Origin of the sequence: Streptomyces sp. LHD-70 (assembly GCF_031157275.1) — a bacterium.
In the GTDB taxonomy this organism is placed as follows: Bacteria; Actinomycetota; Actinomycetes; order Streptomycetales; family Streptomycetaceae; genus Streptomyces.
The window spans coordinates 167139-276018 of sequence record NZ_JAVIFW010000009.1 but is presented as its reverse complement, the minus strand read 5'-3'; the positions used below and the strand labels follow the sequence as shown (position 1 = coordinate 276018).

115 protein-coding genes, 1 tRNA gene, 1 pseudogene and 1 riboswitch (2 of these 118 only partly in view) are annotated in these 108880 nt (G+C 71.3%); of the genes and pseudogenes, 46 read left to right on the top strand and 71 right to left on the bottom strand.

The window, feature by feature from the left end; genetic code table 11:
* A protein-coding gene (locus RCO28_RS20080) for a sn-glycerol-3-phosphate ABC transporter ATP-binding protein UgpC (RefSeq protein ID WP_308942532.1) crosses the window boundary here: on the bottom strand, nt 1-339 show its 5' portion. Its footprint begins 798 nt before the window's first position; 339 of the gene's 1137 nt are visible here — the first part of the coding sequence; it begins with the start codon at nt 337-339; its stop codon lies off the left edge, out of view.
* A gap of 345 nt (nt 340-684) precedes the next feature.
* Here RCO28_RS20080 and RCO28_RS20075 point away from each other — a divergent pair.
* Nucleotides 685-758 (top strand) — tRNA-Thr (locus RCO28_RS20075).
* A 212-nt stretch (nt 759-970) separates the two neighbouring features.
* Here RCO28_RS20075 and RCO28_RS20070 read toward each other — a convergent pair.
* Nucleotides 971-1522, bottom strand: a complete 552-nt coding sequence (locus tag RCO28_RS20070; protein WP_308942531.1) for a hypothetical protein — start codon at nt 1520-1522, stop codon at nt 971-973.
* Nucleotides 1523-1720: 198 nt separating this feature from the next.
* Entirely contained in the window at nt 1721-2011 is a 291-nt protein-coding gene (locus RCO28_RS20065) for a hypothetical protein (protein ID WP_308942530.1), read from the bottom strand.
* A gap of 596 nt (nt 2012-2607) precedes the next feature.
* On the opposite strand from RCO28_RS20065, the gene RCO28_RS20060 reads away from it, so the two are divergent.
* Nucleotides 2608-2883 carry a hypothetical protein gene (locus RCO28_RS20060; RefSeq protein WP_308942529.1) on the top strand — a complete coding sequence of 92 codons (276 nt, stop codon included), beginning with the start codon at nt 2608-2610 and terminating at the stop codon, nt 2881-2883.
* A gap of 26 nt (nt 2884-2909) precedes the next feature.
* Here the strand turns inward: RCO28_RS20060 and RCO28_RS20055 are convergent, their stop codons facing one another.
* The 9 genes and pseudogenes from RCO28_RS20055 to RCO28_RS20015 form a co-directional block, all read right to left on the bottom strand.
* Nucleotides 2910-3590 carry a DUF899 family protein gene (locus tag RCO28_RS20055; protein ID WP_308942528.1) on the bottom strand — a complete coding sequence of 227 codons (681 nt, stop codon included), beginning with the start codon at nt 3588-3590 and terminating at the stop codon, nt 2910-2912.
* 132 nt (nt 3591-3722) lie between these two features.
* Entirely contained in the window at nt 3723-4214 is a 492-nt protein-coding gene (locus RCO28_RS20050) for a phospholipase A2 (protein WP_308942527.1), read from the bottom strand.
* A 170-nt stretch (nt 4215-4384) separates the two neighbouring features.
* Nucleotides 4385-4600, bottom strand: a pseudogene (locus RCO28_RS20045) (DUF6332 family protein); the annotation flags it as partial.
* A 182-nt stretch (nt 4601-4782) separates the two neighbouring features.
* Nucleotides 4783-5235, bottom strand: a complete 453-nt coding sequence (locus tag RCO28_RS20040) for a hemerythrin domain-containing protein (RefSeq protein WP_308942526.1) — start codon at nt 5233-5235, stop codon at nt 4783-4785.
* Between the two features lie 81 nt (nt 5236-5316).
* Entirely contained in the window at nt 5317-7890 is a 2574-nt protein-coding gene (locus RCO28_RS20035; RefSeq protein WP_308942525.1) for an FtsX-like permease family protein, read from the bottom strand.
* 80 nt (nt 7891-7970) lie between these two features.
* The gene (locus RCO28_RS20030; RefSeq protein WP_308942524.1) at nt 7971-8756 is read right to left on the bottom strand and encodes an ABC transporter ATP-binding protein; all 786 of its coding nucleotides are present in this window, start codon (nt 8754-8756) and stop codon (nt 7971-7973) included.
* Between the two features lie 216 nt (nt 8757-8972).
* On the bottom strand, nt 8973-9668 hold the full coding sequence (locus RCO28_RS20025; protein WP_308942523.1) for a response regulator transcription factor: 696 nt from the start codon (nt 9666-9668) through the stop codon (nt 8973-8975).
* On the bottom strand, nt 9665-11353 hold the full coding sequence (locus RCO28_RS20020; protein WP_308942522.1) for a histidine kinase: 1689 nt from the start codon (nt 11351-11353) through the stop codon (nt 9665-9667). Before RCO28_RS20020 ends, RCO28_RS20025 begins: the two co-directional genes overlap by 4 nt.
* Before the next feature lie 316 nt (nt 11354-11669).
* Nucleotides 11670-13091, bottom strand: a complete 1422-nt coding sequence (locus tag RCO28_RS20015; RefSeq protein ID WP_308942521.1) for an FAD-dependent oxidoreductase — start codon at nt 13089-13091, stop codon at nt 11670-11672.
* 105 nt (nt 13092-13196) lie between these two features.
* Here RCO28_RS20015 and RCO28_RS20010 point away from each other — a divergent pair, with 105 nt between their 5' ends.
* Both RCO28_RS20010 and RCO28_RS20005 read left to right on the top strand, forming a co-directional pair.
* A complete protein-coding gene (locus RCO28_RS20010; RefSeq protein ID WP_308942636.1) occupies nt 13197-14123 on the top strand; it encodes an aminoglycoside phosphotransferase family protein in 927 nt (308 codons plus the stop codon).
* A gap of 35 nt (nt 14124-14158) precedes the next feature.
* Nucleotides 14159-14632, top strand: a complete 474-nt coding sequence (locus RCO28_RS20005; protein ID WP_308942520.1) for a GNAT family N-acetyltransferase — start codon at nt 14159-14161, stop codon at nt 14630-14632.
* A 25-nt stretch (nt 14633-14657) separates the two neighbouring features.
* On the opposite strand, the gene RCO28_RS20000 is transcribed toward RCO28_RS20005, so the two are convergent.
* Genes RCO28_RS20000 through RCO28_RS19990 form a run of 3 tightly spaced genes read right to left on the bottom strand, consistent with a single transcriptional unit; the run spans nt 14658 to nt 15396 of the window.
* A complete protein-coding gene (locus RCO28_RS20000; RefSeq protein ID WP_308942519.1) occupies nt 14658-14975 on the bottom strand; it encodes a hypothetical protein in 318 nt (105 codons plus the stop codon).
* Nucleotides 14960-15181, bottom strand: a complete 222-nt coding sequence (locus RCO28_RS19995) for a hypothetical protein (protein ID WP_308942518.1) — start codon at nt 15179-15181, stop codon at nt 14960-14962. The genes RCO28_RS20000 and RCO28_RS19995 overlap by 16 nt, the downstream gene beginning before the upstream one ends.
* Nucleotides 15178-15396, bottom strand: a complete 219-nt coding sequence (locus tag RCO28_RS19990) for a hypothetical protein (protein ID WP_308942517.1) — start codon at nt 15394-15396, stop codon at nt 15178-15180. The genes RCO28_RS19995 and RCO28_RS19990 overlap by 4 nt, the downstream gene beginning before the upstream one ends.
* A 117-nt stretch (nt 15397-15513) precedes the next feature.
* Between RCO28_RS19990 and RCO28_RS19985 the strand changes: the two genes are divergently transcribed.
* From RCO28_RS19985 to RCO28_RS19975, 3 genes are read left to right on the top strand one after another with little or no spacing between them, the layout of a single operon-like run.
* The gene (locus RCO28_RS19985) at nt 15514-16344 is read left to right on the top strand and encodes a helix-turn-helix transcriptional regulator (RefSeq protein ID WP_308942516.1); all 831 of its coding nucleotides are present in this window, start codon (nt 15514-15516) and stop codon (nt 16342-16344) included.
* Nucleotides 16341-16550 (top strand): DUF397 domain-containing protein, encoded by a 210-nt coding sequence (locus tag RCO28_RS19980; RefSeq protein WP_308942515.1) that lies wholly within the window; start codon nt 16341-16343, stop codon nt 16548-16550. The genes RCO28_RS19985 and RCO28_RS19980 overlap by 4 nt, the downstream gene beginning before the upstream one ends.
* Nucleotides 16551-16757: a DUF397 domain-containing protein gene (locus RCO28_RS19975; RefSeq protein WP_308942514.1), complete on the top strand. Its 207-nt coding sequence runs from the start codon at nt 16551-16553 to the stop codon at nt 16755-16757. It abuts the gene before it with no gap.
* A 3-nt stretch (nt 16758-16760) separates the two neighbouring features.
* Here the strand turns inward: RCO28_RS19975 and RCO28_RS19970 are convergent, their stop codons facing one another.
* The 4 genes from RCO28_RS19970 to RCO28_RS19955 all read right to left on the bottom strand — a co-directional run bounded on the left by RCO28_RS19970 (nt 16761) and on the right by RCO28_RS19955 (nt 21926).
* The gene (locus RCO28_RS19970) at nt 16761-18002 is read right to left on the bottom strand and encodes a GNAT family N-acetyltransferase (RefSeq protein ID WP_308942513.1); all 1242 of its coding nucleotides are present in this window, start codon (nt 18000-18002) and stop codon (nt 16761-16763) included.
* A gap of 10 nt (nt 18003-18012) precedes the next feature.
* The gene (locus RCO28_RS19965; protein ID WP_308942512.1) at nt 18013-19521 is read right to left on the bottom strand and encodes an MFS transporter; all 1509 of its coding nucleotides are present in this window, start codon (nt 19519-19521) and stop codon (nt 18013-18015) included.
* A 149-nt stretch (nt 19522-19670) separates the two neighbouring features.
* Entirely contained in the window at nt 19671-20675 is a 1005-nt protein-coding gene (locus tag RCO28_RS19960; protein ID WP_308942511.1) for a zinc-binding dehydrogenase, read from the bottom strand.
* A gap of 84 nt (nt 20676-20759) precedes the next feature.
* A complete protein-coding gene (locus RCO28_RS19955) occupies nt 20760-21926 on the bottom strand; it encodes an FAD-dependent oxidoreductase (RefSeq protein ID WP_308942510.1) in 1167 nt (388 codons plus the stop codon).
* A gap of 107 nt (nt 21927-22033) precedes the next feature.
* Here RCO28_RS19955 and RCO28_RS19950 point away from each other — a divergent pair, with 107 nt between their 5' ends.
* The gene (locus tag RCO28_RS19950; RefSeq protein WP_308942509.1) at nt 22034-22717 is read left to right on the top strand and encodes a pentapeptide repeat-containing protein; all 684 of its coding nucleotides are present in this window, start codon (nt 22034-22036) and stop codon (nt 22715-22717) included.
* Between the two features lie 128 nt (nt 22718-22845).
* Here RCO28_RS19950 and RCO28_RS19945 read toward each other — a convergent pair whose 3' ends face one another.
* The 3 genes from RCO28_RS19945 to RCO28_RS19935 all read right to left on the bottom strand — a co-directional run bounded on the left by RCO28_RS19945 (nt 22846) and on the right by RCO28_RS19935 (nt 25236).
* Nucleotides 22846-23343: a hypothetical protein gene (locus RCO28_RS19945; protein ID WP_308942508.1), complete on the bottom strand. Its 498-nt coding sequence runs from the start codon at nt 23341-23343 to the stop codon at nt 22846-22848.
* Nucleotides 23344-23437: 94 nt separating this feature from the next.
* Nucleotides 23438-24067, bottom strand: a complete 630-nt coding sequence (locus RCO28_RS19940) for a response regulator transcription factor (RefSeq protein ID WP_308942507.1) — start codon at nt 24065-24067, stop codon at nt 23438-23440.
* Nucleotides 24064-25236, bottom strand: coding sequence for a sensor histidine kinase (locus RCO28_RS19935; protein ID WP_308942635.1), 1173 nt, complete (start codon nt 25234-25236; stop codon nt 24064-24066). Before RCO28_RS19935 ends, RCO28_RS19940 begins: the two co-directional genes overlap by 4 nt.
* A 372-nt stretch (nt 25237-25608) precedes the next feature.
* On the opposite strand from RCO28_RS19935, the gene RCO28_RS19930 reads away from it, so the two are divergent.
* A complete protein-coding gene (locus RCO28_RS19930) occupies nt 25609-26187 on the top strand; it encodes a heme-binding protein (protein WP_308942506.1) in 579 nt (192 codons plus the stop codon).
* A 331-nt stretch (nt 26188-26518) separates the two neighbouring features.
* Nucleotides 26519-27913 (top strand): M1 family metallopeptidase, encoded by a 1395-nt coding sequence (locus RCO28_RS19925; protein WP_308942634.1) that lies wholly within the window; start codon nt 26519-26521, stop codon nt 27911-27913.
* 77 nt (nt 27914-27990) lie between these two features.
* On the opposite strand, the gene RCO28_RS19920 is transcribed toward RCO28_RS19925, so the two are convergent.
* Nucleotides 27991-28518: a GNAT family N-acetyltransferase gene (locus RCO28_RS19920; RefSeq protein ID WP_308942505.1), complete on the bottom strand. Its 528-nt coding sequence runs from the start codon at nt 28516-28518 to the stop codon at nt 27991-27993.
* 110 nt (nt 28519-28628) lie between these two features.
* Entirely contained in the window at nt 28629-29204 is a 576-nt protein-coding gene (locus tag RCO28_RS19915) for a TerD family protein (protein ID WP_308942504.1), read from the bottom strand.
* A gap of 300 nt (nt 29205-29504) precedes the next feature.
* Here RCO28_RS19915 and RCO28_RS19910 point away from each other — a divergent pair, with 300 nt between their 5' ends.
* From RCO28_RS19910 to RCO28_RS19895, 4 genes are all read left to right on the top strand, one after another.
* The gene (locus tag RCO28_RS19910; RefSeq protein WP_374991203.1) at nt 29505-30431 is read left to right on the top strand and encodes an ROK family protein; all 927 of its coding nucleotides are present in this window, start codon (nt 29505-29507) and stop codon (nt 30429-30431) included.
* Nucleotides 30431-31615 carry an N-acetylglucosamine-6-phosphate deacetylase gene (nagA, locus tag RCO28_RS19905; protein WP_308942503.1) on the top strand — a complete coding sequence of 395 codons (1185 nt, stop codon included), beginning with the start codon at nt 30431-30433 and terminating at the stop codon, nt 31613-31615. Before RCO28_RS19910 ends, nagA begins: the two co-directional genes overlap by 1 nt.
* Before the next feature lie 110 nt (nt 31616-31725).
* Nucleotides 31726-32709 carry a 1-phosphofructokinase family hexose kinase gene (locus tag RCO28_RS19900; protein ID WP_308942502.1) on the top strand — a complete coding sequence of 328 codons (984 nt, stop codon included), beginning with the start codon at nt 31726-31728 and terminating at the stop codon, nt 32707-32709.
* 67 nt (nt 32710-32776) lie between these two features.
* Nucleotides 32777-33655, top strand: a complete 879-nt coding sequence (locus RCO28_RS19895) for a class II fructose-bisphosphate aldolase (RefSeq protein WP_308942501.1) — start codon at nt 32777-32779, stop codon at nt 33653-33655.
* A gap of 1 nt (nt 33656) precedes the next feature.
* Here the strand turns inward: RCO28_RS19895 and RCO28_RS19890 are convergent, their stop codons facing one another.
* Nucleotides 33657-34598: a carbohydrate-binding protein gene (locus RCO28_RS19890; RefSeq protein ID WP_308942500.1), complete on the bottom strand. Its 942-nt coding sequence runs from the start codon at nt 34596-34598 to the stop codon at nt 33657-33659.
* 123 nt (nt 34599-34721) lie between these two features.
* Entirely contained in the window at nt 34722-36461 is a 1740-nt protein-coding gene (gene cdgB, locus RCO28_RS19885) for a diguanylate cyclase CdgB (RefSeq protein WP_308942499.1), read from the bottom strand.
* A 368-nt stretch (nt 36462-36829) separates the two neighbouring features.
* Between cdgB and RCO28_RS19880 the strand changes: the two genes are divergently transcribed.
* A complete protein-coding gene (locus RCO28_RS19880) occupies nt 36830-37378 on the top strand; it encodes a flavin reductase family protein (protein ID WP_374991200.1) in 549 nt (182 codons plus the stop codon).
* Between the two features lie 414 nt (nt 37379-37792).
* On the opposite strand, the gene arfB is transcribed toward RCO28_RS19880, so the two are convergent.
* Together arfB and RCO28_RS19870 are read right to left on the bottom strand one after the other, a co-directional pair.
* Entirely contained in the window at nt 37793-38221 is a 429-nt protein-coding gene (gene arfB, locus RCO28_RS19875; RefSeq protein WP_308942498.1) for an alternative ribosome rescue aminoacyl-tRNA hydrolase ArfB, read from the bottom strand.
* Nucleotides 38222-38263: 42 nt separating this feature from the next.
* Nucleotides 38264-39172 (bottom strand): sugar isomerase, encoded by a 909-nt coding sequence (locus tag RCO28_RS19870; protein WP_308942497.1) that lies wholly within the window; start codon nt 39170-39172, stop codon nt 38264-38266.
* 260 nt (nt 39173-39432) lie between these two features.
* Here RCO28_RS19870 and RCO28_RS19865 point away from each other — a divergent pair, with 260 nt between their 5' ends.
* From RCO28_RS19865 to otsB, 3 genes are all read left to right on the top strand, one after another.
* Complete coding sequence (locus RCO28_RS19865) at nt 39433-40689, top strand: extracellular solute-binding protein (protein ID WP_308942496.1); 1257 nt, start codon at nt 39433-39435, stop codon at nt 40687-40689.
* A 69-nt stretch (nt 40690-40758) separates the two neighbouring features.
* A complete protein-coding gene (locus RCO28_RS19860; RefSeq protein ID WP_308942495.1) occupies nt 40759-41016 on the top strand; it encodes a DUF3263 domain-containing protein in 258 nt (85 codons plus the stop codon).
* Nucleotides 41017-41111: 95 nt separating this feature from the next.
* Entirely contained in the window at nt 41112-41984 is an 873-nt protein-coding gene (gene otsB, locus RCO28_RS19855) for a trehalose-phosphatase (protein WP_308942494.1), read from the top strand.
* A 29-nt stretch (nt 41985-42013) separates the two neighbouring features.
* Here otsB and RCO28_RS19850 read toward each other — a convergent pair whose 3' ends face one another.
* A complete protein-coding gene (locus tag RCO28_RS19850; protein ID WP_308942493.1) occupies nt 42014-43408 on the bottom strand; it encodes a trehalose-6-phosphate synthase in 1395 nt (464 codons plus the stop codon).
* Nucleotides 43409-43458: 50 nt separating this feature from the next.
* Complete coding sequence (locus tag RCO28_RS19845; protein WP_308942631.1) at nt 43459-44433, bottom strand: glucosyl-3-phosphoglycerate synthase; 975 nt, start codon at nt 44431-44433, stop codon at nt 43459-43461.
* 132 nt (nt 44434-44565) lie between these two features.
* Nucleotides 44566-44714, top strand: a riboswitch (SAM riboswitch).
* Nucleotides 44715-44732: 18 nt separating this feature from the next.
* Here RCO28_RS19845 and thrC point away from each other — a divergent pair.
* The 4 genes from thrC (at nt 44733) to groL (ending at nt 49065) form a co-directional block, all read left to right on the top strand.
* Nucleotides 44733-46019: a threonine synthase gene (thrC, locus tag RCO28_RS19840; protein ID WP_308942492.1), complete on the top strand. Its 1287-nt coding sequence runs from the start codon at nt 44733-44735 to the stop codon at nt 46017-46019.
* 139 nt (nt 46020-46158) lie between these two features.
* The gene (locus RCO28_RS19835; RefSeq protein ID WP_308942491.1) at nt 46159-46437 is read left to right on the top strand and encodes a MoaD/ThiS family protein; all 279 of its coding nucleotides are present in this window, start codon (nt 46159-46161) and stop codon (nt 46435-46437) included.
* Nucleotides 46438-46870: 433 nt separating this feature from the next.
* Entirely contained in the window at nt 46871-47074 is a 204-nt protein-coding gene (locus RCO28_RS19830; protein ID WP_005315736.1) for a cold-shock protein, read from the top strand.
* 365 nt (nt 47075-47439) lie between these two features.
* On the top strand, nt 47440-49065 hold the full coding sequence (groL, locus tag RCO28_RS19825; protein ID WP_308942490.1) for a chaperonin GroEL: 1626 nt from the start codon (nt 47440-47442) through the stop codon (nt 49063-49065).
* Between the two features lie 103 nt (nt 49066-49168).
* Here groL and RCO28_RS19820 read toward each other — a convergent pair whose 3' ends face one another.
* The 3 genes from RCO28_RS19820 to RCO28_RS19810 all read right to left on the bottom strand — a co-directional run bounded on the left by RCO28_RS19820 (nt 49169) and on the right by RCO28_RS19810 (nt 50402).
* Nucleotides 49169-49429, bottom strand: a complete 261-nt coding sequence (locus RCO28_RS19820; RefSeq protein ID WP_308942489.1) for a Txe/YoeB family addiction module toxin — start codon at nt 49427-49429, stop codon at nt 49169-49171.
* Nucleotides 49426-49677 (bottom strand): type II toxin-antitoxin system prevent-host-death family antitoxin, encoded by a 252-nt coding sequence (locus RCO28_RS19815; protein WP_308942488.1) that lies wholly within the window; start codon nt 49675-49677, stop codon nt 49426-49428. Before RCO28_RS19815 ends, RCO28_RS19820 begins: the two co-directional genes overlap by 4 nt.
* A 185-nt stretch (nt 49678-49862) precedes the next feature.
* A complete protein-coding gene (locus tag RCO28_RS19810) occupies nt 49863-50402 on the bottom strand; it encodes a hypothetical protein (RefSeq protein ID WP_308942487.1) in 540 nt (179 codons plus the stop codon).
* 86 nt (nt 50403-50488) lie between these two features.
* Here RCO28_RS19810 and RCO28_RS19805 point away from each other — a divergent pair, with 86 nt between their 5' ends.
* Nucleotides 50489-50974: a hypothetical protein gene (locus tag RCO28_RS19805; RefSeq protein WP_308942486.1), complete on the top strand. Its 486-nt coding sequence runs from the start codon at nt 50489-50491 to the stop codon at nt 50972-50974.
* Nucleotides 50975-51042: 68 nt separating this feature from the next.
* Here the strand turns inward: RCO28_RS19805 and RCO28_RS19800 are convergent, their stop codons facing one another.
* Nucleotides 51043-51627, bottom strand: coding sequence for a DUF4328 domain-containing protein (locus tag RCO28_RS19800; RefSeq protein ID WP_308942485.1), 585 nt, complete (start codon nt 51625-51627; stop codon nt 51043-51045).
* A gap of 108 nt (nt 51628-51735) precedes the next feature.
* Complete coding sequence (locus RCO28_RS19795) at nt 51736-53250, bottom strand: transferase (protein ID WP_308942484.1); 1515 nt, start codon at nt 53248-53250, stop codon at nt 51736-51738.
* Between the two features lie 301 nt (nt 53251-53551).
* Here RCO28_RS19795 and RCO28_RS19790 point away from each other — a divergent pair, with 301 nt between their 5' ends.
* Nucleotides 53552-54112, top strand: a complete 561-nt coding sequence (locus tag RCO28_RS19790) for a hypothetical protein (protein WP_308942483.1) — start codon at nt 53552-53554, stop codon at nt 54110-54112.
* Nucleotides 54113-54153: 41 nt separating this feature from the next.
* Here the strand turns inward: RCO28_RS19790 and RCO28_RS19785 are convergent, their stop codons facing one another.
* The 6 genes from RCO28_RS19785 to RCO28_RS19760 all read right to left on the bottom strand — a co-directional run bounded on the left by RCO28_RS19785 (nt 54154) and on the right by RCO28_RS19760 (nt 59968).
* Nucleotides 54154-54786 (bottom strand): hypothetical protein, encoded by a 633-nt coding sequence (locus tag RCO28_RS19785; RefSeq protein ID WP_308942482.1) that lies wholly within the window; start codon nt 54784-54786, stop codon nt 54154-54156.
* Between the two features lie 228 nt (nt 54787-55014).
* Nucleotides 55015-56559, bottom strand: coding sequence for a PTS transporter subunit EIIC (locus RCO28_RS19780; protein ID WP_308942481.1), 1545 nt, complete (start codon nt 56557-56559; stop codon nt 55015-55017).
* 44 nt (nt 56560-56603) lie between these two features.
* Nucleotides 56604-57569, bottom strand: coding sequence for an N-acetylmuramic acid 6-phosphate etherase (gene murQ / locus RCO28_RS19775; protein ID WP_308942480.1), 966 nt, complete (start codon nt 57567-57569; stop codon nt 56604-56606).
* 97 nt (nt 57570-57666) lie between these two features.
* Nucleotides 57667-58593, bottom strand: coding sequence for a MurR/RpiR family transcriptional regulator (locus tag RCO28_RS19770; protein ID WP_308942479.1), 927 nt, complete (start codon nt 58591-58593; stop codon nt 57667-57669).
* 134 nt (nt 58594-58727) lie between these two features.
* Nucleotides 58728-59099 carry a hypothetical protein gene (locus RCO28_RS19765; protein ID WP_308942478.1) on the bottom strand — a complete coding sequence of 124 codons (372 nt, stop codon included), beginning with the start codon at nt 59097-59099 and terminating at the stop codon, nt 58728-58730.
* Entirely contained in the window at nt 59096-59968 is an 873-nt protein-coding gene (locus RCO28_RS19760; RefSeq protein ID WP_308942477.1) for a hypothetical protein, read from the bottom strand. Before RCO28_RS19760 ends, RCO28_RS19765 begins: the two co-directional genes overlap by 4 nt.
* Before the next feature lie 271 nt (nt 59969-60239).
* Between RCO28_RS19760 and RCO28_RS19755 the strand changes: the two genes are divergently transcribed.
* The 3 genes from RCO28_RS19755 (at nt 60240) to RCO28_RS19745 (ending at nt 61347) form a co-directional block, all read left to right on the top strand.
* Nucleotides 60240-60512: a DUF1905 domain-containing protein gene (locus RCO28_RS19755; RefSeq protein ID WP_308942476.1), complete on the top strand. Its 273-nt coding sequence runs from the start codon at nt 60240-60242 to the stop codon at nt 60510-60512.
* A gap of 4 nt (nt 60513-60516) precedes the next feature.
* Entirely contained in the window at nt 60517-60891 is a 375-nt protein-coding gene (locus tag RCO28_RS19750) for a VOC family protein (protein WP_308942475.1), read from the top strand.
* Between the two features lie 72 nt (nt 60892-60963).
* Nucleotides 60964-61347, top strand: a complete 384-nt coding sequence (locus RCO28_RS19745) for a hypothetical protein (RefSeq protein ID WP_308942474.1) — start codon at nt 60964-60966, stop codon at nt 61345-61347.
* Between the two features lie 146 nt (nt 61348-61493).
* Here the strand turns inward: RCO28_RS19745 and RCO28_RS19740 are convergent, their stop codons facing one another.
* From RCO28_RS19740 to RCO28_RS19725, 4 genes are all read right to left on the bottom strand, one after another.
* Entirely contained in the window at nt 61494-63602 is a 2109-nt protein-coding gene (locus RCO28_RS19740) for a hypothetical protein (protein WP_308942473.1), read from the bottom strand.
* 131 nt (nt 63603-63733) lie between these two features.
* The gene (locus RCO28_RS19735; protein ID WP_308942472.1) at nt 63734-64483 is read right to left on the bottom strand and encodes an ABC transporter ATP-binding protein; all 750 of its coding nucleotides are present in this window, start codon (nt 64481-64483) and stop codon (nt 63734-63736) included.
* 99 nt (nt 64484-64582) lie between these two features.
* Nucleotides 64583-64903: a hypothetical protein gene (locus tag RCO28_RS19730; RefSeq protein WP_308942471.1), complete on the bottom strand. Its 321-nt coding sequence runs from the start codon at nt 64901-64903 to the stop codon at nt 64583-64585.
* Nucleotides 64904-65020: 117 nt separating this feature from the next.
* Nucleotides 65021-65293, bottom strand: coding sequence for a helix-turn-helix transcriptional regulator (locus RCO28_RS19725; RefSeq protein ID WP_308942630.1), 273 nt, complete (start codon nt 65291-65293; stop codon nt 65021-65023).
* Between the two features lie 308 nt (nt 65294-65601).
* On the opposite strand from RCO28_RS19725, the gene RCO28_RS19720 reads away from it, so the two are divergent.
* Entirely contained in the window at nt 65602-65763 is a 162-nt protein-coding gene (locus tag RCO28_RS19720) for a hypothetical protein (protein WP_308942470.1), read from the top strand.
* Nucleotides 65764-65791: 28 nt separating this feature from the next.
* A complete protein-coding gene (locus RCO28_RS19715; protein ID WP_308942469.1) occupies nt 65792-66058 on the top strand; it encodes a DUF4031 domain-containing protein in 267 nt (88 codons plus the stop codon).
* On the opposite strand, the gene RCO28_RS19710 is transcribed toward RCO28_RS19715, so the two are convergent.
* The 3 genes from RCO28_RS19710 to RCO28_RS19700 form a co-directional block, all read right to left on the bottom strand.
* A complete protein-coding gene (locus tag RCO28_RS19710; RefSeq protein WP_308942629.1) occupies nt 66015-67286 on the bottom strand; it encodes a Cmx/CmrA family chloramphenicol efflux MFS transporter in 1272 nt (423 codons plus the stop codon). The two genes, RCO28_RS19715 and RCO28_RS19710, sit on opposite strands and share 44 nt — an antisense overlap.
* Nucleotides 67287-67517: 231 nt before the next feature.
* The gene (locus RCO28_RS19705) at nt 67518-68006 is read right to left on the bottom strand and encodes a GNAT family protein (protein WP_308942468.1); all 489 of its coding nucleotides are present in this window, start codon (nt 68004-68006) and stop codon (nt 67518-67520) included.
* A 7-nt stretch (nt 68007-68013) separates the two neighbouring features.
* Entirely contained in the window at nt 68014-68658 is a 645-nt protein-coding gene (locus tag RCO28_RS19700) for a hypothetical protein (protein ID WP_308942467.1), read from the bottom strand.
* Between the two features lie 111 nt (nt 68659-68769).
* On the opposite strand from RCO28_RS19700, the gene RCO28_RS19695 reads away from it, so the two are divergent.
* On the top strand, nt 68770-69294 hold the full coding sequence (locus RCO28_RS19695) for an SMI1/KNR4 family protein (RefSeq protein WP_308942466.1): 525 nt from the start codon (nt 68770-68772) through the stop codon (nt 69292-69294).
* Nucleotides 69295-69501: 207 nt separating this feature from the next.
* Nucleotides 69502-69855 carry a VOC family protein gene (locus RCO28_RS19690; RefSeq protein WP_308942465.1) on the top strand — a complete coding sequence of 118 codons (354 nt, stop codon included), beginning with the start codon at nt 69502-69504 and terminating at the stop codon, nt 69853-69855.
* 196 nt (nt 69856-70051) lie between these two features.
* Here the strand turns inward: RCO28_RS19690 and RCO28_RS19685 are convergent, their stop codons facing one another.
* The 6 genes from RCO28_RS19685 to RCO28_RS19660 form a co-directional block, all read right to left on the bottom strand.
* Nucleotides 70052-70306 (bottom strand): hypothetical protein, encoded by a 255-nt coding sequence (locus RCO28_RS19685; protein ID WP_308942464.1) that lies wholly within the window; start codon nt 70304-70306, stop codon nt 70052-70054.
* Entirely contained in the window at nt 70303-70551 is a 249-nt protein-coding gene (locus RCO28_RS19680) for a DUF397 domain-containing protein (RefSeq protein ID WP_308942463.1), read from the bottom strand. Before RCO28_RS19680 ends, RCO28_RS19685 begins: the two co-directional genes overlap by 4 nt.
* Nucleotides 70548-71372 (bottom strand): helix-turn-helix transcriptional regulator, encoded by an 825-nt coding sequence (locus RCO28_RS19675; protein ID WP_308942462.1) that lies wholly within the window; start codon nt 71370-71372, stop codon nt 70548-70550. The genes RCO28_RS19680 and RCO28_RS19675 overlap by 4 nt, the downstream gene beginning before the upstream one ends.
* Before the next feature lie 72 nt (nt 71373-71444).
* Nucleotides 71445-71996: a PIN domain-containing protein gene (locus RCO28_RS19670; RefSeq protein ID WP_308942461.1), complete on the bottom strand. Its 552-nt coding sequence runs from the start codon at nt 71994-71996 to the stop codon at nt 71445-71447.
* 3 nt (nt 71997-71999) lie between these two features.
* On the bottom strand, nt 72000-72461 hold the full coding sequence (locus tag RCO28_RS19665; RefSeq protein WP_308942460.1) for a helix-turn-helix domain-containing protein: 462 nt from the start codon (nt 72459-72461) through the stop codon (nt 72000-72002).
* A gap of 169 nt (nt 72462-72630) precedes the next feature.
* Nucleotides 72631-74871 (bottom strand): heavy metal translocating P-type ATPase, encoded by a 2241-nt coding sequence (locus tag RCO28_RS19660; protein ID WP_308942459.1) that lies wholly within the window; start codon nt 74869-74871, stop codon nt 72631-72633.
* Between the two features lie 192 nt (nt 74872-75063).
* On the opposite strand from RCO28_RS19660, the gene RCO28_RS19655 reads away from it, so the two are divergent.
* From RCO28_RS19655 to RCO28_RS19645, 3 genes are all read left to right on the top strand, one after another.
* Nucleotides 75064-76068 carry a hypothetical protein gene (locus RCO28_RS19655; protein WP_308942458.1) on the top strand — a complete coding sequence of 335 codons (1005 nt, stop codon included), beginning with the start codon at nt 75064-75066 and terminating at the stop codon, nt 76066-76068.
* Between the two features lie 68 nt (nt 76069-76136).
* On the top strand, nt 76137-76835 hold the full coding sequence (locus RCO28_RS19650) for a copper homeostasis protein CutC (protein WP_308942457.1): 699 nt from the start codon (nt 76137-76139) through the stop codon (nt 76833-76835).
* Between the two features lie 96 nt (nt 76836-76931).
* Nucleotides 76932-77576 (top strand): dihydrofolate reductase family protein, encoded by a 645-nt coding sequence (locus RCO28_RS19645; protein WP_308942456.1) that lies wholly within the window; start codon nt 76932-76934, stop codon nt 77574-77576.
* 27 nt (nt 77577-77603) lie between these two features.
* Here RCO28_RS19645 and RCO28_RS19640 read toward each other — a convergent pair whose 3' ends face one another.
* Complete coding sequence (locus RCO28_RS19640) at nt 77604-79718, bottom strand: UvrD-helicase domain-containing protein (protein ID WP_308942455.1); 2115 nt, start codon at nt 79716-79718, stop codon at nt 77604-77606.
* Nucleotides 79719-79915: 197 nt separating this feature from the next.
* On the opposite strand from RCO28_RS19640, the gene RCO28_RS19635 reads away from it, so the two are divergent.
* A complete protein-coding gene (locus RCO28_RS19635) occupies nt 79916-80104 on the top strand; it encodes a hypothetical protein (RefSeq protein ID WP_308942454.1) in 189 nt (62 codons plus the stop codon).
* A gap of 111 nt (nt 80105-80215) precedes the next feature.
* Nucleotides 80216-81481: a glycosyltransferase 87 family protein gene (locus RCO28_RS19630; RefSeq protein WP_374991199.1), complete on the top strand. Its 1266-nt coding sequence runs from the start codon at nt 80216-80218 to the stop codon at nt 81479-81481.
* 57 nt (nt 81482-81538) lie between these two features.
* On the opposite strand, the gene RCO28_RS19625 is transcribed toward RCO28_RS19630, so the two are convergent.
* Both RCO28_RS19625 and RCO28_RS19620 read right to left on the bottom strand, forming a co-directional pair.
* Nucleotides 81539-83182, bottom strand: coding sequence for a DNA repair helicase XPB (locus tag RCO28_RS19625; protein WP_308942453.1), 1644 nt, complete (start codon nt 83180-83182; stop codon nt 81539-81541).
* A 132-nt stretch (nt 83183-83314) separates the two neighbouring features.
* On the bottom strand, nt 83315-85876 hold the full coding sequence (locus RCO28_RS19620) for a helicase C-terminal domain-containing protein (RefSeq protein WP_308942452.1): 2562 nt from the start codon (nt 85874-85876) through the stop codon (nt 83315-83317).
* Nucleotides 85877-86009: 133 nt separating this feature from the next.
* Between RCO28_RS19620 and RCO28_RS19615 the strand changes: the two genes are divergently transcribed.
* On the top strand, nt 86010-87197 hold the full coding sequence (locus RCO28_RS19615) for a hypothetical protein (RefSeq protein WP_308942451.1): 1188 nt from the start codon (nt 86010-86012) through the stop codon (nt 87195-87197).
* A gap of 9 nt (nt 87198-87206) precedes the next feature.
* On the opposite strand, the gene RCO28_RS19610 is transcribed toward RCO28_RS19615, so the two are convergent.
* From RCO28_RS19610 to RCO28_RS19595, 4 genes are all read right to left on the bottom strand, one after another.
* Nucleotides 87207-88160 (bottom strand): iron-siderophore ABC transporter substrate-binding protein, encoded by a 954-nt coding sequence (locus RCO28_RS19610; RefSeq protein ID WP_308942450.1) that lies wholly within the window; start codon nt 88158-88160, stop codon nt 87207-87209.
* A 255-nt stretch (nt 88161-88415) separates the two neighbouring features.
* On the bottom strand, nt 88416-89237 hold the full coding sequence (locus RCO28_RS19605; protein ID WP_308942449.1) for an ABC transporter ATP-binding protein: 822 nt from the start codon (nt 89235-89237) through the stop codon (nt 88416-88418).
* 2 nt (nt 89238-89239) lie between these two features.
* Nucleotides 89240-90295 (bottom strand): iron chelate uptake ABC transporter family permease subunit, encoded by a 1056-nt coding sequence (locus tag RCO28_RS19600; RefSeq protein WP_308942627.1) that lies wholly within the window; start codon nt 90293-90295, stop codon nt 89240-89242.
* Nucleotides 90296-90357: 62 nt separating this feature from the next.
* Nucleotides 90358-91386, bottom strand: coding sequence for an iron ABC transporter permease (locus RCO28_RS19595; protein ID WP_308942448.1), 1029 nt, complete (start codon nt 91384-91386; stop codon nt 90358-90360).
* A gap of 92 nt (nt 91387-91478) precedes the next feature.
* On the opposite strand from RCO28_RS19595, the gene RCO28_RS19590 reads away from it, so the two are divergent.
* Nucleotides 91479-92168, top strand: a complete 690-nt coding sequence (locus tag RCO28_RS19590) for an HAD family hydrolase (RefSeq protein ID WP_308942447.1) — start codon at nt 91479-91481, stop codon at nt 92166-92168.
* Here RCO28_RS19590 and RCO28_RS19585 read toward each other — a convergent pair.
* Nucleotides 92144-92419 carry a hypothetical protein gene (locus RCO28_RS19585; protein WP_308942446.1) on the bottom strand — a complete coding sequence of 92 codons (276 nt, stop codon included), beginning with the start codon at nt 92417-92419 and terminating at the stop codon, nt 92144-92146. The two genes, RCO28_RS19590 and RCO28_RS19585, sit on opposite strands and share 25 nt — an antisense overlap.
* A gap of 170 nt (nt 92420-92589) precedes the next feature.
* Here RCO28_RS19585 and RCO28_RS19580 point away from each other — a divergent pair, with 170 nt between their 5' ends.
* On the top strand, nt 92590-92973 hold the full coding sequence (locus RCO28_RS19580) for a cold-shock protein (RefSeq protein ID WP_282539955.1): 384 nt from the start codon (nt 92590-92592) through the stop codon (nt 92971-92973).
* Nucleotides 92974-92993: 20 nt separating this feature from the next.
* On the opposite strand, the gene RCO28_RS19575 is transcribed toward RCO28_RS19580, so the two are convergent.
* The 4 genes from RCO28_RS19575 to RCO28_RS19560 all read right to left on the bottom strand — a co-directional run bounded on the left by RCO28_RS19575 (nt 92994) and on the right by RCO28_RS19560 (nt 96493).
* Nucleotides 92994-93833: a 1,4-dihydroxy-6-naphthoate synthase gene (locus RCO28_RS19575; RefSeq protein WP_308942445.1), complete on the bottom strand. Its 840-nt coding sequence runs from the start codon at nt 93831-93833 to the stop codon at nt 92994-92996.
* Nucleotides 93830-94495, bottom strand: a complete 666-nt coding sequence (locus tag RCO28_RS19570; RefSeq protein WP_308942626.1) for a futalosine hydrolase — start codon at nt 94493-94495, stop codon at nt 93830-93832. The genes RCO28_RS19575 and RCO28_RS19570 overlap by 4 nt, the downstream gene beginning before the upstream one ends.
* A gap of 23 nt (nt 94496-94518) precedes the next feature.
* Nucleotides 94519-95001 (bottom strand): DUF2771 domain-containing protein, encoded by a 483-nt coding sequence (locus RCO28_RS19565; protein ID WP_308942444.1) that lies wholly within the window; start codon nt 94999-95001, stop codon nt 94519-94521.
* Between the two features lie 160 nt (nt 95002-95161).
* Entirely contained in the window at nt 95162-96493 is a 1332-nt protein-coding gene (locus RCO28_RS19560) for an MFS transporter (protein WP_308942625.1), read from the bottom strand.
* A gap of 416 nt (nt 96494-96909) precedes the next feature.
* Here RCO28_RS19560 and RCO28_RS19555 point away from each other — a divergent pair, with 416 nt between their 5' ends.
* The 3 genes from RCO28_RS19555 (at nt 96910) to RCO28_RS19545 (ending at nt 99934) form a co-directional block, all read left to right on the top strand.
* A complete protein-coding gene (locus RCO28_RS19555; protein WP_308942443.1) occupies nt 96910-97836 on the top strand; it encodes a DUF3027 domain-containing protein in 927 nt (308 codons plus the stop codon).
* Nucleotides 97837-98300: 464 nt separating this feature from the next.
* The gene (gene tnpA, locus RCO28_RS19550) at nt 98301-98729 is read left to right on the top strand and encodes an IS200/IS605 family transposase (RefSeq protein WP_374991202.1); all 429 of its coding nucleotides are present in this window, start codon (nt 98301-98303) and stop codon (nt 98727-98729) included.
* On the top strand, nt 98726-99934 hold the full coding sequence (locus tag RCO28_RS19545; RefSeq protein ID WP_308942442.1) for a transposase: 1209 nt from the start codon (nt 98726-98728) through the stop codon (nt 99932-99934). Before tnpA ends, RCO28_RS19545 begins: the two co-directional genes overlap by 4 nt.
* A gap of 25 nt (nt 99935-99959) precedes the next feature.
* On the opposite strand, the gene RCO28_RS19540 is transcribed toward RCO28_RS19545, so the two are convergent.
* From RCO28_RS19540 to RCO28_RS19530, 3 genes are read right to left on the bottom strand one after another with little or no spacing between them, the layout of a single operon-like run.
* Nucleotides 99960-100295, bottom strand: a complete 336-nt coding sequence (locus RCO28_RS19540) for a hypothetical protein (protein ID WP_308942441.1) — start codon at nt 100293-100295, stop codon at nt 99960-99962.
* On the bottom strand, nt 100292-100519 hold the full coding sequence (locus RCO28_RS19535; protein ID WP_308942440.1) for a hypothetical protein: 228 nt from the start codon (nt 100517-100519) through the stop codon (nt 100292-100294). The genes RCO28_RS19540 and RCO28_RS19535 overlap by 4 nt, the downstream gene beginning before the upstream one ends.
* The gene (locus tag RCO28_RS19530) at nt 100516-100725 is read right to left on the bottom strand and encodes a hypothetical protein (protein ID WP_308942439.1); all 210 of its coding nucleotides are present in this window, start codon (nt 100723-100725) and stop codon (nt 100516-100518) included. Before RCO28_RS19530 ends, RCO28_RS19535 begins: the two co-directional genes overlap by 4 nt.
* 119 nt (nt 100726-100844) lie before the next feature.
* On the opposite strand from RCO28_RS19530, the gene RCO28_RS19525 reads away from it, so the two are divergent.
* From RCO28_RS19525 to RCO28_RS19515, 3 genes are all read left to right on the top strand, one after another.
* Complete coding sequence (locus RCO28_RS19525; RefSeq protein WP_308942438.1) at nt 100845-101639, top strand: helix-turn-helix transcriptional regulator; 795 nt, start codon at nt 100845-100847, stop codon at nt 101637-101639.
* On the top strand, nt 101632-101838 hold the full coding sequence (locus RCO28_RS19520; protein ID WP_308942437.1) for a DUF397 domain-containing protein: 207 nt from the start codon (nt 101632-101634) through the stop codon (nt 101836-101838). Before RCO28_RS19525 ends, RCO28_RS19520 begins: the two co-directional genes overlap by 8 nt.
* Nucleotides 101839-102071: 233 nt before the next feature.
* Nucleotides 102072-105188: a sacsin N-terminal ATP-binding-like domain-containing protein gene (locus tag RCO28_RS19515; RefSeq protein ID WP_308942436.1), complete on the top strand. Its 3117-nt coding sequence runs from the start codon at nt 102072-102074 to the stop codon at nt 105186-105188.
* Between the two features lie 97 nt (nt 105189-105285).
* Here the strand turns inward: RCO28_RS19515 and RCO28_RS19510 are convergent, their stop codons facing one another.
* Together RCO28_RS19510 and RCO28_RS19505 are read right to left on the bottom strand one after the other, a co-directional pair.
* A complete protein-coding gene (locus RCO28_RS19510; protein ID WP_308942435.1) occupies nt 105286-107736 on the bottom strand; it encodes an HAD-IC family P-type ATPase in 2451 nt (816 codons plus the stop codon).
* 175 nt (nt 107737-107911) lie between these two features.
* Nucleotides 107912-108217 (bottom strand): DUF2530 domain-containing protein, encoded by a 306-nt coding sequence (locus RCO28_RS19505; protein WP_308942434.1) that lies wholly within the window; start codon nt 108215-108217, stop codon nt 107912-107914.
* Between the two features lie 228 nt (nt 108218-108445).
* Here RCO28_RS19505 and RCO28_RS19500 point away from each other — a divergent pair, with 228 nt between their 5' ends.
* Nucleotides 108446-108880, top strand: partial view of an NCS2 family permease gene (locus tag RCO28_RS19500; RefSeq protein ID WP_308942433.1) — the 5' end (the start) only. Its footprint extends 1011 nt past the window's final position; the window shows 435 of its 1446 coding nt (coding positions 1-435); its start codon is at nt 108446-108448; its stop codon lies beyond the right edge, outside the window.

The window sequence follows — 108880 nt, the reverse complement described above, 5'->3', positions numbered from 1 at the left end:
CCGGATCTCCGCCTTCGGGACGCCCGCGATCTTGAGCGCGAAGCCCATGTTGTCGGCGACGCTCATGTGCGGGTAGAGCGCGTAGTTCTGGAACACCATGGCGATGTCCCGGTCCTTCGGCGGCAGGTGCGTGACGTCGCGGTCGCCGATGCGGATCGCACCGCCGTTGACGTCCTCAAGACCCGCGAGCATGCGCAGGGAGGTCGACTTTCCGCAGCCGGAGGGACCGACGAGGACGAGGAACTCGCCGTCCTCGATCTCGATCTCCAGTCCGTCCACCGCGGGCTTGTCGGAGCCCGGGTAGATGCGGGTCGCCTTGTCGAACGTGACAGAAGCCATGGCTGTGAAGCCCCCTTCACCGGCAGGAACGTGCCGGACGATCCGAGTAAAGGAAGTGGCTGCGCCGCATCGTTGCGGTGCAGTGGTGTAGACCGGCCGCGCCGGACTGGCAGCGACAGTACCCGCCGCATTCGCCGGTGTCAGCAGTCGTACGGGAACTCGCGCAGCTCGCACGCCTTGCTACGGACGGTCGGCGGGCACCGGGAGGCCGCGGGCCACGGACAAGGGGGCCCCGGGGGTGAGGGCCCCGGGGCCGAGGGTCCGGGCCGCCTTGTCCGTGGCCCGCGAGGACGCCCCCTGTGTAAAGTGTGGAAACCGCCGCGCCGCCTGCCCGACCGCGGCTGCGCCTCCTTAGCTCAGATGGCCAGAGCAACGCACTTGTAATGCGTAGGTCGTCGGTTCGAATCCGACAGGGGGCTCTGGTGGGCCCCAGGTCGAAACAGCTTCTGACCTGGGGTTTCTTCTTGCCGTGACGTCCCGGGGCCCTCCATGGATGCTCATGGAGGGGCCTTCGTGAGGGCATGTTTGGCCGACGTTTGGCCGCGATCGCAGTGATCAGGCTCGCTTCCACGTCCTGAGCTTGTGTTTCTTCCAGCGGACTGATGGGATGTCAGACCGCTGGGGCTCCCGTTCAGTCTGCGAGGAGCTTCCCGGCCGTGGCCGGGTCCATCAGGTTCGACCACGCCTGTTCGGCGGGGAGCAGGTCCCGGTCGGGGAGGCGTGATTCGGGGAACCAGCCCTCGCGCTCGCAGCCGGGGACGATGCGGACGAGGTCACCGGGGACGGAGCCGGTGATCCGTACCGCGACGTACGCCTCGTGTCCCTCCTGTGCGCGGATCTGGACGCCCAGGGTGAAGGTGTCGTACGCGACCGTGTGCTCTGCGCCGTCGATGAGTGAGGCGCGGGTGAGCCCGGGGATGACGCTCTCCAGTCGACGGACGAACCGGGCGCCTTCCTCCAGCCGGTAGCGCAAGTGGTCGTCCCGGTCCGGCAGCAGGTTGCCGACGTACGTCTGGGTGGTCAGCGGGCGAGAGTGCTGCGCGTTGTAGGCACTCCGGGACGCCTTCGCGTCAGCGGCCAGGGCCGCGTAGAAATCGTCGGCCGACCCGTCTTCGCGCGTACCCGCCGCAACCAGCCATGGGCAGGGCTCGGATCTCCAGACCGCGCCCCGCCATCGCTGCACCTTGACCTTGAACAGAACCTGGTCGTCGACGGCACGGATCCGCTCGTGCGGCCTCCCCGCATCGTCCGAACTGCTCCTGTGCCTTGTTCAGTACGGGATGGTCGATCTCATCGAGCGGTGCCGTGACGGGCGGCACTGGTAAGCGCAGATCCTCGCTCAGGCAACGCAGCGTGGGACGAGTACGGTCCACGGAGCCTGCTACCTCTCCTCGTCGATGCCGCCGAGCCGGTCGATGTCTTCGGCGGAGATCCCTGTCAGCAGCGCGACGCGCGCCTTCGTGGTGCCGTCCAGGACTCGCATCGAATCGGCCATACCCTGCCGGATCTCCTCGCGCCGGTGCTCCACGTACATGCGCACCGCGTCCGCTACCAGTTCCTTCTTCGTCACCCCCAGGAAGTGCGCTCCCTGAGTGATCAACTGGTCCGTGTCGAGATCCACCTTCAATGGGGCCGAAGTCCGAGTCTTCGCACCCGCAGGCTGCGCTGTCATGCCTGAACCACCTCCGGTATCTCAGGGTACTCCGATACCTCATGCTGTGGGGAAGCTCTTTGCCTGTAGCGGCCGCACGCCCTGCCCGCACCCACTGCTGCCGAGCCCTGGCGGGGTGCAGGGAAGGGATGTGTGCCTGAACGGCACTGCGTAGGCCCGGAGTTCGCCGCCGACCGCGTCACCTGCGACACCGGGAAGCGGCTCCCTTTCGCGGGCGCGACAGCCCTCGCGCAGACGGAAATGTTCGGCCCGCGTTCGGCCGGAGGCCCTTCGTTTGGCCGTTGTTGGGCCGGACTGCCCGAGAGGGATCTTCACGGTGCGGGACGCGGAGGGACGGGAAGGGACTGGATAACACCAGGTCAGGTGTGCTGAACCGACGCCAAGGCTGGAAAGTCGCAGGTAGAGCCTTGATCGAGGATCTTGTCGCTTGATCGCTTGTAATGCGTAGGTCGTCGGTTCGAATCCGACAGGGGGCTCCTGGGTAAGGCCAGGTCACTCCACTGTGACCTGGCCTTTTTGCGTGCGTGTGTGATTCTTGAAGGTGAAGCCCCCCGTGCACGGGCGAGGGCGGACGGCGCACCAGGGAGAGGTGTGTGATGACGCGGAACCACCACTTCCACCTCGACTTCGCGGGCCATTCGGTGACCGTGAACGTCCACAACAGTCACCGCGTGATCGCCGAGTTGCTGGTGGACGGCAAGGTGACAGATCACCAGCAGTCACGCGGGCACCGGCCCCTGCTGCTCTCCGGCGAGCTGGCCGACGAGCCTTCGCGGCCTGTCGGGGTGCGGGTCCTGCCGGGGCCGGGGGTGCCGCGCTGTACGGCGGTGATCGACGGGACCGAGGAGCTGATGTCTCCGCGGGCCTTCTGACGTACCGGGAGAGTGGGGAGGCGCCCCTAGTAGTTCAGCGCGGCGTTCCAGTCGCCGCGCCCGCCGCGGGTGAGGTCGAGTACGTGCCAGACGGGGCTGAGCAGGTCGATGCCGCGCTCGTCGATGGTGTCGGAGAGGCGGGGGTGCGCCGAGTAGAAGTGGCGTACCGCGCCGTCGGCGTCGCGGGTGAACACCGAGACCGTGGAGTCCTGTTCGCCGTCGGCGTCCTCGCTGCCCAGGTCGTACTTGAAGGTGCCGGTCCCCGCGCTGAGCAGACGGAGGTTCGTCCACCGGCGGGTGCGGGCGTGTGCGCGGAGTGCGGGCAGTGCGGCCGCGGCGACGACGGCGAAGTCGACGTTCTGCGCGAGGTGGTGGGCCACTCCGTTGAAGCCGTCGCACCACATCGTGCACATCGGGCACGGCTCGGTCTGCTTCTTGCCGTACATCAGGTGGTAGACGACGAGGTCGCGGCCGGGCCGTGTGAACAGGTCGCTCAGGCGTACGGTCCGGGCGGGGGCGTCGCCGGCCTCCAGGTCGGCCGGGCCCTCCTCGAACGCGTAGTCCTCGACGACCGGGCCGGGCGGCAGCCGTCTGCGCAGGTCGGCGACGCGTTCGCGGTGCCGCATCAGCTCGATCTCGGCCTGCCGCAGCTCCTCGCGGGCGTTCACGTAGTCGGCCGACTCCGCGGTGAGATGGGTTGGACGCATCGCTGCTCCCGGTGTGCGTGGCCCCTGGGCGGCATCTGCCCTGCCTCACCACCGTAAGCCGCGGGACGGGGAGCGGCAGGGGTATCTCTCCGATCGTTGCGGGGCCGTCCCGCGGCTTGCGCCAGTGCGGGGCTACGCGTAGAAGGACCGGTCGCCGCCGATCCGGACCGCGTCGTAGAACGTGTGGGCCGCGCCGTAGCAGGCGGTGTGGCGGATCGGGCCGGGGCGTTCCTGGTCGCAGGTGCGCTGCATCTCCTCCAGGAAGCGCAGGTCGATGGTCGCCTTGCGGGCGGGTGTCGGGTCGAGCGCGAGGGTGCCGGCCCGCGAGCCGTAGTTGCGGTAGCCGAAGTCGTGGAGGGTGCAGGCGGGGGTGAAGAGCTTCATGTACGGGGCCATGCCGCCCGGTACCGAGCAGCCGTCCGTAGTCCAGTTGAACGGGGGCGTCCGTTCCACCGTCATGAAGCGCTCGACGGGCAGGGCCATGATCCGGTCGGCCGCCTGGACGAGTTGGGGGTTGGGGGCGGGAACGGGGGCGGTGGTGGCGGTGGCTGCGGTGGCGGTCGGGGCGAGGGTGAGCAGGGCAGTGGTGAGGGCTGCGGCTGCTGCTCGGGCGAGGGTGCGCATGGGCGGCTCCTGGGTGTGTTTTTCCAGGTCAACCGCCTCTGCGCGGAGAAGGTCACCGGCGTCACCGCCCAGTTCGGCCATTGCGGTGCCCTGCGTAGCCTCATAGCCCTGGGGTGCCCTGGGGTGACCCGTGGTGTCCGTCCACGCGGACAGCAGTGGCCCCCCGGGGCCTACCTCCCCAGCCCCCGCCCCCGGTCGAACCTCCGCAGTACGCGGACCACCCGCCACACGCCCGCGAGGGCGCCCGCGATCGCGCCGGTCCTCGCGTCGGACAGGGCCGCCGTCGCCGCGAACACCAGGACGGCGAGGACGGCGCCCGTGACGAGGGCGAAGGCGATCTCGACCGTCATCGTGTCCTTCTCCCAGCGGGATTCCCGGCCCTTGTCCCCGCGACCCTCCCCGCCCCCGTCCCCGTCCCCACGACTGTCCCCGCCCCTGTCCCCGTCCCCACGACCGCCCGTGCCCGTGCCCGTGCCCGTGCCCGCGCTCAAGTCCTTGTCCATGGAGGGAGCGTGACAGGGCGGGGGCCGCAGCGGGAGGCCCGCGGGCGCTCACGTCACCTGGGCCCTCACGTCGGGTGGGCCTCGCGCCAGGCCGCCATCGAGATGTTCCACTCGTCGCCGTCGAGCGCGGTGAGGGAGGCCGGGAAGAGGCCGTCCTCCTCCTTCGCGATGTGGTGGTGCAGCTCGTCCACGGCCTCGACGAGGGTGCGGACGTCGGCGGGATCGGTCAGGTCGAGTACGGGCAGCAGGGCGGCGAGTTCGCGGTGCTCCCGCTCCAGGGCCTCGATGTAGTCCGCGTACTCCGGATCCGTACGCATCACCCGGAACAGGCCGTTCTCCTCGCCCCGCCAGTGTGCGCCCAGCTCGCGGGCCATGAAGTCGACGAGATCGGCGGCGTGGGCGGTGTCGCCGCGCTCCAGGGCGCGGAGCGCGTCGCCGGCCGCGTCCGTCACCCTCTCGTGTTCGGCGATGAACTCCTTGATCAGGGGGATCTCGCGGCAGCCGCAGTAATGACACATCCCGACGTTCTAGACAGTCCGTCGGGTACGGGCCCGGCGCCACGCCGGAAAGGCGGTGAGCGCCGGGCAACCCCCCATCCCTCACTGCGCGTTGATCGCCCCCAGCATGTTCAGGCGAGCCGCCCTGCGGGCCGGCCAGATCGCCGCCAGTACGCCGATCACGAGGGCCAGGGCCAGGAACAGGGACAGGCGGTCCCACGGCAGGGTCGTCGTGTAGTCGGGCAGGCCCGCGGCGGTGAGGCTGCCGCCCGCCCAGGCGAGGAAGACGCCCGTGCCGATGCCGAGGAGCGCGCCGAAGACGGAGATCACCACCGATTCGAGGCGGACCATCTGCCGGACGCCCTTGCGGTCGAGGCCGATCGCGCGGAGCATGCCGATCTCGCGGGTGCGCTCGAAGACCGACATGGCCAGGGTGTTGATCACGCCGAGGACCGCGATGACGACGGCCATGCCGAGCAGCCCGTACATCATGTTGAGCATCACGTCGATCGCGCCGGACTCCTCCTTCGTGAGCTGTTCCTGGCTCTGCACCTTCAGCAGCGGGCTGTTGCCGAGGGCCTCGCGGAGGTCGCGGTCGAGGCCGGTGGCCTTGCCCGGTTCGGCCTTGACGAGGACGGAGTCGTACGTGCCGCCCATCGCGTACGGGAGTACGTCCCGGATACTCGCGACGGCGCTGTCCACGACCTGGTTCTCCTGGTAGACGCCGACCACCCTGAGCTGCTTGTGCTCGGCCTTCTCCGAGCCGTCCGGGGTGAACTCGCCGTCCATGCGGTCCCCGACGCCGAGGCCGGTGCGCTTCGCGAGGGTCGTGGAGATCGCGACCTTGCCGGGGCCCAGCTCGTCCGCCGAGCCGGAGGCGAACTGCAAGGACGCGACCTTGCCGAGCTGCTTCGGGTCGACGCCGGAGACCATCGCGTACTCCCCGTCCAGCGTGACCCCGGCCGAGGCGACGGGGGTGGCCGCGGCGACGCCCGGGACGTCGGCGACCTTCTCGCCGAGCTTCGGATCCAGGCCCAGATACGCGGAGTTGGAGAGGGAGTAGTCGGCGGTCAGGCCCTGGACGGCCGCCTGCTTCACGGCCCGGTCGACCGAGTGGCCGGCGACCGTCAGGCCGGTGATCAGGGTCAGGCCGATCATCAGGGCCGAGGCGGTCGCGGCGGTACGGCGCGGGTTGCGCAGCGCGTTCTCCTTGGCGAGCTTGCCGCTCACGCCGAACACCCGCGTCGTGACCCGGCCCGCGAGCGACACCAGCGGCCGCGAGAGCAGCGGGGCGAGCACGATCATGCCGGTCAGGGTGAGGAACGAGCCGAGCATGGCGATCATCAGGTTCGTCTCGTCGCCATCGTCGAGCGTCGACACGTACAGCATCACCAGGACGCCCGCGCCGGTGAGCAGTCCGCCGAGGATGTTGCGTACGACCATGCCGCGTAGGGGAGTTGCCGCGTCCACCGTGGAGAGCGCCTCGACCGGGGCGATCTTCGCGGCCTTGCGGGACGGCAGCCAGGCGGCGAGGACCGTGACGAGGACGCCCACGATCAGGGACCACAGCAGTGCGCCCGCACCGACGACCAGCGGCCCTTCGGGCAGGCCCGCGCCGCCCGCGTTCAGGAGCGGGCGCAGGCCCGCGGCGATGCCGAGGCCGAGGGCGAACCCGGCGGCGGACGCGCCGAGTCCGAGCAGCCCCGCCTCGATCAGGACGGAGCGGACGACCTGCCGGCGCGAGGCGCCCACGGCGCGCATCAGGGCGATCTCGCGGCTGCGCTGGGCGATCAGCATCGTGAACGTGTTGGCGATGATGAACACGCCCACGAACAGGGCGATCCCGGCGAACACCAGGAGCATCTTGGTCATCGCCTCGGTGGACTGCTCCGACTGCTCGGACTGGAGCGCGGCCAGCTCGGCCCCGCTGGTCGCGCTCGCGCCTTCCTCCGGCAGCAGGGTGCTGATCTTCGCGGTCAGGGCGGCCTGGTCGGTGCCGGGCTCGGCCGTCACGGAGAAGTCGTCGAAGTGGCCCGGGGTCAGGAACAGGCCCTGCGCGGTGCGGGTGTCGAACACGGTGAGGGTGCCGCCCGCGGTGACGCGCGGATCGTCGGTACGGACGGTGCCGACCAGCTTCTTGGTGAAGGCGGGCCCGGTCGTGGCGAACCGTACGGTGTCACCGATCCGGTATCCGGCCTTCTCGGCGGTCTTCGCGTCGAGCGCCAACTCGCCCTTGCCGGAGGGCGCGCGGCCGCTCACGAGCGGCAGCCGCGGGTCCTTGCCGTCCGGTCCCGGTACGTAGTTGGCGGCGAGGTTCTGCCAGGAGTTGTCGGCGTTGACGGGCGTGCCGTCCTTCCCGGCGAGGGTGGCGCTGCCGCCCACCCCGGCCCGTACGGAGGCCACGCCGGGCAGCTCGCGGACGCGGTCGGCGAGCTTGCCGTCGAGGCGGGTGGTGCGGTGCTCGTCGTACGGGCCGTCGCCGGGCAGGTACTCGGCCGCCACGGAGACGTCGACGTCCTTCAGGTTCTTGGTGGAGGCGGCGCGGAGCGCGGTGGTGACGGTGTCGCCGAAGACGAGCGTGCCGGAGACGAAGGCGACGCCGAGCATCACCGCGAGCGCGGTCATGACCAGCCGGGCTTTGTGCGCGAGGACGTTGCGCAGGGCTGTTCGCAGCATGGAGGCGGTCCAGGGGTTCGAAGGCGTACGGGTTTCGAAGGCGTACGGGTGACGGGGCGCGGGCTCAGCTCGTCCGGCCCTCAGCTCGTCCGGCCCTTGGCGTCGAAGAGCCGCATGCGGTCCAGGACGCTCTGCGCGGTCGGGGTGAGCAGCTCGTCGGTGAGGCGGCCGTCGGCGAGGAAGACGACACGGTCGGCGTGCGCGGCGGCCACCGGGTCGTGCGTGACCATCACGACGGTCTGGCCCAACTCCCGTACGGATTCCCGCAGGAAGCCCAGGATCTCGGCGCCCGAGCGGGAGTCGAGGTTGCCGGTCGGCTCGTCCGCGAACACGATCTCCGGCCGGGACGCGAGCGCGCGGGCCACGGCGACGCGCTGCTGCTGACCGCCGGAGAGCTGCGCGGGCCGGTGGTTCAGGCGGCCCGAGAGCCCCACGGTCCGTACGACGCCGTCGACCCACTCGTGGTCCGGGCGGCGGCCCGCGATGGCCATGGGCAGCGTGATGTTCTCGTACGCGGTGAGCGTGGGCAGCAGGTTGAACGCCTGGAAGACGAAGCCCACCTTGTCGCGGCGGAGCCGGGTGAGCCTGCGGTCGTCGAGCCCGGACAGCTCGGTGTCGCCGATCAGCGCGGAGCCTGCGGAGAACGAGTCCAGGCCCGCCATGCAGTGCATCAGCGTCGACTTGCCGGAGCCCGACGGCCCCATGATCGCGGTGAACCGGCCGCGCCCGAACTCCACGGACACCTGGTCGAGGGCGACCACACGGGTCTCGCCCGTGCCGTACACCTTGCTCAGGCCGGTGGCGCGGGCGGCGGCGTTGGTGGCCGGGGAGTGGATCGGGGCGGGCGCGGCGGCGGCCTGGGACATGGCGCTCTCCTGGGAACGTGGGGCGTTATCGGGTTTCGCTCCATGCTCGGCGCGCGCCGCGGCCGTTCCGTAGGTCTCAGGGCGTGAATACGGGCCCTGCCGGAAGTCGGGCGGAAGGAGGAGGGGTAGTCCTCGGGACGGACTCGGGGTCTTACTTGTGGCAGAGGCCGGAACTTGGGTGAACCCCAAGTGGGCTTTTTGGTGGGGGAGTTGGCGTCAGTCGACGAGGCCCGCCCGGTGGGCCAGGACCGCTGCCTGCACGCGGCTCCCGCAGCCCGTCTTCTCCAGGATCGACCCCACGTGGGTCTTCACCGTGCCCACCCCGATGCCGAGCAGCCGGCCGATCTCCAGGTTGGCGAGGCCGCGTCCGAGCATCACGAGGACCTCGCGCTCGCGGTCGGTGAGGTTTTTCAGGCGTCCGCCCTGGTCGTCGGTTCCGGGCCGGGTGCCGCCCTGCAGCATCCGGCGGATGACGGTGCCGGTGACGCCGGGCGAGAGGACCGCGTCACCGGCCGCCGCCGCGCGGACCGCGTTGATGAGCTCCTGCGGGCCCACGTCCTTGAGCAGGAAGCCGGTGGCGCCGGCGTGCAGGGCGCGCGTCACGTTGTCCTCGTCGCCGAACGTGGTGAGCATGACGACGCGCGGCGCCGGGTCCAGGGCGAGCAGCGGCTCGATCGCCGCGAGCCCGTCCCTCACCGGCATACGGACGTCCACCAGGGCGACGTCCGGCCGGAGTTCGGCCGCGAGCCGCACGGCCTCGTCGCCGTTCGCCGCCTCCCCGACGACGTCGATGCCGTCCGCGTGCCGCAGGATCAGGCGTACGCCGTGCCGGATCATCTCCTCGTCGTCGGCGAGGAGCAGGCGGACGGTGTTCACGGGGCCGGGGGCGGGGCCGGGGGCGGTGTCGGTCATGGCTGCTGCTCCTGGAGGTCGGTGGGCGCGGTGGGCGCGGTGGGCGCGGTGGGCGACGGAGTGTCCGTCGGCTCGGTGACCAGCGGCACCGTGAACCGGTCGATGGCCGTGAGCGTGTCGTCGGTGAAGCAGTAGCGGACGAGCTCCATCTCGCCCTCCTCGCGGTGCTTCGGATCGTTGCCCGTGAACGGATACATGCAGCTGGTCGCCGACTTCGGCCGGGGCGGTTCGCGTCCGAAGGCCGCCGCGCGGGCCTCGTCGCCCTCGCCGTACAGGGCGTTTTGCACCTCGGCGCGGCTCATGCCGAGACGGGGCTCCTGTGGGGGCTCGTAGTTCTGGCCGGGCCTGGCCTGGTCGACGAGGACCATCCCGAACAGCATCATCACGCCGACGCCCGCGAGGCCGAGCAGCCCGGTCGCCGCGTCCGCGAGCCGCCGCTGCATCCCGGACAGGCTGCGCCCGGACGCCGCTTCGGGCACGTGGGCGGCCGTGGGCTCCGCCGGTGTGCCCGTCTCCGGGACCGTCTCCGGCTCGGCGGGCAGGTCCGCCGCCACCTCGAAGCCGCCGGCCGGGGTCGGGCCCGCCGCAAGGGTGCCGCCGAGCAGCGCGACCCGCTCCCGCAGGCCGGTCAGCCCGCGCCCGGTGCCGACCGGCGCGGCCGGGGGTGCGGCGCCGGTGGGCGGTACGCCGTTGCGCACCGTGATCCGCACCCGCTGCTCGTCGTGCGTGACCGTCACGTCGACGCGGGCCCCGGCGGCGTACCGGTGCACGTTGGTCAGCGACTCGCGCACCACGCGGTGCACGGCGCGGCGCACCCGGGCCTCGCGGCGGTCGAGGTCGGGTCCCGACCAGTTCAGGTCGACGAGGACGCCGCCGCCGCGCGACTCCTCGACCAGGGCCTCGATGTCGGCGCGGGTGCCGGTGGCGTCGGTGAGCGCTTCGGTGCCGGTGTCGCGCCCCAACGGGCCGAGCACGCCGAGGACTTCGCGCAGCTCCCGCATCGCGTCCCGCGTGGCGCCGCGCACCAGGGCGGCCTCGCTCTGCAGGTCGGGCGCCTGCTTCTGCAGTGCCAGCTCCAGGCCGCCCGCGTGCAGCGAGATGAGGCTGAGCCGGTGGCCGACGAGGTCGTGCATCTCGGCGGCGATCCGGGAGCGTTCGTGGATCCGGGACGCGCTGTCGGCCTGCCGCTCGGCCTCCTCGGCGGCGGCGGTCCGCTCCCGCAGCGCGAGCAGCAGCCGGTCCTGCTGGCCCGCGGCGGCGCCCACGAGCCCGGGTACGAGCACGGTCGTCGCGGCGAGGACCGCGCCGAGCGCGACGCCGAAGATGTGCGGGCCGACGTCGGTGTACGGGGCGGTGAGCCCGCAGCTGACGATCGGGAGGACCGTGCCTCCGAGCAGCAGCACGGTGCGGCGCCGGGCCACCGTCAGCTGCCGGGTCGCGGTGTACGCGGCGATGCCGGTGAGCAGCCCGACGGCGGGCAGCACCCCCATGAGCGCGGCGAGCCCGAGTCCGCTCGTCAGCGGGTATCGGCGTCGCACGACGAGCAGGGTGAGGGCGCAGAGGACGAGCAGGATGAGGAGGTTGGGGTCGAGGGCGTCGCCGAGGCCGTTCGCGACTGAGAAGGTGCCCAGGACCAGGAGTCCGCCGCAGGTGCCTTCCAGGCCGGCTCGCCAGAGGTTGCGCATCGTTCCAGTATCGGCGGCGGGGAGGGGGCCGCCGTGCCCCTTCAGGGGGAGGGGGGCTCTGTCGTTCGGCAGAGGTTCTTCTCCCCGCCCCGCCCCGCCCCTTCCCGAAAGTCCTGGCGGACGGCTCCGGGGGCTGCGCCCCCAGGCCCCCGCTCCTCTGACGGGGCCGTCATTCGGCTTGCGCGCCGTCGTGGCTGGTCGCGCAGTTCCCCGCGCCCCTTAAGAACCAGCCCCTCCGGCGATTGAGGAGCGGGGGTCCGGGGGCGGAGCCCCCGAAGCGCCGCAGGCTTTCGGGAAGGGGCGGGTAGGGGAAAAGTCAGCCGCGGCCCGAGACCCGGTCCGCCCAGCCCGCCAGCCGGTCCGTCGCGGCGGACGTGGTCGGGAGGGACGCCTCCCGCCGGTCCGCCGTGCGATACGCCGCGTACAGGGACTGCACCCCCAGCCACCGCAATGGCTCCGGCTCCCACTTGCGGACCTTGTGGTTCACCCAGGGAAGCTCCGTGAGCTCGGTAGAAGCGCCCTGGCCGGAGTCCTGGCGGACCAGGTCGCGCAGCGTGCGCGCCGCGAGGTTGGCCGTGGCGACGCCCGAGCCGACATAGCCGCCCGCCCAGCCGAGGCCCGTGGAGCGGTCCAGGGTGACCGTGGCGCACCAGTCGCGGGGCACGCCGAGGACGCCCGACCAGGCGTGGTCGATCCGGGTGCGGGCCAACGCCGGGAAGAAGCGGACCAGGAGCGACCGCAGCGCGTCCACCGTCGCGGGCTGCGTACGGCCGTCGTTGTCGGTGCGGGAGCCGTACCGGTACGGCACGCCGCGGCCGCCGAGCGCGATCCGGTCATCGGCGGTGCGCTGCGCGTACATGTAGGCGTGCGCCATGTCGCCGAGGGTCTCGCGGCCCTCCCAGCCGATGGTCTTCCACAGTTCGGCGGGGATCGGCTCGGTCACGACCATCGAGGAGTTCATCGGCAGCCACTCGCGCCGCAGCCCCTTGAGCGCGGCCGTGAAACCCTCCGTGCAGCGCAGCACGTAGGGGGCGCGGACCGTGCCGTACGGCGTGACCGCGTGCTTGGGCTTGATCTCGGTGACGGGCGTCGACTCGTGGATCGTGACGCCGAGCGCCTCGACGGCCGCCGCGAGCCCGGTGACCAGCTTCGCCGGGTGCAGCCGCGCCCCGTGCGGGGTCCAGGTGGAGCCGACGGCACCGGAGACCCGGATCCGCTCGGCGGTCTCGCGGGCGCCGAGCAGCAGCCGCTCCCGGTCGCCGTACGCCACCTCGTCCTCGTGGAAGGCACGGAGACGGGTCAACTGGGCCGGTGTGTAAGCGACTTCGAGAACCCCGCCCCGGTGGACGTCCGCCTCGATGGACTCCTCCTCGGCCACCCGGACGACCTCGGCGACCGTGTCGTTCATGGCCGTCTGGAGCCGGGCGGCGGCGTCCTTGCCGTGCAGCTTGGCGTACCGGTCGCGGCCCGCGATGCCGTTGTAGAGCCAGCCGCCGTTGCGCCCGGAGGCGCCGTAGCCGCAGAACTTCTGCTCCAGGACGGTGATCCGCAGGAAGGGCACGGCCTTCTTCAGGTAGTACGCGGTCCACAGGCCGGTGTAGCCGCCGCCCACGACGCAGACGTCGGCGGTGGCGTCCCCGGTGAGCGGCTCACGGGCCGCGGGCAGGCCGTGGTCGTGGAACCAGTGGGATATGTGACCGTTGAGGGTGTGGCCGTCGAGGGCGCGGGGCGCGTTCATGGCCGGGAACGTACCGGACGCGTCAAGGGGCGGCAGCCGGACCGGCAGGGCGAAAAGGGAATGAAGGGAACGATCCGCATCCCTAGGATCGGCACGGTGACCGACATGGCGGACATCCGGATCCCGGCCGAACTCACCCGCACCCAGCTCAAGTACAACGGCGAGGCGGGCCGCGCCTTCATCGAGGCGCTGCCGCGGCGCGCCGCCGACCTCCTGGACCGCTGGCAGCTGCGCGTCACGGGCCCGTCGATGTACGGGATGGCCTCCCTCGTCCTGCCGGTGCAGCGCGCCGACGGCAGCCGCGCGGCCCTCAAGCTGCAACTCCTCGACGAGGAGAGCGAGGGCGAGCCGGTCGGCCTCAGAGCGTGGGACGGCGCGGGTGTCGTGCACCTCCTCGACCACGACCCGGCCACCGGCACGCTGCTCCTCGAACGCCTCGACGAACAGCGGCACTTGTCCACCCTGGTCCAGCGGGGCGACGCCCGCGAGGCCACCCGCATCCTCGCCGGACTGCTCGCCCGCCTCACCGCCGTCGAGGCCCCGCCCGGCCTGCGCCGCCTCGGGGACATCGCGCGGGACATGCTGGACGACGTCCCCGACGCGGTGGGCTCCGCGCTGGTCGACGCCCCGGCCCGCCAGACGCTCCTGGCCTGCGCGTCCGCCGTACGGGACGTGGTGGGCGAGCCCGGCGACCGGCTCCTCCACTGGGACCTGCACTTCGACAACGTCCTGGCCGCCGACCGCGAACCCTGGCTCGCCATCGACCCCAAGCCGCTCGCCGGGGACCCGGGCTTCGACCTGATGCCGGCCCTGTTCAACGAGCTCGCCGACAGCGCGGACAGCTTCGACGCGGCGGAAGTCCTGTACCGCTTCGACCTGTTGACGGAGACCCTGTCCCTGGACCGCTCCCGAGCGGCGTCCTGGACCCTGGGCCGCGCCCTGCAGAACCTGCTGTGGAACGTGGAGGACGACGACCCGCTGGACGCGGACCAGCTCGCGATCGCGGAGCTGCTGCGGGAGGAATACCTCTGACGCCCACGGGTCGGGGCCCCGGTTAACCTGCGCGCATGATCCGCACAGCGACCCCCGAAGACGTCCCCGCGATCCTCGCGATGATCCGTGAACTCGCCGAGTACGAGAAGGCCCTGCACGAGGTCCGCGCCACCGAATCCCAACTCCACACGGCCCTCTTCGGCGACCACCCGGCGGCGTACGCGCACATCGCGGAGGACGAGTCCGGCGAGGCCGTGGGCTTCACGCTGTGGTTCCTCACGTTCTCGACATGGCGCGGCGTGCACGGGATTTACATGGAAGACCTCTACGTACGCCCCGAGGCCCGCGGCGGCGGCCACGGCAAGGCGCTGATGGCGGAACTGGCCCGCATCTGCACGTCCCGCGGCTACCAGCGCCTGGAGTGGGCGGTCCTGGACTGGAACGAGCCGAGCATCGCCTTCTACGAGTCGCTCGGCGCGCGCCCGCAGTCGGAGTGGTCGGTGTACCGGCTTACGGACGAGGCGCTGGGGCGGTTGGGGGCGTCGTAGCCCACCCCCTCCCCGGGCAGCGGGGTCAGGCCGCGGCGCGTACGGGGGTGACGAGGCTGGCGAGCGGTTCGGCGGGGTGGTCGTAGTCCACGCCCAGCTCGGCGAAGGCGGCGGCCCACACGCGTTCGCGCTGCGGCGCGGGCAGGGAGAGGGTCCACTCGTCCCGGAAGATCGCCCGTACGTCCTCCGCCGAGGGCGAGGTCCAGGGGCGGGACCAGGGGGATACGGGTTCGGGTTCGGGTAGGGCGGCACGCTGTGCGGCGAGGTGTCTCGCGCTGTGACGGCCGGGCCGCCGCCGGAGGGCTGCCGCCCAGGAGCGGGCCCGGGCTAAGAGTCGGCGCATGGGTCGCTCCCCGCACGCAGGGCGGCGGCGAGTGCCCTGGCCGTGGTGATGTTGCAGCGCCCCAACTCGACCAAGGCGAACGGTCGTTGATCGGTGTGCGCGATCAGGTCGACGTCGAGGGACGGCAGGACGATGCCGACTGCGGTGAGGGCCGCGTCCAGTTCTGCGCGGGCCTCCTCCGCCTCCTTGAGTGCTTCGGTGGTCACAGCAACTCCCCTCGGGATCGGGCGTTCGCCCGCGCGGTCGCGGTACGTAGGCGTTGTTCGGGGGTGGCGGCCCGGGTGTTCTCGGGAGCGACCTCCCACTCCCTCCCGCCGAGCGCGGGCCGCAGGAACCAGTGCGCTCCCAACTCGCCTCGGAATTCGCCGAGTTGATCGCGGACGAGGTCCAGGAGGAGGGTTCCGATGGCGGGAGTGGGCATGTGGGCTGGGCACACAATTGCTCCTCTCTGTAGTCATTCGACTACCAGAGGCTTCAGCGTGGCCTAGGGTCGGATTGTCTTCAACCTGCAGTTTCTGCACAGGGAGTTGGGCTCGCGATGGTGAACCGCAAGGAGCTGGACCCGGAGGAATCCCCGAAGGCGAGGTTCGGTCAGCGTCTTCGCACGTTGAGGGAGGAGCGGGGCTGGACGCAGGACGACTTATCGGAGCGCATGGGGTACTCCGCGACGCATATTTCGGCCATTGAAACTGGTCGACGGTCTCCAACTACGCGTTTTTCGCACAGTGCTGACAGGGCGTTGGGGACCGGTGATCAGCTTGAACGGCAGGGGCGGGCCGTGCGCAGCTCCGCGCTGCTGGAGGGGTTCCCGGAGTTCGTCAAACATGAGTCGCAGGCCGTCGAGATCCGCCTGTTCGAGCTGGGGATCATTCCTGGCCTGCTCCAGACCTTGGAGTATGCGGCCGCGATCGCACACGGCGCTGTACGGCGGGGAGCGATCACGGAGCAGCAAGCGGAGGAACGGCTCTCGCTCCTTGAGCGGCGTCAGGCATCAATAGACCGGACCCCGGCTCCGTTGGTGCACGCGGTTCTGGATGAGAGCTGTGTCCGGAGGCCGGTCGGTGGCTCCAAGGTGATGGCTGCGCAACTGGATCGCCTGTGTGAGTTCGCCGCACTGCCGAACACTGTCTTCCAGGTGGCTCCATTCGCTCTCGGCGAGCGTCGGTCCTTCGACCTGCCCGTAACGCTGGTAGCGCTGCCTGACCGGTCTCACATCTCGTACGCAGAGTCTGCGCAGCAGGGGCGTCTGGAGCGCGATATACGGTTCGTTCAGCCCCTGTTGACGGCCTACCATCAGCTGCAGGCCGAAGCCCTGTCCCAAGCGGAATCTGCGGCCATGGTCCAACAGTTTCGAAAGGACACCCCGTGACGACCGAATCCCCGCGTTGGTTCAAGTCCTCGTACAGCAGCAACGGCGGCCAGTGCGTCGAGGTCGCCACCAACCTCATCCCCTCGCACGGCCTCGTCCCCGTACGCGACTCCAAGAACCCCACCGGCCCCGCCCTGACCGTCCACGCCGACGCGTTCGCCACCTTTGTCGCGGGCGTCAAGCATGGGCAGTTGGGCGGGATCTGAATGGCGACCGAAGCCCCGCGCTGGGCAAAGTCCTCGTACAGCAGCAACGGCGGCGACTGCGTCGAGGTAGCCACCAACCTCGCCGCCACTCACCACACCGTCCCCGTGCGCGACTCCAAGAACCCCACCGGCCCCGCCCTGACCGTCCGCGTCGACGCGTTCTCGTGCTTCCTCGCGGGCGTAAAGGGCGGGCTGGGTGGGGTCTGAGCGCTAGAACCCGTCCACCGTGTGCGGTGCCCGGTCCGTGCGCAGGGCCGCAGTCAAACGTGCCGCCGCCCCCGGCGCATGCTCCGTCGCCAGGCCCGCCTGGACCAGGGACGTCGGGGTCGTACCGCCGAGGTAGCACGCCGCCAGGTCGCGGACCGCGAGGGACAGGTCCGCCGGGTCGTGCGTCGGCTCGTACGTCACGCCGCCCTCGGAGGAACAACTCAGGCGGTGCGGGCCCGAGTTGGCGGGCAGGTGGGCGTCGTGGACGTCCAGGACGACATCGACCGGGGCCGCGTACGACCTGCGGAGCAGCGCCGTGCGGACGTCGAGGAGGCGGAGCCACAGGGCCGGGAACTCGGCGGTGACGCGGACCTGGTCGCGGTCGGCGGCGAAGAGGAGCAGCGGGTCGTCGACGGGGCGGCCCCACGCGCGGACCTTGGCCGTGAGGTCGATGGAGGACAGGTACTGCCAGAGTGTGGCGGCGGCGGCCGGGGACTCCGCCTCCAGGTCGTCGACGCGGACCAGGCCGGGGGCGTCGTGGTCCCGCTTCGTGCGGTAGACCGCGTACCCGGCGAGCGGTTCGCCGAGCGCGACGACCCGCGGCGGTGAGAACGACTCGTCCTCCTCGTCCTTCTCCACCAGCCACTCCTCGGCCCACCACGCGCGCGTGCGGGCGATCCGGCCGGGGCGGTCGGCGCGGGCGCGGTCGTAGAAGTCGGCGAGCGCGGCGGGGGCGTCGGCCGGGGCGAGCAGGCGCAGCGGGCGGTCGTCGGGGGCGATGCGCAGGGCGAGCGGGCGGGTCGAGTCGATCTCCAGGGTGAGGCCGCGGGTGCCCTCGCCGAAGCCGAACCGGCCGTAGATCACGGCCTCCGACGCCCAGAGCGCGGCGATCGGCCAGTCCTGGGCGGCGCAGCGCGCGAACAGCTCGGCGAGCAGCCCGGACAGGGCGCCGCGCCTGCGGTGGGTGGGCGCCACACACGCGAACGTCACGCCGGGGCAGGGGAGTTCACCGCCCGGCACGGACAGCGTGAAGGGCAGCGCGGAGACCATGCCGACGAGCTCGTCACCGTCGTACGCGCCGACGCGGGTGCAGCCGCGCAGCAGCTCCTTGTGGTGGGCGCGCAGCTCGGCCTCGGGCTTCTCGTGGAACGCGAGATAGGCCAGGTCCAGGGCGCGGTCGAGCTCGCTCTCCGGAAGTTCCTGGAACTTCAGGGCGGGGGTGCAGGGGGTGGGACGGCTAACCATATTCCGGACACTAGTTCCCGTAGGCCGTACGAGCATCGGCATTTTCGGCCGCCGCTTCCCCGGCGGGCGGTACGAGATGGCGGGGCGCCCGCGACGTCACCATCAGGCCCGCCACGAGCCCGCCGAGCACCATGATCCCGACGGCCCACCAGATGGCCACGGTGTAGCCGTGCACCACACCCTCGGCGGTGATCCGGGCGCGCTCGGCCGGATCGCGCAGGTGGGCCGTGACGTACGCGGTGGTGGAGGTGGTGGCGAGGGTGTTGAGGAGTGCCGTGCCGATGGAGCCGCCCACCTGCTGCGAGGTGTTGACGGTCGCCGAGGTCACCCCCGCGTCCCGCGGCGCGACGCCCGCGGTGGCCGTGGCGAACACCGGCATGAACGTCAGGCCCATGCCGAGCCCGGCGAGCAGCATGCCGGGCAGGACGTGGGTGAGGTACGCGCCCTCGACGGTCAGGCCGGTCAGCAGCACCAGGCCGAGTGCGGCGAGCAGCATGCCGGGGACGATCAGGAGGCGCGGCGGCACGTGGTGCAGGAGGCGGGCGGAGATCTGCGTGGAGCCGGTGATGATCGCGGCCGTCATCGGCAGGAACGCCAGGCCCGTCTTGACCGGCGAGTACTCCAGGACGAGCTGCATGTAGTACGTCAGGAACAGGAACACGCCGAACATCCCGATGGTCGCGAACGCCATGGTCAGGAAACAGCCGGCGCGGTCGCGGTCCTTGACGACGTGCGGCGGCAGCAGCGGGCTCGGCGCCCGGGTCTGCCACCACACGAACCCGGCGAGCAGCACGACCGCCCCGGCGAACAGGCCGAGCACCATGGGGTCGGTCCAGCCCCGCGGCTGCGCCTCGCTGAACCCGTACACGAGCGCGACGAGCCCGCCGCAGCCGAGCAGCACACCCGGTACGTCGAGCCGGGCGCCGGTGTCGCCCGGCCGGTGGTCGTGCAGGACGGCGGCGGCGCCGAGCAGGGCGACGAGGGCGATGGGGACGTTGACGTACAGGCACCAGCGCCAGTCCAGGTACTCGGTGAGCAGGCCGCCCGCGAGCAGCCCGATCGCGGAGCCGCCGCCGGCCATCGCGCCGTAGATCCCGAAGGCCTTGCCGCGCTCCTTCGGGTCGGCGAACGTCGTGGTCAGCAGGGACAGCGCGGACGGGGCGAGGACGGCGGCGAAGACACCCTGGAGGGCGCGGGCCCCGAACAGCATGCCGGGCCCGCCCGCGGCGCCGCCGAGCGCGGAGGCCCCGGCGAAGCCGACCAGGCCGATGATGAACGTCCGCTTCCGCCCGACGAGGTCGGCGATCCGCCCGCCGAGCAGCAGCAGGCCGCCGAACGCCAGGGTGTACGCGGTGATCACCCACTGCCGGTTGCCGTCGGACATGCCGAGGTCGCGCTGGGCGGACGGCAGGGCGATGTTCACGATGGTCGCGTCGAGGACCACCATCAGCTGGGCGAGCGCGATGACGACGAGGGCCCACCAGCGGCGGGGGTCGGGGTCGTCTCCGGGGGAGCTCATAGATTCCAGGACAGCACGGTGGGGGTGGGTCGCGCCTGTTTTGTCCCCTACCCGCCCTTTCCCTAAAGCCTGCGGCGCTTCGGGGCTCCGCCCCGGACCCCGCTCCTCAAACGCCGGAGGGGCTCAGATTGAGCCCCGAACCGGCAAATCTACGGCTCCAGGACCACCTTCCCGACCGTCCCCCGCCCCTCCAGTGCAAGGTGGGCCGCAACCGCCTCCGCCAACGGAAACCGCTGCACGCGCGGCCGCAACCGCCCCGCCGCCGCCTCCGTGAGGGAGCGGAGTTCGAGGGTGCGGATCGGCCGTTCCCCGCCCGCCCGCTCCAGCATCGGCAGGCCGAGCGCCTCGACCGAGGTGATGCCCCGCTCGGCGAGCTCCGCCGCGTCGAGCCGGTGTTCGTCGGCCTCCGCCAGGCCCTGCGACGACCAGCCGAACACGACGTGCGTACCGCCCCGCCCGAGCAGCTCGACCGCCGCGCGCCCGGCCGCCCCGCCGACCCCGTCGAAGACGACGGTGGCCGCGCGCCCGCCGAGGTGCGCGCGGACCTTGTCGGGCCAGTCCGGCTGCCGGTAGTCGACGGCGAGGTCGGCGCCGTCCGCCTCGACCAGGGCGACCTTCCGCGGCCCGCCCGCGAGGCCGACGACGGTGGCCCCGGCGTTCTTCGCGTACTGCACGAGCAGCGTGCCGATCCCGCCCGCGGCGGCCGGGACGAGCACCACGGACTCGGGGCCGACCTCCGCGAACTGCAGGATCCCCATGGCCGTACGCCCCGTGCCGATCATGGCGACGGCGGCCGCTTCGTCGAGCCCGGCGGGGATCTCGTGCGGCCGGTCCGCGTCGACGACGGCCAGCTCGGCGTACCCTCCGGGCGCGAACCCCAGGTGCGTGACGGCCCGCTTGCCGAGCCAGGCCGGGTCGGTGCCGGGCCCGACCGCGTCGACGACGCCCGCGACCTCCCGCCCCGGAATCGTCGGCAGCTCCGGCAGCGCGGGCACCGGCCCCCGGATCCCGGAGCGGATCGCGGTGTCGAGCAGATGCACCCCGGCCGCGCGGACGGCGATCCGCAGCTGCCCGGGGCCCGGCTCGGGGTCCGGCACCTCGTCGAGTACGAGCTGCTCGGCCGGACCGAAGGCGTGGAGACGGATGGCGCGCACGGTGAACTCCTCGGTGGATACGGGGCGTTGCGGACCGCTCAAGCGTGCGACCTCAAGCAGACTTGAGGTCAAGCAGAGTTGAGGTCAAGCAGACTTGAGGTCAAGGGGCCGGGCCGCCCGCACCGCCAGCGTCGCCGCCTCCAGGGCACTCGTGAACGACACCTCCGACAGCACGCCCGGGGCCGCCACCTGGTCGCCGGCCAGGAACACCGCGTCGCCGCGGCGGACCGCGGGGCGGTCGCGCCAGGTCGTGCCGGGGTGGTCGACGGCGCCCGTGCGGCCCGCCGCGAGGGCCTCGCGGCGCCAGGTCGTACGGTCGCGCCAGCCCGGCGCGCCCAGGTCGAGGAGCCGCTCGGCCCGTGCGACGCCCGCCGCCCTGGACTCCTCGGGCGGCACCGGGAACTGGCCCTGGAACAGCGACTCCCCGGCGGGCGCGAGGCCCTGGTCCTGGGCGGTGAACCGCTCGATCCAGCCGGGCGCGTCCAGGTCGGACACGATGAAGGCGTCCCCGCGCCGGCTCCGTACGGCCAGGTCGAGCAGCGCCGTACGACCGCTCGGCCAGCGCAGCGAGTCGTCGCCGAGCAGTCGCCGCGCCGCGTCCAGGGAGGTCGCGACGATCACCGGGCCGTCCTCGGGCAGCGCGTCGAGCCGCGCGGCGGTCTCCACGCGGACGCCGAGGTTCCAGGCGTGCGCGGCCATCCGCTCGATGACGGAGCTCCAGCCGCCGCGCGGGTAGTGCGCCTCGGGCGGCAGCTTCGTGGCGCGGCGCAGGCGCTCCTGTACGAAGGCCGCGGAGAGCGAGCCCGGGTCGTGGTGGAAGACGGCCACGGCGATGTAGTGCGCCGCCGCCCGGGCCCCCTCCTCGCCCACCCGCTCGGCGGCCCAGCCGAAGAAGTCCCGGTCCACGGGCGCGTGCCGGTGCCCGCGGCCGAGCAGCCGCACCAGACCGAGCGGGGGCGTACGGCGCAGCGCACCGCGGTGGTGCAGGCGCAGCCGGGCGCCCTCCAGGGGCGGGATCGGGGCGAGTGGGCCGATCAGGTCGCGCTGCCGCAGCCAGGTCCAGTGCGGGCCGCCGTTGTAGAGGGCGTGCGGCCCCTCGTTCGTACGGTAGGGGCCGGTCTCGGTCGTACGGGCGCGGCCCCCGAGGGTGTGGTGGGCCTCGTGCAGGGTGACCTCGGCGCCGGCCTCGGCAGCGGCGATCGCCGCGGTGAGGCCGGCGAATCCGCCGCCGATGACGGTGATGCGGTGCATGTCTGCGTCTCCTCGCTGCTCGGCTTGTCGCCCGTACGACGGGTCGAGGGCGCCGGATGTGACATGCGCGGCGGGGGATTGTCAGTGCCGTCGCGCAGGATGGGCGCATGGCACCCGCAGCACGCGAACGACCCACCCCGCCGGTGAAGCCCGCCCGCCGCCCCGACCTGCACCTGCCCCCGCTCCGGCCGTACGGAGAACGGCAGTTGACCCCGGACGGGGACTACGACGGCCTGCTGTTCGACGGCACGGACCTCTCGTACGGAGAAGGGGCCGGGGCCCGGTTCCTGGACTGCTCCCTGGAGGGCTGCGCGCTCGACGAGACGGTGCTGCGGAACGCGCGCTTCATCGACGCCCGCCTGTCCGGGGTGCACGGCGTGGGGACGGACCTCTCGGGCGCCGCCCTGCGGGACGTGGAGGTGGTCGACGCCCGCCTGGGCGGGGTGCAGCTGCACGGCGCGGTTCTGGAGCGGGTCGTGATCAGCGGCGGCAAGATCGACTATCTGAACCTGCGCCGGGCGAAGTTGCGGGACGTGGTGTTCGAGGGGGTTGTGCTGGCTGAGCCGGATTTCGGTGGGGCGAGCCTGGAGCGGGTGTCGTTCGAGGGGTGCACGTTGCGGGGGGTGGATTTCACGGGGGTGCGGATGAAGGACGTGGACCTGCGGTCGGCGGCTCAGGTGGACATCGCGCGCGGTGTCGACCGCCTTGAGGGCGCGGTGATCAGCTCCGCCCAACTCATCGATCTGGCACCGGTGTTGGCGGCGGCGCTGGGCGTGCGCGTGGAGGACTGAATTATCCCCTACCCGCCCCTTCCCGAAAGTCCTGCCGGACGGGCCTCCTCAAACGCCGGAGGGGCTGAAAAATCAGCCCCTCCGGCGATTGAGGAGCGGGGGTCGGGAAGGGGCGGGGAGGGGAGAAATCAGACGCGCGGGAAACGGCCCTGCAAGTCCCAGATCACCGGGTTCTCCGCCAGCTCATCGTGCATGTCGGTGAGATCCGCGATCAGGTCGTGCAAGAAGTCCCGCCCCTCCCGCCGCAACTCGGCGTGCGAAAAGCTCAACGGCGCCTCGCCCCCCGGCAGCCACTCGCCCTCCACGTCCACCCACCCGAAGCGCCGCTCGAAGAGCATCCGGTCGCTGGACTCGGTGAAGTCCAGCTCAGCGTACTGCGGCCGGGAGGCGCGGGACCCCAGCGGGTCCCGGTCCAGCCGCTCGACGATGTCGCACAGCGCCCACGCGAAGTCGAGCACCGGCACCCATCCCCAGGCCGTGGACAGCTCGCGGTCGGCCTTCGTGTCGGCGAGGTACACGTCCCCGCAGAACAGGTCGTGCCGCAGCGCCCGCACGTCCGCCCGCCGGTAGTCGGTCTGGGGCGGGTCGGGGAAGCGGTTGGAGAGGGCGTAGCCGATGTCGAGCACGAGGTCGATGGTGTCATGCGTTCACCTGCCGCCCGCCCCAGGACCACTCACGGGCAGCAGCCGCGGACCGCTCACGGCAGCAGCCGCGGACCCCTCACGGCAGCAGCCGCCGCTCCTTCGCCACCGCCACCGCCCCCGCCCGCGTGTCCACGCCCAACTTGTCGTAGATACGGCCGAGATGGGTCTTCACGGTGGCCTCGCTGATGAACAGGGCCTTCGCGATGTCGCGGTTGCCGAGGCCGTGGGCGAGCTGGCCCAGGATGTCGAGTTCGCGGTCCGTGAGCGTCGGCTGCGGGCTGCGCATCCGGGCCATGACGCGGCTCGCGACCGGCGGGGACAGCGTCGTACGGCCCTCGGCCGCCGCGTGGATCGCCGCGAAGAGCTCCTCCGGCCGCTCGGCCTTGAGCAGATAGCCGGTCGCGCCCGCCTCGATGGCCCGGGTGATGTCCGCGTCGGTGTCGTACGTGGTGAGCACCAGGACGCGTACGCCCGTCGGCGCGATCCGGCGGGTGGCCTCGACGCCGTCCATGCCCGCGCCCAGCTGGAGGTCCATGAGCACGACGTCCGGGCTCAGCTTCGCGGCGAGCGCGACCGCCTCCTCGCCGGTGCCGGCCTCCCCGGCCACCTCGATGTCCGGCGCGCTGCCGAGCAGGGCGAGCAGTCCGGCCCGTACGACGGCGTGGTCGTCGCAGAGCAGGACCCGTACGGGGGAGGGAGCGGTCATCGGGGGGACTCCAGGGGGATCGCGGCGGACAGGACCGTGCCGTCGCCCGGGGCGGACTCGATGGTGAGGGTGCCGCCGAGCTGGGCGACGCGCGCGCGGATCGCGGGCAGCCCGTGGCCGCGCACCCCGGAGGACGCCCCGCCGGCCAGCGGGTCGAAGCCGCGGCCGTCGTCGGCGACGTCGAGGACGACCTGGTCGTCGAAGTACACGAGGGTGAGGACGGCGGTGCGGGCGGCGGCGTGCTCGGTGACGTTGGCGAGGGCGCCCTGGGCGATGCGCAGGAGCGCCGACTGCACCCGGTCCGGCAGCGGCGCCGGGCCGCCCTCGATCCGGCAGCGGACGTCGAGCCCGGCCCGTGACTCCCGTTCGGCCAGCGCGTACAGGGCCTGTTCGAGGCCGATGCCGCCCGCCAGGTCGGCGGGGGCCAGGTCGTGCACGAAGCGGCGGGCCTCGGCGAGGTTGCGTTCGGCGAAGGACTCGGCGGTGCGGACGTGCGCGTGGGCCGTGGCCGGGTCGGTGTCCCAGACCCGGTCGGCGGCCTGGAGCAGCATCTGCTGGCTGGACAGGCCCTGGGCGAGGGTGTCGTGGATCTCCATGGAGAGCCGCTGCCGCTCGGCGAGCGTGCCCTCGCGGCGCTCGGTGGCGGCGAGTTCGCGGCGGGTGCGGACCAGGTCGGCGATGACGGACTGGAGCCGGGCGGCCTGCCGCTGCGAGTGGACGAACATCGCGGTCGCGACGGCGGCCACGGCGGGCGGCGCGAACAGCAGGTTCGGGTCGAACCCGGCCTGCACCCGCAACTTCAGCTGCGCCGCGACCACGAACACGGTGATCAGCGCGACGAGGAAGATCGCGGCGCCGGTCCGCAGCGTGCGCAGGCCGGTGTAGAAGAGTGGCACCGCGCACCAGCCGAAGCTCGGCGCGAGGATCACGAGCGTCACCCAGATCCCCATGACGGCGGCGAGCCACAGCTTGTGGGAGGTGGTGGCGCCGCTGGGGGCGCGCGGGCCCGCGGAGATCGTGGAGACGGGCCCGAGCACAGGACCGAGGACGTACAGCGTGGCGAGGGCGCCCGCGAAGGTGATGACCCAGGGCGTGGCCGGGTCGTCGGGGTGGCGCAGCAGGAAGCGGGTGAGGGAGGCGCCGAGGAGCACGAAGAACGTCACGTGCATGACGACCGCCAGCCGCCGGTTGTCCCGCGCGGCCGCCCCGTGCACCAGGGTCTGCTGGTCCTCCCCGCGCACCTGGGGCCGCTGGTCCTCCCCGCGCACCTGGGGCCGCTGATCGTCCACGGGCCCATCGTCACCTACGAAGGACCCCCTCGCATCAACCGATCGGTCGACCCCCTTGTCGACCGTCCCGCGCGCAGGTCACAGCCGGTACGTCGACGGGGAGGGGCCGCCCGCGACCCCACGATGGATGCAGAGCGGCCAACGCTCGAAGACACCGCGGGAACCGATCGGACATCACCTCCCGCCCCTCCACGTGCAGGCCCCCGCACACGACGTGCAGCCCGGGCCGCCGCCAGAGAACGAGGAATCTCCATGAAGAAGCTCTCCCTGCGTACCCGTGTCGTCACCGGTGCCGTCGCCGTCGCCGCCCTCGGCGCGGGCACCTTCGGTGCCGTCTCCGCGACCGCCGCCCCGGCCGAGTCCGTCGCCGCAGCCCCGGCCGCCGCGACCTCTGCGAACTCCGCGAAGAACACCGCGGAGAAGAACACCACGGAGTCGACGCACCTGACCATCGACGCCGCGACCAAGGCCGCGCAGGCCGCGCTCGACGCCGCGGAGAAGGAGAACCAGCGGGTCACCGTCGCGGTGGTCGACCGCAACGGCAACACCATCGTCACCCTGCGCGGCGACGGTGCGGGCCCGCAGTCGTACGAGTCCGCCGAGAAGAAGGCGTACACCGCCGTGGCCTGGAACGCCCCGACCTCCGAGCTGGCCAAGCGCCTGGAGCAGGCCCCGAACCTGAAGGACATCCCCGGCACCCTGTTCCTCGGCGGTGGTGCCCCGGTGACCGCGGAGAACGCCCCGATCGCGGGCATCGGTGTCGCGGGCGCCCCGAGCGGCGACCTGGACGAGAAGTTCGCGCAGGCGGGCGCCGCCGCCCTGAGCCGCTGACCCACACCCCGGGCCGCTGACCCACCCCTCCGGGCCGCTGACCCGCACCCCCGGGTCGCTGACCCACAACCCCGGGTCGCTGACCCACAACCCCGGTTAGCTGACCCACCCCCCCGAGCCGCGGCCGGGCACCACCTCTGCACGCCCCCTCGGTGCCCGGCCGCTCCTCCCTCTCGCAGCAATTGGGCATATCCGCTCAAAAGGACGAGTCTCGCGTACCGCCCATAAGATCGCCCATGTGATCCGCCGACCTCGGTCCGACCCCCGCACCCCGCCCCGGACAGGACGTTTCCGTACGGTCCGCCGCACCGTCCCCCTGGTGCTCGCCGGGATGCTCGCCCTGTCGGTGTGCAGCGGGGCCGGGGTGCAGGGCACGCCGGGCAGCGAGGGTCTGCGGGACCCGTACTTCCCCGATCTCGGCAACGGCGGGTACGACGTCACGCACTACGCCCTCGACCTGGACTACGACCCGGACTCCGGGCGGCTGGGCGGCGCGGCGGTGATCACGGCACGCGCCACCCAGGACCTCAGCGCCTTCAACCTCGACCTGCGCGGCCTCGACGTCGCCTCGGTCACCGTCGACGACCACGACGCGCGCTTCAACCGGCAGCGCAGCGAGCTGACCGTGCGGCCGCGGGACGAGCTACGGAACGGGAAGACGTTCCGTACGACCGTCCGCTACTCGGGCAAGCCGAGAACCATCACCGACGCGGACGGCGCCGAGGAGGGCTGGCTGCCCACCCGCGCGGGCGCCGTTGGACTCGGCCAGCCGACCGGCTCGATGGCCTGGTTCCCCGGCAACCACCACCCCTCCGACAAGGCCGCGTACGACATCGAGATCACCGTCCCGAAGGGCCTGCGGGCCTACTCCAACGGGGAGTTGACGCACACGCGGACCCGCGGCGACGCCACGGCCTTCCGCTGGCACAGCGGTGAGCCCATGGCGAGCTATCTGGCGACGGTGGCGATCGGCCCGTACAAGACCGGGACGTCCGTGGTGAAGGGCGCGAGCCGCAAGGGCGGCCTTCCGGTGCGTACGGCCGTGGTGCCCGGCCAGGCCGCGAAGAGCGCCGACACGCTCGCGCGCATCCCGGACGTCGTGAGGTGGGCGGAGAAGCGCTTCGGCCCGTACCCCTTCTCCTCGGTCGGCGCGATCGTCGAGGAGCCGGGCGCCGCCGGGTACGCCCTGGAGACCCAGACCAGGCCCGTGTTCCCCGGCGCCCCCGGCACGATGCTCCTCGTGCACGAGCTGGCCCACCAGTGGTTCGGCAACTCCGTGTCGCCGAAGACCTGGCAGGACATGTGGCTCAACGAGGGCTTCGCCACGTACGCGGAGTGGCTGTACAGCGAGGACCACGGCGGCCGGAGCGCGCAGCAGACCTTCGATCAGGTCTACGCGGGCAAGGGCTCCTACGTGGAGAACGCCATCGGCGGCCCGGCCGAGGCCGCGGCGATCTGGGCCTACCCGCCCGCGAAGCCGACCGGCGCCGACACGATCTCGGCCACCCCCGTCTACTACCGGGGCGCGCTGGTCGTCCACAAGATCCGGCAGGCCCTCGGCGATGCCCGCTTCTTCGCCCTCGTGCGGGGCTGGACCCAGGACCACCGCCACGGCAACGCCGACACCGAGGAGTTCACGGCGTACGTGGAGAAGGAGTCCGGCAAGGATCTCGACGCGATCTGGGACGTCTGGCTGTACGGCGAGGGCAAGCCGTCGAAGCCCTGAACCTGTCGGGACCCCCCTGAACCTGCCAGGAACCCCCTGAACCTGCCATGAACTCCCCGAACCTGTCGGGAACTCCCTTACGCGGAAGGCGCGTTGAGCTCCTTGCGCATCAGCACGCACGGCCGCTGCCGCTCCAGGTCCTCCGCGTACCCGATGAGCTCATAGCCGAGGTTGGTCCAGAACCAGCCCGCCTGGTCGTTGTTCTCCAGGATCGCCAGGCGTACGGCCTCGCGGCCCGCGGTGCGGAAGCGGTCCTCGACCAGCCGTGCCAACTCCCGCCCGACCCCGCCGCGGTGCAGCTTGGCGTCCACCAGGAGCAGCCCGATCCACGGGTCCGGGTCCTCCGGGTTCGGATGCTGCCCGAGCGTGATCGCCAGTCCGACGAGCCGCCCCTCGGAACGGGCGAGCAGCACCTCGGCCGTGGGCCGCGCCAGCTCTTCCGCGAGGGCCGCGGCGACCTGCTCCTCGGCGATGTGCTCCGGGTCCGGGAAGTCCCCGCTGAACGCGAAGAACTCCCGGTTGGAGGCATACAGTTCGGTGACTTCGGTGAGGACCGTGCCGGGCAGCGCGCCGTCGTCCAGGACCGGGATCTGTTCGAGGATCATGCGGGCAGGCTAACGGGCGGCGGCTCGCGGACCGTCGCCGCGCTTCGCGTACGGGAGGAGCCCCGGACCGTACCCGGCCCGGGGCCCCTTCATCCAGCTGTGCGGATGCGTCAGAGGTTGACGCCGAAGTCCTGCGCGATACCCGCGAGGCCCGAGGCATAGCCCTGGCCGACCGCGCGGAACTTCCACTCCGCGCCGTTGCGGTACAGCTCGCCGAAGACCATCGCGGTCTCGGTGGCGGCGTCCTCGGAGAGGTCGTACCGCGCGATCTCGGTGCCGCCGTCCTGGTTGACGATGCGGATGTAGGCGTTCCGCACCTGGCCGAAGTTCTGCGAGCGGGACTCCGCGTCGTAGATCGAGACCGGGAAGACGATCTTGTCGATCTCGGCCGCCAGGCCCGCCAGGTTGACGTTGATCGCCTCGTCGTCGCCCGCGCCCTCGCCGGAGCGGTTGTCGCCGGTGTGGACGATGCTCTGGTCCGGCGACTGCTTGTTGTTGAAGAAGACGAAGTGGCCGTCCGTGAAGACCTTGCCGTCGGCCTTGACCGCGATCGCGGAGGCGTCCAGGTCGAAGTCGGTGCCGGTGGTGGTGCGGACGTCCCAGCCGAGGCCCACCGTGACGGCGGTCAGGCCCGGTGCCTCCTTGGTGAGCGAGACGTTGCCGCCCTTGGACAGGCTTACAGCCATGGAAGATCCCCTCTGATTACTGCGGTGCTACGGGCTACGTACCTTCAGACGAAGCTACCGTCACACGCTCTAACGCCGCCGGGGCACCCTGAGGTTCCAGGTCTCTTTTCTTTCTTTGCCGTCTTCGCCGCTGACGCCCTTCGCTTTCTTCGCTTTCTTCGGCTTCTTCGGCACCGAAGTGGACTAGACCTTTCGCTGGGTGCGGGCCAGACTGTCAGCGTGACTGCATTGACCCGGGCGACAACCCCCGGACCCCCGGCCGGAAGGCACGTCATCGCCCTGGACGTGGGCGGCACCGGAATGAAGGCCGCCCTGATCGGCGGGGACGGCACCTCCCTGCACGAGGCCCGCCGCGCCACCGAACGCGACCGCGGACACGAGGCCGTCGTCGAGTCGATCCTCGACTTCGCCGCCGAGCTGCGCGTGTACGGGGAGGAACGCTTCGGCGAGCCCGCCGCCGCGGCCGGGGTCGCCGTGCCCGGCATCGTCGACGCGGAGCGCGGCATCGCCGTGTACGCCGCCAACCTCGGCTGGCGCGACCTGCCGCTGCGCGATCTGCTCACCGAGCGCATCGGCGTCCCCGTCGCCCTCGGCCACGACGTCCGCACCGGCGGCCTCGCCGAGGGCCGGGTCGGGGCCGGGCAGGGCGCCGACCGGTTCCTGTTCCTGCCGCTCGGCACCGGGATCGCCGGGGCCATCGGCATCGACGGCCGGATCGAGCCCGGCGCGCACGGGTACGCGGGCGAGATCGGGCACATCGTGGTCCGCCCCGGCGGCCCGCTCTGCGGCTGCGGCCAGCGCGGCTGCCTGGAGCGGCTCGCCTCCGCCGGCGCCGTGAGCCGCGCCTGGGCCGAGGCGAGCGGCGACCCGGACGCGGACGCCGCGGACTGCGCCAAGGCCGTCGAGTCGGGGGACGAGAAGGCCCTCGCCGTCTGGCAGGACGCGATCGACGCCCTCGCCGACGGCCTCGTCACCGCGATCACCCTGCTCGACCCGCGCACGCTCATCATCGGTGGCGGACTCGCCGAAGCGGGGGAAACCTTGTTCACACCGCTGCGGGCGGCCGTCGAGCAGCGCGTCACGTTCCAGAAGCTGCCCGCCGTCGTCCCCGCCGCGCTCGGGGACACCGCGGGCTGCCTGGGCGCGGGCCTGCTCGCCTGGGATCTCCTCGCCACCCGCGCCGAACCGTCCGCCGCATCCCCCACGTCCTCGGAGGTAACCACCTGATGGCCGCACGCAAGGTACTCACCGGCGCCCGGGTGGTGCTGCCCACCGGAACCGTCGCCGACGGCCGGGTCATCGTCGACGAGCACGGCCGGATCGCCGGGCACACGCAGGAGAACGACGCCACGGTCGACCTGACCGGCCACTGGGTCGTGCCCGGCTTCGTGGACATGCACAACCACGGCGGCGGCGGCGCCTCCTTCACCTCCGGCACCGAGGAGGAGGTGCTCAGGGGCGTCCGCACGCACCGCGAGCACGGCACCACCACCCTCGTCGCCTCCACCGTCACCGGCGAGCTCGACTTCCTCGCGCAGCGCGCCGGATTCCTCTCCGAGCTCGCCGAGCAGGGCGAGATCGCGGGCATCCACTTCGAGGGCCCGTTCATCTCCCCGTGCCGCAAGGGCGCCCACAGCGAGGTGCTGCTCCGCGACCCCGACCCGGCCGACGTGCAGAAGCTCGTCGACGCCGCGCGCGGCCAGGCCCGCATGCTCACCCTCGCCCCCGAACTTCCCGGCGGCATCGACTCCGTACGCCTCCTCGCGGACCACGGTGTGCTCGCCGCCGTGGGGCACACGGACGGTACGTACGAGCAGACCGCCGAGGCCATCGACGCGGGCGCGACCGTCGCCACGCACCTCTACAACGCGATGCCGGGGCTCGGCCACCGGGCGCCGGGGCCGATCGCCGCGCTCCTGGAGGACGAGCGGGTCACCGTCGAGCTGATCGACGACGGCACGCATCTGCATCCGGCCGCCTTCCAACTGGCCTTCCACCACGCGGGCGCCGACCGGGTCGCGCTGATCACGGACGCGATGGACGCGGCCGGGTTCGGCGACGGGCGGTACATGCTCGGGCCGTTGGAGGTCGAGGTGAAGGACAACGTGGCGCGCCTCTTCAGCGAGTCGGGGATCGGCTCCATCGCGGGCTCCACGCTCACCCTGGACCGCGCGTTCAAGCGCGCCGCGACGATCGACGGACTCCCCGTCGAGGACGTCGTCCGCGCCATCTCCGCCAACCCGGCCAAGCTGCTCGGCGTGTACGACCGCGTCGGCTCCCTCGAACCCGGCAAGGACGCCGACCTGGTGGTCCTCGACGAGCACTTCGACCTGGCGGGCGTGATGAGGAAGGGCGAGTGGGTGGTGGCACCCGGGGCGCCCGGAGCATCCCGAGCGTCACGACCGGTCTGATTCGCCCGGATGCCGAAGAGCGGGCGACAGGCCCTAGGCCAACCGCCCTCTCTTTGGCATGATCAGGCCCCGGCACACGCACGTACGTACGACTTCCGGGGGAGGCAGCCGTGATCCTCACGGTCACGCTCAACACCGCCCTGGACATCACCTACCGCGTCCCGCGCCTCACCCCGCACGCCTCGCACCGCGTCACCGAGGTCACCGAACGCCCCGGCGGCAAGGGCCTGAACGTCGCCCGCGTGCTCGCCGCGCTCGGCCGCCCCGTCACGGTCACCGGCTTCACGGGCGGCCCGACCGGAGCTGCCCTGCGCGCCCAACTGGCCGAGGACACCGGCGTACGGGACGCGCTCCTGGACGTGGCGGACCGCACCCGCCGCACCGTCGCCGTCGTCGACGAACGCACCGGCGACACCACCCAGCTGAACGAGCCGGGACCGCTGATCAGCCCCGCCGAGTGGGCCCGATTCCTCACCTCCTACGAGGAGTTGCTGACCTCGGCCGACGCGATCGCCCTCTGCGGAAGCCTGCCGCCCGGCGTTCCCGTCGGCGCGTACGCCCAGCTGATCCGGGCCGCCCGCGCCGCGCGGGTCCCCGTACTCCTGGACACCAGCGGCGAGCCGCTGCGCCGGGGCATCGCCGCCCGCCCTGACGTGGTCAAGCCCAACGCCGACGAGCTGGCCGAACTCACCGGCTCCCACGAGCCGTTGCGCGCCACCCGGGACGCGCGCCGCCGCGGCGCCCACGCCGTCGTCGCCTCGCTCGGCGCGGACGGGCTGCTCGCGGCCACCCCGGACGGCGCCTGGCAGGCCGCCCCGCCCGCGGCGGTACGCGGGAACCCCACGGGGGCGGGGGATTCGGCGGTGGCGGCCCTGGTCGCAGGCCTGGCCGAGGCCTCCCCCTGGCCCCGCCGCCTGACCCAGGCAGTGGCCCTCTCGGCGGCGACCGTACTGGCGCCGGTGGCGGGGGAGTTCGACGCTGTGGCGTACGAGGAGTTCCTGGGGCGGGTCGCGGTCACGGAACGGGCCGAGGCCCGTCCGGCAGGCCACGCGGCGCCAGCCGCATATCGGACACAGTCGGGAAGGGGCGGGTAGGGGAAAGAACCGGCCCACGGCCCGCACCCGACAGCGCACCGCAACCACTAGGCACACCCAGGGACCCATGCCACTAGTGAGTACGGCCGAACTCGTCACCGAGGCACAAGCAGCGCGCAGCGCCGTCGCCGCCTTCAACGTCATCACCCTCGAACACGCGGAAGCCATCGCCGCAGGCGCCGAACGAGCCGCCCGCCCCGCCATCCTCCAACTCTCCCAGAACGCCGTGAAGTTCCACGGCGGCCACCTCGCCCCGATCGCGGCCGCCGCCACCGCCGTGGCCCGCGCCTCCACCGCCCGCCTCGCCCTGCACCTGGACCACGTCACCGAGGTGGACCTGCTGCGCGCCGCCCACCCGGAGGGCATCAGCTCGGTGATGTTCGACGCGTCGAAGCTGTCGTACGCGGAGAACGTCAAGGCCACGGCGGACGCGGTGCGTTGGGGGCACGAGCGGGGCATCTGGATCGAGGCCGAACTTGGCAAGGTCGGCGGCAAGGAGGGCGAGCCCCCGCTGGACGCGCACGCCCCGGGCGTACGGACGGACCCGCGCGAGGCAGCCGCGTACGTCGCCGCCACCGGTGTGGAAGCCCTGGCCGTCGCCGTGGGCTCCTCGCACGCGATGACCGAGCGCACGGCCGCCCTGGACCACGCGTTGATCACGGAGCTGCGGGACGCCGTGCCCGTACCGCTGGTGCTGCACGGCTCAAGTGGCGTACCGGACACGGAGATCCGTCAGGCCGTCGCCGCGGGCATGGTCAAGATCAATGTGGGGACGGCGCTCAACACGGCGTTCACCGGCGCCGCCCGCGCCTTCCTGGAGGCCCACCCCTCGACGGTCGACCCCCGGAAATACCTCGCCCCCGCTCGCGAGGCGATGACGGGGACGGTGGCGCACTTCCTGGGACTGCTGCCCCCGCTGGAGCCGGGAGCTCTTTACACCCCTTGAGCTACTTCCAGCCCTTGCTGAGCGACACCTGGTCGAGGTTGGCCTCGCACTTGTCGCCCGTCTCGCAGGAGATCTTGATCGTGTTGGTGCCCTTGGTGAGGAGGATGTTGGCCCAGGTGTTGGTCCAGCCCTTCTCCCAGTCGCCTTCCTCCGCCTCGGCGAAGTTGCCCATGTTCAGCTTGCGGTCCTGCTGCTTGCCGTTGATGGTCAGGGTCGTCGACTGGTCCTTGCCCGGCACGCCGTACTGCACGTGGAGCGTGTACTTGCCGTTCTTCGGAATGCCGTGGAAGGTCCAAGTCGCCGAGGCGCCCGGGGTGTTGAACCCCTGGACGTAGGTGCCGGACCTGGCGCCCTGGACGTCGGAGGCCGTGGACGTGCCGCCCGCCAGGGTCAGCGCCTTCGCGTCCTCCTTCGGCAGCTCCACCTTCTCCTCGTCCTTCGCCGGCTCGTCCTTCGGCTGCTCGCCCTGGCCGCCGTCGGCGCCGGCGGAGCTGCCCGAGCCCGCCTGGTTCGAGCCGGAGCCCGGGTCCTCGTCGCTGTTGCTGAGCATGGCCGCGCCGATGCCGACGACGACCGCGGCGACCACCGCGATCGCGCCGATCAGCAGGCCCTTGGTGTTGGGCCCGCGCCCGCCCCGGTCGTCGCCGGGCAGTGGCTGCCTGCGCGTGGACTGGCCGCCGGGCAGGGTCTCGGGTGCGGCGTAGTGCGCGTTCTGCTGCGGCACCTGCTGGCCCGCGCCCGCGCTGGCTCCCGCTCCGCCCGCGCCCTGCTGCCCGTACTGCCGCTCGCCGACGGCACGGACCTGCTGGTACGAGGAGCTGCGGCCGGAGTAGCCGTAACCGCCGCCGGGCGGGGTGGCGCCGGCCGCCTGTCCGTCGGCGTACAGATAGCCGAACGGGTCGTCGTCCTCGGGCGTGCTCGCGCCGTTGTTGCCGGCCGTCATCCCTCGGTCACTCCTCATGCAGATCGAGTACGGGTGGCGCCACAGGTGTGCAATTGGGGGAGCCTACACGTGTGGACCGCCCCCGCACTGCGACGCATTTCTCCCCACCGCGCTGACCTGCGGCTATCCCGCCCGCCTGTGCTGTTTGGCACGAGAACGTTTCTCGATGTACATCCGCTGGTCGGCCGACTGCAGTACTTCCTCCGCCGACATCCCGCAGTGCGCCCAGCCGATTCCGAAGCTCGCGCCGACCCGCACCGCGCGTCCGTCGACCCGGATCGGCGGGATGATCGCGTTCCGCAGCCGTACGGCGAGGTCCGCGGCGTCCGCCCGGCCGAGTCCGTCGGCGAGGACCACGAACTCGTCGCCGCCGAGCCGGGCCACCGTGTCCCCGTCCCGCACGCCGCTGGTCAGCCTGCGCGCGACCTCGATGAGGACGGCGTCGCCGGTGTGGTGCCCGAAGCGGTCGTTGATCGACTTGAAGCCGTCGAGGTCGCAGAAGAGGACGGCGAGCCCCTTCGTCCCGTCGTCGGTGTCGCCCTCGGGCGCGACGGTGTGCACATGGTGGTCGAGGGCCTCCAGGCCGTGCGGCATGCTCGCGCCCGGGTAGGAGGAGGCGTGACCGTTGCTGTCGTACGCGTCGTGTGTGCCGTACCCGTCGTGTGTGCCGTACCCGTCGTGCGTGGTGTACCCGTCGTCGTATCCCTCGGGGGTCTCGAACGCGGGCAGGGAGCCGTAGACCGCGTCCAGGGCGTGGGCGCTCTCCTGCGGGTCCGGCGGGCGCCGGCAGAGGCGGGCGCTCAACCGGGCCCGCAGTTCGGCGGAGTTGGGCAGTCCGGTGAGCGAGTCGTGCGAGGCGCGGTGGGCGAGCTGGAGCTCGCGGCGCTTGCGCTCCTCGATGTCCTCGACGTGGGTGAGCAGGAACCGCGGCCCGTCGGCGGCGTCCGCGACGACGGAGTTGCGCAGCGAGACCCAGAGATACGTTCCGTCACGGCGCCCGAGCCGCAGTTCGGCCCGCCCGCCCTCGGCGGAGGTACGCAGGAGCGTGCCGATGTCCTCCGGGTGCACGAGGTCGGAGAAGGAGTACCGCCGCATCGCCGCGGCGGGCCGCCCGAGCAGCCGGCACAGCGCGTCGTTGGTCCGCAGGATCCGGCCGTGGTGATCGCCGCCCATCTCGGCGATGGCCATGCCGCTCGGCGCGTACTCGAAGGCCTGCCGGAACGACTCTTCACTGGCCCGCAGCGCCTGCTGCTCACGCTCCAGGCGGACCAGGGCGCGCTGCATGTTTGCTCGCAGTCGGGCGTTACTGATTGCAATGGCGGCCTGCGAGGCGTACATCTGCAGCGCCTCGCGCCCCCACGCGCCGGGATGGCGTCCGTTGCGCGGCCGGTCCACGGAGATGACGCCGAGCAGCTCTCCGCCGGTGGCTCCGCTCGTGTGCATCGGGGCGTAGAGGCGGTCCAGGGGGTGCCACTCGTCCTCGAAGCGCGGCTCGGGGCCGTCGGTGTGCCACTGCGGGACGTCGTCCTCGAGGAGCGTCCAGCCCTCGCTGTGCGGGATGAAGCGGAGCGCGTCCCAGGCCTGGCCCATCGCGAGCCGCCGCTCCCAGGACTCCCGGGAGCCGACCCGGCCGGTGATCAGGGCCTCGGCGGCGGCACTGCCCGCGAAGGCGGCGACGACGAGGTCTCCGTCGGGGCGTACGAGGTTGACGCACGCGAGCTCGTACCCGAGTCCTTGCACCACGCCGTCGGCGACGGTCTGCAGGGTGTCGGCGAGGCTGCGCGCCGTGTTCAGCTCCGCGACCACCTGGTGCAGCTGCCGCAGGGTCGCAAGACGGACGTAAGGCTCCGACTCGGTCTCCATGCTCGCTCTCCCCGAGACCTCGACAGCAACTCCTGGATTCGTGGTGCCCTTAGTGTCTGATTGCCTCCGATTGCCTCCGCCACTGAATCACAGCGAGCTGCTCACTCGGTACACAGGGTCAACAAAATATGGAGCCTGTGACTCAAGTCACAAGCGACGTGAACGAGTGGGAGGCACGGGGTGGATCTCCGCGTACGTTTCCTGAACGCAAAGCTGTTGGGTGGGGCATCTTTCCAGCCGCGTACTCGCGGGTAGTCGGCGGGGGTGCCGGAGGTGCCGGGGGCGCTGGGACGGGAGGCTGGGACGGGAGACCTAGGCGGTCTCGGTCCGGGGCCCGATGCCGGGGCGGGCCGGCCGGGGCTAGCGTCTTGGTCGTGTCCACCGTGCTGAAGTCTCATCCTGTTGAGGTGAGCAACGAAGAGTTCCGTGCCGCCATGTCCCGGCTCGCCGCAGGTGTCGTCCTCGTCACCGCGCGGGAGGACGAGCTCGGCGAGGGCGGCCCCGCGGCGGAGGACGTCGGCATGACGGCCACGGCGTTCATGTCGGTGTCCCTCGACCCGCCGCTGGTCCTGGTCAGCCTGCGGGAGGGCTCCCGTATGGACGATCTCCTTGCGGAGCAGCCGCGTTGGGGCGTCTCGGTCCTCGCCGACAGCCAGCGCCAGATCGCGGGCCGCTTCTCGATGAAGGGCCGCATCAGCGACCGCCTCCTCTTCGCGGACCTCCCGTACGTACGGGGTACGGAGTCCGGCGCTCCGTTGATCGGCGGCGCGCTCGCGACGCTGGAGTGCGAGACGGAACAACGCGTCGAGGCGGGCGACCACACCCTGGTCGTGGGCCGAGTCCTGACGGCCTCCTTCCCGACGGCGGACGGGGACCCGCTGCTGTACTTCAAGGGGCGGTACCGGCACTTGGGCTAGCCGCACGCACAGGCGGTACGTCACGCCGCCCCTGTCGACCGCCGGGCCCAGGGCAACCCCCGCCCCACAGGCCGACCTCCATCGGCCCGCCGCCCGCCCCAGCCCCTCTCCGCCCACCCGCCCCCGCCTTGCCTGGGGTTCAGGCCTCCGCATCGCACCGCGTGCCAACGCCCCCCGAAACGCCGCCGGTTGACCAGCCGACCCAGGGCTGCGCGTACCCCGTCCCGCAAGCCGACCGCTGCCGACCCGACGCGAGCAGCGAACAGCCTCTACCCCGGCAGGCGCACCCTGAGGACGAGCAGGGACGTGGGCTCGCTCTCGTCGGAGCCCTTGCGGACCGGTGGGGCTGCACCCGCGTCCGTACGGGATCGGGAAGTCCGTCTGGGTCGAGATCGACCTGCCGGGGGCCGGGGTCTAGCCCCAGTCCCGTCCCGACCGCCCCCGCTTCGTCTGGGAGCGGGACTTCTTCTCGCGGAGGCGGCGTTCGTTGATGCCTCGGGGGATCTTCGTCGCGCGGCGGGGGCGCGGGGGTGGGGCCGTGGCCTCGGCGAGGAGGGACGCCAGGCGGGTCGCCGCCGTCTCGCGGTTGCGCCACTGGGAGCGGTGCTCCGAGGCGCGGACCGCGATCACACCGTCGACCAGGCGCGGGGCCAGGCGTTCCAGGGCGCGGGACTTCCAAACCTCCGGCAGCGCCTGCGTCTTGGCGAGGTCGAACCTCAACTCCACCTGCGAGTCGGAGGTGTTGACGTGCTGGCCGCCGGGGCCGGAGGAGCGCGAGAAACGCCACAGGAGCTCGGCCTCCGGCAGGAGGACCGAGCCGCGGATGACATAGGGCCCAGGCATGGACCCATCGTCGCGCGACCAGGCCCCTCCCGTCACCTCGATTTATGAGGACTGCGCCAGGATCACGCTGCGCGTCAGATGGCGCGGCCGGTCCGGGTCGTACCCCTTCGACTCCGCCAGGGCGACCGCCAGGCGCTGCGCGCGGATCAGGTCCGCCAGCGGGTCCGTCCCCTGGCGGGCGACCAGGTGGCCGCCGACCCGGTCCACGTCACCGGCGAGCCCCTCCGGCAGGGTGCCGAACATCCACGCCACGCGGCCGGGGCCGGTGATGGAGATCGGGCCGTGGCGGTACTCCATCGCCGGGTACGCCTCCGTCCACGCGCCCGCCGCCTCGCGCATCTTCAGGCCCGCCTCCAGGGCGAGCCCGTACGCCCAGCCGCGGCCGAGGAACGTCCACTGCTCCGCGCCGAGCACGGCCTCCGGGAGGGGTTCCGTGACCGCGAGTTCCGCGTCCACCGCGGCCTCGGCGATCGACTTCACGCCCAGGCCCGACAGGTCGCCGAGGCCCGCGCGCAGGAACGCGAGGGCGGTCGTGGCGAAGCGGGTCTGGACGACCGACTCCTCGTCCGCGAAGTCCAGCACCGCCACCGCGTCGGCCGCCGCCACGACCGGAGTCTTCGGGTCCGCGGTCAGGGCGGTCGTCGGCACCGAGCCCCGCAGCTCGCCGAGGAGTTCAAGGACCTCCGTCGTCGTACCGGAGCGGGTGATCGCCACGACCCGGTCGTACGCGCGGCCCATCGGGAACTCCGACGAGGGATACGCGTCCGTCTCGCCCTGTCCGGCGGCCTCGCGCAGGGCGGCGTACGCGAGGGCCATGAACCAGGACGTGCCGCAGCCGGTGACGGCGACCCGCTCGCCCGGTCGCGGCAGCCCGTCGAAGGCGGCCGCGGCCTCGGCCGCTCGGCGCCAGCAGGCGGGTTGGGTGGCTATTTCTGCTGCGGTGCGTGACATGTGCGGTGGCTCCTCGACGAGCGTATGGAACGAGCGTACGGAACGAGCGGACGGACGTACTCGGCAGAACGACACGTGCATAGCAGCAGCTCGGGGGGTGCGGCAACGGTGCGCCCTCGTTGCCGAAGCGAGATCTGAGTGGTGTAGACCTTATGGGCGAACTGCGGGCAAACTCTCGGTTCCGGCGAGCACGACAGCAGCACGAGTACACGACCGGCAGTACGAGCAGTAAGGGTGGGGAAGCGGCTGTGCAGCGGCGCATGACAGGTCTGACGGCGGCGGTCGCCACACTCGGCCTCACGGCGGGCCTCGCCGGCTGCGGGGCGGGCAGCGGCTCCGACACCGTCACGCTGAAGATGGTCGCCGCCGACTACGGCGACACCCCCGCCAACAGCACCCAGAAGTACTGGGACAAGGTCAGCGCCGACTTCGAGAAGAAGAACCCCGGCATCCGGGTCGACGTCGACGTCCGCTCCTGGAGCGAGGTCGACGCGCACGTCGCCGCGCTCGTCAAGAAGGGCGAGGCGCCCGACATCGCGCAGATCGGCGCGTACGCCGACTACGCCGCGCAGGGCAAGCTCTACAGCGCCGACGACCTGCTCTCCATCCCCGTACAGGCGGACTTCCTGCCCGCGCTCTCCGAGGCCGGCGAGCTGCGGCGCGTGCAGTACGGCATGCCCTTCGCGTCCTCGACCCGGCTGCTCTTCTACAACAAGGACCTCTTCGCGAAGGCCGGGGTCACGGGCGCCCCGCAGAGCTGGACCGAGCTGGCCGCGGACGCGCAGAAGCTGAAGGGCGCGGGCGTGAAGTACCCGTTCGCGCTGCCGCTCGGCCGCGAGGAGGCGCCCGCCGAGACGCTGATGTGGCTGCTCAGCGGCGGCGACGGCTACACCGACAACGTCGGTACGTACACCCTCGACTCCGACCAGAACATCAAGACCTTCAAGTGGCTGCGCGACGACCTCGTCGGCAAGGGCCTCACCGGCCCGACCGCACCCGGAAAGCTCGACCGGCAGGACGCCTTCAACGCGTTCTCGCGCGGCGAGGTCGGCATGCTCAACGGCCACCCGACGCTGATGAAACAGGCCGAGAAGCAGGGCGTCGAGTACGGGATGGTCCCGCTGCCCGGCGTCAACGGCAAGGCCAAGGCCACCATGGGCGTCGCCGACTGGATGATGGGCTTCAAGGAGAACGGCCACAAGGAGCAGATCGGCAAGTTCCTCGACTTCGTCTACGACGACGAGAACGTCCTGGACTTCTCCGAGCGGTACGACATCCTGCCCGTCACCTCGTCCGCCTCCGACGCGATGGCCGACGACCCGGAGTACAAGCACCTGCGGGAGTTCCTGGACGAGCTGCCGAACTCGGAGCTGTACCCGGTGGGCAAGACGTCCTGGGCGCAGGTCAGCGCGTCCCTCAAGAAGGAGATCGGCAAGGCCGTGGAGCCCGGGGGCGACCCGGCGGAGATTCTGCAGGAGCTGCAGAACGAGGCGGTCGCGGCGGAGTCGGCGGAGTAGTAGGCGGGCGGAGCAGGCGGAGTGGGGGCTTCTGGTGGTGCTGTCGGTGCGCGCGTCTACGGTTTCCTCATGACCCCCGACGAACCCAGCCCCTCCCCCGAGGCTCAGCTGTCCGAGCGGGACAGGGCCGTGCTCGCCCTTGAGCGGCAGGGGTGGGCGTCGCCCGGCGTGAAGGAGCGCGCGATACGGGAGCGGCTCGGGATATCCCCGGCCCGCTACTACCAGCTCCTGAACGCCCTCCTCGACGACCCGCGCGCCCTCGCCCACGACCCGGTGACGATCAACCGCCTCCGCCGCGTCCGCGAAGCCCGGCGCGCCCGCCGCTGAACAATTTGGCTGATGATTTCAGCCCCTCCGGAGTTTGAGGAGGCCCGTCCGGCGAGGACTTTCGGGAAGGGGCGGGGAGGGGAAAAATCAGCCCCATGCGCAGCCACCCGCACCCGCACCCGCGTACCCCCGACGACGACCTCCCGGCCCCGGCAACCCCCGCCGGGCGGGAAGGCCTCGCCGCCCTCCGAGCCCGGCCCGAACGCGCCCTCGTCGCGCTCGACTTCGACGGCACCCTCGCCGAGATCGTCCCCGACCCCGAGCAGGCCAGAGCCCACCCCGACGCCGTGCCCGCCCTCGCCGCCCTCGCGCCCCGGGTCGCCTCCGTGGCCGTCGTGACGGGGCGGCCCGCCGGGGTCGCCGTGCGGCACGGCGGGTTCGCGGGCATCGCGGGCCTTGAGCACCTGGTCGTGCTCGGGCACTACGGCGCCGAGCGCTGGGACGCGCTGACCGGCACCGTGCAGGCCCCGGACGTACACCCCGGCGTCGCCGGTGTGCGGGCCGAACTCTCCGGATTCCTCGACGAGTTGGGCCTGTGGCGCGGCACGTGGGTCGAGGAGAAGGGCCGTGCCGTCGCCGTGCACACCCGCCGCGCCGACGATCCGCAGGCCACGTTCGACGCGCTCCGCGGCCCGCTCGCCGAACTCGCCGCCCGGCACGGCCTGATCACCGAGCCCGGCCGCTATGTGATCGAGCTGCGCCCGCCCGGCATGGACAAGGGCGTGGCTCTGGCGTCGTACGCGCGCGAGGTGGGCGCGGAGTCCGTCCTGTACGCGGGCGACGACCTGGGCGATCTCCCGGCGTACGCGGCCGTGGAGAAGCTGCGCTCGGACGGGGTGCCGGGGGTGCTCGTGTGCAGCGGCAGCGCGGAGGTCACGGAGCTGGCGCAACGAGCGGACCTGGTGGTGGACGGGCCGACGGGGGTGGTCCGGCTGCTCGCCGCCCTCGCGAAGGCGCTCGAAGCCTAAGGCGTTCGAAAGCGCGGGGCGCTCGAAGCCTAGAGCGCCTTCAGCTCCCGCAGCTGGTCCAGGAACCACCGCTCCGGCGGCAGCGCGGTCGCCGCCGCCGCGAGCCGTTCCGTGCGCCGGGTGCGCTCCTTGTCCGGCATCGTCAGCGCCGCGTGCAGCGCGTCCGCCGTGCCCACCACGTCGTACGGATTGACCGCCAGCGCGTCCTCGCCGAGCTCCTCGAACGCGCCGGCCTCGCGGGAGAGCACGAGCGCGCAGCCCTCGTCCGAGACGACCGGGACCTCCTTCGCGACCAGGTTCATGCCGTCCCTGATCGGGTTGACGAGCGCCACGTCCGCGAGCCGGTACGCCGCGAGGGAGCGCGCGAAGTCGTCCTCCACGTGCAGGATCACCGGCGTCCAACCCGGCGTGCCGAAACGGGAGTTGACCTCGTCCGCGACGCGCGCGACCTCCGCGGTGTAGTCGCGGTAGACGGCCAGGTCCTGGCGTGAGGGATAGGCGAACGCGAGGTGCACGACGCGCTCACGCCACTCGGGGTGCTCCTCCAGGAGGGCCTCGTACGCGCGCAGGCCGCGCACGATGTTCTTGGACAGCTCGGTGCGGTCGACGCGGACCACGCTCTTCCGCCCGGAACCGCCGATCTGCTCGCGGAGCGCCACCATCCGCTCGGCCACGTCGTCCCGATGCGCCCGCTCGCGCAGGAACTCCGCGTCCGCGCCGAGGCCGTGCACACCGATCCGGGTGGCGCCGACGCCGCCGACGACCGCGTCGCAGCAGGCCGTGAACGCGTCGGCCCAGCGCCGGGTCAGGAAGCCGAGCCGGTCCGCGCCGAGCAGTCCGCGAAGGAGCTGCTCGGCGATGTCGTCGGGCAGCATCCGGAAGTAGTCGACGGGCGCCCACGGCGTGTGCGAGAAGTGCCCGATGCGCAGGTCGTCGCGGAGCGCGCGCAGCATGCCGGGGACGAGGGCCAGGTGGTAGTCCTGCACGAGCACGGCCGCGCCGGGTGCGGCCTCGGCGGCGATGGCCTCGGCGAAGGCCCGGTTGTAGCGCTCGTACGAGTCCCACTGGCGGCGGAACTCCCGGTCGAAGGAGGGTTCCAGGGGCGTCTGGTACAGCATGTGGTGCACGAACCAGAGCACCGAGTTGGCGATCCCGTTGTACGCGTCGGCGTGCACCTCGGCGTCGATGTCGAGCATCCGCACCCCGGTCTCGGAGACGCCGCGCCGCACCGCCTCCCGGTCGCCGTCGCCGAGCGCCGCGCACACCCACAGGGCACCGGCCTCGGGCCCGATCGCGGAGAGCCCGGAGACGAGTCCGCCGCCGCCGCGCCGTGCGTCGAGGGTGCCGTCCTGTCGTACGGAATACGTGACCGGGCCGCGGTTGGAGGCGACGAGGATCGGGGCGGCGGAGCGCTCGGCAGGCATGACGCGAACCTAGCCCGGCCCGGGAACCCTCAAACGTGACATCGCGCCACTCAGGCCACGCGGCGGTCCCGGTACTCCTCGACGTCCACCATCGGCGGCCGCTCCTCCGTGTCCACCGCGTGCGTACGCGGCTCGAAGCCCTGCTCGCCACGCTCGAACTGGGTGAGCAGCGGCCGTACGAGATGCCCGCGGGTGAGCCTCAGCTGGGCGGTGCGGTAGATCGCCGCCGCCATCCGCCCGAGCGCCTGCCCGTCCTGATGGCGGTGGAGCCGCACCCCGACGTCGACCTGCGCGAGCGCGTCCAGGCCCACGGTGTGCAGCGAGTCCACGAGCAGGCCCAGCTCCACGCCGTACCCGACGGGGAACGGCAGTTGTTCGAGCAGTGAGCGCCTGGCCGCGTACTCGCCGCCCAACGGCTGGACGAATCCGGCCAGTTGGGGCCAGTGCAGATTGAGCAGCGGCCGCGCGACGAGTTCGGTGACCCGGCCGCCCTGGCCCACTGTCCTGCCGGAGGCGGGCGCATCGAACTCAATGCCCAGCGGCCGGTCGTACATCGCCTTCACGAACTGCAGCTCGGGGTCGGTCAGGAGCGGGCCGACGATCCCCGTGACGAAGTCCGCGGAGAACTCCCTGAGGTCGGCGTCCACAAAACACACCACGTCACCGCTGGTCACCAGGAGCGACCGCCACAGCACCTCGCCCTTGCCGGGCACGGCGGGCAGCCGCGGCAGGATCGCGTCCCGGTGCACCACCCGCGCCCCGGCGGCCGCCGCCACCTCGGACGTACGGTCGGTGGAGCCCGAGTCGATCACCACGAGCTCGTCGACGAGCGGCACCGCGTCCGTCATCAGCTCGCCGCGGATCACCGACACGATCGCGCCGACCGTGGCCTCCTCGTTCAGCGCGGGCAGCACCACGCTGACCGTCGTCCCCTGCCGGGCCTTCGCGGCCAGGAGCAGGTCGAGCGGGCGGTCCCCGACGGCCCAGGAGCGCCGTTCGAGCCAGCGCTCCACCTCTTCGAGCACGTCTGTTACTCCCTGGTTGTGATCCATCTCGCGGTTCGGACGACTATCTCAACAACGAGGGCCGTCGGTTACAGTCTTGAACAACGCGAACGACCACCGCATGCCGGGGTCGTTCCGCTGACAACCGAATACCGCTCATCCAGAGGGGCAGAGGGATACGGCCCGTTGAAGCCCCGGCAACCCTCCAGCCGGTCTCCGTCGCAGTGAAGCGCGCGAGGCTCCCGGCTAGGGAAGGTGCCAAATCCGTCTCGTGGCGAAGTGCGTCACGAGGAAGATGAGGAGAAAGGGCCTCGCCTCTCATGGCTGTACAGACTGAAACCACCGCCACCACCACCGTGGACCTCGGCCCCGCCTCGGGCCTCTCCTGCCGCGAGTGCGGCGAGCGCTTCCCGCTCGGCCCGATCTTCGCCTGCGAGCTGTGTTTCGGGCCCCTCGAAGTCGCGTACGACCTGCCGGTCGGCGACCCGGAGGGGCTGCGCAAGCAGATCGAGTCGGGCCCGGACAACATCTGGCGGTACGCACCGCTGCTGCCCGTCCCGGCCGACGTGGCGACCAAGCCGAACCTCAACCCCGGCTGGACCAAGCTCGTCAAGGCCGACAACCTCGCGGCCGAACTCGGCGTCACCGGCGGCCTGTTCATCAAGGACGACTCCGGCAACCCGACGCACTCCTTCAAGGACCGCGTCGTCGCCCAGGCCCTGGAGGCCGCCCGCGCCTTCGGCTTCACCACGCTCTCCTGCTCCTCCACGGGCAACCTCGCCGGCGCCGTCGGCGCCGCGGCCGCCCGCGCCGGCTTCCGCTCCTGCGTGTTCATCCCGCACGACCTGGAGCAGGGCAAGGTCGTCATGGCCGCGGTCTACGGCGGCGAGCTCGTCGGCATCGAGGGCAACTACGACGACGTCAACCGCTTCTGCTCCGAGCTCATCGGCGACCCGGTCGGCGAGGGCTGGGGCTTCGTCAACGTGAACCTGCGGCCGTACTACGGCGAGGGCTCCAAGACCCTCGCGTACGAGATCTGCGAGCAGCTCGGCTGGCAGCTGCCCGACCAGCTGGTCGTCCCGATCGCGTCCGGCTCCCAGCTCACGAAGATCGACAAGGGTCTGCAGGAGCTGATCAAGCTCGGCCTGGTCGAGGACAAGCCGTACAAGATCTTCGGCGCCCAGGCCGAGGGCTGCTCGCCGGTGTCGACCGCGTTCAAGGCCGGCCACGACGTCGTACGCCCGCAGAAGCCGAACACCATCGCCAAGTCCCTCGCGATCGGCAACCCGGCCGACGGCCCGTACGTCCTGGACATCGCCCGGCGCACCGGCGGTGCGGTGGAGGACGTGAACGACGAGCAGGTCGTCGACGCGATCAAGCTGCTTGCGCGGACCGAGGGGATCTTCGCGGAGACGGCGGGCGGCGTGACGGTGGGTGTGACCCGCAAGCTGATCGAGGCGGGCGTGCTCGACCCGGCGCTGACCACGGTGGTGCTCAACACGGGTGACGGTTTGAAGACCCTCGACGCCGTGGCACCCACGTCCCAGGCGACCGCGACCATCAAGCCCAGCCTTGATGCGTTCCGTGCCGCGGGGCTTGCAGGCTAGTCGCCGTTGGGCCTGGTGTCCGCTGCCTGCTGCGGGCCGTCTGTGGCTGGTCGCGCCCACGCGGCGCCAGCCGCACATTGATGCAGTCCCGCGCCCCTGACGGGGCGCCCCACAACCGTCACATCAGAGGTGAGAGTTCATGAGCGTCAACGTCCGCATCCCCACCATCCTGCGTACCTACACCGGTGGCCAGGCCGAGGTCGCCGCCCAGGGGGCGACCCTCTCCGAGGTCATCGCCGACCTGGAGAAGAACCACGCGGGCATCGCCGCGCGCGTCCTGGACGACCAGGGCAAGCTGCGCCGCTTCGTGAACGTGTACGTGAACGACGACGACGTCCGCTTCGAGCAGGGCCTGGAGACCGCCACCCCGGACGGCGCCGGCGTCTCGATCATCCCGGCCGTCGCCGGTGGCTGCTGACCGAGCGTCCATCCGTATTACGTAGGAACGTTACGGAATTGCCCCCTCCGCAGAAGCGGAGGGGGCAATTCTGCATGGTTGGCCGCGATAGAGTTGGGAATGCTGTTCCGCTTTTGAGCTCCGCGCATGCCGGACGCATATGAGAAGTCCTGGATTCGCCGACGACTTGTGGCCGAAGAGCCCCCGCAATTCGCACGTTTTGCTCCCTTCGTCCGGTCCGACTTGTTCTGGAACCGGCGAATTCTCCCTGTTCTACCGATCAGCCGTGCCCGGATTTCTCGTCCGACTGACCTGTTGCAGACGGCAGTTGGGCAGATACATTCAGCGGCGGTCGACGCGTTCCGGCGCACACCCCCACCTGTCGCGGGGTGAGGTCTGACCCGGGTCCGCGAAGTGTGGATCTGTGCAAGGGCCAGTAATAGGGGAGTTAGGCATGGCTCAGGGCACCGTCAAGTGGTTCAACGCGGAGAAGGGGTACGGCTTCATCGCGGTCGACGGTGGTGCGGATGTTTTCGTCCACTACAGCGCGATTCAGATGGACGGCTACCGCACCCTTGAAGAAGGTCAGCGAGTGGAGTTCGAGATCTCGCAGGGCCAGAAGGGTCCGCAGGCGGACATGGTCAAGCTCGCCGTCTGATCCAGGCGCGATCGGCCACCGACGCACTCACGCCGAGGGGCCCGCATCCCGAAGAGGGATGCGGGCCCCTCGTGCGTGCGTGCGCGCATGCACGGGCGTCGGCGCGCACGCACGGGGTCGATCGGACTCGTGTGCCATCTCGTCGAGGGCCGCTGCCGGATCCTGGGAGGCGCTTGCACTCGTAGGGGGCGAGTGCTAATCATTGGCGTTAGCACTCTGAAGGTGAGAGTGACAGAACTTGGATCGGGTCGGTGAGGTCCGGGAGCCGGGTGGGGCAAGGAACCACAAGGCTCGCAGGCCGTCCGTCGCGGGCACCAACACGGTCCGTTTGCGATTCCACCCCCTGTCCGGGAGGACCACTTCACATGGCCAAGATCATCGCGTTCGACGAGGAGGCACGGCGCGGCCTCGAGCGCGGCATGAACCAGCTCGCCGACGCCGTCAAGGTGACCCTGGGCCCCAAGGGTCGCAACGTCGTCCTCGAGAAGAAGTGGGGCGCCCCCACGATCACCAACGATGGTGTGTCCATCGCCAAGGAGATCGAGCTCGAGGACCCGTACGAGAAGATCGGCGCCGAGCTGGTCAAGGAGGTCGCGAAGAAGACGGACGACGTCGCCGGTGACGGCACGACGACCGCGACCGTCCTGGCCCAGGCTCTGGTCAAGGAAGGCCTGCGCAACGTAGCCGCCGGCGCCAACCCGATGGCCCTCAAGCGTGGCATCGAGAAGGCCGTCGAGGCCGTCTCCGCCGCCCTGCTCGACCAGGCCAAGGAGGTCGAGACCAAGGAGCAGATCGCCTCCACCGCCTCCATCTCCGCCGCCGACGCCCAGATCGGCGAGCTCATCGCCGAGGCGATGGACAAGGTCGGCAAGGAAGGCGTCATCACCGTCGAGGAGTCCCAGACCTTCGGTCTGGAGCTGGAGCTCACCGAGGGTATGCGCTTCGACAAGGGCTACATCTCGGCGTACTTCGCCACCGACATGGAGCGTATGGAGGCCGTCCTCGACGACCCGTACATCCTGATCGCCAACTCGAAGGTCGGCTCCGTCAAGGACCTGATCCCGCTCCTCGAGAAGGTCATGCAGTCCGGCAAGCCGCTGCTGATCATCGCCGAGGACGTCGAGGGCGAGGCCCTGTCGACCCTGGTCGTCAACAAGATCAAGGGCACCTTCAAGTCCGTCGCCGTCAAGGCCCCGGGCTTCGGTGACCGCCGCAAGGCGATGCTGAACGACATCGCGATCCTCACCGGCGGCGAGGTGATCTCCGAGGAGGTCGGCCTCAAGCTGGAGAACGCGACGATCGACCTGCTCGGCCGCGCCCGCAAGGTCGTCATCACCAAGGACGAGACCACCATCGTCGACGGTGCCGGCGACAGCGACCAGGTCAACGGCCGCGTGAACCAGATCCGCGCCGAGATCGAGCAGTCGGACTCCGACTACGACCGCGAGAAGCTCCAGGAGCGCCTCGCGAAGCTCGCCGGCGGCGTGGCGGTCATCAAGGCCGGTGCCGCGACCGAGGTCGAGCTCAAGGAGCGCAAGCACCGCATCGAGGACGCCGTGCGCAACGCCAAGGCGGCCGTCGAGGAGGGCATCGTCGCCGGCGGTGGCGTGGCCCTGCTGCAGGCCTCCGCGGTCTTCGAGAAGCTGGAGCTCGAGGGTGACGAGGCGACCGGCGCCAACGCCGTGAAGCTCGCCCTGGAGGCCCCGCTCAAGCAGATCGCCGTCAACGGTGGTCTCGAGGGTGGCGTCGTCGTCGAGAAGGTGCGCAACCTGACCGTCGGCCACGGCCTGAACGCCGCGACCGGTGAGTACGTCGACATGATCGCCGAGGGCATCATCGACCCGGCGAAGGTGACGCGCTCTGCCCTGCAGAACGCCTCGTCCATCGCCGCGCTGTTCCTCACCACCGAGGCCGTCATCGCCGACAAGCCGGAGAAGGCCGCCGCGGGCGGCGCTCCGGGCGGCATGCCGGGCGGTGACATGGACTTCTGATCGACCTCTGGTTGATCAACCTGTCCTGACCGAGGGCGGCACTCCCCACTGGGGGGTGCCGCCCTCGGGCGTTGTGCTCGGGTTGTGCGGGGAGGCGGCGTGCTCAGCGCTCGTAGTGGTAGCGGCAGGCGGCGATGCGGATCTCGTCCTCGACCACCTTGTGGACGAGGCGGTGCTCGTCGGTGATGCGGCGAGACCAGTAGCCCTGGAATCCGTGTTTCAGAGGTTCCGGCTTCCCGATGCCGTCGTTGCCGTTGCGCGCGATGTCCTGCAGGAGCGTGTTGATCCGCTTCAACACCTTGCGATCTTGCGCCTGCCACCAGACGTAGTCCGCCCAACTGGACTCGTCCCAGACGAACTTCATTCGGCGAGCTCCCGGACCGTGCCGCCGCCGTTCTCCAGGCGGTCGATGGAGGCCAGCAGGCGCCTGGCGTTCTCAGGGCTGCGCAGAAGGTAGGCGGTCTCCTTGAGGGACTCGTACTCGGCAAGAGCCACCATGACGACAGGCTCGTGTCCCGCGCGGGTCACTATTACCTCTTCGCGGTCGTCAACCACCTTGTCGAGCGTTTCGGCGTACTTCGCCCGGGACTCGGTGTAGGTCATGGTGCGCATCACGGCCTCCTCGATTCTGCGTACAGAATGCTGTACGTACAGGAAATTGTACGCCTGATCGTCGGCGTCCGAAGTGCGGCCCCGGATCGGGCGTCGTACTGGGTCGTCAGCACGAAGGCGCACAGAAGGGCGGCTTGGTCAGGGGGTGGCCAGGGGCGGCAGCAGCGGGTCGTGCACTTGCCGGCTCACGGCAGCAGGGCGATGAAGCCCACCACGTAGGACACCGCGAACAGCACCGGCACCCACTGTTCGACGGAGGAGAGTTGGAGGTAGGTGCGCCAGTCGCGGCCCTCGCCGAGCACGGTCCACTCCGCGCGGGAGTACGCGTAGGCGGGGAGGCGTTCCTCGAAGGCGCCGATGACGGCCCACTTGGCGGTGTTGAGCTGGCGGTAGGAGCGGACGAGCGCGAACCAGGACGCGCACATGCAGAGCAGCACCAGCAGGCCGGGGGCGAGCAACCACGTGGAGACGGCGCTGTGTTGTGCGGGCAGAGTGGTGGCCAGGACGGTCATCAAGACGCTGTTGACCGTGAGGAAGAACGTGTTCGCGAGGCTGCGGCGGGCGCTGACGCGGTCGGCCATCTCCACGCACAGCTTGTACTGCTCGAACAGGGCGCTCTGGTAGCGCTCCGTCGCCGCGGTGTACTGCGCGGCGCCCACTTCCTCGTTCCATAACCGGGTCCGGACGTCCACGGCTGCGGCGTTGCTGTCCTGTGTATCGGTCATTCACTCATGATGCCGAGGGGGCCTTGGCTCCACCAGAGAATCAGCCGTGAACTCCCTTGTCCCGTACGGCGGTTAGGCTCTGCGGCATGGTGACGATCGCGACGACGGGGCACATGGACCTGACCGGGGACACGGCCGTCCTCGTGCGCCGTGCGCTCGACGGGCTCCTCGCCGCGTACCGGGGAGAGCTCGTCGGGCTTTCCTGCATCGCGGAGGGCGCCGACGCCTTGTTCGCCGAGGCGGTACTCGCCGCGGGCGGGCGGCTCGTCGCGGTGATTCCGTCGCGGGACTACCGCACCGCGGTCGTCGGGGCCGCGCACGCGGAGACCTTCGACCGCCTGGTGGAGGCCGCATCCGAGGTGCTGGTGCTGCCGTACGAGAGGGCGGGGCGCGCGGCGTACGAGGCGGCCAATGCCGAACTCCTCGGCAAGGCCGAACGGTTGGTCGCGGTCTGGGACGGGTCGCCGCCCACCGGCAAGGGCGGAGGCACGGCCGATGTCGTGGAGGACGCCCACAAGCTCGGCATCCCGGTCGAGGTGGTGTGGCCGCACGGGGCTGCGCGCGGACGGTGACCCCTATGCCCGGGTGACCCCTATGGCCGGGTGCCCCCTGCCCGGGTGACCCCCTGCCCGGGTGCCCCCTATGCCCCGGTGAGCCTTTCGTTCTGCCACCCGGTGATGCGGTGGACGATGAGGATGATCAGCGCGCCGGCGGCGAGTTCGAGCACCATGCTCACGGTGGACATGGCGGCGGTGCTGCGCAGCACGTCCAGGGTGATCTCTTCCCTCCCGTAGAACCCGCCGAGGGTCCGGCCGACCACCGTGGCGGCGACGAACAGCGCCCACCAGGCCTTGAGCGGGCCGCGAAGAGCCGGCCGCCGGGGTGCGCTGGCCTGGCAGATGTCGGACACGACCTGGTAGGGGAACCAGAGGTTGGCCACGGGGGTCATCCAGGAGGCGATCACCCAGCCACGGGCCCTGCGGTGTGCCGCGGGCCCCGCCCACAGCTCGGAGTTGACCCGCACCAGCCACAGCCAGACCAGGAACACCACGTAGGTGGCCGGGACCACCGGGACGGTCGCCACCGCCACGGCGACCGCGAAGGTGTGGGCGGCTTCGACGTCCGGCATGGTCGCCGCCCCGGCCGCGTACGCGCGCACGACGAGGTACGCGCGCCAGTCGGACACGGTGACCAGCATGTTGCCCGCGAGCGTCAGCAGGATCATCACCGTGACGGTGCGGGCCGGACCCGTCACCGTGTACGTATGCCTTACGGGCGGGGCTGTTCCCCTGGGCGTGCCTTGCTGCGTACCGTTCACGATCCCCCCGTTCCGCTACGCGAGCTCGAACAACTGCAGTGACCGGAACACCAGCCAGGACAGCAGCGCCAGAGCGGTGATCAGCAGATAGCCCCGTAGGAGCGCAGCCCCCGCGGCCCACTGGGCCCGCCAGGCCATCGTCCGTCTGCGGACCCCGACGGATGCCAGGGCCGCCTTCAGGGCGCGGGCCAGGTCGTACGCGGGGGTGAAGGCGGTCACTGTCGTGTAGGCCGTCCTCACGGCGCGCGCCCCACGACGTACGAGTGGCACCGAGGTGTCGGCGCCGGAGTCGCCGCCCACCGGATACACGGACGGTGTCCAGTCGGGGCCGAAGGCGACGACGGCAGGGGCCCAGGCGGTGCCGACGGCGGAGGCGTTCAGTCCCGACGGTGGCGACAGGTGCTGGTCGAGGCGTTCCGCCATCCCGGACAGGCCGTTCGGCGCCAGCAGGACGAGCTTGTGAGCGGGTTGCGTGGCGCGGGCCTGCCCGATCTCCCACCACAGACTGTCCCCCGACCCCAGGCGCAGCACGATGAGCCGGGACAGCGTCATCAGCCGCAGCACGGTCGGCTGCCAGTCGTCCTGCGGCAGGTAGAACCGCGCAGCCCCCAGCTTCGGCAGCGGTTCACCGGGCCGGCCCACCGCGATCACGGGGCCGACCGTTCCCAGCGCCCCCGCGAGCTGCTCCTCCCGTGAGTGGATGTTGACGCCGAACCACGAGTCGTCGGCCTGGGCGGTGGTGGTGTCGTCGTCGAAGCTGCGCAGATAGAGCACGGGCCTGCGTCCGTCCTGCAGCAGGGCCTGCGCCGCGCCGCGGGCCGCGCGCGGACGGGTGTGGCGCAGGCCAAGGCCTGCGGCGCCCAGGACGCCGAGGCCGCCGATGAGCAACAGCAGCTGGACCTCCAGCGTCATCTTGTGTCCCTGCTGCTCGGCGGCGGCGACGGCGCCGGCGCCCGCCGTGAACAGGAGGCAGCAGGCGGCGTTGGCCGTCAGGAACACCGGTCGGCGCCACCACGGTCGCGGTGCGGCGAACCGGCTGACCAGCTCGGCGAGTTCCGCCGCTGCCGAACGACGGTGGCGCCGCAGCCGCCAGGCGAGTGCGGACAGCGTTGCGGAGCTTGCCGCCCAGCAGAGGGCGGCCCGCCGCGTCGAGCTGAACTCCCGCTGGAGAGCGGCCCGTTCCCGCTCGACGGCTCGAACAAGGCCGGCGACACGGTCGCGGGCCAGGGAGTGGTTCCCCGCAGCGGCGAAGCCGGCGGCGGAAGTGACCGAGGCCCGGCTGTCCCCCGGTGGGGAGTGGTCCCGGAACCACGCGCCGCCTGCACGGATCTCGGCGAGCCGGGACGAGTCCCCTGCCGCGTAGCTGTCCAGCGCGGCCGTGAACGCGGTGGCACGCCTCGGAGCGTCCCGGAAGCGGTCGTGCGCCCGCAGGTCCATGCCCGCGGTGATCGCCAGATGCAGTGCGACATAGGCCGCGACGAACCCGGCCACTGTGACCAGCCGGGCGAACGCCCGTAAACGCGAGGACACCTCGGCCCACCCCCTCGTGCGTCACGCAGCGGCTCAAGTCCCGCCAAAGCAGACGGGGTTGGCCCTGCGGGCTCTGGCCGTCGGATGAAACCGCTGCTCATCGCGAGGGTAAGTCAGTGCCGTTGACATTCTGATGACACCCGCTGCGCGAGGGGCCGCATTCGAGCCTGCGAGCCTGCGAGCCTGCGAGCCTGCGGGGCTGCGGGGCTGCGGGGCTGCGGGGCTGCGGGACTTCGGGTCTCCTGGCCTTCGGGGCTCGTACGGCCGCGGAATTGTCAGTGGCGGGTGGGACCGTGGGCGTATGGGGCTCACCGTGAAGACTTGGTACGACTCGGACGACGGAGGGTGGTCGGCGACGGGGGACGACGGCTCCCGCACCGTGACGCTGACCGCGGACTCGGCTGACGAGGCAGGGGCGCTCGTGCGGGAGGCGTTCGGGTTCAAGGCCTATCGGCCTCCGCCTCCGCTGCCGCCCGGCCGGCATCGGTTCAGCCTGGTCCACTGCCCGGTGGGTCCGGAGCCCGGGCCCGGTGCTTCGGTGTACGACGCGTTGCGGGCGGAGCCGCCCGAAGGGTGTGTCGTCGAGGACTTCGGCCACTACTTCGGGCTGCGCTGCGAACGGCCGGGCAAGACGCTGCTCGACGCGGTCGGTGTGCTGTGCGCCGAGATCAGGGAGGAGCACGGGTTGCTCATGACCGATCTTGGGATCGAGAAGCTCTGGGAGTGGTCCTCGGACGGCACGGACGGCTGGGGCGCCGCGATCGTGGGCCAACTGCTGCTGATGGCCGCCGAGCGGGCGCCGGAACTCGGTTACGGACCGAACGACTTGGTGCGTCTGCTGCGACGGGCGATGGGGGAGTAGCGCCTTCCGGCAGTAACCCGCCCCACCGTGCCGTCGGCGGCTCAGGCGTGTCGCGCGAAGATCTCCGTCAGCGTCACCAGGTGGTCCGTGGAGTCCTCCTCGTCCTCGTAATAACCGTCCCCCGCCCGGTACTTGACCAGGGCCTCCGCGGTGAAGTCGGGGGTGTCGAGGAGATATTCGGAGAGGCAGTAGTCGAAGCCGGACTCGACGAAGAGGTCGAGCTGCTCGCGTGCGCAGTGGGTGCGGGTGCCGTCCGCTATGTGCCAGCGCTCGGCGTCGAACCAGAAGACGCCGCCCGCGTAGTGGATCGTGCCGCCGGAGCGCGGGTCGGTGAGGTTCAGGGACTCGTAGTTCTCCGGGCGGTCGAGGACCAGGCGGAGCAGATCCTCGGGGACGCCGTCGTACATCGACCGCTGGAGGGCGTAGTCGTCCTCGGCGTAGAGGTTGAGGGGGGACTCGTGGTCGAAGGTGAGCAGCAGGGCGCGGCCGTCCGCGGTGAAGTACCACACCGCGGACTGGCCGCCGCTGTCGTTCCAGGCGAAGCGCTCCGCGCCGTCCACCGTCATCGGGCCGATCTCGGTGACCTCGGTGATGACGGCCGCGCGCCTGCGCACCTCGGAGAGGGGCAGGGCGCGCAGCGCCGCCCATGTCGTGCTCGTCGCATCGTCGTTCATGGCCGCAGGCTATGCGGGGCCACTGACAACGCGGTTTGCGGTGACGGGTGCCCCTAGGCCGTGTCCGTAAAGTCCCGCCTGCCCCGCGACGCCTGGCACGCACTCTCGCCGCACCGGGCGAAGACCCAAGTACATCCAGTACGAGGGCCTGCGCCCGGCACGCCGAGAGCACGCACCAGACGCCGCAGGGCCGCCCTCCGGGCGACGGCGGGACTTTACGGACACGACCTAGACCCCCGCCGGCTCCTTGGCCCGACCGTCCGTGGCCTCGGGCGTCGCCGGTTCCGTCTCCGCTCGGGACGTCGGGGACTCGCCCGCGGTTGCGTCCTCGGGGTCCGTGTTCAGGTCCACCAGCATCTGCTTGCTGAACCCGAAGAAGTACGTGGCGAGGAAGCCGACGACGTAGCCGACCAGGAGGCCGCCCCCGTAGACCGCGATCGTGGCGCCCAGGCCCTTGTTGCCGTCGAGGAGGGGGAACAGGGCCCAGCCGGACGGGCCGATGGCCGTGGAGCCGACCTTGTCGCCGATCATCGAGAAGAAGCCGACGAACGCGCCGCCCGCCGCGCCGCCCACGCAGGCCGTGATGAACGGGCGGCCGAGGGGCAGCGAGACACCGTAGATCAGGGGCTCGCCGACGCCGAGGAAGCCTGCGGGGAGCGCGGACTTGATCGTCGTACGGATGGACGTGTTCCGCTTGAGGCGCTTGAAGACGGCGATCGCGCAGCCGACCTGGCCCGCGCCCGCCATCGCCAGGATCGGGAGGAGGACGGTGTAACCCTGCTGCTCGATCAGCGTGGTGTGGATGGGGATCAGGGCCTGGTGCAGGCCCAGCATCACCAGGGGCAGGAACAGGCCGCCGAGGACCAGGCCCGCGAACGCGCCGGTGTTGTCGAGGAGCCAGTTGGCCCCCGTGCCGATCGCGGTGGACACCTCGCCCGCGACGAACATCAGGCCGAAGATGGTGACCAGGCCGGAAAGCAGCACCGTGAGGGTCGGGGTGACGAGGACGTCCACCGCCTCCGGGACCCACTTCCTGCACCACTTCTCGATGTACGTGGCGAGTACGGCGGCACCCAGGGCGCCCAGGACGCCGCCCTGCCCCGGCGACAGCGTCTGCCCGAACGCCTCGATGTTCGCGACGCCCGGGAAGACGATGATCGCCGCGACCGCGCCGCCCAGGATCGGCGTACCACCGAACTCCTTGGCCGTGTTGATGCCGACGAACACCGCGATCAGCGCCATGAAGCCGGAGGCGATCGCCGCGAGCGCCGGGGTCACGGACGGCAGCCAGGCGAGGTTGACCAGGAGGCCGTTGAGGCCCGCGATGATGCCGCAGCCGATCAGGGCGGGGATCAGCGGTACGAAGATGTTGGCGATCCGGCGCAGGAACAGCTTGACGGGGGTCTGGTTCCTGGCCTTCTGGGCGGCCTTCAACTCGGCGCCCCGGTCGGCCAGTTCATCGGCCGTGAGGGTCGACTGCGGGGCGGCGGGCTCATCCGGCAGGGACGCCCGCTCCTCTTCCACCAGGGCCTCGAACTCGGGCGTGACCCGGGCGACCTTTCCGGGGCCGAGCACGATCTGGTACGTCTCGTCCTCGACGACGCCCATCACGTCGGGCAGGGCCGCGAGGGCCTCGTCCTGGACGAGCGTGCGGTCGTGGAGCGTGAGCCGGAGCCGGGTCATGCAGTGGGCGACGGAATCGATGTTGGCTGCGCCGCCGACGAGGGGCAGGATCGCGGCGGCGGTGGCGCGGTTCTTGTTGTCGGTGCTCATGTACGGGCCTTGCTGTGCGGGGATACCGGGGACGGTGCCGGGGGTCAGGGGGTGGGGGAGGACGGCGTGGCGGGGGAGGCCGCGGCGAGGGCTGCCCGGAGGTGGCCCTTCGAGCCGGTCAGGAGGTCGTTCGCGGTGGCCGCGTCGACATCGGCGAGGATCATCAGGATCGCCGTCTTCACCTCGCCGTCGGCGGCGGCGAGGGCGGACTCGATGGCCGCGTCCGAGGCGTCCGTGGCGAGGGCGACGATGCGACGGGAGCGGGCCTGCAGCTTCTCGTTGGAGGCGCGCACGTCCACCATCAGGTTTCCGTACGTCTTGCCGAGCCGGATCATCGTGATCGTCGACAGCATGTTGAGGACGAGCTTCTGCGCCGTGCCCGCCTTCAACCGGGTGGAGCCGGTGAGGAGTTCGGGGCCGACGACGACCTCGACGCCGTGCTCGGCGGCCGCCGCGAGCGCGCTTTCCGCGTTGCAGGACAGGCCGATCGTCAGGGCCCCGGACGCGCGGGCGTGCTCGACGGCGCCGATCGCGTACGGCGTGCGGCCCGAGGCGGAGATGCCGACCACCGTGTCGTCGGCGGTCAGGCCCAGCTTCTCCAGGTCCTCGCGGGCCAGCTCCTTGGAGTCCTCGGCGCCCTCGACGGCGGTGACCATCGCGGACGGGCCGCCCGCGATCAGGCCGAGCACCTCGCTTGGGTCGGTGTTGAAGGTGGGCGGGCACTCGCTGGCGTCGAGCACGCCGAGCCGTCCGGCGGTGCCGGCACCCGCGTAGATCAGGCGGCCGCCGCGGGCCATGCGCTCGGCGGTGGCGTCGATGGCGGCGGCGATCTGCGGCAGCCGCTCGGCGACCGCGGTCGGGACGGAGGCGTCCTCGCCGTTCATCGTGCGGGCGATCTCCAGGGTGGACAGCCGGTCGATCTCGGCCAGCTCGGGCCGGAACGCCTCCGTGGTGAGCGTGGCGAGCTGGGCGCGCAGTTCGCCGTAGTTGTCGGGGGTGGTGGCAGTCATGGGTGCGGCGGCTCTCTCGTACGCGGCGGGTGGGGGGTTCTTAAGTCTTTGGGGCCGGGGGTATCTGCAGGTATCTGCAGTTTTTCGGGGCCTGGTGCTATCTGCTGCGCGGGCTGTGGCGGTGCGCGAGCGCCTCGTAGGACGCGGCGAGCGCGGGCGCGGCCGTCTCGTACGTCCGCTGCGCCACGCCGACGAACAGGCAGTCCACGACGAGGAGTTGGGACGTACGCGAGGACATCGCGGCCGGGCGGAGTTCGCTCTCGCGGGCCGTGGACGTCGTCAGGACGTGGTCGGCGTACTGCGAGACCGGGCCGTTCGGGCGGCCGGTGATCGCGATCGTGGTCGCGCCGTGCTCGAAGGCGACGCGCAGCGGCTCGATGACGTCGCCGGTGGAGCCGGAGTGGGTGATCGCCACGGCGACGTCCTTGGAGCGGAGCAGCACCGCGTTGGTCACGGACAGGTGCGGGTCGCCCATGGCGTGCGCGAGCATGCCGATGCGGAGCAGCTTCTGCGCCAGGTCCTGGGCGACCAGGGAGGAGGCGCCGACGCCGTAGATGTCGATGCGGCGGGCGGCGGCGAGCGCGGAGACGGCGGCGCCGAGCTGCGCGGTGTCGAGGCCGGCGGCGGTGTCGGCGAGGGTCTGCTGCTCGTCGTACGCGAGCTTGGCGACGACGTCCGCGATCGGGTCGTCGACGGCGATGTCCGCGGTCACGGCCGGGGCGCGCCCCGACTGCTGCTGGGCGGCGAGGCCGGCGAGGGCGAGGCGCAGGTCGCGGTAGCCCGGGTACCCGAGGAGGCGGGCCGTGCGCACGACCGTGGCCTCGCTGGTGCCGGTGAGCTCGGCGAGCCCGGTGACCGTCAGGGCCGCGCACCCGGCCGGGTCCCCGGCGACGGCCTCGGCGACCCGCTGCATGGAACGGGTCATGGACGGCGCGAGCGTACGCACCTTCGCGGCGAGGGCCGCGGGCGCGGGCGGGGCGCCGTTGTTGCTCCCGTTGAAAATTTCCTTCAGGTCTTGGCTCACACTTGAAAGATATTTTCCGACGCGGGTGCGGGTCAAGAGTCGTACGTCACGCTGAGGAGCGGGACTTTCTGCCCGTACGTCAGCGGGCCGGGCCCCTCCGGAAGGGCCCGGCCCGCGGTGTCGCCCGAGCGCGGTTACGGCTGGGCGCCGCCGTCGAAGATGTCCGAGGCGCTCTCGACGGTGAGGGACCGGGAGATCCACTCGCCCAGCATCTCGTCGTCACGGCAGCTCATGACGCGTTCTCGCAGACCGTCGGGTACGTCGAGGCCACGCCTTCGGAAGATCGCCTCCAGTGCGTCGGCGCACCCTTCGGCGCACGCCTCGGCGTGCCCTTCGGCGTACCCCTCGGCATGCGCCTCCGCGCACACCTCGAGGAAGCTCTCGACGTACCACTCCGCGAGATAGCCGGTGAGGCCTTTCGCGTGAGCGAGTCTGAGGCCTTCTTCGCGGACCTGTTCTTCCGTGTAGCTCCCGAAGGGGCGGCTCGGAGTCGGCGGCCGGGTCACTCGTCTTCGAAGATGTCCGAGGCCTGCTGGGCAGTGACTGCGCGGTCCAGCCACTCGTTGAGCTGGTCTCCGTCGTGGCAGGTGGTGATGCGTTCACGTACGTCGCTGGGGACGTCGAGTCCACGGCGGGCAAGGATGCGCAGCACAGACTTGCCCACGCCCCTGTCCTCACCTTCGTCTCTGAGCTCCTCAGCGAGGTACGACGTGTAGAAAGAGAGCTCCACGGTCACCAAGTTCCTCCAGGTGTGCTTGGCCGGGCGGTTGCCCAGGCCCTGGGCGGTGAAGTCGACGATCGGGTTCGCGATGTCCTCGGGGGCGTCCTTCAGCGCTGCGGACAGCGCCTTCAGTATCGCATCGACCCCCGGATCCGCGGCGTGCGCAATCGCCGCCAGGCTTGCCAGGACCAGGTCCGCGCGGGCCTCGTCCGGGTCGGTGATCTGCGGCATGTTGTGCGGCCCGGCGACAAGTGGCTGCAGGGTCAGGGTGGGTACCTGCGCCGGGCCGCAGGTCATCGGCTCGCGGGCCCACTTCGCGGTGCGCAGGTCCTGGCAGACGACCAGGAGGGCGATGGGCAGGCGGTACTTCGTCCACAGATACGCCGCGTAGTACGCCCAGCTCGAAGGCTTCGCCGGGTCCTTCTTGCCCTGTGCCTCCACGGCGAGCAGGAAGGGGCCCTGGTCGGCGGTGTCGAACCGGAGCAGGGTGTCGACGCGGCGCTCGACCGGGCTGTCCTCGGTGAGGTCGGTGGGGAGGGCGGTCGCTCCGACGGGTCTGGGGATGTCGGCCCCCAGGAAATGGGAGACGCGGCTGAAGAGCCCGGGATCGTGTTGGAAGATCCGGTGCATTGCCTCGTGGGAGGAGGTGACCATGCGGTTCCGTTCGGTGGTGTGCGAAGGGTGAGCGCGGGTGGGGCAAGCGCGTTCGAGTGGAGCGTAAACGGACCAACTGGCAGTACCGGAAGCCAAGTTGGGGAAGATCACTCATCGGAGTGGGGTCACTTGACGAACCTTCTCCGGCCGTGGTGAGCGGCGGTTTTGCGTGGGTGATTTGCCTGGCTGCGATGAGTTTCGGCCGTTCCGGCGGTCCACCGAACTGAGGAACTGTTCATTCCTGGGGGCTGGTGATCGAAGGGCAGTAGTCATGATCGACAAGGAATTCACCGCGACCCTGGAGAAGAGCCCCGAGCAGGGCGGCTGGACCTATGTCGTCTGGCCCGAGTCGGCCGAGTTCTTCGGTACGCGTGGGCTGGTCAAGGTCCGTGGCACCGTCGACGGGCACCCGTTCCGCAGTTCCTTCATGGCGCTCGGCGACGGCCGGCACAAGCTCCCGGTCAAGGCTGAGGTTCGGAAGGCAATCGGCAAGGAGGAGGGCGACGAGGTCACCGTCCGGCTGCTTGAGCGGATCGAGGCATAGGGCCATGGGAACGCGGAACAGCATGAAGGTGGGCATGTACTCGTTCGACTGCCGGGACGCCGCCGCGCTGGCGGAGTTCTGGGCCGGTGTGCTGATCCGGCCGGTCGACGCGGGGGCGACGGCGGCGTTCGCGACGATCGGGTTCGAGGGTGACGGGCCGACCTGGATGTTCCACCGGCCGGCCGGAGAGCTCCCTCTCGGCGACAACCGCCTGATGCTCGACCTCGGGGGCGGGAGTGACTGGGCGGAGCAGGCGGACCGGGTGGAGGCTCTGGGTGCGGAGCGCGTGAGCGACAACGAGCAGGACGGGGTCCGCTGGACCGTGTTCCGGGACCCCGAGGGCAACACGTTCCGGATCTTCGCCCCGCGCCCGGAGTAGGACCGCAGTAGCGGGAGCCGTCCCCCGGAAACGGCTCGACTTCCGTTGGGGCGGAGGGTCCACAATGGACGCATGAACGCCCCGGACCCGGACCCCACCAGTCACCTGGAGCAGGCCCTGCACGCGGCTCGCGCGCTCGTCCTGGCCGACCTCGTGGCGGGCGACGTGGCCGAGGCCGACGTCGTGTCGCTCGTCGAGGACGCCGTGTCCCACCGCCGCTGGTGGGTCGGGCAGTGGCCGGAGGGCGTGGAGTTCGTCGCGGGCCTGATAGCGCAGGACGTCCAGGACGCGCTCCTGGACAAGTACGGCCGCTGGCCGCTGTGCGTCGTGTGCGGTACGGGAGAGCCGCACGCCCTTGACGTCGAGCCCGAGCTGGGCGCCGACCCGCACTGGGTGTGCGGCAAGGCGGGCGTGGTCGTCGCGGCCGTCGGCTCGCTCGGTTCGGTGAGCCGGTGACGGTCAGGTGGGGGCTCGCTCCATCAGCCCGGGGTGAGGGGATTCTCGCGCCCGACCTCACTTCGCGCGGCTGATCGATCAGGGTGGCGGCCTTCGGAGCAGCCGCCGCGGAATCCGGCGGGTGGGACTCCGCAGCGGCCTGGCTCTCAGTCCTGACGAGGGCGCCAGCGTCTGGACTCCCTTATGGCGCTGACCGCTGCCAGGGAGGAAACCGTGACGGCCAGTACGGCGAGCGTCGTGACGACCGACAGCAGCAATTCCGATGGGAGGCTGCCGTTCCGTGGGGCTGTGGTGTAAGGCAGAGTGATCCAGACTGCGCTGACCGCACCAAGCAGGGCTGCGACGACCAGTGGCCCCGCCAAGGTCCACGCCGCCACTGCCGCGTATACCCGGCGACTGCCACTCACCACGGACACCGGGGCGATGGAGCGGGCGAAACGCAGCACTTCGGCAAGGCAGTTCAACGCTGCTGCCAGCGCTACGAGCGCCACGCCTGCCGTGCCCAGCAGGGTCACCCAGCGCAGCTGGGACGACAGCAGGTTTGCGCCGCCGATCCAGCTCTGGCCCACGCCTTCCACCAGGGCGCCCGGTCCCAGCAGGGTGAGCGCATCCCGCTTCAGGGTGCCCACGGGCAGGTCCTGGCCGCCCGGGTCGTATGCCACCAGAGTCGAATTCCGCTGCGCCGTTGTGCCGCCAGTCTCGACACGCACGGTGGTGACCGAGGCCGGGACGAGGGCGCGCAGGACGGGGGTTGACCGGGAGAGCGGGGCGGTCTGCGCCTGGGAGCCGGCGGGGCAGTCGAGGCCGAGGCCTCGCAGGGCGGGGCAGTTGCCACGTACGGTGACAGCCTGATTGATCGGAATGTCCCCATTCGGTCCTCTGCGAACCTCACCCGCGCCGTTCGCGAGTCCCAGGGTCGACTCCAGTACGACTGCCTCAGCATCGGGAGGCAGCCTGTCCACCCACTTGCCGGCCTGAGACACCGCTCCTCTCGGCACGCTCAGGGTGAGGACGCTGTATCTGAACTCCTCACGCAGCGCGATCGCCCCCTGTACGGAGGCGCTGTGCATGCTCGGATAGACCTGCACGACACTCAACAGGCCGATGGCGATGACTACGCCGGCCACCAGACGGGACAGATAGCCGGGGCGGCCCTGGGTCCAGCGTCCTGCCAGCAGCGCACCCGCCCGCCCGCGGCGTCGACCCCAGGCGGTGACCGCCCGCCCGGCCGCGGAGAGCAGTAGGGCGATGGCGGCGGGCAAGGTGGCCAGGGCACCCACCGTTCCGAGTAGCGACAGCAGGACCACCATCTGGCTCGGCCCGTACGTGGCGAGTGCGGACGGGGACCAGCTCAGGATGCCCAGGAACACGGGGCACAGCGCGGCCGAGAACTTCACTAGGCGTCGACTGCTGTGTGCACGCGGGCGAGTAGACCTGCCCACGCGGCCGGAGGGCTGGTGCATGACGGCCACGAGTGCAGCGAGAAGCAGGGGAGTGGCGATGAGCGCGCCTGCCAGCTGCCAGATGTGGGCGCGCATGTCGGCGGCGGACAGGACGTAGTCGACCCAAGGGACGCGGAGGTCTGCGACCAGGGTGGCGGCCACTACCGGCAGGGTGAGAACGGTGCCGAGCAGCAGCGCGGGCGCGCCTTCCCCCGCACTCATGAGAGCGAGTTGACGGCGGCTTCCGCCCAAGGCGCCGACCAGGGCAGTGCGACGGTCGCGTCCCGCTGCCCCCAGGCGAGCGGCCACCACGGCGAACACGCCTGCGGGCAAGACCAGCATCGGGATCAGGAGGCTGAGGAAAACGGAGAAGGGACGGACCTGGGCGATATCACCCAGACCGGCCGCGCCTTCCGCGCCGAACCCTGTTGCGATCAGGGCGTTTTCGTAAGTGAGCCAGCCGTGGGCGGGTCGTGCGTAGGCAAAGCGCTCTTCCGGCCCAGCCAGTCCCTCGGGTGCGATCGTGCCCACGATGCGCCCGTAGCGGTCGCCGACTCCGTCTGCCACGAGTGCCGGTGACAATAGGGCTTCGCCGGGCGCGGGCCAGCGGTCCACGCCTGGCGGCAGGGGTGCGTCGTCGGTCACCGGCTCCACGTATGTGATCTCGGCCTGGTGGTCGCCCACGTCGTCGAGATGGCTCTTCAGCAGTAGCGGAGCGTCCCTGACGTTCTGCCCCGATGCCAGCCGCTGGACAGGTGTGCGGCTCGCCCCTCGCTCAGCTCGTTCGGTATAGGTCGCATGAGCGGCGACCACGGCTAGAAGCGTGAGTGCGACCGAAACAGTTGCGGCCGTCAGGGCAGTGAATCGGATGCGACCGTCGACCGAACCCCGTCCGGATGCCTGTCCCATCCGCAACAGCTGACGAGTGAGAGAGCTGTCCTTCCTCACTTGGGTCCCCACATGACGTCTTCGGTCGAGGTGCCCGGTTCTTGTCTTCTCACGTGCCGGCCCCTGCCTGTATCTCGGCCTTCGGTTACTAGTCGGCCCTCGTGCAGAGCGGCGCGATGGTGTGCGCGAGCGGCCACCGATGCGTCGTGAGTGACCACGAGTACGGCGCACCCCCACTGTTCCGGCAACGAGAACAGCAGATCCGCCACCGCCTCTCGGTTACGCGTATCGAGCGACCCGGTGGGCTCGTCGGCGAGCAGCAGGTGTGGCCGGTTTACCAACGCCCTTGCCACAGCAGCTCGTTGGCGCTCGCCACCGGAGAGTTCCGCCGTCGGAGTCCTCTCGGCGGGTACGCCCAGCTCATCGAGCAACAGCTGGGCGCGGCCGAAGGCCTCGCGCCGCTTCACACCGGCGAGCAGCGCCGCCAGGGCGACATTCTCGAGCGGCGTCAACTCCGGCATCAGCTCGCCGAATTGGAAGACCATGCCGATCGTGTCGCGGCGATGGCGGGAGAGTTGTCTTGAATTCAGCTCAGCGAGGTCCTGCCCTGAGACCCGGATTGTGCCAAGGTCGTAAGGGATGAGCCTGAGTATGCAACTCAGCAGAGTGCTCTTGCCCGTCCCGCTCGGGCCTGTAACGGCCATCGACTCACCCGCGGACAAGGTCAGGTCGATGCCATCGAGCAGCGTTCGCCCGGCCACGGAGTAGTGCAGGTCGTGGAGTTCGAGTACCGGGTGCCGGTGCATGGGGGTGTCTTTCCTCAGCGCGTCTTCTCGCGGTGGTCGGTTGCGAGGGGCTCGGCGCGGACGGGATGTGCCATTGCGTGATCCCGTCCGCGCTCGGGGTCAGTGGTCCATCGCGACGAACACGGAGCAGTCGTCAGGCTGGGCGAGCTGGGATTCGCAGATCTTCGCCTTGGTCACCCAACTGCCGGTCCCAGAGCGGGTCTCGGTGCCGCCGCCCAGCTTGTTCCAGAGTGTGCGTTCGGTGGAGGAGCTGGCCGATCGGTAATAGCGGACATACACGGGGTTCTGGTCCGGCACATCGTCCCAGGCGCCCACGAACACGTCGTTCGCCGACCCGAAGTTGTTGTAGACCCGGGCTTGGCCGACGCCTGACAGTGTCGCTGTCTGGTACGCGAGCGCCGGGCCGGCGCCGAGGAACATGACGGCACCGAGCGTGGATGCGGCGATCGCGAGTCGCTTTCTGTTCGTCAGTGGGCTCCGTATTCGGTTGAGGTATCAATCTGCTGGTCCGACTCTTCCAGTGGATCTCTTGGGCAGCTATTGACCTTTCGGGAGCCCTGAAGTGCACCCGGCGCTGGTGCACAGAGCGTCGTGGTAGTAGTTCGCCAGGAAAATTGCCTCTATTCGTCCGGTTATTTTCAATTTCTCAATGATGCGCGAAATGTGCGCTTTCGTAGTTCTTTCGGTAATTCCGAGCCAGCGGGCCATCTGGCGATTCGACCCGCCTCGACCCAGGAGTCGCAGGACCTCGAGCTCGCGATCCGTCAGAGTCGAAAAGTCCGGACTGTTCAAGGGCGTTGCGCACAGCATCCCGCACCCTGAATGAGCCAACTCGGTTTCATGCACCTTCACTTCCCCGTTGCCCCCTGGTCATCAGGTGTTCACAAGTTGGGGGGAATGCTATGTCATCGCCGTCAGGCGCTTCTCTAATTCCCGAGCGGCTGTCGTTCCGTCTGCTACACCCGCACGCCGCCCGTTCATTGCAGAGCGCACCGGAGGCGGGAATGCATGACGTCCGTCCAGCAGGCGGCCAGGAGCGGATTCCTGTTGCGACCGATCAGGGATCAGGCCTCCCGGACGTTCGGGTCCGGTGAGACGGGCGGGCGCACAATGGACGCATGAACGTCCTGAACCCGGACCCCACCAGTCATCTGACGCAGGACCTGCGCCCGGCTCGAGGGCTTGTCCTGGCCGACCTCGTGGCGGCCGACGTGGCTGGGTCCGCCGTCGCGTCGGTTCGCGGCAAGGCCGGAGTAGTCGTCGCGTCGGTTCTCAGGTGAGCCGGCACGCGCGGGTGAGGTCCGCCCGGTGACGGTCTACATCGATCCGCCCACCTGGCCGGGGCACGGCCGTATGTGGTCGCACATGGTCAGCGATCTGTCGTACGACGAGCTGCACGCCTTCGCCGAGCAGGTGGGCTGCCCGCGCCGCGCCTTCGAGCGGGACCACTACGACGTACCGGCGCACCGGTACGCGGACGCGGTGCGTGCCGGTGCGGTCGAGGTGTCCAGCCGTGAGGTCGTACGGCTGCTCACGCAGGCGGGGCTGCGGCGCAGGAAGCGGAGCGCTCGCTAGCCACGGCCGCTGAGGAAGCAGTGGTCGAGGAAGCAGTGGCCGAGGCAGTGGGGGCGGAGCCGCCCGTCGCGACGGTCACCGAACGGCCCTTCTGGAGGCGCAGCGCAAGCACCACCGCGGCCAGGCCGAGGAGCGTCATCCCCGCGCCGGCCCACGCCGGTGACGTATAGCCGAAGCCCGCGTCGATGACGAGGCCGCCGAGCCAGGGGCCACTGGTGTTGCCCAGGTTGAAGGCCGCCGTGGCGGTGGCGCCGGCGAGGGTCGGGGCGGCGCCCGCGACGTTGAACATCCGGGCGTTGAGCGCCGGCGCCGTGTAGAACGCCGAGAAGCCGACGAGGAAGGCCACCGCGACCGCCACGGCCGCGACGGACGCGAACAGGCCGAGCACGATCAGGAAGACCGACGAGGCGACGATGCCGCTGAACAGCACGCCGAAGAGGTGCGCGTCGGCGACCCGGCCGCCGATCGTCGTACCGACGAGCGCGCCGAGCCCGAACAGCGCGAGCACCGTGGGCACCCAGCTGGACGCGAGCCCGGACACGTCGGTGAGCAGCGGCGCGAGATAGCTGAACGCGCAGAACACACCGCCGCCCGCGAGCGTGATCAGCGCGATCTGCACCCACACCTGCGGGTCCCGGTAGATCAGTACCTCGCGGCGCAGTCGCGGCTTCTCGGCGGGCACCGGGATACGGGGGATGAGCGTGGCGACGCCGACGAGCGCGATCGCGGAGGCCGCGCCCACCGCCCAGAACGCCGAGCGCCAGCCGAAGTGCTCCCCGAGGAAGGCGCCCGCGGGCACGCCGAGGACGTTGGCGATGGAGAGCCCGCCGATCATCACGGCCATCGCGCGCGCCCGCGCGCCCTTGTCCACCATGGCGATGGCGACACCCGCACCGACCGCCCAGAACCCGGCGCAGGCGAGGGCGCTCACGACCCGGGAGGCGAAGAGGATCTCGTACGTGGGGGCGAGCGCGCCCGCGACCTGGCCCAGGCCGAACACGGTGATCAGGGAGATCAGGGTGGTGCGCCGGGGCAGCCGCAGCGTGGCGGCGGCGAGCACGGGGGCGCCGATGACCATGCCGATCGCGAACGCGGATATCAGCAGGCCCGCGCTGGGGATGGACACGTCCATGTCACGGGCGATCTCCGGGAGCAGCCCGGAGAGCATGAACTCGCTGGTGCCGAGCGCGAAGACGGCGAGGCCGAGCGTATGCACGGCGATCGGCATACGGGTCTTGGGGCTCTTGGCGCTGGTGGGGGCGGGCGCGGGCGCGGGGGCGGGGGAACCGGTGTCGGTCACGGGGTCGTGCATATCCGTTGCGAACAGTGACCGGAGGCCACGCTATTCCCGTACGGATCCCTGTACGGATCCCTGTACGGATCCCTGTACGGATCCCTGTACGGATCCCCGTACAGAATCCCGTCCGGAATCCGTGCGGAACTGCCGTACGGACTCCCATCACTCCCGCTCGTACGTCAGCTCCTGAGGCCCCCGTGCCGTGAGCGTGAACCCGGCCCGTTCGAGGACGCGCCGGGAGGCCGTGTTGTCCGGTGTGGTGCGGGCGAAGACCGCCGTCACGCCGGGCTGGGTGAGGGCCCAGGCGGTCAGGGCGCGCAGGGCGGCGGTCGCGTAACCGTGGCCGCGGGCGGCGGTCACCACGTCGTACCCGATCTCGACGCGGCCCTCGACGGGCGCGCTGTGGAAGCCCATCGCGCCGACCGCGCGTCCGTCGCCGGCGCGCGCGATGACGTAGATCCCCCAGCCCGGTACGTACGTGCCCTCGCCCTCGGACTTGGCGACGAGGCTCGCGCCGATGCGGGTGCCGCCCTCGGGCCCGCCCTCGATCCAGTCGAAGCCGCCGGTCCCGCCGAGGGCGAGGTTGGCGGCGGCGGCCGGGGCCACGGGGAGCAGGGTGACGAGCGAGGGTGCGCCGGGGGTAGGGGTCATGCCCCGATCATGCCGTGAGCAGCTCCAGCTCGACAGCGAGATTCCGGCGGGCCCGCTCCTCCCACTCGGCGGCGCCGTGCGGGGTGCGGAACAGCCTTGGCAGGTCGAGGAGTTGGCGCAGGACGGCCGCGCGTCCGTCGCGGAACGCCTCGTCCGGCACGAACGCGTACTCCTCGCGCACGGCGGCCGCGTACGCGGCGTACGCCTCCGGCTCGGCGGCCAGGATGGCCAGGTCCGCGTCGCACAGCGCCTCGCCGTTGCGGTCGCCTTCGACGGGGTCGTGCGTGACGGTGAGGCGCACGAGCCGGGCCACCTCGGCGGTCGCGTCCGGGCCCAACCCGGCCTCGGACAGGGCCCGTTCGGCGAGCCGGGCGGAGCGCTCCTCGTTCTCGGACCGCTCCGGCAGGTACACCGCGTCGTGGAACCAGGCGGCGAGCCGGACCAGGTCCGCGTCCTCGGCGTGCGCGGCGAGGGTGTCGATACGGTCCAGGACCGCGGTGAGGTGCTCCACGGTGTGGTACTTCCGCTGCGGCTCGGCCCACCGCTCGACGAGGTTCACCGCGTACGGGGCGGGGTCGGGCCCGCCGCCCTCGCCACGCACGGCGAGCAGAGCGGCGGACCAGCGCTGCTGAAGGCTGCTGTCGTCGGTCATAGGCGTCGAGCCTAGGCCCACCCACTCGCGGCCGGTCACCCGAGGGCATCCGCCGAGGCCACCACGCGAGACCTTGACCTCTCACTGGCTTCCCGCTCAACGTAGCGAGCCGTGAACACCGCACTCGCTCGCCTCGTCGAGCTGATCCCGCCGCCCGTCGAGCCCCGCGTGAAGGAATGGCATTCCGCCGAGCAGTCTCTTGGGGTTCAACTCCCCTCTGATTACAAGGAACTAGTCCACACCTATGGTGGAAGCAACTGGGACGACTATCTGTACCTCTTGGAACCCGGCTGCCCCAACGACAATTACGATCTCATTGAATGGGACGAACAGCAGGGCGAAGCCCTGGATGGCCTCTGGGAGTTCGAGGAGAAGCCAACTCAGCTGGAAGAGGAGGGTGCGCGCGTCATCCCATGGGCCACCACGGACAACGGCGAGTGCCTCTACTGGCTCATACGGCCGGGCCAGGCTCCAGCCGACTGGACAGTGATGGTCAATGAAGCACGTGGCGATCAATGGGAACACCATGAGGTCTCCTGCACTCAGTTTCTCGCTGGTGTCCTGAGCGGCGACCTGACGTCCTCCCTCCTCTCATCCCGATTCCCTCTGACTGTCCACGAATTCCGCCCGCTGTAGTCCGCACATTGATCAGAAACGGTTTGGATTCTCGGCGCTGAGACTGTGGGCAGTGGCTGCGTTGGTGGCGGGAGTGACGCTCCGGCCCGGTTCGCCGGCTCGCCTGAGGTGCTCGTACGAACGTAAGCGGGGCGGCATGCGACCGGGGCGCGGTACGAGTTGGCGGGAGTTGGCGCGGGGGAGTTGAAGTTGTTCTAGTCTCGCCGGATGACCTTGAACTGGGAACAAGTGATCGTGCACGCGGAGGACCCGGCGGCGCTCGGCCGGTGGTGGGCGGAGGCCCTCGGCTGGGTCAAGGTCTACTCCGACGACGACGAGTACGAGATCCGCCCGGCCGAGGACGTCACGCCCGGCCTCGACTTCGTCCGCCTCGACGAGGCCAAGAAGGCCAAGAGCCGCCTGCACCTCGACTTCCGCCCCGACAACCAGGCCGCCGAGGTGGAGCGCCTGATCGCTCACGGCGCCCGTCGCGTGGACGTCGGCCAGGGCGAGCAGTCCTGGGTCGTCCTCGCGGACCCGGAGGGCAACGAGTTCTGCATTTTGGGGCAGCGGAGCCAGTAGCGGGGCGGGCGCTCAGCGCGAGCGGAACTTGGACGTGTCGATGGTCCAGTCGCCGAGCGGGACTGTGTCGCCGAATGGGTACGTGCTGCGGCGTGACGCGGAGGGGACGGTAAGTGTGCCGCTCCCGGGGTCGATGTGCGCGTACACGGGGACGCCCATGCGGGCGTAGGCGGGCGGTGGGGCGTGGTGCCCTTCCTCAGCGGAAGAGACCGAGGTCGGGGTGGTGTGCCCGGCAGCCCACGAGTGGGACCGCCGACTCGTCCTGCGACTGGATCTGGATGGCAGCCTCGACCATGATCTGCCCGCGCAGCAGGGTTCCGTCGATCACGCGGACGTTGATCTGCAAGTCCGCGATGTCGGCACGCACGAGGAGACCGCGCTCATCCGCCAACCCTTCGTATCCATCCACGAGTTGGCGGAGTTCGTCGTACGTGACGACGGGGCGGGTCACCGAGCGGCGCGGCCGGCCTGGTCCGCGAAGGCCGCCCACGCCCCGGGGCTCACGGTGAGCATCGGGCCCTCGGGGTTCTTGGAGTCGCGGATGTGGATGGCGGTGGGGTGGGGGGCGATTTCGAGGCAGGCCCCGCCCTCACTGCTGCTGTAGCTGGACTTCCGCCAGTTGTAGGCGACTTCGAGGCAGTCGCCGCCCTCGCTGCTGCTGTAGCTCGACTTGAACCAGTCCAGTGCGGTGCTCATGCCTCTCCCAGCAAGTGGTCCAGCAGGCCCTTGGTTGCCTTGGGCGGCAAGGCCTGTGACCGCAGCATCGCATACCTGCGCGCCAGGATGGACACCTCATCTGGATCAGAGACCCACTGGCTGCCACGCTGGGTTTCCATGTACGCAAGGTGCTGGTGGTCCGGGGTTTCCAGGAGCGTGAAGGGTCCTGCATCGCCCGCGTTCTCCTCAGCGTCCAGCGGCAGCACTTGCAGCGTCACGCCGGGCAGATCCGCCATCATGCGCAGGTGCTTCAACTGCTCGGTGCGCACCCATGGTTCGGCGAATGCCATACGGAGGGCGGGCTCCCAGACCACGAAGCTCCCCGTGGGTGCGTTCTTGCGCTGGAAGATCCCCTGGCGTTCAGTACGTCCTGCCGCCTTGGTCGCGATCTCGTCCTCGTCGTACGCAGGAACGCGTTGTTGCAGCAGTGCACAGGCGTAGTCCGAGGTCTGGAGCAGACCTGGGACGACCAAGGCGTCGTACTTGCACAGCGAAATCGCCTTCTGCTCCTGCTCGATGTACTTCTCGGCCCACAGTGGAAACTGATCGATCTCCGGCATGTTCTCCACCGCGACCGCCAACGCCCCCTTCGTGTAGAGGAGTTCATCCAGCCGCTCCGCCAGATCCGGCAGCAGCTGCCGTCTCCCCTGTTCGATCGACGCGATCGTGGCCTCGGCGATGACCAGGCGTTCCGCCAGTTCCGCCTGGGTCAGTCCGGCGGCCTGGCGGAACAGTGCGAGGAGCCGTCCCACCATCCTCATCGCCGAAGGGTTCCTGTGCGCACGGCTTTTGGGGCTCACCGTGCCAGCGTAATCACGCTCCGCGACGCTCGTCGGGCTTTCGCGAGAGCGGCCCTCGGGGACCCTGGCCCTCTATGCGCGGAGAGCGGCGACGGATTCGATGAGGCCGTCCTTTTCGAGGCGGTCCAGCACGCTGCTCGCCGAACCGGGAGGGTTCCGCCAGGAGTCGGCGATCTGGTACACGGCAGCGGAGATTGTGATCCGGTCGAGTTCGATCTGCTCCATGACGAAGTCGTCGGGATGGCAAGGCTGCACGCCCCACGGGGCAACGGCCGCGTTCGGGAAGTCGTGCAGATTCCTCGTGACGATCTGGTGAGCCCGCGATTTCACGGCTGCGGCGAGTACGTGCCGGTCGTCGGGGTCGGGGAGTTCCAGTGCGTCGATGAGGGGTTCGTAGCCGACGACCATGCTGTCTCGGACAGCCCGGATCATGAGTTGGCGCGTACGGGATAAGCGGGTGGGGTCCAGGTCTGGCCTGTTCTCTGCGAGGTTGTCGAACACCTCGTCCAGGATGCGGTCGGACCACTTCGCCTGTACGAGTCCGCTCTGCGCAATGCGGATGAGCAGGTCCCGCAATGTGCTCGGGTACAGCACGCAGGCGTCGTAGACCACTACTTGAGCCATGGTTCAGAGGAGTCCCATCTCTTGGTTCAGGGACGTGAGTTCATCTGCTGCGGCACGGCGGGTGTGGTCGTCCCTGCGGCGGTAGTCAAGGAGTGACTCGGCCTTGATTCGGCGATGTGTCCCGACCGTCCGGTACTCGATCTCTCCGGATTCGAGCAGCCCGATCAAGTAGGGCCGGGACACGTTGAGCAGATCGGCGGCCTGCTGCGTGGTCAGTTCCGCGTGCGCTGGGACGACGGCGACCGTGCGCCCGGCGGACATGTGGGCCAGCACGGTGGCCAGGAGCTCCACCGCCCCGCGGGGCAGGAGCAGCTCGCTGTCCGGTTCGCCCTCCACGAGTGCGCGGACCACGTCCTCGCTTGCGTGTGCGGACAGGTACTCCTTCACCTGACGCAAGGCCTGGGCCGCCGCCTCGGCCTCATCGGCGCCGTGGGGTTCATGCCTGTCGACTACAGATGCCGTCATGGGTGCCCGCCTCCTCGCCTTCCTCGTCTCTCTGCTCCCTATCCCGCCCTATTCGAATTATTCGCAGTAATCGCAATAAACGCAACAGCCCTTCGACAAGGCGCGCGACGAGGGCGGGCACGGGCTGCTGCTCGTGTCCGCCCTCGCCGCATGCCCCCCCGCTGTCGGCCTACCGCGCCGCCTTGAACCGCCGCAGCCGCAAGCTGTTGCCGACCACGAAGACCGACGAGAAGGCCATCGCCGCGCCCGCGATCATCGGGTTGAGCAGGCCCGCCGCGGCGAGCGGCAGCGCCGCCACGTTGTACGCGAACGCCCAGAACAGGTTGGACTTGATCGTGCCGAGGGTGCGGCGGGACAGGCGGATCGCGTCCGCCGCCGACCGCAGGTCGCCGCGTACCAGCGTCAGGTCGCCCGCCTCGATCGCCGCGTCCGTGCCCGTGCCCATCGCGAGGCCCAGGTCGGCCTGGGCGAGGGCGGCCGCGTCGTTGACGCCGTCGCCGACCATGGCCACGGACCGGCCTTCGGCCTGGAGCTTCTTGACCACGTCGACCTTGTCCTGGGGGAGGACCTCCGCGATGACCCGGTCCACCCCTACCTCCGCCGCCACCGACTCCGCGACGGCACGGTTGTCGCCGGTCAGGAGGATGGGGGTGAGGCCGAGCGCGCGCAGGCGGCGGACCGCCTCCGGGCTGGTCTCCTTCACCGCGTCGGCGACCTCAAGGACCGCCCGCGCCTCCCCGTCCCACGCCACCGCGATCGCCGTACGACCGGCTGCCTCCGCTTCCGCCTTGGCGCGGGCCAGCTCGACGGGCAGCTCGATCGCCCATTCCTTCAAGAGCTGCTCGCGGCCCACGAGCACCGCGTGGCCCTCGACGACGCCCTGGACGCCGAGGCCCGCGACGTTCGCGAAGTCCTCCGGTGCGGGCAGGGTGCCCACGCGCGAAGCGGCACCGGCCGCGACGGCCTGCGCGATCGGGTGCTCGGACGCGTGCTCCAACGCGCCTGCCAGGCGCAGCACTTCGGCTTCCGTGGCGCCGGTCGCGGTGTGCGTGGCGAGCAGCGTCATCCGGCCCGTCGTGACCGTGCCGGTCTTGTCGAGGACGATCGTGTCGACGCGGCGGGTGGACTCCAGGACCTCCGGGCCCTTGATGAGGATGCCGAGCTGGGCGCCGCGGCCCGTACCGACCATGAGCGCGGTGGGTGTGGCGAGCCCGAGGGCGCAGGGGCAGGCGATGATCAGTACGGCGACGGCCGCGGTGAAGGCGGCGGTGAGGCCCGCGCCGTTGCCCAGCCAGAAGCCGAGGGTGGCGACGGCGAGGGCGATGACGACCGGGACGAAGACGGCGGAGATCCGGTCGGCGAGGCGCTGGGCAGCCGCCTTGCCGTTCTGCGCGTCCTCGACCAGCTTGGCCATGCGGGCGAGTTGGGTGTCCGCGCCGATCCGGGTGGCCTCGACAACCAGGCGGCCGCCGGCGTTCAGCGTGGCGCCGGTGACGCCGTCCCCGACGCCGACCTCGACCGGCACGGACTCGCCGGTCAGCATGGACGCGTCCACGGCGGAGGAGCCCTCGACCACCGTTCCGTCCGTGGCGATCTTCTCGCCGGGACGGACCAGGAACTGGTCGCCGACCTTCAACTCGCCGACGGGGAGCAGGACTTCACGGCCGTCCCGCAGGACCGTGACCTCCTTCGCGCCGAGTTCCAGCAGCGCCTTGAGGGCCGCGCCCGCCTTCCGCTTGGAGCGGGCCTCGAAGTACCGGCCCGCGAGGATGAACGCGGTGACGCCGGCCGCGGCCTCCAGGTAGATGTTCCCGGCGCCGTCGCTGCGGGCGATGGTCAGCTCGAAGGGGTGCGTCATGCCGGGCGTCCCGGCCGTACCGAAGAACAGCGCCCACAGCGACCACAGGAACGCCGCCGACGTGCCGACCGAGATCAGCGTGTCCATGGTGGCGGCGCCGTGCCGGGCGTTGGTCCAGGCCGCCTTGTGGAAGGGCCAGGCCGCGTACGTCACGACGGGCGCCGCGAGCGTCAGGGACAGCCACTGCCAGTACTCGATCTGCAGGGCCGGGACCATCGCCATCGCGATCACGGGGACGGCGAGGAGGACGGCGGTGGTCAACCGCTGGCGCAGCGGCCGGAGTTCGTCGCTCTGGGCCGACTCTTGGGGTTCGTCGGCCCGTACGGGCTCGGGTTCCCGGGCGGTGTATCCGGTGGCCTCGACGGTGGCGATCAGGTCGGTGACCGCGACGTCGCCCCCGTAGCTGACCTTCGCCTTCTCGGTGGCGTAGTTGACGCTCGCCTCGACGCCCGGCATGCGGTTCAGCTTCTTCTCGATCCGCGCGGCGCAGGAGGCGCAGGTCATGCCGCCGATGGCGAGTTCTACCTCCGTAGCGGTGGTGATGGTGGTCATGGCTGCCGCCCTTCCTTGAGTGCGCATCGAGAGTACGAGAGTACGTGAGTACCCCAGGGGGGTATCCGTGAACGGTTTCAATCTATACCCCCTGGGGGTTATCGGCGCAAGACTTCCCGCCCGCTTGACTTGATACCCCCCGGGGGTACTCTCGAAGGTATCGGAAGCCTGGGACGACACAGGGAGCGAGTCATGAACACCGCAGCCAGGATCACGGCCTTCGCCGCGGCGGTCGGGGTCACGTTCGGCACCGCTTACGCCGTGGGCGGTGCCGCCGACCCGGTAGTGACGGAGGAGCGCGGCGCTCACGAGGAGAGCGGCAGCCACGAGGAGAGCGGCTCGCCCGCCGCTTCGGAACCGCCCGGCGGGCTCCAGGTCTCGCAGGGCGGGTACAGCCTCGACCTGGAGACGCCGCGGCTTGCCGCCGGTGGGAAGGCCCGGCTCAGCTTCACCGTCGAGGACGGCAGCGGCCGCAAGGTCACCGCGTACGACCGCGAGCACGGCAAGGAGCTGCACCTGATCGTCGCCTCGCGCGAGCTGGACACGTACCGGCATCTGCATCCCGCGCGCGCCGCCGACGGCACCTGGTCGACCCCCGTCGACCTGCCGAAGGCCGGCGGCTACCGGGTCTTCGCCGACTTCAAGCCGAAGGGCGGCGAGGGGCGCACGCTCGGCGCGGACCTCGCGGTGTCCGGCCGTTACGAGCCCGCGCCGCTCCCCGCGCCCGCCGCGAAGGCCGAGCTGCCGGGCGGGTACGAGGTCACGCTCGACGGCCGCCTCGACCCCGGGCGGGCGAGCGAGCTGAAGCTGCGGGTCACGAAGGACGGCGAGCCGGTCACCGACCTGGAGCCCTATCTGGAGGCGTACGGCCATCTCGTCGCGCTGCGCTCCGGCGACCTCGCGTATCTGCATGTGCACCCGGGCGAGTCCGGGCCCGGCCCGGTCGTCCCGTTCACGGCGGAGGTGCCGAGCGTGGGGACGTACCGGCTGTTCCTGGACTTCAAGCACGACGGGAAGGTGCGTACGGCGGACTTCACCGTGCGGACGGACGGGGCGGGTGCGCCGACCGGCGACGGCGACGACCATGGAACGGAGAGCGACCCGGACGGCGGGAAGGACGGCGGGAAGGACGGCGGGAAGGACGGCGGGAAGGACGGCGGGAAGGACAGTGGGGCGGGGGACGGCCACAGCCATTAGTCTTGAGATTGGACTAGACCTGTAGCGGGTTCTGTAGCGGGATCTGCGGCGCGAGGAAACGAGGCCCCATGAGCAAGCGTGCAGTCCTGGAGGTGATCGCGCTCGACGCCCGGGACGCGGTCGCCGCCCAGGCCGGTGGTGCGGACCGCCTTGAGCTGGTCACGGACATGGCGGCGGACGGCCTCACGCCGGGCCTCGCCGACTTCGCCGAGATCCGCGCCGCCGTCGACATCTCGCTGCGCGTCATGCTGCGCGCCTCGGACGGCTTCGCCGCCGGCGGCGCCGAGGGCGTGGCCGCGCTGGTGCGGGACGCGCGGGCGCTGCGGGCCGAGGGGGCGGACGAGTTCGTGCTCGGCTTCCTCGACGAGACGGGCGGGCCCGACCTCGGGGCCGTCGAGGAGATCGTGGGGGCGCTGGACGGGGCGCGGTGGACGTTCCACCGGGCCATCGACCGGGCCGCCGACCGGGACGCCCTGCGCAAGCAGCTCGCGGACCTGCCGGGGCTCGACACGTATCTGACCGCGGGGTCGGCGCGGGGTGTGGCCGACGGGCTTCCGGTGCTGCTCGCGGAGGCGGGGCGGGTGGGGGAGCCCGGGTACCGGCAGCAGATCCTGGTCGGCGGAGGCCTTGAGCTCGACCATGTTCCGCAGCTGCGGGCGACGGGGATCGACGCCTTCCACATCGGGGGCGCGGCTCGGCCGGAGGGCTGGGGGGCGGGGGTATCGGCGGAGGCGGTCGCGCTGTGGCGGGCGGTGGTGGACGGCTAGTGCGGTTGTTTCCTTGCCCGGGAGAGATGAGTTCCGGGGCAGCCGACAGTCACTACTGTCACAACGGCAACCACCGACCCCCACGGAGGGAATCAAGTGGAACAGCTCCTGAAGGTCCAGAACTTCACCGTCTCCAGCGACGGATACGGCGCCGGCGAAGGACAGAGTCTGGAGCGGCCGTTCGGGCACGCCGACCCGCAGACGATGGTCTCCTGGGCCGGTGCCACGGCGAGCTGGCCGAATCGGACCGACCCCGGCGGCACCCGCGGCCTCGACGACTACTTCACGCGGGACTTCGCCCACAACATCGGCGCCGAGATCATGGGCCGCAACAAGTTCGGCCCCCAGCGCGGCCCCTGGGAGAACGAGGACTGGAAGGGCTGGTGGGGCGACGAACCGCCGTTCCACACCCCGGTGTTCGTGATGACCCACCACCTGCGCCCGTCGTTCACGCTCTCCGACACCACGTTCCACTTCGTCGACGACGACCCGGCGACCGTCCTCGACAAGGCCCGCAAGGCCGCCGACGGCAAGGACGTCCGGCTCGGCGGCGGGGCAAGCACCATCCGGCTGTTCCTGGACGCCGGACTCGTCGACACCCTGCACGTGGCGGTCTGGCCCCACAAGCTCGGCTCCGGCGCCCGCCTCTGGGAGTCCCCCGACGAGCTCCTCGACCGGTACCACCTGGAGGTCGTGCCCAGCCCGAGCGGCATGACCCACCACCTGTTCTGGCGGAAGTAGGACACCAGACAGACACCACAGGCGGTCCTACGGGCCCAACTGCCCCGGCAGTTCCGCCCCGTGGACCACCACGAGCCCCGACACCGCACGGGTCAGCGCCACGTACAGCCGGCGCAGGCCCGTGCGCTCGTCGGGCTCCCCGTCCACCACCGCGGACGGCTCGTCCAGGACCACGTAGTCGTATTCGAGACCCTTCGCGAGCGATGCCGGGACCAGGGTGAGGCGGGCATCCCACGTGGTCTCCGTGCCGGGGGCGAGATACGGGACCCCGGCCGCGTCCAGGGCCTTCGCCAGGACCGGGATCCGCGCGTCCGCCGCGATCAGGCCGATCGAGCCCTCGTGCGCGAGCGACTCCACGCAGGCCTGGACGACCGCTGCCGCCAGGTCGACCGCCCCCGCCGGGTCGTCCGTAACCCGCCGCACCACGAGCGACCCCGGCGCCTCCCGTACCGACTCCACCGCCGTGAGCCCCGGCGCGATGTCCGGCAGCAGCCGCGAGGCGTACGCGATCACCTCGCGCGGCACACGGAAGCCCGCCGTCAGCTCCTCCACCACCGCGTCGCCCTTGCCGAGATGCGCGAGCGCCTCGGCCCAACTCCGCGTAGCCCAGGGCGTGGTGCCCTGCGCCAGGTCGCCGAGGACGGTCGCCGAACCCGTCGTGCAGCGGCGGCCCACCGCGCGGTACTGCATCGGGGACAGGTCCTGCGCCTCGTCGAGGACCACATGCCCGAGCGAATGCGTGCGCGCCACCAGGTCGTGCGCCTCGTCGATCAGCACCGCGTCCGCCGCCGACCACTTCGCGGACCTCACCGAGCGCGCGGGCTTCGCCCACAGGACCGCCTTCTGCTCGTCCGCGTCGAGCACCCCGTCCGCGTGCTCGGCCAGGAACCCGGCGTCTGAGAGCAGTCGAAGGACCAGCTTCGCCGGGTCCACCGGCGGCCACACCGCCTTCACGGCCGCCTTCACCGCCGCGTTCCGCGCCACCGCGTCCTGCACCCGGTCGTCCGGCGCCTCACCCGCCTGCTCCATCCGTACGAGCACGGAGTGCGCGATGCGCTGCGGCAGCGCGTCCCGGGCCGCGCCGTAGCGGATGTCGCGGTCCAGCAACTCCCGGACGATCTCCTCCAGTTCGTACGCCGGTACGCGCCAGCGCCGGGAACCCCGCACCACCATCAACGCTTCCGTCGGCATGCTGATGTGCGAGCGCACCGCCCGCCGCAGCACCTCGGCCATCCGCGCATCGCCCTTCACGAGCGCCGCGCCCGCCTCGTCCGCGCCCCGCACCTCCACGTGCGCGACGAGGTCGGCGACCGTGGCCTGCTTGACCTCCAACTCGCCGAGCGCGGGCAGCACTTGCTCGATGTAGTGCAGGAAGGAGTCGTTCGGGCCGATCACGAGGGTGCCGGTGCGGGCGAGCCGCTCGCGGTGCGCGTACAGCAGATACGCGACCCGGTGCAGGCCCACCGCCGTCTTGCCCGTGCCGGGCCCGCCCTGCACACAGACCGTGCCGCCGAGACCGCTGCGTACGATCTCGTCCTGCTCGGGCTGGATCGTCGCGACGATGTCCCGCATCGGGCCGACGCGCGGCCGCTCGATCTCCCGCTGCAGCAACGCGCTGACCTGCGCGCCCCCGGCGGAGCCGGAAAATGTCACGGTCGCCGGATCGGAGAGGTGCTCGTCCTCGTACGCGGTCAGCTCCCCGCCCGTGTAGCCGAAGCGGCGGCGCAGCGCCACGTCCAGCGGGTCCTTCTTCGAGGCCCGGTAGAACGGCTGCGAGACCGGCGCACGCCAGTCGATCACCATCGGGTCCCCGTCGGCGTCGTGCACGTGCCGCCGCCCGATGTAGAAGCTCGACCCCTCGCCGCCCTCGGCGTACTCGGCGGACCCGGCGGACTCGGCGCCCACTGTGTGCAGGAAGTCGAGCCGGCCGAAGAACAGCGGGGTGTGCGCGAGGTCGGCGAGCGCCTTGATGCGGTCGTCGATCTGGCTCTGCAGGACGGCCGCGTTGACCCAGTTCGCGGTCACGTCGGCGATGTCGAGCGCCTCGACGTCGGCCCGCATCGCGCGCAGGGCGGTACGGGACGCGGTCAGATGGCCGCGCTCGTGCGCGAGGGGGTCTCCAGGTGCGGATACAGGGGTCACGGGGGTCGGCCTCCGGCGGAGCAGATACGTCACTGAGGAACGCCGACCGGTTTCCGTCCGGGCAGCAGCTCTCCGCGAGGGAGGCGGGGGGAAAGGGCGAGTTTAGGTCAGGGCGGTCCGGTGGGGCGAACCATTAACGGGGAGCGGACCGCCGAACCCTTAGCTGGAGTAAACGCCCCAAGCCGGACAATGGAGGTATGAGCAGCACACCCCTCACCCCAGCACCCAGCAGGCCCCCGATCCGCGGCGCCACCGCCGCGACCGGCACCCGCCACAGCCACCCCGTAGGCAACGCCCTGCGCGCCGCCAAGGTCTTCGCGAGCACCACGCTCCACGTCACGGTCCTCGGCGAGTACGGGCAGGAATCCGGCACCCACAGACCGTGAACCCCAACTCGCCTGTCCGATACGGCTCTTGAACCTCGCCGCCATCCGGTCGTACGGTGCCGTTGATCGCCCCGATGTAAAGATGCCGTAACTGACAGGTAGGGTCGCGCCGTGATTCACCGGACTGTGACCCCGCGCTCACCCCGCGTCATCGCCTCGGTCGTGCTGCTGCTTGTCTCCCTCGCCGCGCTCACCACGCTCTGCGTGACCCTGCGCATCCCGATGGCCGACACCCTCGTGTACCGGGCGGAGGGCGCGGCCGTAGTCGGCGGCACCGACCTCTACGGGTTCACGGTCACCGAGTGGCACCTCCCCGCGACCTACCCGCCGTTCGCCGCGATCCTCTTCGTCCCGACGACCTGGCTGCCCATACCGCTGCTCAAGGTCGCCTTCATCGCCGGGAACGTCGCGCTCCTCGCGCTCCTCGTGCACCTGTCGTTCAGGTTCGCCGGGATCCGGGCCCGCCCGTGGCTGCCGCTGGCGGCGACCGCCCTCGGCATCTGGCTCGAACCGGTCTTCCAGACCCTGCTGTTCGGGCAGATCAACCTCGCCCTCGCCTGCCTCGTCCTGTGGGACCTCAGCCGCCCCGAGGGCGCCGTCGGCAAGGGCTTCGCGCTCGGCATCGCGGCGGGCATCAAGCTCACGCCCGGCTTCTTCGTCGTCTATCTGCTGATCACCGGCCGCATCCGGACGGCCGTCACCGCGATCGCCTCGTTCATCGGCACGGTGCTGCTCGGCGTGCTCGTCCTGCCCGGTGCGAGCGTCGACTTCTGGACCCGGCGGATGTTCGAGACGAGCCGCGTCGGCAAGGCGTGGATCGTCGACAACCAGTCCCTGCAAGGGCTCGTCGCCCGCGTCCTGCACACCGAGGAGCCGGGCCTGCTGTGGGCGGTGCCCGCCGTGGCCGTCGCCCTGCTCGGCCTGTGGCTCGCCCGCCGCGCCCACCGGGCCGGGCACCCGCAGTGGGGCCTGCTCACCGCCGCGTTCACGGCCCTGCTGATCTCACCGATCAGCTGGTCCCACCACTGGGTCTGGTGCGTCCCGCTCGCCGCCCTGCTGCTCGCCGAACGCCGCCTCTGCCTGGCGGCATTCGTGGTTGCCCTGTTCACGGCCCGCACCCACTGGATCCTGCCCCACGACGGCGACCTGGACCTGCACTACCCGTGGTGGCAGCAGCCCCTCGCGTCCCCGTACCCGCTGCTGGGGCTCGCGGTCCTCGCGTACGTGGGGGTACGGACGCGGAGGCGCCGGGTCACGTTGCCGAGCCAACGGACGCATCCTGGGCTGCCGAATCCAGCTCGTCCTGCAGATCGGGACCACGCCCGCAATTCCAGCCCGTCTGGGGGCACCTCCCGGCCGAAGGCTGGGGGAGTTTGAGGACGAGCCCGAAGGGCGATCGACGGACACCGGGTCAACGGAACGCAACCGGACGGCCTAGGCACCCGCGAGGAAATCCCCCGCGTCCGCGATCCGGTACGCATACCCCTGCTCCGCCAGAAACCGCTGCCGATGCGCCGCGAAGTCCTGGTCGATCGTGTCGCGGGCCACGACGGAGTAGAAGCGGGCCTCGTGACCGTCGGCCTTCGGCCGCAGAACCCGGCCGAGCCGCTGCGCCTCCTCCTGGCGTGAGCCGAACGTGCCGGACACCTGGATCGCGACGGTCGCCTCGGGCAGGTCGATGGAGAAGTTCGCGACCTTGGACACGACGAGGACGGAGATCTCGCCCTCCCGGAACTGGTCGAACAGCTTCTCGCGCACCGCGTTCGTGGTCTCGCCCTTGATGACGGGGGCGTCGAGGTGCTCGCCGAGCTCGTCGAGCTGGTCGATGTACTGCCCGATGACGAGGGTCTGCTCACCCTGGTGCTTGCGCACCAGCGCCTCCGTCACCTTCCGCTTCGTGGCGGTGGTGGCGCAGAAGCGGTACTTCTCCTCGGCCTCGGCGGTGGCGTACGCGAGCCGCTCCGACTCCGTGAGGTTGACCCGCACCTCCACGCAGTCGGCGGGCGCGATGTACCCCTGCGCCTCGATCTCCTTCCACGGAGCGTCGAACCGCTTCGGGCCGATCAGTGAGAAGACGTCGGACTCCCGCCCGTCCTCCCGCACCAGGGTCGCGGTGAGGCCGAGCCGCCGCCGGGCCTGGAGGTCGGCGGTGAACTTGAAGACGGGTGCGGGCAGCAGATGCACCTCGTCGTAGACGATCAGGCCCCAGTCGCGGGAGTCGAAGAGCTCCAGGTGCGGGTAGACGCCCTTCCGCTTCGTCGTCAGGACCTGGTACGTGGCGATGGTGACCGGCCGGATCTCCTTCTTCGTACCGGAGTACTCGCCGATCTCCTCCTCGGTCAGCGAGGTCCGCTTCACCAGCTCGTGCTTCCACTGCCGGGCGGAGACGGTGTTCGTGACGAGGATCAGCGTGGTCGCACTGGCCTGCGCCATGGCGCCCGCGCCGACGAGCGTCTTGCCCGCGCCGCAGGGCAGTACGACCACCCCTGACCCGCCGTGCCAGAAGTTCTCCACGGCCTGGGTCTGGTAGGGGCGCAGCGCCCAGCCGTCCTCGGCGAGGTCGATGGCGTGCGCCTCGCCGTCCACGTACCCGGCGAGGTCCTCGGCCGGCCAGCCCAGCTTCAGCAGCGTCTGCTTGATCTGGCCGCGCTCGGAGGGGTGCACGACGACGGTGTCCGGGTCGATGCGCGCGCCGACGAGCGGCGTGATCCGCTTCGACCGCAGGATCTCCTCCAGGACGGGCCGGTCGGTGCTGGTCAGGACAAGGCCGTGCGCGGGGTGCTTGCTGAGGGTGAGGCGTCCGTACCGGTCCATCGTCTCGGCGATGTCGACGAGCAGCGCGTGCGGCACCGGGTACCGGCTGTACTCGACGAGCGCGTCGACGACCTGCTCCGCATCGTGCCCGGCCGCCCGCGCGTTCCACAGCCCGAGCGGCGTCAGGCGGTAGGTGTGGATGTGCTCGGGCGCCCGCTCCAGCTCGGCGAACGGGGCGATGGCCCGACGACAGGCGTCGGCCAGCTCGTGATCGACCTCAAGCAGGAGGGTCTTGTCCGACTGGACGATGAGGGGACCGTTCACGCGCGCACCCTTTCCGGTCTACTGCAGGCCCGTCCGTACGAGAGAGGCCAAACGTCCAGTGTGCCGCATCAACGGGGAGGGCGGTGTGGCGCAGGCCTCAACCACGGCATCAACCACGGCCTCGGGCCGAACTCACTCCTCGGCCAGCTCCGCCACCCCCGTCACCCGATGCAGCGGATACGTGCGGACCTCGTCCGCCGTGTGGTCGTAGGCCGTGACGAAGCCGCCCTCCACGCGGACCGGGGCGATGACGCGCTGGCTGGCCGTGCCCTCCGCGTTGACGTAGCCGATCCACAGCGTCTCGCCCGTCATCACCGCGGCCTGCATCGTGGCGAGGGTCTCGGCCGATGTGGTGCGGGGGAGTCCGCCGGGGGCCGGGCGGGCGGCGGCGTCCGGGGCCTGGCGCTTCGGGGCCGTCGACGCCATGTCGCCGGCGCGGATCGCGCGGACCGCGGCGCCGAGCAGCGTGTCGTCCGGCAGAGGCGGGCCCTCAGGGACCGGGGCGGGCGCCGTGCGGGGCGGGGTGCGGTGGGCGTGGGCGCGGGCGATCAGGACGTCGCCCTCCGGCGTCTCGGCGGACGGGGCGAAGCCCATCGACCGCAGGCCATCGAGCAGCGCCGCCGGGTCGGCCTGCGCGGCCAGGACCGTCGGCGCGAGGCGGCGCAGGCGCAGGGCGGCGGCGCGCTTGTCGGCGAGGATCTCGCCGAGCACCGAGTCGTCGTCGCAGCGGACGTACGCCGAGGCCGCGCCGATCCTCAAGTGGCCGTGCCTGCGCGCCACATCGTCGATCAGATACGAGAGCGGCTGCGGCACCGGCGTACGCGAGTGGGTCTCCAGGAACGTGTGCAGGTCCGTGGCCGTGCGCCCCGCGTCCAGGGCGCGGCGGACCGAGCCGGGCGTGAAGCGGTAGACCGTCGCCCCGCCCTTCGACTCCACGTCCGCGAGCACCCCGAGGGTCTCCGCGAGCGGCCGCTCCAGGGGGCCGGGCGCGACGGCCGTCAGGTCGGCCTGGAGGAGGACGTGGTCGAGGGGTTCGGGGAGGAGGGGGGAGAGGAGTTCGGCGAGGGCGCCTTCGAGGGCGGTCTCCGCCCGGTCTGCCTGGGCGGTGCCGTGCGTGACCGGTCCGTGGGCCTCCCGTGCCTCCGTGCGTACGGAATCCGTCAGCAGCGCTCGCCCCGTCGCCGACAGTGCCCCGCGGCCCGTCACGCCCAGGAGCTCCGCCTCGTCGAGCGTCCAGCGGGCCAGGCGCGTGCGCAGGTCGTCGCTGCCCGGGTCCGAGGCCGCGCCGATCCGCAGCGGGCGCTCCCAGCGCAGCCGGGCCAGGACCGACTCAGGGGCGGCCGCGGCGCCCTCCGGCAGCTCGGCGAGCAGGTCGAGTACGTGGCGCCGCACCTCGGGCGCCGCCGAGCGGTCCAGGTGCGGGCCGAGCGCCGAGAGCACCCGGTCCTTGCCGTCGCGGCCGCCGACCAGACCCGGCGTGCGCGTCGCCGACAGCCACGCGACGGCGAGGCGGGCCCAGCGCTCGGCGGCGGGGAGCTCCAGCCAGTCGTCGTACGCGGGCGTCGCCGCGTACCGCTCCTCCGTGCGGCGGGACGCCGGGTCCTCGTCGTACGACGAACCCTCCCAGCCGCCGTCCGACGCCAACAGGCCTGTGGCGTAAGCGAGTTCGACCCAGAACGCGGCCGTCGGCTCCGGGACGTCCAGCCCGACCGCCGTGCGCTTCAGGTCGCGCACGCTCAGGCCGCCCGCGCGCAGCGCCGCGGGCCCGCCCTCGTGCCACTCCTTCAGCAGCTCCTCGACCGTCGCTACCGCCGCCAGCGCCTGCCCGGCCGCCGTCGCGTCCACCACCCGCGGCCGGTGCTCCGCCGCCGCCGCGACCTCGGGCGGCAGCGGGTGCGTCGTGCGGTGCGCGCGGCCGCCGCGCAGGTGCAGGGCGACCTCGCGGGGCAGGACGACCGTGCCGGGCGAGGTCGGCACGAGCAGGCCGCGGTCGAGGAGCCAGCGCAGATGCGCCGCCGGCTCCGCCGTGACCTGTCCGTACGGCGGGCCCCAGGTGAGCCGGCCGAGGACGTCCAGGGCGTCGACCGGGGCCTCGTCGAGCAGGGCGGACATCCGCGTACGGTCCGTGATGAGGTCCGTCAGGGCCGAGACCGCCGACACCGGGTCGTGCGTCGACGTCAGGCCCGCCGCCTCCAGGAGCTGCTGCAGGCGGCCCGGCGACATGCCCGACGTGGACTCGGCGACCGTCGGCCCGAGCCCCGTCGGCGACGGGTGCTGCGCCGACGGCGCGAGCAGCTCGCGGACCGTGCGCACCAGGCGGAGCCGCTCGTCCCCGCCCCACACCAGGGCCTGGTCGCGCAGCGTCCCGACCGTGCCGGGCAGCGTGCGGTCCACCAGCTCGTCCCCGTCGTCCCCGGCGAGCAGGGCGCGCAGCGTCTCGTACGTGGCGGGCTCCGGGGCGATCGCCAGAGCCTCGGCGGCCTGCAGCGCGAAGGTGTCGAGCCGGCCGAGCGCGCGCACCACCGACGCTCTCGTGCCCGCGCGCGTGGCCAGCTGCGTCAGGTCGTTCGGCACGGGGGACAGCAGGTCGGGGCGGGCTCGCAGCAGGGTGGCGAGCGACGCGTCGTCGCGCTGCCGCAGCTCTTCGGCGAGCGTGCGGGGAGCCGCTGCGCCGGCCGTGCTCTGGGTCGTCATCCTTCACACGGTAGTAGGTGCGACCGACACAGCGGTGCCCCGCGCGGTACGGTCGGGTGGCCTGACACCACAACGCGCGCGCCCCGGAAGGGACTTACCGGAAGGGACAAAGCCCAGTACGCAGGGGGATCTCGTGGCGATCGAGAGCGATCAGCTCGTCTTCGACTACCTGAGCAGGGTCGGCGACCTCGCCCAGCAGCGGCAGTTGCCGTCGAAGACCCGGATGCGCCTGGTCGCCGATCTGCGCGCCGATATCGACCGCCGCCGGGCCACCGTCTCCGGCGGCAAGACCCCCGGCGACAGCCCGGCCGGAGTCCGCCGCATCCTGGGCAGCCTCGGTACGCCGGAGGAGGTCGTGAGCAGGGCGGCGGGGCCGTCGCGGGACCAGGACGCCGAGGGCGGCCCCGGCGACGTACCGGCGAAGCGCGCGCCTGCGTCCGCTCCCACGCCTGGGCCCGAGCCGGTCTCGAAGCCCGCCCCTGCGCCGGAACCGAGGAAGCCTGCGCCGGAACCGAGGAAGCCTGCGCCGGAACCGAAGCCTGCCTCGGAGCGGAAGAAGCCCTCCCTGTTCGTGCCCGAGCAGCGCGCCGACGAGCAGCGGGAGCGTGCGCCCCGACGCCGCAACACGCTCCGCGCGCGCCTGACGAAGGACCCCGCACCGCCCGCCGAGCCACCGCCGACGGTGAGTACGCCGCCGCATCTGGCGGGCGAGGACGAGATGGGGCCGAGCGGTTCCACGCCCGACTGGTGGCGCATCGAGAACGGGCCGCAGGGCTTCTCCGACTCCGTACCGGGTTTCGTGGGCGGCGTGGAGATCCCCGAGATACTGCGGCCGCCGCGCCCCGAGAAGGAGGACGAGGACGGCGCGGACGAGGATGCGGAGCACGAGAGCGGCGACGAGGAGGAGCCCGAGGACGAGCCGAGCGGCGGGCGCCGGCTGCCGTTCCTGCGGCGCGCCCGTGCCGCCCGCGGTACGCCGAGCCTCAGCAATCCGCTGCTGCTGCTCGCCGCCGCGTCGCTCCTCGTCGGCGCCGTGCTCGGCAACTGGATCGCGCTCGGCGTCGGTTGGGCCGTCGCGTACACCTCGCGCCGCCTCACGCAGCGCGAGGCCAAGTTCGCGGTGCTCGGCATCCCGGGGTTCGCCGCGGCGGCGGGAGTGGTGTGGCTGTGGGGGCGGTTCGACCGGCAGTGGGGCGAGGACGTGCCGCAGGGCGCGACGGTGGACGCCCTCGCGCAGACCTGGCCGTGGGTGGTGCGCCTCGCGGCCGTCGCCTCCGCGCTGTTCCTGGTGTGGAGGTCGCAGAGGCAACGGCCGGAGTAGCGCGGGGAGTTACTTGGTGAGGTCGGCCTGCAGCTCGTCGAGGATCTTGTTCGCGGCGGTGTAGCCGATGCCCTGGATCCACAGCTGGTCGTCGACCGCGAAGACCTTGTCGTCCTTGACGGCCTTCATGCCCTTCCACAGGGAGCCGCCCGTCGTCTGGGTCTCCTTGGCCTTCTTCGGGTCGCCGTACGTGGAGTGGAAGATGACGTCGGCGTCGGCGGCGTCGATCTTCTCGGGGCTCACGTCGTACGAGAAGCCGTCCTTGGCCTTGTCCGCGACGGCGGGGCGGCCGAGGCCCACGTCCTTCAGGATCGTCGCGATGTAGTTCTGCTTGCCGTAGATGCGGATGTCGGCGCCCTCGACGAAGCGGACCACGTTGACCTCGGTGGCCTCGGCCTTGGCGTCGCCGCCGAGCGCCTTCGTCACGTCGGAGGCGTGCTGGTCGTACTCCGCTACGACCTTCTTCGCCTCGTCCTTCTTGCCGAGCGCGTCGGCGTGCACCTGGAAGTTCTCCTTCCAGGGGTAGCCGGTGTTCTCCGTCATGACGGTCGGGGCGATCTCGCTGAGCTGCGGGTAGAGCTTCTCGTGCCGGATCTTGCTGGTGAGGATCAGGTCGGGCTTCAGCTCGGCGATGGCCTCGACGTTCGGCGTCATCATCGCGCCGACGTCCTTGATGCCCTTGACCTCGTCCTTCGGCAGGTAGTTGAGGAAGCCCGACTCGACGTCGGCGTGCGTGGCGCCGACCGGCTTCACGCCGAGGGTGATCGCGGAGTCCAGCTCGGCGGTGTCGAGCACGACGACCCGCTTCGGCGCGTCCGGCACCTTCACGTCGCCCATGGCGGTCTTGACGGTACGCGTGCCGCTGCTGTCACCGGTCGAGTCCTTGGCGTCTCCGGAACCGCAGGCGGAGAGGGCGAGAGCGAGGGCTGCGGTCGCGGTGGCTGTGAGGGTGCGGGATCTCATGGGGTGCCCCTTCGTGGGTGTCGGTGTTGTGGGTTCGGTGCGGGTGGGTGGGCGCCTGCGGCGGGCTGGTTCCCCTCCCCGCCCCTTCCCGAAAGACTGCCGTCGGCTTCGTCGTTCGGCTGCCGCGCCGTCGTGGCTGGTCGCGCAGTTCCCCGCGCCCCTAAAAACCAGCCCCTCCGGCGATTGAGGAGCGGGGGTCCGGGGGCTGGCCCCCGTGGCTGTCCGCAGGACTTTCGGGAAGGGGCGGGGAGGGGATCAATCGACGGCGGCCCGCCACGGCGCACCCGGCACCACCAGCGGCGACCCGGTCACGGGGTCCGGGACGACCACACAGTCCAGCCCGAACACCTCACGTACGAGATCCGCCGTCACGACCTCGGCAGGTGCCCCGGAGGCCACCACCTCCCCCGCCCGCATCGCCACAAGATGATCCGCGTACCGAGCCGCCTGGTTCAGGTCGTGCAGGACGACGACCACCGTCCGCCCCCGGTCATGGTTCAACTGCCGTACCAGATCCAGCACTTCCACCTGGTGGGAAATATCCAGAAACGTCGTCGGCTCGTCGAGCAGCAGCAGCGACGTCTCCTGCGCGAGGGCCATCGCGATCCACACCCGCTGCCGCTGACCACCCGACAGCTCGTCCACGGACCGCTCCGCCAGCTCGGCGACGTCCGTACGTTCCATCGCCTCCGTGACCGCCCGCTCGTCCTCGTCGGACCACTGCTGCCACCAGTGCTGGTGCGGCTGCCGGCCGCGCGCCACGAGGTCCGCGACGGTGATCGCCTCGGGCGCGACCGGTGACTGCGGCAGCAGCCCGATCTGCTGGGCGATCCGCTTCGTCGGCAGCTTCGCGAGCGCCGTGCCGTCGAGCAGCACCGAGCCGGCCCTGGGCTTGAGCAGCCGCCCGAGCGCACGCAGCGTCGTCGACTTGCCGCAGGCGTTCGGCCCGACGATCACCGTCACCTGGCCGTCGGGTATGTCCAGGTCGAGGCCGTCCACGACGGTGCGGTCCTCGTAGGCGAGCGTCAACTCGCGCGCTTGGAGCCGGTTCTGGAGCCGGTTCTGGAGCCGGGTCACGACTACGCCTTCCCTCCGACGGTACGGCTACGGACGATCAGCCAGATCAGATACGGCGCACCCACCGCCGCCGTCAGCACACCCACGGGCAGCTCGGTCGGCGAGAAGAGGCGGCGCGCCAGCAGGTCCGCGAGGACCACGATCACCGCGCCGGTCAACGCGCTGGACACCAGCGGGATCTGCGCGGTCCGCGTCATCCGGCGGGCGATCTGCGGGGCGAGCAGCGCCACGAAGTCGACCGGACCGGCCGTCCCGGTGGCCACGGACGCGAGCACCACCCCGAGCAGTACGAGCCCGAGCCGGACGCGCCCGAGCCGCACGCCGAGCGCGGTCGCCGTGTCGTCGTCCATGCTGACGGTGCGCTGCGCGCGGGCCGCCCAGGCGATCGCGGGCAGCAGGATCAGCAGCGTGGAGCCGAGCAGCGCCGCCTCGGGCCAGGAGCGGCCGTTGAGGGAGCCGGTCATCCAGATCTGCGCCTGCTGCGCGACGAGGTAGTCGCCCTTCGTCATGAACAGCGTGGTGACGGACCGCAGCGCGATCGCGAAGCCGATGCCGATCAGCACGAACCGGGTGGCCTGCAGCCCGCCGCGCCAGGCGAAGACGTACACGAGCGCGGCCGCCGCGACCCCGCCCGCGATCGACACGTACGGCAGCACGGCGTACGAGGTGACGCCGAAGGTGAGCGCGCCCACGGTGAGCGCGCTCGCGCCCTGGCTGATGCCGATGATGTCGGGGCTGGCGAGCGGGTTGCGCGCAACGGTCTGGATCAGCGCACCCGCGACGCCGAACGCGGCCCCGACGAGCAGGCCGACGACCATCCGCGGCAGCCGCAGCGTCCCGACCACCAGCTCGTCGGGCGAGGGCTGCCCGAGGACGACCTTCAGGGCTTCGGCGGGGGATACGAAGCTTTCTCCTACGCAGAGGTAGGCGAGGGTGGCCGCGGCGAGGAGCAGGGTGAGGATCCCTGCGACCCATACGGATCGGCGGTGTACGAGGAACGAGGCCTGCCCGGCGCGGAGTACGGCGTATCCCGCTGGGCGTTGGCGTACAGGGCGCAGAGGGGTGGGCGCAGCGCCGGAACCGCCGCCCCCAGCGGTAGAGATAGCAGGAGTACGGGACTTCACGCCGCCACCGCCTTCCGCCGTACCAGCGTCACCAGGAACGGCACTCCGATCAGGGCCGTCATCACGCCCGCCGGGACCTCGCTCGGCGGGAAGATGACGCGGCCGACGGTGTCGGAGACGAGCAGCATGACCGGGCCGATCAGCGCGGCCATCGGCAGCACCCAGCGGTGGTCGCTGCCGACGATCGCGCGGGCGATGTGCGGCACCGCGAGGCCGATGAACGCGATCGGTCCGGCGGCGGCGACCCCGACGCCGGTCAGTACGGTCGCGCCGAGCCCGCCGACGACACGGACCGTCGCCACGTTCTGGCCGAGGCCCTTCGCCACGTCCTCGCCGAGCGCGAGCGCGTCCAGGCCGCGGGCCACGGACACCACGAGGACCACGCCGACGAGCAGGAACGGCCAGGTCTGCGCGACCACTTCGGCGTCCCGTCCGGCCACCGAGCCGACCTGCCAGAAGCGGAACTCGTCGAGCGCGGCGGCCTTCGTGGTGAGGACGGCCATGGTGACGGAGACGAGCAGCGCGTTGATCGCTGCGCCGCCGAGCGCCAGCTTCACCGGGGTGGCGCCGCCGCGTCCGCGCGCGGCGATGGCGTACACCGCGACGGAGGCGAGCCCGGCGCCGACGAAGGCGAACCACACGTACCCGGTCAGCTCGTGCACCCCGGCGAAGGCGATGGCGAGGACGACCGCCACGGACGCGCCCTGGCTGATGCCGAGGAGGCTGGGGTCGCCGATCGGGTTGCGGGTGATGCCCTGCAGCGCGGTACCGGCGAGGGCGAGGGCCGCGCCGACCATCAGGCCGATCAGCGTGCGCGGGACGCGCAGTTCGCGGACGACCTGGGCGGCGTCGCTCTGGCCGCCGTGCAGCAGCGCGTCGAGTACGGCGGTGGGGGCGATGGCGCGGGCGCCGACGGCGAGTGAGAGCAGCACGGCGACCGCGAGGGCCACAACTGCCGCACCGGTCAGGGCGATACGTCGGGCCACCGGCTTGCTGCGCGCGGCGGCGGGAGGGGCGGCGGCCATATGACCCTTTGAGGACGGAGAAGGACTGAGACAAGGAGTGAGATTAGGCTTGGCTAAGTGTAAGGGGCAGGGTTCCGGCCAGGATCGGCACAATGGCCGACATGGCATCGCACCAGCACCCCGAGTCCCAGTACCCCGGATCCCCGCTCCCCGTGGCCCCCGTATCCCCGCTCACCGTGGGCTTCGACCTCGACATGACCCTGATCGACTCGCGCCCCGGCATCAAGGCCGCCTACCAGGCACTTTCCGCGGAGACGGGCACGTTCATCGACGCCGACCTGGCCATCACCCGGCTCGGGCCGCCCCTCGACGAGGAGCTCGCGTACTGGTTCCCCGAGGAGCGGATACCGGAGATGGCCGACCGCTACCGTGAGATCTACCCCACACACGCCATCGCCCCGACCCTCGCGATGCCCGGCGCCCGCGAGGCCATCGCCGCCGTCCGGGCACAGGGCGGCCGCGCGATCGTCGTCACCGCCAAGCACGAGCCCAACGCCAAGCTGCACCTCGCCCACCTCGGCATCGAGGCGGACGCGGTGATCGGCTGGCTGTGGGCGGAGGCCAAGGCGGAGGCGCTGCGCGAACACGGCGCCACGGTGTACGTGGGCGACCACATCGGGGACGTACGCGGAGCCCGCAGCGCCGACGCGCTCTCCGTGGCCGTGCCGACCGGGCCGTGCGCACCGGACGAACTGCGCACCGCGGGCGCCGACGTCGTACTCGGCGACCTCACGGACTTCCCTCAGTGGCTGGCGTCCTACCGGGCCGCCGAGCGGGCCTGACGCCGCTGCACGGCGATGGTCCGCAGCACCCCGGCCGCGGCGATCACGAAGCCCACGCCCATCAGCATGCACACGGCGTACGCCACGGAGGGGAACGGCTCCGTGCCCAGGAACAGCGGGGCCACCGTGACCAGGGTGGCCACGGCCCCGACGAAGAAGACGATCGCGCCGAGCCGGACCAGCCGGTCACCCGCGCCGGACGGTGTGCCAGAAGGTGTGCCAGAAGGCGTGCCAGAAGGTGTGTCACTCACCCGGCCAGGGTAGTTCCCTGCGCGAGGAGAGCCGGACCGAGACCGAGAAAGCAGTCTTGTCACCTGCCACTGGACCATTAGCCTGGGTCCCGGCGGGTCAAGCGGCCCGCCAGACTGCTATCCAGGGCCGCGTGCGACGCGCGTACGAGAACAGACGAGGACGGACAGACGTGCCTACCGGCAAGGTCAAGTGGTTCAACAGTGAGAAGGGCTTCGGCTTTCTCTCCCGTGACGACGGCGGTGACGTCTTCGTTCACTCGTCCGTGCTGCCCGACGGAGTCGATTCACTCAAGCCCGGACAACGCGTGGAGTTCGGTGTCGTCGCAGGCCAGCGCGGGGACCAGGCGCTGTCCGTGACGCTCCTCGACCCGGCGCCCTCGGTCGCCGCGGCCCAGCGCCGCAAGCCCGACGAGCTGGCGTCGATCGTGCAGGACCTGACGACGCTCCTGGAGAGCGTCTCCCAGCAGCTGGAGCGCGGCCGCTACCCCGACAAGGCGCACGGCGCGAAGATCGCGGGCATGCTGCGCGCGGTCGCCGACCAGCTGGACGTCTAGACCCCAGAACCCGTAACCCTTTACGGAAACCGCAGTGCATCCCGGCCGAGGGGCGGTACCAGCCCCTCGGCCGCCGCGCGGGTGAGCAGCCCGCGCACGGCCGCGTAGCCGCTCTCGCCGAGGTCGGCCGTGAACTCGTTGACGTACAGGCCGATGTGCTGGTCCGCGACGGCCGGGTCCATCTCCTGCGCGTGCGCGAGGACATACCCCCGCGAGGCCTCCGGGTCGTCCCAGGCCATCCGCACCGAGGAACGGGCCGCCTCCGCAAGGGACTTCAGGACGTCCTCGCCGAGCGAGCGCTTCGCGATGATCGCGCCGAGCGGGATCGGCAGTCCCGTGGTGTGCTCCCAGTGCTCGCCCATGTCGGCGAGGCAGTGCAGCCCGTACTCCTGGTACGTGAACCGCGCCTCGTGGATGACGAGTCCGGCGTCGACCTTGCCGTCGCGCACCGCCGGCATGATCTCGTGGAACGGCAGCACCACGATGTCCGGGGCGCCGTCCCGCACCGTCTCCGCGGCCCACAGCCGGAACAGCAGATAGGCCGTCGACCGCTCGCTCGGCACCGCCACCGTCTTCCCGGCCAGGTCCGTGCCCGGCTCGCGGGTGAGCACGAGCGGCCCGCAGCCCCGGCCGAGCGCCCCGCCGCAGGGCAGCAGCGCGTACTCGTCGAGGACGTACGGCAGCACCGCGTACGACACCTTCAGGATGTCGAACTCGCCGCGCTCCGCCATGCCGTTGGTGAGGTCGATGTCGGCGAACGTGACGTCGAGCTCCGGCGCCCCCGGCACCTGTCCGTGCGCCCACGCGTGGAAGACGAACGTGTCGTTGGGGCAGGGCGAGTACGCGATGCGCAGGCTCACGGCGACTCCTCAGCGGGAAGGACCAGGACGGGAACGAGGGCGCCGAAAGCGGCGGTGAGCGCGGCCAGCGCGTCCCCGATGCGCCAGGCGGCACGGTCGCGGGGGCCCACCGCGTTGGACACGGCCCGCACTTCGAGCACCGGAACGCCGTGCGCGGCGGCGGCCTCGGCCACACCGAAGCCCTCCATCGCCTCGGCGGCGGCCCGCGGGTGGCGCTCCCGCAGCTCGGCGGCGCGGTGCGCGGTGCCGGTCACGGTGGAGACGGTGAGGACGGTGCCGGTACGGGCGCCGGTGACGGTGGCCGCGAGCCGTACGAGCGGAGGCGGCGGGGTGTGCTCGGCCGTACCGAAACCGAGGTCGGTGACCGACAGGAAGCCCTCGCCGGTCTCGGCGCCCAGGTCGGCGGCGAGGATCGCGTCGGCGACGACCACCGAGCCGACCGGCGACTGAGGCTGGAAGCCGCCGCCGATCCCCGCGGACACCACCAGGTCGTAGGGCTCACCGCGGAGTGCGGCCGTGGTGAGCGCGACGGCGGTACCCGCGGCGGCCGCGGCCGGGCCCACGCCGACGGCGACACAGTCGTAGGCCGACCGGTGCTCGGGCGGGGTCGCGGATACGGCCCGGGCCACAGCGTCCCGCTCGGCGGGAACCGCTGTGGCGATCAGAATCCGGGGCTCAGGAACTCCTACTCACCCTTCTTGAGCTCGAAGTGCCAGATGCCCTTGAGCTGGTTGCCGTCGGTCTCCACCAGCGAGACCTGCGCCTTCTTCAGCGCCGGGCCGCCCTGGCCGGAGGAGAAGAACACATTGCCGGGGATGGAGCGGTACGTCTTCTTGAACGGCTCCTGCTCGGCCTGCTGGCCGCCGATGAACAGGGTCCAGCCGTGCTCGGCGACCTCCGGGTCGACGCCGAAGCGGACCTTGTCGTCCATGCCGACCGTGATCGTCTTCTCGGCTTCCTTCTCCAGGCAGGACTTGATCTCGCTCTCGCCGATCGCCTTGTCCTCGCTGTAGCAGGCGGCCTCGGTGTTCACGGACGTGCCGTTGACCGTCACGGTCGCGAGCGGCGTCGGCTTTTCACAGGCCGAGAGGGCGAGAAGTCCGGCGGACACGGCGCCGAGGGCGGCAGCGGTGCGGCGGCCCTTGGCCGTCATACGCAGGGAGGTCATGCGCGAAAGGCTATCTGGCGCCCCCACACCTCCCGCCACGCGGGGTCCGGCGTGCCGTGCGCCCGCCCCGTCGCCGCAGGCCGGTGCCGTACGCCCGCCCCGCCCCGCCCCGCCCCGCAGGCCGCACCCTGCCTCGCGGAAGTGACGACACACTGTGACATCACTTCACGCGAGGGGCCTTCCCCTCCCGGTGCGCCACCCTGACCAGCCCCCGCACGGTCGTCAGCCAGCCGAGCGCCACGATGCACGCGCCCACACCCAGGCCGAGGCCGCCGTCCAGGGGCAGCGAGATGCCGACGCCGCCGCCGATCACCCACGACATCTGCAGCAGCGTCTCCGAGCGGGCGAACGCCGAGGTACGGACCAGCTCGGGCACGTCCCGCTGGATCAGCGCGTCCAGGGACAGCTTCGCGAGCGCCTGGCCGAGGCCCGCCACCGCTCCGAGCACGGCGATGAGCGGAGTGCCGTAGAACAGCGACGCGGCGATCGCGACGACCAGGACGAAGCCGACGACGGTCACGATGATCAGCTCCGGCGGCCGTTTGCGGAGCGCGGCGCCGACCGCCGTACCGAGCGCGTTCCCCACACCCGCCGCGACCGCCACCATGCCGAGGGACACGGCGGCGCTCTGCCCGCTGAGCGGCTCCTCGCGCAGCAGGAACGCCAGGAAGAAGATCAGGAACCCGGAGAGGCAGCGCAGCGAGGCGTTCGCGGCGAGCCCGTGCGTCACCGCCGGGCCGACCGTGCGCAGGCCCGGCTTCTTGCCGTGCGGCAGATGCAGATGCTCCTCGTCCGCCGCGAGCAGCGCGCGCGACTCACCGCGCGCAGAGTCGACCTTGTGCGGCAGCCGGAACGAAAGGAACGCCCCGAACAGAAACACCGCGCACGCCCCGTACAGCGGCCACTGCGGCCCGATCTGATGCAGCCCGGCCCCGATCGGCGCGGCCACACCGGTCGCGAGCAGCCCGCCGAGCGTCACCCGCGAATTGGCCTTCACCAGCGAGAACGTCGGTGGCAGCAGACGCGGTACGACGGCGCTGCGCACCACCCCGTACGCCTTCGACGCGACGAGGACGCCGAGGGCCGCCGGATACAGCTCGATCGACCCCGTGGCCACCGCGCCCGACAGGGTCAGCGCGAGCAGCACCCGCGCCAGCATCGAACCGGCCATCGCCGCCCGCCGGCCGTGCGGCAGCCGGTCCAGAAGCGGGCCGACCACGGGGGCCAGGAGTGTGAACGGGGCCATCGTGATCGCCAGATAGAGCGCGACCCGGCCGCGCGCCTCGTCCGTCGGCACGGAGAAGAACACCGTCGAGGCGAGGGCCACCGTGATCAGCACGTCGCCCGCGCCGTTCACGCCGTGCAGCTCGATCAGCTTGCCGAGACCGGACTCCCCCGCACCGTGCGCGTGCGTCGCCTTCCTGATGCCCTTCGCGGGGCCCGTGAACGGCAGGTGCAGGGCACGGCCGACCACGCGGCCCACTCTGCGCAGCGGGCTCGCTCGCTCGGGCGGCGGTGATCCGGGCGGTGGTCCGGGCCGTGATCCTGAAGGAGAGGCCACCCCGTCATAGTGCCCCAAGCCGGGCGTTCGGATACGGGTAAGGGGCGGCGGACGGTGTCTCGGTGGTCCCGGCCGAGACCTGTCGGAACCTTTTCGGAACCAAGCGGTGATCTTCTCGGGGCGGACGCCATGTGGGCTCGGGCGCTTCGAGGGGGTAGCGTGCGTAGCGCGCCTGCGGCGGTTGTTCTTGGCCGCGCGCCTCTTTGTCATCCCGCAGAATGGATGACGTAGGCGCGCCCGGGAGTGACCGGGCGCGGACGTCGACGCGGCCCACTGGTCCGCTCCGTCCGTGCCCCGCACCGAAGGACGGCGCACCCGTGAGACGGCGTAGGAGAGAAGCGATACCTGTGAGCGCAGCGACAACGCGAAGCCGCACCCCCGACCGCATGTGCGCCGAGGCGATCGGCCTCGCCAGGGCAGCGGCCGAGGAGGCCGCCGCACCCGGCGTCGTCGGTGAGCACGTCGAGGTGGTCTCCGAGGGGGACCGGGTCGTCACGCACTTCTTCGAGTGCAAGGAGATGGGGTACCGCGGCTGGCGCTGGGCCGTCACCGTCGCCCGCGCCTCCCGCGCGAAGATCGTCACCCTCGACGAGACCGTGCTGCTGCCCGGCCCCGACGCCCTCCTCGCCCCCGAGTGGGTGCCGTGGAGCGAGCGCCTGCGCCCCGGCGACCTCGGCCCCGGCGACCTCCTTCCCACCGACGCGGACGACCTGCGCCTGGAGCCCGGGTACACGGGCGAGGACGAGCCGGCCCCCAACTCTCCGGTCTCCGACGAGATGGCCGACCTGGTCGAGGCCGAGGACGCGGAGGTCACCGGCGGCCCGCCGGCCACCCTGTCGCTCGCCCCGCTGCGCGGCTCCATCGCCGCGGTCGCCGAGGAGCTCGGCATGCGCCGGGCCCGCGTCCTGTCCCGGTACGGCCTGCATGTCGCCGCCGACCGCTGGGAGGAGGGGTACGGCGCGAAGACGCAGATGGCCCAGGCGGCCCCCGCGACCTGCGTCAGCTGCGCCTTCCTGATGCCGCTCGCCGGCTCCCTGCGCCAGGCCTTCGGCGTCTGCGCCAACGAGTTCAGCCCCGCCGACGGCCACGTGGTGTCCCTCGCGTACGGCTGCGGCGGCCACTCCGAGGCGGCGGTCATGCCGAAGCCCCCGCGCCCGGCGCCGCACGCCTTCGACTCGATGAACGTCGACGTCCTCCCCCTCCGCCCCTCCCCGGAGGGCTCGGTCCCCACGGAACCGTCGGGCGACGGCTCGGAGGACTTGGGCCACAGCTAGGTCTTTCGGGGTACGGGGAGCTGGTCGCCCGGCACGTTCCGGTGCACGTTGTCGTCGCAGCCGTTCACCCGGCACGTGCGGGGTGCCCCGCGCCGTCGTAGCCGTTCACCCGGCACGTGCGGGGTGCCCCGCGCCCCCGAAGCCGTTCACCCGGCACGTGCCGCCGCGGCCGCTCTCCCACCCACCCGCCCCCACCCACGAGTCGCGCACTCACACCCGCAACGCACCGCCCGACAGCGCCCCGTACGCCGAAACCGGGAGCAGTGACCGCTCCCCCGTACGACGAAGCCAGGCCTCACGCTGCCAGGACCTAGCCAGGGGAGGCCCCGCTTTAGCGGGGTGGGGAATTGAATGGCTTCTCTGGGCTGCTCTGACCTCAACTGGGTGCACGGATGTGCACCGTTCATCCTTACCGCCTTTCTGACCCGCTAGACATGTGTCGTTTGTATAGTGATTGCGTGACTGTGGCCAGGAAGGTTCGCCGGTTCTCCGGCGGTGTGTATGACCTCGGGCTCCACGTGGTGTGGTGTCCGAAATACCGCCGTCCGGTTCTCGGCGGCCGGGTCGCGGAACGCCTGGACGAACTGATCCGGCAGAAGGCGGAGGAACGAGGTTGGGAGATCATCACCCTTGAGGTGATGCCCGACCGCGTCCACCTCTTCGTCAAACACGACCCGAAGTCGTCGGCCTCGTACGTGGCGAACCAGTTCAAGGGCTTCACTTCCCGCGTGCTGCGGGCGGAGTTCCCGCACTTGAAGTCGCGGATGCCCACGCTGTGGTCGTCGTCGTACTTCGCGGCATCGGTCGGCGCGGTACCGGCGGCGACGGTCGAGAAGTACATCAACACCCAGTGGGAACGCCCCCGGAAGAATCCGGAGGCCAGCGGCTTGTGATCCGCGCGTACAAGTTCCTCCTGCGTCCCACGGCTCGTCAGACGGCCGCGCTGGGCGAGATGCTGCGGGATCACTGCTCGCTGTACAACGGCGCCCTCCAGGAACGCCGGGACGCCTACCGGCACACCTCGAAGACGAGCATCAAGTACGGCGACCAGTCCGCCCAGCTCAAGGAGATCCGGGCGTTCGACCCCGAGCGTCAGGGACGCTGGTCGTTCTCCTCCCAGCAGGCCACCCTTCGCCGCCTGGACAAGGCATTCGCCGCGTTCTTCCGCCGCGTGAAGGGCGGGCAGACTCCGGGCTACCCGCGCTTCAAGGGCGTCGGGCACTTCGACACCGTCACCTTCCCCAAGGACGGTGACGGCTGCCGCTGGGACAGCACGCCCCACGACCCACAGACCCGCGTCCGCCTCCAAGGCGTCGGGCACATCCGCGTGCACAAGCACCGCCCCGTGCGCGGACGGGTCAAGACGATCAGCATCAAGCGCGAGGGCAACCGTTGGTACGTCGTCCTGTCCTGCGACGAGGTGCCCGCAGAGCAGCTGCCGGACACGGGCGCGGTGGTCGGCATCGACATGGGCGTCACCCACTTCCTGACCACCTCCGACGGCGAGCACATCGCCAACCCCCGCTTCCTCGAAGCAGCGGCCGACGAACTCGCCGAAGCGCAGCGGCACCTCGCCACGTTCCCCAAGCGCACCAGGCGGCGCACCAAAGCACACCGAGCCGCTACCCGCCGGGTGGCGAAGCTGTACGCGAAGATCCGCCGCCAGCGCCTGGACCACGCGCACAAGACCGCGCTCACTCTCGTGCGCGACCACGACATCATCGCCCACGAGCGGCTCAACACAGCGGGCATGACCAAGAACCCCGCCCCCAAGCCCGACCCCGAGCAGCCCGGCTGCTTCCTGCCGAACGGCGCCGCCGCCAAGACCGGACTCAACCGCAGCATCCTCGACGCGGGTTGGGGGGTGTTCCTCGCGATCCTCACCAACAAGGCTGAAAGCGCCGGTCGGACCGTCATCGCCGTGGACCCCCGCAACACCTCCCGCACGTGCCCGTCCTGCGGGCACACCGCGAAGGAGAACCGCGCCACCCAAGCGAAGTTCCAGTGCACGGCGTGCGGGTTCGCAGCGAACGCGGACCACGTCGGCGCGACGAACGTCCTCAACAGGGCCGGGCTGGCCCTCTGCGCGGCGGCCTAGCCACCGACACAGGAAGCCCGTGCGGTCACGCGTGGGTGGAGTCACGAATCCGCTCGGGCCCCACATCCCGCCCCCGTAGGGCCATGTCCAGGGCCCAGCGGCGGTGGGCCTGGGCGTGCTGCTCCGCCGGAACGAACTTCGGGTGGGCGTGGATGTGGACGTACGGGCGGAGGGTGTTCCAGAGGGGCGGGTCGACGTACACGGTCGTGTCGTCGGCGGCGTCCCGCGCGTACGGGCTGCTGCGGCGCGGCGGGGTGATCACGCGGCGCGGTGGGGGCGACGACGCCCCCGGGGCGGGCGTGCGGCGGCGGGTGCCGCTGGGCGGGAGGAGGCGGTCGAGGAGGCGGGCGAGCAGGTTCACGTCGTACGGGCCTTCCGCGTAAGGGAGTTCAGCTCCGCCACCCGCGCGCTCAGCAGCTCCGTGGCCGTCACCGGACGCACCCGGTCCGGCCGTACGTCCCACTCCCGCCCGCCGAGCAGCGGCCGCAGCTGCACGTAGCCGCCCTGATGCCCCATCACCTCGCCCACCCTGCCGGTCGCTTCGTCCCGTACGGGCTCACCGATCGGCGGTCGAGGCTCCCTCATCGCGCCGCCCCCAGCGCCTCGGCCAGCGTCCGCGCCGTCGCGACGTCGCAGCGGCCCAACTCGATGAGCGGGTACGGGTTCTCGCGAGCGCACGACAGCTGGTCCAGGCGGAACGACGGCAACTTGACCCCGACCGCCGCGAGCGCCGCCCGCAGCGCGTCCCGCACCGACTCCGCCTCCCTGATCCGCTCCTCGGCTGTGCTCATGACCTGCACCTCTCTGCTCTCTGTAGCGAACTGCTCACAGAGTGGCGTCGGCGTGCGTAGCTTGAGAAGGGGGTGCGGTGTGACCCGTCATTTGTCACGTGGGGAAGGGGAGTTGGTTGATGGCCAGCAAGTACGGGGAGTGGTTGAGGGCCCGGCGGGAGGCCCTCGGTAGGACGCAGGAGCAGGTGGCCCACGATGCGCACATGACGCGCAGTCATATCGCTCATATCGAGGCGGGGAGGCGGATTCCGTCGGCGGAGGACGCGCGGAGCCTGGACCGGGTACTCGGTACGGGGGATGTGCTGAGCAGCTTCCGCCCCGATGACGGCTCGGTGGTTGCGGACTACTTCGAGTCGGCGCGTGCCTTGGAGCGGCAGGCCGTCATGTTGCGGGAGTTCGCCCCTTCTCACGTACCGGGCATCCTGCAGACTCGGCGGTACGCGAACGCGGTGATTGGTGCCTCGTTTCCGCCGCTAGGTGCCGAAGAGCGTGACAGGCACGTTGTCACACGGCTTCAGCGGTCGGAGATCCTCCGCGATCCGGTCACTCCTGTGGTGTGGGCGCTGCTCGACGAGGCGGTGCTGCGCCGTCCGGTCGGCGGGGGAGAGGTGATGGCGGAGCAGGTCGAGCATTTGGTCGGCCTGGTGGAGGCGGAGCGCATCCGTGTTCATGTGATGCCGACGGCCAGGGGTACGTACCACGTGTTGCAGGGGATGGTGACGCTGATGTGGTTCGAGGATCAGCCTCCTGCTGCGTACACCGAGGGGTTGTCCGTCGGCAAGGTGCACGACTCTCCGGCGGTGGTCGAACGCCTCCAGAACGCATACGACCTTGCTTTGACTGACGCTCTGTCGTTGGATGAATCGTTGGCTTTTATGAGGGCACGAGCAAAGGAACATGAGCGCCATGACTGACCGCAGCATCGTCGACGCCAGCGCGCTGAGTGGCTGGCGCAAGTCGTCGTACAGCGGCGCCGAGTCCGGCTCCTGCCTCGAAGTCGTGGACGGGCACCCCACCGTCCCCGTCCGCGACTCCAAATCCCCCCAAGGCCCCGCCCTCCTCTTCACGCCGTCCACCTGGACCGCGTTCGTCGACGCGCTCAAGGCGGGCTGACCCGCGCACGGGGTCGGCCCGAAGGCCGTACGAATCCTGGCGGAGCCACCTCGCGCCCACTGCCGGGACGCGCCCCGGCCCTTCCACCGGCATCCTGGTGCACAGATGTGGACAGAAATCGGCGCCGCCCAGGCCGTGCGGGGCCGGGTGGCTGACCCGGTGCGGTGATCACCCGGTACCTTCAGGCGGCAGCAAGCACCCGCGGCAGCCCGCCGCCGACGAGGAGGACCACCGTGAGCAGATTCGTCCGGCCCGCGCCCGAAGGGGCCGACCCGTTCGGCACCGTGGGGCTGCGGCGGGCCGTGCTCGACGCGTGGGCCGCCGCTCCTGCACGGTTCCGGGAGGACGCCAACGCCGAGGAGGACCTCGCGCTCGGCGGGTACCGGGACCGGCTCGTCGTGGAGCTCGCGCAGAACGCCGCCGACGCCGCTGCCCGAGCGAAAGTTCCCGGGCGGCTGCGGCTCACCCTCCGTGACGGGGTGCTCGCCGCCGCGAACACCGGGGCGCCGCTGGACGCGGCCGGAGTCGAGTCGCTCAGTACGTTGCGAGCCTCCTCGAAGCGGGACAGCGGGGGGAGTGCGACCGTCGGACGGTTCGGGGTCGGCTTCGCCGCCGTCCTTGCCGTGAGTGACGAGCCCGCCGTGGTCGGCCGGTCCGGTGGCATCAGGTGGTCGCTGGCCGAGGCGCGCGAGCTGACCGCCGCCGTCGCCGCTGAACGCAGCCCCGAGCTCGGCGAGGAGATCCGCCGCCGGGACGGTCATGTGCCGCTGCTGCGGCTGCCGTTCGCGGCGGAGGGGTCCGCGCCCGACACGTACGACACCGTCGTCATCCTGCCGCTGCGGGACGCCGCCGCCGAGGCGCTGGTCGAGCGGCTGCTTGAGGGGGTCGACGATGCCCTCCTCCTCGCGCTGCCCGGGCTGACGGAGGTCAGCATCGAGAACGGCGACCGCACCCGCACCCTCACCCGCGATCACGACGGCCCGTACGCCCGGATCGCCGACTCCGTGCACGGTACGACCCGCTGGCGGACCGTGGAGCGCAACGGGCGGCTCGATGGGGAGCTGCTGCGGGACCGGCCCACCGAGGAGCGGGCGCGGCCGCAGTGGTCGGTGACGTGGGCGGTGCCCGTGGACGGGGAGGGGGCGCCGCAGAGGCCCCGTACCGCGCCCGTCGTGCACGCGCCGACTCCGAGTGACGAGGCGCTCGGGGTGCCGGCGCTGCTGATCGGCTCGTTCCCGCTCGACACCACGCGCCGGCACGCCGCGCCGGGCCCGCTGACGGACTTCCTGGTGGCGCGGGCGGCCGAGGCGTACGCCCAACTCCTCGCTGAATGGCGGCCGTTGACGACCGGGATCATCGATCTCGTGCCGGGTGCCCTGGGCGCCGCCGCCCTTGACGGCGCGCTGCGCACCGCCGTGCTCGAACTGCTTCCGCGCACCGCGTTCCTCGCCCCGGCCGCACCGCCGGACGAGGACGAGGAGGGCGAGGAGGGCAAGCCTGCCGCGCTGCGGCCCTTCGAGGCCGAGGTCGTCGAGGGCGCCGGGGACGAGACCGTACGCGTGCTCGCCGAGGTGCTGCCGACGCTGCTGCCCGCGGGCCTGGAGCGGCGCGTCGAGCTGCGCACCCTCGGGGTGGCGCGGCTGCCGCTGCAGGACGCCGTGGACCGGCTGGCGGGGCTCGAACGGGGGCCGGGCTGGTGGTGGCGGCTGTACGAGTCCCTCGCCGGGGTCGACCCGGACCGGCTGAGCGGGCTTCCCGTTCCCCTGGCGGACGGGCGTACGGCGATCGGGCCGCGGCACCTGCTGCTGCCCGGGCCCGACACCCCCGAAGGGCTGGCCCGGCTCGGCCTGAAGGTCGCGCACTCCGAGGCCGCGCACCCGCTGCTCGAAAAGCTGGGCGCCCTGCCCGCCACGCCGCGCGCCGTCCTCACCACCCCGCAGGTGCGCGCGGCCGTCGCCGCCTCCCTCGACGACGACATCTGGGACGAAGACGCCCTGGACAACGACGAGTTGGCGGAGATCGTGCTCGCGCTCGTCCGGGACGCGGGCCTCGAACCCGGCGACGAACCCTGGCTCGGCGCGCTCGCCCTGACCGACGACGAGGGCGAGCCCGCGCCCGCCGGTGAGCTGGTCCTGCCCGGCAGTGACTTCGCCGCCGTCATGCGTGAAGGCGAACTCGCCCTCGTAGAGCAGGAGTTGGCCGACCGCTGGGGTGGGCCGCCGCTCGCCGCGTGCGGGGTGCTCGCGGGCTTCACGCTGGTCCGCGCCACCGATGTCGTACTCGACCCGGACGAACTGGAGCCCCGTGAGGGGGACTTCGCGGAGCCGGACGACGCGGGGCTGCTCGACGCGGTCGACGTGTGGTGCGAGGACGTCCTCGACCAGCTGCCCGACACGCCCGTACCGCCCGTCGCCACCGAACTCGTCGCCGTACGCGATCTCGACCTCGTCGACGACGACCGCTGGCCGCAGGCGCTCGCGCTGCTCGCCCAGCCGCCGCTGCGGGACGCGCTGACGCAGCCGGTGCGGGTGCTGCTGCCCGACGGCACCACCGAGTCCGTACGCCCGTACACCGCCTGGTGGCTGCGCGGGCACCCGGTGCTCGACGGGCGGCGCCCGGCCGGACTGCGCGCCGCGGGCGCCGATCCGCTGCTCGCCGGGCTCTACGAGGAGGCGGACGCCTCCGGGTTCGAGGACGAGCAGGTGCTGCGGGCGCTCGGCGTCCGTACGTCCGTGGCCGCGCTGCTCGACGAGCCGGGCGGCGCGGCGGAGCTCCTTGACCGCCTCGCCGACCCCGATCTCGCCGTCTCCGCAGCCCAACTGCACGCGCTGTACGGGGCGTTGGCCGAGCTCGACCCGGAGCAGGTGACGCTGCCGGAGGAGCTGCGGGCCGTGGTCGACGGGCGCGTGACGGTGGTGGACGCGGCCGACGCGGTGGTCGCGGACGCGCCGGATCTGCTGCCGCTGACGGCTGGGCTCGCGCTGCTGCCGGTCGCCCCGGCGCGGGCGGCGGACCTCGCGGAGCTTTTGCAGGTGCGGCGGTTGAGCGTCGAGGTGGCGGCGGAGGTACCGGACGAGGGCGTCGAGCACGCGGTACAGGATGCGGTACGTACGCTGCTCGGAGCGGCGACTCCGGCTTCGTACCGGGAACACGAGGAGCTGCTGGTGGGCGGGGTTGAGCTGGACTGGCGCCGGACGCCGGACGGCACCGTCCACGCGGCGACCCTGGAGGGCGTCGCGGCGGGCCTCGCCTGGGCGGCGCGGCAGTGGCCCCGGCGGTTCGAGGTGGCGGTCCTCCTCGAAGATCCCTCCCGCACAACGGAGTTGAGCCGGGACCGCTGGTTCGACTGATTTTTCCCCCTCCCCGCCCCTTCTCGAAAGACCTGCGGTCGGCTCCTGGGGGCCAGCCCCCAGACCCCCGCTCCTCAATCGCCGGAGGGGCTGAATTTCACGCCGGGAACCGTCTGTCCACCCACCGGAACGCGACCTCCACCAGCACCGCCGCCGCCGCAGCGATCCCCACCGCCGACCACGGCATCGTCGCCCCCACCAGCTTCAGCTTGAACATGTCCTGGAGCCACGGCACGACCATGACGAGCAGGAAGCCCGTGCCCATCGCGGCCACCAGGCAGACCCGCCACCAGGTGTAGGGGCGGGCGATGATCGCCAGGACCCACATGGCGATCAGGAACAGCGTCAGCGTCGCCGCGCTGGTCTCCGCCTCGCGCGCGCCCGCCCCCGCGTAGTGGGCGCGGGCGAGCAGGTACGTACTGAACGTCGCGAGGGCCGCGATGATGCCGCCGGGGATCGCGTACCGCATGACCCGGCGGACGAAGTGGGCCTTCGCGCGCTCCTTGTTCGGGGCGAGCGCGAGGAAGAACGCCGGGACGCCGATGGTCAGGGTGGACAGGAGCGTCAAGTGCCGGGGCAGGAACAGGTACTCGACCTGGGTGCAGACCACAAGCAGGGCAAGCAGCACCGAGTAGACGGTCTTGACGAGGAACAGCGTGGCGACGCGCGTGATGTTGCCGATGACGCGGCGGCCCTCGGCGACCACCGAAGGCAGCGTCGCGAAGCTGTTGTTGAGCAGCACGATCTGGGCGACGGCCTTGGTGGCCTCGGAGCCGGAGCCCATGGACACGCCGATGTCGGCGTCCTTGAGTGCGAGCACGTCGTTGACGCCGTCGCCGGTCATCGCGACCGTGTGCCCCTTGGACTGCAGCGCGCCCACCATGTCCCGCTTCTGCTGCGGCGTGACCCGCCCGAACACCGCGTTGGCGTCGAGCGCCTCCGCCATCTCCCCCTGCTCCTTCGGCAGGGTGCGGGCGTCCACGGTGCGCTCGGCGCCGGGCAGGTCCAGCTTGGCGGCGACGGCGCCGACGGAGATCGCGTTGTCCCCGGAGATCACCTTGGCCTGGACGCTCTGCTCCTCGAAGTAGCGCAGGGTGTCGGAGGCGTCGGGGCGCAGCCGCTGCTCCAGGACGACCAGGGCGTGCGGGCGGGCGCCGGCGGAGACGTCGGGGGCGTCCAGGTCCGTACCGCCGCGGGCGAGGAGGAGGACGCGCAGGCCCTGGTGGTTGAGGTCCTCGATCTCGTCGAGCAGGGCGTCCGCGGCGGGCAGCAGGACGTCGGGGGCGCCGAGCAGCCAGGTGGAGGTCTCGCCGTCGCCCTCGCTGAAGCTGGCGCCGCTGTACTTGCGGGCCGAGGAGAACGGCAGCGACTCGATGCAGCGCCACTCCTCGCTGTCCGGGTAGGCGTCGATGATCGCCTGGAGCGAGGCGTTGGGCCGCGGGTCGGACTCGCCGAGGGCGCCGAGGACCTTGGTCACGTACGCCTCGTCGGCGCCGTGCAGCGGCCGGACCTCGGTGACGTCCATGCCGCCCTCGGTGAGGGTGCCGGTCTTGTCGAGGCAGACGGTGTCGACGCGCGCGAGCCCTTCGATGGCGGGCAGTTCCTGGACGAGGCACTGCTTGCGGCCGAGCCGGATCACGCCGATCGCGAAGGCCATGGACGTGAGGAGCACGAGCCCTTCGGGGATCATCGGGACGATGCCGCCGACGGTGTACGCGATGGACTCCTTGAACTCGTCGTTCTTCACGACGAGTTGGGAGATCACCAGGCCGATGGAGGTCGGCACCATCAGCCAGGTCACGTACTTGAGGATGGTGGAGATGCCGGAGCGCAGCTCGGAGTGGACGAGCGTGAAACGGGAGGCCTCCTCGGCGAGTTGGGCCGCGTAGGCCTCGCGGCCGACCTTGGTGGCGGTGAAGGCGCCGCCGCCCGCGACCACGAACGAGCCGGACATCATGACGTCCCCCGGCTTCTTCACCACGGGGTCGGCCTCGCCGGTCAGCAGCGACTCGTCGACCTCCAGGCTGTCGGTCTCGACGCACGCGCCGTCGACCACGATCTTGTCGCCCGGCCCGATCTCGATGAGGTCGCCGAGCACGATCTCGGAGGTGGAGATCTCGGCGGCCCGCCCGTCCCGCCGGACCGTGGGTCTGGTCTCGCCGATCACGGCCAGGTTGTCGAGGGTCTTCTTGGCGCGGAGCTCCTGGATGATGCCGATGCCGGTGTTGGCGAGGATCACGTACCCGAAGAAGGTGTCCTGCCACGGCGCGACGAACATCATGATCACCCAGAGGACGCCGATGATCAGGTTGAACCGGGTGAGGACATTGGCGCGGACGATGTCGATGACGGAGCGGCTGGAGCGCACCGGCACGTCATTGACCTCGCCGCGGGCGACACGCTCGGCGACCTCGGCGGTGCTGAGCCCAAGCGCCGCCACCGCCGGAGTCGCCGGATGCCTGGATCCCGCTCCCGGCCCGGCGTCGAGGGCGGTCCCCTGCCGTGCGGGGTCCGGCCCCTCGGTGTCGATATGTGCCCGCTGCGTCATGGTTCCGACGGTACGGGCCACGGGCGCCGCTCACCCGTCGAGTGCAGGGGAATCAGGGACGGGTCAGGGGAACCCCTGGGGGCTCTGCGACCTGGGTACTACGGGGCGTGGGACCTGGGGGCCATGGAGTCGAGTCCGGGGCTGTGGAGTCGACTCCGGCGAGGCGAATCCGGGGCTACGGGGTCGTCGACTCCGGCGAAGCCGCCTCGGCAGCTTCCCGCTCGGCCGCGTCCCGCTCGGCCGCGTGCCGTTTGATGGCCGCGTCGCGTCCCCTTACGTACCAGATGCCGATGCAGCCGAGGCCCGCGCCGGCCAGGCAGGTCCACACCCACCAGGTCTGGCCGCGGTCGTCGAACCAGCCGTAGAAGGGGAGCTGCACGAGGAAGAGGACGAACCAGAGGATCGTGCCGCCCGTGATGGTGGCGACGACGGGGCCTTCGAGCGGCTCCGGCGCCTCGTACTTGGGTGTCCACTTCGCCATGTGCTCAAGCTTACGAGGCCCGTACGGGCGGGAGCGCGGGGCCTCGGGGGATCCCCGGCGGCGCAAGGGTCTACGCGCGGAGATAGCGATTTTTGCCCTATGTATTCATACTGAAACGGCTTGAGTCTGACCACTTTTCTTCGTAAGAAGCTACAAGGTGCGCGTGACTCGGCCGCCCCCCACAGCACCCTTTCGGCGAGCCCCGCCATGAACGTCTGAGGTTCACGCATGACCCCCTCGGCCACGGTCGACGACCCCAAGCAGTCCCCGTCGGGGGAGCCCACCGGCGCACTCGACCGGTACTTCAAGATCACTGAGCGGGGTTCGACCCTGGCCCGCGAGGTCCGCGGCGGTTTCGCCACCTTCTTCGCGATGGCCTACATCATCGTGCTCAACCCGATCATTCTGGGCAGCGCGAAGGACATGTACGGCAACCAGCTGGACAATGCCCAGCTGGTCACGGCGACCGCGCTGACGGCGGCGTTCACCACGCTCCTGATGGGCGTCATCGGCAACGTCCCGATCGCCCTCGCCGCCGGTCTCGGCGTGAACACCGTCGTCGCCCTCCAGCTCGCCCCCCGGATGAGCTGGCCCGACGCGATGGGCATGGTGGTCCTCGCGGGCTTCGTCGTGATGCTGCTCGTCGCCACCGGTCTGCGCGAG

Coding starts and splice junctions, on each gene's coding strand:
- RCO28_RS20065 (WP_308942530.1), bottom strand. CDS start 2,011: ATGACAGCGCAGCCTGCGGGTGCGAAGACTCGGACTTCGGCCCCATTG.
- RCO28_RS20060 (WP_308942529.1), top strand. CDS start 2,608: ATGACGCGGAACCACCACTTCCACCTCGACTTCGCGGGCCATTCGGTG.
- RCO28_RS20055 (WP_308942528.1), bottom strand. CDS start 3,590: ATGCGTCCAACCCATCTCACCGCGGAGTCGGCCGACTACGTGAACGCC.
- RCO28_RS20050 (WP_308942527.1), bottom strand. CDS start 4,214: ATGCGCACCCTCGCCCGAGCAGCAGCCGCAGCCCTCACCACTGCCCTG.
- RCO28_RS20040 (WP_308942526.1), bottom strand. CDS start 5,235: ATGTGTCATTACTGCGGCTGCCGCGAGATCCCCCTGATCAAGGAGTTC.
- RCO28_RS20035 (WP_308942525.1), bottom strand. CDS start 7,890: ATGCTGCGAACAGCCCTGCGCAACGTCCTCGCGCACAAAGCCCGGCTG.
- RCO28_RS20030 (WP_308942524.1), bottom strand. CDS start 8,756: ATGTCCCAGGCCGCCGCCGCGCCCGCCCCGATCCACTCCCCGGCCACC.
- RCO28_RS20025 (WP_308942523.1), bottom strand. CDS start 9,668: ATGACCGACACCGCCCCCGGCCCCGCCCCCGGCCCCGTGAACACCGTC.
- RCO28_RS20020 (WP_308942522.1), bottom strand. CDS start 11,353: ATGCGCAACCTCTGGCGAGCCGGCCTGGAAGGCACCTGCGGCGGACTC.
- RCO28_RS20015 (WP_308942521.1), bottom strand. CDS start 13,091: ATGAACGCGCCCCGCGCCCTCGACGGCCACACCCTCAACGGTCACATA.
- RCO28_RS20010 (WP_308942636.1), top strand. CDS start 13,197: ATGGCGGACATCCGGATCCCGGCCGAACTCACCCGCACCCAGCTCAAG.
- RCO28_RS20005 (WP_308942520.1), top strand. CDS start 14,159: ATGATCCGCACAGCGACCCCCGAAGACGTCCCCGCGATCCTCGCGATG.
- RCO28_RS20000 (WP_308942519.1), bottom strand. CDS start 14,975: ATGCGCCGACTCTTAGCCCGGGCCCGCTCCTGGGCGGCAGCCCTCCGG.
- RCO28_RS19990 (WP_308942517.1), bottom strand. CDS start 15,396: ATGCCCACTCCCGCCATCGGAACCCTCCTCCTGGACCTCGTCCGCGAT.
- RCO28_RS19985 (WP_308942516.1), top strand. CDS start 15,514: ATGGTGAACCGCAAGGAGCTGGACCCGGAGGAATCCCCGAAGGCGAGG.
- RCO28_RS19975 (WP_308942514.1), top strand. CDS start 16,551: ATGGCGACCGAAGCCCCGCGCTGGGCAAAGTCCTCGTACAGCAGCAAC.
- RCO28_RS19970 (WP_308942513.1), bottom strand. CDS start 18,002: ATGGTTAGCCGTCCCACCCCCTGCACCCCCGCCCTGAAGTTCCAGGAA.
- RCO28_RS19965 (WP_308942512.1), bottom strand. CDS start 19,521: ATGAGCTCCCCCGGAGACGACCCCGACCCCCGCCGCTGGTGGGCCCTC.
- RCO28_RS19955 (WP_308942510.1), bottom strand. CDS start 21,926: ATGCACCGCATCACCGTCATCGGCGGCGGATTCGCCGGCCTCACCGCG.
- RCO28_RS19950 (WP_308942509.1), top strand. CDS start 22,034: ATGGCACCCGCAGCACGCGAACGACCCACCCCGCCGGTGAAGCCCGCC.
- RCO28_RS19940 (WP_308942507.1), bottom strand. CDS start 24,067: ATGACCGCTCCCTCCCCCGTACGGGTCCTGCTCTGCGACGACCACGCC.
- RCO28_RS19935 (WP_308942635.1), bottom strand. CDS start 25,236: ATGCACGTGACGTTCTTCGTGCTCCTCGGCGCCTCCCTCACCCGCTTC.
- RCO28_RS19930 (WP_308942506.1), top strand. CDS start 25,609: ATGAAGAAGCTCTCCCTGCGTACCCGTGTCGTCACCGGTGCCGTCGCC.
- RCO28_RS19925 (WP_308942634.1), top strand. CDS start 26,519: ATGCTCGCCCTGTCGGTGTGCAGCGGGGCCGGGGTGCAGGGCACGCCG.
- RCO28_RS19920 (WP_308942505.1), bottom strand. CDS start 28,518: ATGATCCTCGAACAGATCCCGGTCCTGGACGACGGCGCGCTGCCCGGC.
- RCO28_RS19915 (WP_308942504.1), bottom strand. CDS start 29,204: ATGGCTGTAAGCCTGTCCAAGGGCGGCAACGTCTCGCTCACCAAGGAG.
- RCO28_RS19910 (WP_374991203.1), top strand. CDS start 29,505: ATGAAGGCCGCCCTGATCGGCGGGGACGGCACCTCCCTGCACGAGGCC.
- nagA (WP_308942503.1), top strand. CDS start 30,431: ATGGCCGCACGCAAGGTACTCACCGGCGCCCGGGTGGTGCTGCCCACC.
- RCO28_RS19895 (WP_308942501.1), top strand. CDS start 32,777: ATGCCACTAGTGAGTACGGCCGAACTCGTCACCGAGGCACAAGCAGCG.
- RCO28_RS19890 (WP_308942500.1), bottom strand. CDS start 34,598: ATGACGGCCGGCAACAACGGCGCGAGCACGCCCGAGGACGACGACCCG.
- cdgB (WP_308942499.1), bottom strand. CDS start 36,461: ATGGAGACCGAGTCGGAGCCTTACGTCCGTCTTGCGACCCTGCGGCAG.
- arfB (WP_308942498.1), bottom strand. CDS start 38,221: ATGCCTGGGCCCTATGTCATCCGCGGCTCGGTCCTCCTGCCGGAGGCC.
- RCO28_RS19870 (WP_308942497.1), bottom strand. CDS start 39,172: ATGTCACGCACCGCAGCAGAAATAGCCACCCAACCCGCCTGCTGGCGC.
- RCO28_RS19865 (WP_308942496.1), top strand. CDS start 39,433: ATGACAGGTCTGACGGCGGCGGTCGCCACACTCGGCCTCACGGCGGGC.
- RCO28_RS19860 (WP_308942495.1), top strand. CDS start 40,759: ATGACCCCCGACGAACCCAGCCCCTCCCCCGAGGCTCAGCTGTCCGAG.
- otsB (WP_308942494.1), top strand. CDS start 41,112: ATGCGCAGCCACCCGCACCCGCACCCGCGTACCCCCGACGACGACCTC.
- RCO28_RS19850 (WP_308942493.1), bottom strand. CDS start 43,408: ATGCCTGCCGAGCGCTCCGCCGCCCCGATCCTCGTCGCCTCCAACCGC.
- thrC (WP_308942492.1), top strand. CDS start 44,733: ATGGCTGTACAGACTGAAACCACCGCCACCACCACCGTGGACCTCGGC.
- RCO28_RS19835 (WP_308942491.1), top strand. CDS start 46,159: ATGAGCGTCAACGTCCGCATCCCCACCATCCTGCGTACCTACACCGGT.
- RCO28_RS19830 (WP_005315736.1), top strand. CDS start 46,871: ATGGCTCAGGGCACCGTCAAGTGGTTCAACGCGGAGAAGGGGTACGGC.
- groL (WP_308942490.1), top strand. CDS start 47,440: ATGGCCAAGATCATCGCGTTCGACGAGGAGGCACGGCGCGGCCTCGAG.
- RCO28_RS19820 (WP_308942489.1), bottom strand. CDS start 49,429: ATGAAGTTCGTCTGGGACGAGTCCAGTTGGGCGGACTACGTCTGGTGG.
- RCO28_RS19815 (WP_308942488.1), bottom strand. CDS start 49,677: ATGCGCACCATGACCTACACCGAGTCCCGGGCGAAGTACGCCGAAACG.
- RCO28_RS19810 (WP_308942487.1), bottom strand. CDS start 50,402: ATGACCGATACACAGGACAGCAACGCCGCAGCCGTGGACGTCCGGACC.
- RCO28_RS19805 (WP_308942486.1), top strand. CDS start 50,489: ATGGTGACGATCGCGACGACGGGGCACATGGACCTGACCGGGGACACG.
- RCO28_RS19800 (WP_308942485.1), bottom strand. CDS start 51,627: ATGATCCTGCTGACGCTCGCGGGCAACATGCTGGTCACCGTGTCCGAC.
- RCO28_RS19790 (WP_308942483.1), top strand. CDS start 53,552: ATGGGGCTCACCGTGAAGACTTGGTACGACTCGGACGACGGAGGGTGG.
- RCO28_RS19785 (WP_308942482.1), bottom strand. CDS start 54,786: ATGAACGACGATGCGACGAGCACGACATGGGCGGCGCTGCGCGCCCTG.
- RCO28_RS19780 (WP_308942481.1), bottom strand. CDS start 56,559: ATGAGCACCGACAACAAGAACCGCGCCACCGCCGCCGCGATCCTGCCC.
- murQ (WP_308942480.1), bottom strand. CDS start 57,569: ATGACTGCCACCACCCCCGACAACTACGGCGAACTGCGCGCCCAGCTC.
- RCO28_RS19760 (WP_308942477.1), bottom strand. CDS start 59,968: ATGGTCACCTCCTCCCACGAGGCAATGCACCGGATCTTCCAACACGAT.
- RCO28_RS19755 (WP_308942476.1), top strand. CDS start 60,240: ATGATCGACAAGGAATTCACCGCGACCCTGGAGAAGAGCCCCGAGCAG.
- RCO28_RS19750 (WP_308942475.1), top strand. CDS start 60,517: ATGGGAACGCGGAACAGCATGAAGGTGGGCATGTACTCGTTCGACTGC.
- RCO28_RS19745 (WP_308942474.1), top strand. CDS start 60,964: ATGAACGCCCCGGACCCGGACCCCACCAGTCACCTGGAGCAGGCCCTG.
- RCO28_RS19735 (WP_308942472.1), bottom strand. CDS start 64,483: ATGCACCGGCACCCGGTACTCGAACTCCACGACCTGCACTACTCCGTG.
- RCO28_RS19730 (WP_308942471.1), bottom strand. CDS start 64,903: ATGTTCCTCGGCGCCGGCCCGGCGCTCGCGTACCAGACAGCGACACTG.
- RCO28_RS19725 (WP_308942630.1), bottom strand. CDS start 65,293: ATGCTGTGCGCAACGCCCTTGAACAGTCCGGACTTTTCGACTCTGACG.
- RCO28_RS19720 (WP_308942470.1), top strand. CDS start 65,602: ATGAACGTCCTGAACCCGGACCCCACCAGTCATCTGACGCAGGACCTG.
- RCO28_RS19710 (WP_308942629.1), bottom strand. CDS start 67,286: ATGCCGATCGCCGTGCATACGCTCGGCCTCGCCGTCTTCGCGCTCGGC.
- RCO28_RS19705 (WP_308942468.1), bottom strand. CDS start 68,006: ATGACCCCTACCCCCGGCGCACCCTCGCTCGTCACCCTGCTCCCCGTG.
- RCO28_RS19700 (WP_308942467.1), bottom strand. CDS start 68,658: ATGACCGACGACAGCAGCCTTCAGCAGCGCTGGTCCGCCGCTCTGCTC.
- RCO28_RS19690 (WP_308942465.1), top strand. CDS start 69,502: ATGACCTTGAACTGGGAACAAGTGATCGTGCACGCGGAGGACCCGGCG.
- RCO28_RS19680 (WP_308942463.1), bottom strand. CDS start 70,551: ATGAGCACCGCACTGGACTGGTTCAAGTCGAGCTACAGCAGCAGCGAG.
- RCO28_RS19670 (WP_308942461.1), bottom strand. CDS start 71,996: ATGGCTCAAGTAGTGGTCTACGACGCCTGCGTGCTGTACCCGAGCACA.
- RCO28_RS19665 (WP_308942460.1), bottom strand. CDS start 72,461: ATGACGGCATCTGTAGTCGACAGGCATGAACCCCACGGCGCCGATGAG.
- RCO28_RS19660 (WP_308942459.1), bottom strand. CDS start 74,871: ATGACCACCATCACCACCGCTACGGAGGTAGAACTCGCCATCGGCGGC.
- RCO28_RS19655 (WP_308942458.1), top strand. CDS start 75,064: ATGAACACCGCAGCCAGGATCACGGCCTTCGCCGCGGCGGTCGGGGTC.
- RCO28_RS19650 (WP_308942457.1), top strand. CDS start 76,137: ATGAGCAAGCGTGCAGTCCTGGAGGTGATCGCGCTCGACGCCCGGGAC.
- RCO28_RS19635 (WP_308942454.1), top strand. CDS start 79,916: ATGAGCAGCACACCCCTCACCCCAGCACCCAGCAGGCCCCCGATCCGC.
- RCO28_RS19620 (WP_308942452.1), bottom strand. CDS start 85,876: ATGACGACCCAGAGCACGGCCGGCGCAGCGGCTCCCCGCACGCTCGCC.
- RCO28_RS19610 (WP_308942450.1), bottom strand. CDS start 88,160: ATGAGATCCCGCACCCTCACAGCCACCGCGACCGCAGCCCTCGCTCTC.
- RCO28_RS19595 (WP_308942448.1), bottom strand. CDS start 91,386: ATGGCCGCCGCCCCTCCCGCCGCCGCGCGCAGCAAGCCGGTGGCCCGA.
- RCO28_RS19590 (WP_308942447.1), top strand. CDS start 91,479: ATGGCCGACATGGCATCGCACCAGCACCCCGAGTCCCAGTACCCCGGA.
- RCO28_RS19565 (WP_308942444.1), bottom strand. CDS start 95,001: ATGACCTCCCTGCGTATGACGGCCAAGGGCCGCCGCACCGCTGCCGCC.
- RCO28_RS19535 (WP_308942440.1), bottom strand. CDS start 100,519: ATGAGGGAGCCTCGACCGCCGATCGGTGAGCCCGTACGGGACGAAGCG.
- RCO28_RS19530 (WP_308942439.1), bottom strand. CDS start 100,725: ATGAGCACAGCCGAGGAGCGGATCAGGGAGGCGGAGTCGGTGCGGGAC.
- RCO28_RS19525 (WP_308942438.1), top strand. CDS start 100,845: ATGGCCAGCAAGTACGGGGAGTGGTTGAGGGCCCGGCGGGAGGCCCTC.
- RCO28_RS19520 (WP_308942437.1), top strand. CDS start 101,632: ATGACTGACCGCAGCATCGTCGACGCCAGCGCGCTGAGTGGCTGGCGC.
- RCO28_RS19510 (WP_308942435.1), bottom strand. CDS start 107,736: ATGACGCAGCGGGCACATATCGACACCGAGGGGCCGGACCCCGCACGG.
- RCO28_RS19505 (WP_308942434.1), bottom strand. CDS start 108,217: ATGGCGAAGTGGACACCCAAGTACGAGGCGCCGGAGCCGCTCGAAGGC.